Source organism: Oceanobacillus caeni (genome assembly GCF_042678465.1).
GTDB lineage: Bacteria > Bacillota > Bacilli > Bacillales > Amphibacillaceae > Oceanobacillus > Oceanobacillus caeni.
In genome coordinates, this window is sequence record NZ_JBHTKV010000004.1 from 1 (window position 1) to 115,343 (window position 115,343).

General features: G+C 34.5%; 122 protein-coding genes and 3 pseudogenes (1 of these 125 running past the window's edge). 77 read left to right on the forward strand and 48 right to left on the reverse strand.

Annotated elements, in window-relative coordinates; translation table 11 throughout:
• Positions 1 to 92: 92 nt before the first annotated feature.
• The 18 genes and pseudogenes from ACFQ18_RS04390 to mobB all read left to right on the forward strand — a co-directional run.
• Positions 93 to 419: pseudogene (locus tag ACFQ18_RS04390) on the forward strand (SOS response-associated peptidase family protein); the annotation flags it as partial.
• A gap of 113 nt (positions 420 to 532) precedes the next feature.
• Positions 533 to 1,006 carry a low molecular weight protein-tyrosine-phosphatase gene (locus ACFQ18_RS04395; RefSeq protein WP_047185709.1) on the forward strand — a complete coding sequence of 158 codons (474 nt, stop codon included), beginning with the start codon at positions 533 to 535 and terminating at the stop codon, positions 1,004 to 1,006.
• A 15-nt stretch (positions 1,007 to 1,021) separates the two neighbouring features.
• Entirely contained in the window at positions 1,022 to 1,300 is a 279-nt protein-coding gene (locus ACFQ18_RS04400; RefSeq protein WP_047185708.1) for a YtxH domain-containing protein, read from the forward strand.
• A gap of 96 nt (positions 1,301 to 1,396) precedes the next feature.
• Positions 1,397 to 2,230 carry a YihY/virulence factor BrkB family protein gene (locus ACFQ18_RS04405; RefSeq protein ID WP_204798839.1) on the forward strand — a complete coding sequence of 278 codons (834 nt, stop codon included), beginning with the start codon at positions 1,397 to 1,399 and terminating at the stop codon, positions 2,228 to 2,230.
• A 140-nt stretch (positions 2,231 to 2,370) separates the two neighbouring features.
• Positions 2,371 to 3,609 (forward strand): IS91 family transposase, encoded by a 1,239-nt coding sequence (locus ACFQ18_RS04410; protein ID WP_052771705.1) that lies wholly within the window; start codon positions 2,371 to 2,373, stop codon positions 3,607 to 3,609.
• Positions 3,578 to 3,835, forward strand: coding sequence for a hypothetical protein (locus tag ACFQ18_RS04415; protein WP_047185117.1), 258 nt, complete (start codon positions 3,578 to 3,580; stop codon positions 3,833 to 3,835). The genes ACFQ18_RS04410 and ACFQ18_RS04415 overlap by 32 nt, the downstream gene beginning before the upstream one ends.
• A 157-nt stretch (positions 3,836 to 3,992) precedes the next feature.
• Positions 3,993 to 7,676, forward strand: coding sequence for a nitrate reductase subunit alpha (locus ACFQ18_RS04420; protein ID WP_204797845.1), 3,684 nt, complete (start codon positions 3,993 to 3,995; stop codon positions 7,674 to 7,676).
• Complete coding sequence (gene narH, locus ACFQ18_RS04425) at positions 7,666 to 9,138, forward strand: nitrate reductase subunit beta (protein ID WP_204797844.1); 1,473 nt, start codon at positions 7,666 to 7,668, stop codon at positions 9,136 to 9,138. The genes ACFQ18_RS04420 and narH overlap by 11 nt, the downstream gene beginning before the upstream one ends.
• A gap of 63 nt (positions 9,139 to 9,201) precedes the next feature.
• Complete coding sequence (narJ, locus tag ACFQ18_RS04430) at positions 9,202 to 9,711, forward strand: nitrate reductase molybdenum cofactor assembly chaperone (RefSeq protein WP_052771784.1); 510 nt, start codon at positions 9,202 to 9,204, stop codon at positions 9,709 to 9,711.
• A gap of 12 nt (positions 9,712 to 9,723) precedes the next feature.
• Complete coding sequence (gene narI, locus ACFQ18_RS04435; RefSeq protein WP_204797843.1) at positions 9,724 to 10,413, forward strand: respiratory nitrate reductase subunit gamma; 690 nt, start codon at positions 9,724 to 9,726, stop codon at positions 10,411 to 10,413.
• A gap of 290 nt (positions 10,414 to 10,703) precedes the next feature.
• Positions 10,704 to 11,180 carry a hypothetical protein gene (locus ACFQ18_RS04440; protein ID WP_047186286.1) on the forward strand — a complete coding sequence of 159 codons (477 nt, stop codon included), beginning with the start codon at positions 10,704 to 10,706 and terminating at the stop codon, positions 11,178 to 11,180.
• 41 nt (positions 11,181 to 11,221) lie between these two features.
• Complete coding sequence (locus ACFQ18_RS04445; protein ID WP_047186285.1) at positions 11,222 to 12,709, forward strand: tetratricopeptide repeat protein; 1,488 nt, start codon at positions 11,222 to 11,224, stop codon at positions 12,707 to 12,709.
• Positions 12,710 to 12,852: 143 nt separating this feature from the next.
• Complete coding sequence (moaA, locus tag ACFQ18_RS04450; RefSeq protein WP_047186284.1) at positions 12,853 to 13,863, forward strand: GTP 3',8-cyclase MoaA; 1,011 nt, start codon at positions 12,853 to 12,855, stop codon at positions 13,861 to 13,863.
• Between the two features lie 15 nt (positions 13,864 to 13,878).
• On the forward strand, positions 13,879 to 14,886 hold the full coding sequence (locus tag ACFQ18_RS04455; RefSeq protein ID WP_047186283.1) for a MoeB/ThiF family adenylyltransferase: 1,008 nt from the start codon (positions 13,879 to 13,881) through the stop codon (positions 14,884 to 14,886).
• On the forward strand, positions 14,883 to 16,211 hold the full coding sequence (locus ACFQ18_RS04460; RefSeq protein WP_244987034.1) for a molybdopterin molybdotransferase MoeA: 1,329 nt from the start codon (positions 14,883 to 14,885) through the stop codon (positions 16,209 to 16,211). Before ACFQ18_RS04455 ends, ACFQ18_RS04460 begins: the two co-directional genes overlap by 4 nt.
• On the forward strand, positions 16,204 to 16,671 hold the full coding sequence (locus ACFQ18_RS04465; protein ID WP_047186281.1) for a molybdenum cofactor biosynthesis protein MoaE: 468 nt from the start codon (positions 16,204 to 16,206) through the stop codon (positions 16,669 to 16,671). Before ACFQ18_RS04460 ends, ACFQ18_RS04465 begins: the two co-directional genes overlap by 8 nt.
• Before the next feature lie 2 nt (positions 16,672 to 16,673).
• Positions 16,674 to 16,907, forward strand: a complete 234-nt coding sequence (moaD, locus tag ACFQ18_RS04470; protein WP_047186280.1) for a molybdopterin converting factor subunit 1 — start codon at positions 16,674 to 16,676, stop codon at positions 16,905 to 16,907.
• Positions 16,908 to 17,405, forward strand: coding sequence for a molybdopterin-guanine dinucleotide biosynthesis protein B (mobB, locus tag ACFQ18_RS04475; protein WP_047186279.1), 498 nt, complete (start codon positions 16,908 to 16,910; stop codon positions 17,403 to 17,405).
• A gap of 143 nt (positions 17,406 to 17,548) precedes the next feature.
• On the opposite strand, the gene ACFQ18_RS04480 is transcribed toward mobB, so the two are convergent.
• Positions 17,549 to 18,175 carry a Crp/Fnr family transcriptional regulator gene (locus ACFQ18_RS04480; RefSeq protein WP_370447408.1) on the reverse strand — a complete coding sequence of 209 codons (627 nt, stop codon included), beginning with the start codon at positions 18,173 to 18,175 and terminating at the stop codon, positions 17,549 to 17,551.
• Between the two features lie 250 nt (positions 18,176 to 18,425).
• On the opposite strand from ACFQ18_RS04480, the gene mobA reads away from it, so the two are divergent.
• The 4 genes from mobA to modB are packed head-to-tail and all read left to right on the forward strand — an operon-like array spanning position 18,426 to position 21,066.
• Positions 18,426 to 19,019 (forward strand): molybdenum cofactor guanylyltransferase, encoded by a 594-nt coding sequence (gene mobA / locus ACFQ18_RS04485; protein ID WP_047186277.1) that lies wholly within the window; start codon positions 18,426 to 18,428, stop codon positions 19,017 to 19,019.
• 23 nt (positions 19,020 to 19,042) lie between these two features.
• Positions 19,043 to 19,558, forward strand: a complete 516-nt coding sequence (locus tag ACFQ18_RS04490; protein ID WP_047186276.1) for a MogA/MoaB family molybdenum cofactor biosynthesis protein — start codon at positions 19,043 to 19,045, stop codon at positions 19,556 to 19,558.
• A 14-nt stretch (positions 19,559 to 19,572) separates the two neighbouring features.
• Entirely contained in the window at positions 19,573 to 20,367 is a 795-nt protein-coding gene (modA, locus tag ACFQ18_RS04495; protein ID WP_047186275.1) for a molybdate ABC transporter substrate-binding protein, read from the forward strand.
• A gap of 36 nt (positions 20,368 to 20,403) precedes the next feature.
• Positions 20,404 to 21,066, forward strand: a complete 663-nt coding sequence (modB, locus tag ACFQ18_RS04500; protein WP_047186274.1) for a molybdate ABC transporter permease subunit — start codon at positions 20,404 to 20,406, stop codon at positions 21,064 to 21,066.
• Positions 21,067 to 21,215: 149 nt separating this feature from the next.
• Here modB and moaC read toward each other — a convergent pair whose 3' ends face one another.
• The 3 genes and pseudogenes from moaC to ACFQ18_RS04515 all read right to left on the reverse strand — a co-directional run bounded on the left by moaC (position 21,216) and on the right by ACFQ18_RS04515 (position 22,235).
• Complete coding sequence (moaC, locus tag ACFQ18_RS04505) at positions 21,216 to 21,707, reverse strand: cyclic pyranopterin monophosphate synthase MoaC (protein ID WP_047186273.1); 492 nt, start codon at positions 21,705 to 21,707, stop codon at positions 21,216 to 21,218.
• 252 nt (positions 21,708 to 21,959) lie between these two features.
• Positions 21,960 to 22,043, reverse strand: a pseudogene (locus tag ACFQ18_RS04510) (YjcZ family sporulation protein); the annotation flags it as partial.
• Positions 22,044 to 22,136: 93 nt separating this feature from the next.
• Positions 22,137 to 22,235, reverse strand: a complete 99-nt coding sequence (locus tag ACFQ18_RS04515) for a YjcZ family sporulation protein (protein WP_084824110.1) — start codon at positions 22,233 to 22,235, stop codon at positions 22,137 to 22,139.
• A 279-nt stretch (positions 22,236 to 22,514) separates the two neighbouring features.
• Here ACFQ18_RS04515 and ACFQ18_RS04520 point away from each other — a divergent pair, with 279 nt between their 5' ends.
• Positions 22,515 to 22,871 (forward strand): DUF1360 domain-containing protein, encoded by a 357-nt coding sequence (locus tag ACFQ18_RS04520; RefSeq protein ID WP_047186272.1) that lies wholly within the window; start codon positions 22,515 to 22,517, stop codon positions 22,869 to 22,871.
• Positions 22,872 to 23,077: 206 nt separating this feature from the next.
• Here the strand turns inward: ACFQ18_RS04520 and ACFQ18_RS04525 are convergent, their stop codons facing one another.
• Positions 23,078 to 24,028 (reverse strand): Gfo/Idh/MocA family protein, encoded by a 951-nt coding sequence (locus ACFQ18_RS04525; protein WP_047186271.1) that lies wholly within the window; start codon positions 24,026 to 24,028, stop codon positions 23,078 to 23,080.
• A gap of 71 nt (positions 24,029 to 24,099) precedes the next feature.
• Here ACFQ18_RS04525 and ACFQ18_RS04530 point away from each other — a divergent pair, with 71 nt between their 5' ends.
• The 3 genes from ACFQ18_RS04530 to wecB are packed head-to-tail and all read left to right on the forward strand — an operon-like array spanning position 24,100 to position 26,859.
• Entirely contained in the window at positions 24,100 to 25,077 is a 978-nt protein-coding gene (locus ACFQ18_RS04530; protein WP_257456787.1) for a glycosyltransferase, read from the forward strand.
• Between the two features lie 12 nt (positions 25,078 to 25,089).
• A complete protein-coding gene (locus ACFQ18_RS04535) occupies positions 25,090 to 25,770 on the forward strand; it encodes an acyltransferase (RefSeq protein ID WP_204797842.1) in 681 nt (226 codons plus the stop codon).
• A gap of 15 nt (positions 25,771 to 25,785) precedes the next feature.
• Entirely contained in the window at positions 25,786 to 26,859 is a 1,074-nt protein-coding gene (gene wecB, locus ACFQ18_RS04540; protein WP_204797841.1) for a non-hydrolyzing UDP-N-acetylglucosamine 2-epimerase, read from the forward strand.
• A gap of 16 nt (positions 26,860 to 26,875) precedes the next feature.
• Here wecB and ACFQ18_RS04545 read toward each other — a convergent pair whose 3' ends face one another.
• Complete coding sequence (locus ACFQ18_RS04545) at positions 26,876 to 28,123, reverse strand: glycosyltransferase (protein WP_204797840.1); 1,248 nt, start codon at positions 28,121 to 28,123, stop codon at positions 26,876 to 26,878.
• 30 nt (positions 28,124 to 28,153) lie between these two features.
• Positions 28,154 to 29,428 (reverse strand): D-glucuronyl C5-epimerase family protein, encoded by a 1,275-nt coding sequence (locus ACFQ18_RS04550; protein WP_204797839.1) that lies wholly within the window; start codon positions 29,426 to 29,428, stop codon positions 28,154 to 28,156.
• 248 nt (positions 29,429 to 29,676) lie between these two features.
• Between ACFQ18_RS04550 and ACFQ18_RS04555 the strand changes: the two genes are divergently transcribed.
• From ACFQ18_RS04555 to ACFQ18_RS04565, 3 genes are all read left to right on the forward strand, one after another.
• The gene (locus tag ACFQ18_RS04555) at positions 29,677 to 30,921 is read left to right on the forward strand and encodes a glycosyltransferase (protein WP_204797838.1); all 1,245 of its coding nucleotides are present in this window, start codon (positions 29,677 to 29,679) and stop codon (positions 30,919 to 30,921) included.
• A 173-nt stretch (positions 30,922 to 31,094) separates the two neighbouring features.
• Positions 31,095 to 32,387 carry a nucleotide sugar dehydrogenase gene (locus ACFQ18_RS04560; protein ID WP_047186263.1) on the forward strand — a complete coding sequence of 431 codons (1,293 nt, stop codon included), beginning with the start codon at positions 31,095 to 31,097 and terminating at the stop codon, positions 32,385 to 32,387.
• Positions 32,388 to 33,509, forward strand: coding sequence for a DegT/DnrJ/EryC1/StrS family aminotransferase (locus tag ACFQ18_RS04565; protein WP_047186262.1), 1,122 nt, complete (start codon positions 32,388 to 32,390; stop codon positions 33,507 to 33,509). It abuts the gene before it with no gap.
• Between the two features lie 78 nt (positions 33,510 to 33,587).
• Here ACFQ18_RS04565 and ACFQ18_RS04570 read toward each other — a convergent pair whose 3' ends face one another.
• From ACFQ18_RS04570 to ACFQ18_RS04595, 6 genes are all read right to left on the reverse strand, one after another.
• Positions 33,588 to 34,838, reverse strand: coding sequence for a glycosyltransferase family 2 protein (locus tag ACFQ18_RS04570; protein ID WP_047186261.1), 1,251 nt, complete (start codon positions 34,836 to 34,838; stop codon positions 33,588 to 33,590).
• 73 nt (positions 34,839 to 34,911) lie between these two features.
• Positions 34,912 to 35,124, reverse strand: a complete 213-nt coding sequence (locus tag ACFQ18_RS04575; protein ID WP_047186260.1) for a hypothetical protein — start codon at positions 35,122 to 35,124, stop codon at positions 34,912 to 34,914.
• Positions 35,125 to 35,136: 12 nt separating this feature from the next.
• Entirely contained in the window at positions 35,137 to 35,499 is a 363-nt protein-coding gene (locus ACFQ18_RS04580; protein WP_047186259.1) for a hypothetical protein, read from the reverse strand.
• Between the two features lie 128 nt (positions 35,500 to 35,627).
• On the reverse strand, positions 35,628 to 36,059 hold the full coding sequence (locus tag ACFQ18_RS04585) for a spore coat protein (protein ID WP_204797837.1): 432 nt from the start codon (positions 36,057 to 36,059) through the stop codon (positions 35,628 to 35,630).
• 23 nt (positions 36,060 to 36,082) lie between these two features.
• Entirely contained in the window at positions 36,083 to 36,604 is a 522-nt protein-coding gene (locus ACFQ18_RS04590; RefSeq protein WP_052771783.1) for a spore coat protein, read from the reverse strand.
• Positions 36,605 to 36,944: 340 nt separating this feature from the next.
• Positions 36,945 to 37,151, reverse strand: coding sequence for a hypothetical protein (locus tag ACFQ18_RS04595; protein ID WP_047186257.1), 207 nt, complete (start codon positions 37,149 to 37,151; stop codon positions 36,945 to 36,947).
• 340 nt (positions 37,152 to 37,491) lie between these two features.
• Between ACFQ18_RS04595 and ACFQ18_RS04600 the strand changes: the two genes are divergently transcribed.
• The gene (locus ACFQ18_RS04600; RefSeq protein WP_047186256.1) at positions 37,492 to 38,355 is read left to right on the forward strand and encodes an RpnC/YadD family protein; all 864 of its coding nucleotides are present in this window, start codon (positions 37,492 to 37,494) and stop codon (positions 38,353 to 38,355) included.
• A gap of 378 nt (positions 38,356 to 38,733) precedes the next feature.
• On the opposite strand, the gene ACFQ18_RS04605 is transcribed toward ACFQ18_RS04600, so the two are convergent.
• Positions 38,734 to 39,372, reverse strand: coding sequence for a hypothetical protein (locus tag ACFQ18_RS04605; RefSeq protein ID WP_047184481.1), 639 nt, complete (start codon positions 39,370 to 39,372; stop codon positions 38,734 to 38,736).
• Between the two features lie 393 nt (positions 39,373 to 39,765).
• On the opposite strand from ACFQ18_RS04605, the gene ACFQ18_RS04610 reads away from it, so the two are divergent.
• From ACFQ18_RS04610 to ACFQ18_RS04620, 3 genes are all read left to right on the forward strand, one after another.
• Positions 39,766 to 39,954 carry a hypothetical protein gene (locus ACFQ18_RS04610; RefSeq protein ID WP_052771664.1) on the forward strand — a complete coding sequence of 63 codons (189 nt, stop codon included), beginning with the start codon at positions 39,766 to 39,768 and terminating at the stop codon, positions 39,952 to 39,954.
• Between the two features lie 568 nt (positions 39,955 to 40,522).
• Positions 40,523 to 40,657, forward strand: coding sequence for a hypothetical protein (locus ACFQ18_RS04615; RefSeq protein WP_257456775.1), 135 nt, complete (start codon positions 40,523 to 40,525; stop codon positions 40,655 to 40,657).
• 185 nt (positions 40,658 to 40,842) lie between these two features.
• Positions 40,843 to 41,061, forward strand: a complete 219-nt coding sequence (locus tag ACFQ18_RS04620; protein WP_047185430.1) for a hypothetical protein — start codon at positions 40,843 to 40,845, stop codon at positions 41,059 to 41,061.
• Between the two features lie 77 nt (positions 41,062 to 41,138).
• Here ACFQ18_RS04620 and qoxD read toward each other — a convergent pair whose 3' ends face one another.
• The 5 genes from qoxD to dpsA form a co-directional block, all read right to left on the reverse strand.
• Positions 41,139 to 41,423, reverse strand: coding sequence for a cytochrome aa3 quinol oxidase subunit IV (qoxD, locus tag ACFQ18_RS04625; protein ID WP_047185431.1), 285 nt, complete (start codon positions 41,421 to 41,423; stop codon positions 41,139 to 41,141).
• 1 nt (position 41,424) lies between these two features.
• A complete protein-coding gene (gene qoxC, locus ACFQ18_RS04630) occupies positions 41,425 to 42,021 on the reverse strand; it encodes a cytochrome aa3 quinol oxidase subunit III (protein WP_047185432.1) in 597 nt (198 codons plus the stop codon).
• Complete coding sequence (gene qoxB / locus ACFQ18_RS04635; RefSeq protein ID WP_047185433.1) at positions 42,018 to 43,967, reverse strand: cytochrome aa3 quinol oxidase subunit I; 1,950 nt, start codon at positions 43,965 to 43,967, stop codon at positions 42,018 to 42,020. The genes qoxC and qoxB overlap by 4 nt, the downstream gene beginning before the upstream one ends.
• A 25-nt stretch (positions 43,968 to 43,992) precedes the next feature.
• Positions 43,993 to 44,934, reverse strand: coding sequence for a cytochrome aa3 quinol oxidase subunit II (gene qoxA, locus ACFQ18_RS04640; protein WP_047185434.1), 942 nt, complete (start codon positions 44,932 to 44,934; stop codon positions 43,993 to 43,995).
• A 394-nt stretch (positions 44,935 to 45,328) separates the two neighbouring features.
• A complete protein-coding gene (dpsA, locus tag ACFQ18_RS04645) occupies positions 45,329 to 46,201 on the reverse strand; it encodes a dipicolinate synthase subunit DpsA (RefSeq protein WP_060668366.1) in 873 nt (290 codons plus the stop codon).
• A gap of 364 nt (positions 46,202 to 46,565) precedes the next feature.
• On the opposite strand from dpsA, the gene ACFQ18_RS04650 reads away from it, so the two are divergent.
• The 4 genes from ACFQ18_RS04650 (at position 46,566) to ACFQ18_RS04665 (ending at position 50,910) form a co-directional block, all read left to right on the forward strand.
• Positions 46,566 to 48,209, forward strand: coding sequence for a M20/M25/M40 family metallo-hydrolase (locus ACFQ18_RS04650; protein WP_047185436.1), 1,644 nt, complete (start codon positions 46,566 to 46,568; stop codon positions 48,207 to 48,209).
• A gap of 262 nt (positions 48,210 to 48,471) precedes the next feature.
• A complete protein-coding gene (gene ectA / locus ACFQ18_RS04655; RefSeq protein ID WP_047185463.1) occupies positions 48,472 to 48,978 on the forward strand; it encodes a diaminobutyrate acetyltransferase in 507 nt (168 codons plus the stop codon).
• A 227-nt stretch (positions 48,979 to 49,205) separates the two neighbouring features.
• Positions 49,206 to 50,483: a diaminobutyrate--2-oxoglutarate transaminase gene (ectB, locus tag ACFQ18_RS04660; RefSeq protein WP_145523895.1), complete on the forward strand. Its 1,278-nt coding sequence runs from the start codon at positions 49,206 to 49,208 to the stop codon at positions 50,481 to 50,483.
• Positions 50,484 to 50,523: 40 nt separating this feature from the next.
• Positions 50,524 to 50,910: an ectoine synthase gene (locus ACFQ18_RS04665; RefSeq protein WP_047185438.1), complete on the forward strand. Its 387-nt coding sequence runs from the start codon at positions 50,524 to 50,526 to the stop codon at positions 50,908 to 50,910.
• Between the two features lie 309 nt (positions 50,911 to 51,219).
• On the opposite strand, the gene ACFQ18_RS04670 is transcribed toward ACFQ18_RS04665, so the two are convergent.
• The 3 genes from ACFQ18_RS04670 to ACFQ18_RS04680 form a co-directional block, all read right to left on the reverse strand.
• The gene (locus tag ACFQ18_RS04670) at positions 51,220 to 51,465 is read right to left on the reverse strand and encodes a DUF1450 domain-containing protein (protein WP_204797836.1); all 246 of its coding nucleotides are present in this window, start codon (positions 51,463 to 51,465) and stop codon (positions 51,220 to 51,222) included.
• 116 nt (positions 51,466 to 51,581) lie between these two features.
• Positions 51,582 to 52,007: a DUF1801 domain-containing protein gene (locus ACFQ18_RS04675; RefSeq protein WP_060668371.1), complete on the reverse strand. Its 426-nt coding sequence runs from the start codon at positions 52,005 to 52,007 to the stop codon at positions 51,582 to 51,584.
• 170 nt (positions 52,008 to 52,177) lie between these two features.
• Positions 52,178 to 53,431 carry a DNA polymerase IV gene (locus tag ACFQ18_RS04680; protein ID WP_145523553.1) on the reverse strand — a complete coding sequence of 418 codons (1,254 nt, stop codon included), beginning with the start codon at positions 53,429 to 53,431 and terminating at the stop codon, positions 52,178 to 52,180.
• A gap of 265 nt (positions 53,432 to 53,696) precedes the next feature.
• On the opposite strand from ACFQ18_RS04680, the gene ACFQ18_RS04685 reads away from it, so the two are divergent.
• On the forward strand, positions 53,697 to 54,131 hold the full coding sequence (locus tag ACFQ18_RS04685; protein ID WP_060668372.1) for a CBS domain-containing protein: 435 nt from the start codon (positions 53,697 to 53,699) through the stop codon (positions 54,129 to 54,131).
• Between the two features lie 45 nt (positions 54,132 to 54,176).
• On the opposite strand, the gene ACFQ18_RS04690 is transcribed toward ACFQ18_RS04685, so the two are convergent.
• Together ACFQ18_RS04690 and ACFQ18_RS04695 are read right to left on the reverse strand one after the other, a co-directional pair.
• Positions 54,177 to 54,281 (reverse strand): YjcZ family sporulation protein, encoded by a 105-nt coding sequence (locus ACFQ18_RS04690; RefSeq protein ID WP_047185443.1) that lies wholly within the window; start codon positions 54,279 to 54,281, stop codon positions 54,177 to 54,179.
• Positions 54,282 to 54,509: 228 nt separating this feature from the next.
• The gene (locus ACFQ18_RS04695; protein WP_204797835.1) at positions 54,510 to 55,289 is read right to left on the reverse strand and encodes a 2-keto-4-pentenoate hydratase; all 780 of its coding nucleotides are present in this window, start codon (positions 55,287 to 55,289) and stop codon (positions 54,510 to 54,512) included.
• 269 nt (positions 55,290 to 55,558) lie between these two features.
• Here ACFQ18_RS04695 and ACFQ18_RS04700 point away from each other — a divergent pair, with 269 nt between their 5' ends.
• From ACFQ18_RS04700 to ACFQ18_RS04725, 6 genes and pseudogenes are all read left to right on the forward strand, one after another.
• Positions 55,559 to 57,715, forward strand: a complete 2,157-nt coding sequence (locus ACFQ18_RS04700) for a type IA DNA topoisomerase (protein ID WP_204797834.1) — start codon at positions 55,559 to 55,561, stop codon at positions 57,713 to 57,715.
• Between the two features lie 391 nt (positions 57,716 to 58,106).
• Positions 58,107 to 59,597, forward strand: a complete 1,491-nt coding sequence (locus ACFQ18_RS04705; protein ID WP_204797833.1) for a vWA domain-containing protein — start codon at positions 58,107 to 58,109, stop codon at positions 59,595 to 59,597.
• A 432-nt stretch (positions 59,598 to 60,029) separates the two neighbouring features.
• Positions 60,030 to 61,238, forward strand: coding sequence for an NAD(P)/FAD-dependent oxidoreductase (locus tag ACFQ18_RS04710; protein WP_047185448.1), 1,209 nt, complete (start codon positions 60,030 to 60,032; stop codon positions 61,236 to 61,238).
• Positions 61,239 to 61,548: 310 nt separating this feature from the next.
• Complete coding sequence (locus ACFQ18_RS04715) at positions 61,549 to 62,415, forward strand: VanW family protein (protein WP_047185449.1); 867 nt, start codon at positions 61,549 to 61,551, stop codon at positions 62,413 to 62,415.
• Positions 62,416 to 62,550: 135 nt separating this feature from the next.
• Positions 62,551 to 63,969: a hypothetical protein gene (locus tag ACFQ18_RS04720; protein WP_047185450.1), complete on the forward strand. Its 1,419-nt coding sequence runs from the start codon at positions 62,551 to 62,553 to the stop codon at positions 63,967 to 63,969.
• Positions 63,970 to 64,021: 52 nt separating this feature from the next.
• Positions 64,022 to 65,394, forward strand: a pseudogene (locus ACFQ18_RS04725) (Glu/Leu/Phe/Val family dehydrogenase).
• Positions 65,395 to 65,745: 351 nt separating this feature from the next.
• Here the strand turns inward: ACFQ18_RS04725 and ACFQ18_RS04730 are convergent.
• The 7 genes from ACFQ18_RS04730 to ACFQ18_RS04760 form a co-directional block, all read right to left on the reverse strand.
• Positions 65,746 to 66,612 (reverse strand): DUF421 domain-containing protein, encoded by an 867-nt coding sequence (locus ACFQ18_RS04730; RefSeq protein ID WP_204797832.1) that lies wholly within the window; start codon positions 66,610 to 66,612, stop codon positions 65,746 to 65,748.
• Positions 66,613 to 66,640: 28 nt separating this feature from the next.
• Positions 66,641 to 66,844, reverse strand: coding sequence for a DUF1657 domain-containing protein (locus ACFQ18_RS04735; protein ID WP_047185453.1), 204 nt, complete (start codon positions 66,842 to 66,844; stop codon positions 66,641 to 66,643).
• A 31-nt stretch (positions 66,845 to 66,875) separates the two neighbouring features.
• Positions 66,876 to 67,226 carry a stage V sporulation protein AE gene (spoVAE, locus tag ACFQ18_RS04740; RefSeq protein WP_047185454.1) on the reverse strand — a complete coding sequence of 117 codons (351 nt, stop codon included), beginning with the start codon at positions 67,224 to 67,226 and terminating at the stop codon, positions 66,876 to 66,878.
• Positions 67,223 to 68,239, reverse strand: coding sequence for a stage V sporulation protein AD (gene spoVAD, locus ACFQ18_RS04745; RefSeq protein ID WP_060669348.1), 1,017 nt, complete (start codon positions 68,237 to 68,239; stop codon positions 67,223 to 67,225). The genes spoVAE and spoVAD overlap by 4 nt, the downstream gene beginning before the upstream one ends.
• Positions 68,239 to 68,718 carry a stage V sporulation protein AC gene (gene spoVAC / locus ACFQ18_RS04750; protein ID WP_047185456.1) on the reverse strand — a complete coding sequence of 160 codons (480 nt, stop codon included), beginning with the start codon at positions 68,716 to 68,718 and terminating at the stop codon, positions 68,239 to 68,241. The genes spoVAD and spoVAC overlap by 1 nt, the downstream gene beginning before the upstream one ends.
• 35 nt (positions 68,719 to 68,753) lie before the next feature.
• Positions 68,754 to 69,221: a hypothetical protein gene (locus tag ACFQ18_RS04755; RefSeq protein WP_047185464.1), complete on the reverse strand. Its 468-nt coding sequence runs from the start codon at positions 69,219 to 69,221 to the stop codon at positions 68,754 to 68,756.
• A gap of 71 nt (positions 69,222 to 69,292) precedes the next feature.
• On the reverse strand, positions 69,293 to 69,496 hold the full coding sequence (locus tag ACFQ18_RS04760) for a DUF1657 domain-containing protein (protein ID WP_047185457.1): 204 nt from the start codon (positions 69,494 to 69,496) through the stop codon (positions 69,293 to 69,295).
• 147 nt (positions 69,497 to 69,643) lie between these two features.
• Here ACFQ18_RS04760 and ACFQ18_RS04765 point away from each other — a divergent pair, with 147 nt between their 5' ends.
• From ACFQ18_RS04765 to ACFQ18_RS04775, 3 genes are all read left to right on the forward strand, one after another.
• Positions 69,644 to 70,099 carry a hypothetical protein gene (locus ACFQ18_RS04765; protein ID WP_204797831.1) on the forward strand — a complete coding sequence of 152 codons (456 nt, stop codon included), beginning with the start codon at positions 69,644 to 69,646 and terminating at the stop codon, positions 70,097 to 70,099.
• 163 nt (positions 70,100 to 70,262) lie between these two features.
• The gene (locus ACFQ18_RS04770) at positions 70,263 to 70,580 is read left to right on the forward strand and encodes a YwpF family protein (protein ID WP_204797830.1); all 318 of its coding nucleotides are present in this window, start codon (positions 70,263 to 70,265) and stop codon (positions 70,578 to 70,580) included.
• Positions 70,581 to 70,597: 17 nt separating this feature from the next.
• Positions 70,598 to 71,962 (forward strand): TrkH family potassium uptake protein, encoded by a 1,365-nt coding sequence (locus ACFQ18_RS04775; protein WP_047185459.1) that lies wholly within the window; start codon positions 70,598 to 70,600, stop codon positions 71,960 to 71,962.
• A 49-nt stretch (positions 71,963 to 72,011) separates the two neighbouring features.
• On the opposite strand, the gene ACFQ18_RS04780 is transcribed toward ACFQ18_RS04775, so the two are convergent.
• Together ACFQ18_RS04780 and lepB are read right to left on the reverse strand one after the other, a co-directional pair.
• Positions 72,012 to 72,125: a YjcZ family sporulation protein gene (locus ACFQ18_RS04780; RefSeq protein WP_083452656.1), complete on the reverse strand. Its 114-nt coding sequence runs from the start codon at positions 72,123 to 72,125 to the stop codon at positions 72,012 to 72,014.
• 410 nt (positions 72,126 to 72,535) lie between these two features.
• On the reverse strand, positions 72,536 to 73,066 hold the full coding sequence (lepB, locus tag ACFQ18_RS04785) for a signal peptidase I (protein WP_225344201.1): 531 nt from the start codon (positions 73,064 to 73,066) through the stop codon (positions 72,536 to 72,538).
• A 315-nt stretch (positions 73,067 to 73,381) separates the two neighbouring features.
• On the opposite strand from lepB, the gene ACFQ18_RS04790 reads away from it, so the two are divergent.
• Both ACFQ18_RS04790 and ACFQ18_RS04795 read left to right on the forward strand, forming a co-directional pair.
• The gene (locus tag ACFQ18_RS04790; protein ID WP_204797829.1) at positions 73,382 to 73,564 is read left to right on the forward strand and encodes an aspartyl-phosphate phosphatase Spo0E family protein; all 183 of its coding nucleotides are present in this window, start codon (positions 73,382 to 73,384) and stop codon (positions 73,562 to 73,564) included.
• Positions 73,565 to 73,900: 336 nt separating this feature from the next.
• Entirely contained in the window at positions 73,901 to 74,065 is a 165-nt protein-coding gene (locus tag ACFQ18_RS04795) for an FbpB family small basic protein (protein WP_083452657.1), read from the forward strand.
• An 803-nt stretch (positions 74,066 to 74,868) separates the two neighbouring features.
• Here ACFQ18_RS04795 and ACFQ18_RS04800 read toward each other — a convergent pair.
• The 3 genes from ACFQ18_RS04800 to ACFQ18_RS04810 form a co-directional block, all read right to left on the reverse strand.
• Entirely contained in the window at positions 74,869 to 75,348 is a 480-nt protein-coding gene (locus ACFQ18_RS04800; protein ID WP_060669280.1) for a YkyB family protein, read from the reverse strand.
• 205 nt (positions 75,349 to 75,553) lie between these two features.
• Positions 75,554 to 76,123, reverse strand: coding sequence for an SCO family protein (locus ACFQ18_RS04805; RefSeq protein WP_204797828.1), 570 nt, complete (start codon positions 76,121 to 76,123; stop codon positions 75,554 to 75,556).
• A 120-nt stretch (positions 76,124 to 76,243) separates the two neighbouring features.
• Positions 76,244 to 77,095, reverse strand: a complete 852-nt coding sequence (locus tag ACFQ18_RS04810; RefSeq protein WP_060669281.1) for a metallophosphoesterase — start codon at positions 77,093 to 77,095, stop codon at positions 76,244 to 76,246.
• A gap of 620 nt (positions 77,096 to 77,715) precedes the next feature.
• Between ACFQ18_RS04810 and cbpB the strand changes: the two genes are divergently transcribed.
• The 3 genes from cbpB (at position 77,716) to ACFQ18_RS04825 (ending at position 79,658) form a co-directional block, all read left to right on the forward strand.
• Positions 77,716 to 78,171: a cyclic-di-AMP-binding protein CbpB gene (gene cbpB / locus ACFQ18_RS04815; protein WP_379565840.1), complete on the forward strand. Its 456-nt coding sequence runs from the start codon at positions 77,716 to 77,718 to the stop codon at positions 78,169 to 78,171.
• Between the two features lie 237 nt (positions 78,172 to 78,408).
• Complete coding sequence (locus tag ACFQ18_RS04820) at positions 78,409 to 78,651, forward strand: YkuS family protein (protein ID WP_047185345.1); 243 nt, start codon at positions 78,409 to 78,411, stop codon at positions 78,649 to 78,651.
• A 341-nt stretch (positions 78,652 to 78,992) separates the two neighbouring features.
• Complete coding sequence (locus tag ACFQ18_RS04825; RefSeq protein WP_047185346.1) at positions 78,993 to 79,658, forward strand: potassium channel family protein; 666 nt, start codon at positions 78,993 to 78,995, stop codon at positions 79,656 to 79,658.
• A gap of 72 nt (positions 79,659 to 79,730) precedes the next feature.
• Here ACFQ18_RS04825 and rnjA read toward each other — a convergent pair whose 3' ends face one another.
• From rnjA to def, 3 genes are all read right to left on the reverse strand, one after another.
• Complete coding sequence (rnjA, locus tag ACFQ18_RS04830) at positions 79,731 to 81,398, reverse strand: ribonuclease J1 (protein WP_204797827.1); 1,668 nt, start codon at positions 81,396 to 81,398, stop codon at positions 79,731 to 79,733.
• Between the two features lie 3 nt (positions 81,399 to 81,401).
• The gene (locus ACFQ18_RS04835; RefSeq protein WP_047185348.1) at positions 81,402 to 81,617 is read right to left on the reverse strand and encodes a DNA-dependent RNA polymerase subunit epsilon; all 216 of its coding nucleotides are present in this window, start codon (positions 81,615 to 81,617) and stop codon (positions 81,402 to 81,404) included.
• Positions 81,618 to 82,143: 526 nt separating this feature from the next.
• A complete protein-coding gene (def, locus tag ACFQ18_RS04840; RefSeq protein ID WP_060668671.1) occupies positions 82,144 to 82,695 on the reverse strand; it encodes a peptide deformylase in 552 nt (183 codons plus the stop codon).
• 270 nt (positions 82,696 to 82,965) lie between these two features.
• Here def and ACFQ18_RS04845 point away from each other — a divergent pair, with 270 nt between their 5' ends.
• From ACFQ18_RS04845 to lpdA, 5 genes are all read left to right on the forward strand, one after another.
• A complete protein-coding gene (locus ACFQ18_RS04845) occupies positions 82,966 to 83,679 on the forward strand; it encodes a YkyA family protein (RefSeq protein ID WP_204797826.1) in 714 nt (237 codons plus the stop codon).
• A gap of 406 nt (positions 83,680 to 84,085) precedes the next feature.
• Positions 84,086 to 85,168: a pyruvate dehydrogenase (acetyl-transferring) E1 component subunit alpha gene (gene pdhA, locus ACFQ18_RS04850; RefSeq protein ID WP_047186414.1), complete on the forward strand. Its 1,083-nt coding sequence runs from the start codon at positions 84,086 to 84,088 to the stop codon at positions 85,166 to 85,168.
• 3 nt (positions 85,169 to 85,171) lie between these two features.
• Positions 85,172 to 86,149 carry an alpha-ketoacid dehydrogenase subunit beta gene (locus ACFQ18_RS04855; RefSeq protein ID WP_060668673.1) on the forward strand — a complete coding sequence of 326 codons (978 nt, stop codon included), beginning with the start codon at positions 85,172 to 85,174 and terminating at the stop codon, positions 86,147 to 86,149.
• A 19-nt stretch (positions 86,150 to 86,168) separates the two neighbouring features.
• On the forward strand, positions 86,169 to 87,731 hold the full coding sequence (locus tag ACFQ18_RS04860) for a dihydrolipoyllysine-residue acetyltransferase (protein WP_204797825.1): 1,563 nt from the start codon (positions 86,169 to 86,171) through the stop codon (positions 87,729 to 87,731).
• A 6-nt stretch (positions 87,732 to 87,737) separates the two neighbouring features.
• Positions 87,738 to 89,144, forward strand: coding sequence for a dihydrolipoyl dehydrogenase (gene lpdA / locus ACFQ18_RS04865; protein WP_204797824.1), 1,407 nt, complete (start codon positions 87,738 to 87,740; stop codon positions 89,142 to 89,144).
• A 359-nt stretch (positions 89,145 to 89,503) separates the two neighbouring features.
• Here lpdA and ACFQ18_RS04870 read toward each other — a convergent pair whose 3' ends face one another.
• Positions 89,504 to 91,066, reverse strand: a complete 1,563-nt coding sequence (locus tag ACFQ18_RS04870; protein ID WP_060668676.1) for a glycine betaine uptake BCCT transporter — start codon at positions 91,064 to 91,066, stop codon at positions 89,504 to 89,506.
• 294 nt (positions 91,067 to 91,360) lie between these two features.
• Between ACFQ18_RS04870 and ACFQ18_RS04875 the strand changes: the two genes are divergently transcribed.
• On the forward strand, positions 91,361 to 91,462 hold the full coding sequence (locus tag ACFQ18_RS04875; protein ID WP_083452571.1) for a GapA-binding peptide SR1P: 102 nt from the start codon (positions 91,361 to 91,363) through the stop codon (positions 91,460 to 91,462).
• 123 nt (positions 91,463 to 91,585) lie between these two features.
• Here ACFQ18_RS04875 and ACFQ18_RS04880 read toward each other — a convergent pair whose 3' ends face one another.
• Positions 91,586 to 93,058: an aminotransferase class I/II-fold pyridoxal phosphate-dependent enzyme gene (locus tag ACFQ18_RS04880; protein ID WP_060668689.1), complete on the reverse strand. Its 1,473-nt coding sequence runs from the start codon at positions 93,056 to 93,058 to the stop codon at positions 91,586 to 91,588.
• Between the two features lie 160 nt (positions 93,059 to 93,218).
• Between ACFQ18_RS04880 and ACFQ18_RS04885 the strand changes: the two genes are divergently transcribed.
• On the forward strand, positions 93,219 to 94,175 hold the full coding sequence (locus tag ACFQ18_RS04885) for an NAD(P)H-dependent flavin oxidoreductase (RefSeq protein ID WP_060668677.1): 957 nt from the start codon (positions 93,219 to 93,221) through the stop codon (positions 94,173 to 94,175).
• Positions 94,176 to 94,206: 31 nt separating this feature from the next.
• On the opposite strand, the gene ACFQ18_RS04890 is transcribed toward ACFQ18_RS04885, so the two are convergent.
• Positions 94,207 to 94,824, reverse strand: a complete 618-nt coding sequence (locus tag ACFQ18_RS04890; RefSeq protein WP_060668678.1) for a YktB family protein — start codon at positions 94,822 to 94,824, stop codon at positions 94,207 to 94,209.
• Between the two features lie 290 nt (positions 94,825 to 95,114).
• Here ACFQ18_RS04890 and ACFQ18_RS04895 point away from each other — a divergent pair, with 290 nt between their 5' ends.
• Complete coding sequence (locus ACFQ18_RS04895; protein WP_370447413.1) at positions 95,115 to 95,297, forward strand: hypothetical protein; 183 nt, start codon at positions 95,115 to 95,117, stop codon at positions 95,295 to 95,297.
• Between the two features lie 181 nt (positions 95,298 to 95,478).
• Positions 95,479 to 96,285 (forward strand): inositol monophosphatase family protein, encoded by an 807-nt coding sequence (locus ACFQ18_RS04900; protein WP_145523576.1) that lies wholly within the window; start codon positions 95,479 to 95,481, stop codon positions 96,283 to 96,285.
• Here the strand turns inward: ACFQ18_RS04900 and ACFQ18_RS04905 are convergent, their stop codons facing one another.
• The gene (locus ACFQ18_RS04905) at positions 96,286 to 96,468 is read right to left on the reverse strand and encodes a DUF5325 family protein (protein ID WP_047186405.1); all 183 of its coding nucleotides are present in this window, start codon (positions 96,466 to 96,468) and stop codon (positions 96,286 to 96,288) included.
• A gap of 269 nt (positions 96,469 to 96,737) precedes the next feature.
• Between ACFQ18_RS04905 and ACFQ18_RS04910 the strand changes: the two genes are divergently transcribed.
• Complete coding sequence (locus ACFQ18_RS04910) at positions 96,738 to 97,055, forward strand: YlaH-like family protein (protein WP_047186404.1); 318 nt, start codon at positions 96,738 to 96,740, stop codon at positions 97,053 to 97,055.
• Positions 97,056 to 97,095: 40 nt separating this feature from the next.
• Here ACFQ18_RS04910 and ACFQ18_RS04915 read toward each other — a convergent pair whose 3' ends face one another.
• Positions 97,096 to 97,299 (reverse strand): YlaI family protein, encoded by a 204-nt coding sequence (locus ACFQ18_RS04915; RefSeq protein WP_047186403.1) that lies wholly within the window; start codon positions 97,297 to 97,299, stop codon positions 97,096 to 97,098.
• Positions 97,300 to 97,458: 159 nt separating this feature from the next.
• Here ACFQ18_RS04915 and ACFQ18_RS04920 point away from each other — a divergent pair, with 159 nt between their 5' ends.
• A complete protein-coding gene (locus ACFQ18_RS04920; protein WP_047186402.1) occupies positions 97,459 to 97,701 on the forward strand; it encodes a hypothetical protein in 243 nt (80 codons plus the stop codon).
• A 72-nt stretch (positions 97,702 to 97,773) separates the two neighbouring features.
• On the opposite strand, the gene ACFQ18_RS04925 is transcribed toward ACFQ18_RS04920, so the two are convergent.
• Complete coding sequence (locus ACFQ18_RS04925) at positions 97,774 to 98,382, reverse strand: YhcN/YlaJ family sporulation lipoprotein (protein WP_204797823.1); 609 nt, start codon at positions 98,380 to 98,382, stop codon at positions 97,774 to 97,776.
• A 158-nt stretch (positions 98,383 to 98,540) separates the two neighbouring features.
• Positions 98,541 to 99,038, reverse strand: a complete 498-nt coding sequence (locus ACFQ18_RS04930; protein WP_060668682.1) for a hypothetical protein — start codon at positions 99,036 to 99,038, stop codon at positions 98,541 to 98,543.
• Positions 99,039 to 99,191: 153 nt separating this feature from the next.
• Between ACFQ18_RS04930 and ACFQ18_RS04935 the strand changes: the two genes are divergently transcribed.
• From ACFQ18_RS04935 to pyc, 3 genes are all read left to right on the forward strand, one after another.
• Positions 99,192 to 99,473, forward strand: a complete 282-nt coding sequence (locus tag ACFQ18_RS04935; RefSeq protein ID WP_047186399.1) for a YlaN family protein — start codon at positions 99,192 to 99,194, stop codon at positions 99,471 to 99,473.
• A 221-nt stretch (positions 99,474 to 99,694) separates the two neighbouring features.
• Positions 99,695 to 100,825 carry a putative lipid II flippase FtsW gene (ftsW, locus tag ACFQ18_RS04940; protein ID WP_060668683.1) on the forward strand — a complete coding sequence of 377 codons (1,131 nt, stop codon included), beginning with the start codon at positions 99,695 to 99,697 and terminating at the stop codon, positions 100,823 to 100,825.
• 14 nt (positions 100,826 to 100,839) lie between these two features.
• Positions 100,840 to 104,274 (forward strand): pyruvate carboxylase, encoded by a 3,435-nt coding sequence (gene pyc / locus ACFQ18_RS04945; RefSeq protein WP_204797822.1) that lies wholly within the window; start codon positions 100,840 to 100,842, stop codon positions 104,272 to 104,274.
• Between the two features lie 201 nt (positions 104,275 to 104,475).
• Here the strand turns inward: pyc and ACFQ18_RS04950 are convergent, their stop codons facing one another.
• Positions 104,476 to 105,444 (reverse strand): COX15/CtaA family protein, encoded by a 969-nt coding sequence (locus tag ACFQ18_RS04950; RefSeq protein WP_047186420.1) that lies wholly within the window; start codon positions 105,442 to 105,444, stop codon positions 104,476 to 104,478.
• A gap of 428 nt (positions 105,445 to 105,872) precedes the next feature.
• On the opposite strand from ACFQ18_RS04950, the gene cyoE reads away from it, so the two are divergent.
• The 7 genes from cyoE to ACFQ18_RS04985 all read left to right on the forward strand — a co-directional run bounded on the left by cyoE (position 105,873) and on the right by ACFQ18_RS04985 (position 112,361).
• Entirely contained in the window at positions 105,873 to 106,814 is a 942-nt protein-coding gene (gene cyoE / locus ACFQ18_RS04955; RefSeq protein ID WP_060668685.1) for a heme o synthase, read from the forward strand.
• Positions 106,815 to 106,881: 67 nt separating this feature from the next.
• Complete coding sequence (coxB, locus tag ACFQ18_RS04960) at positions 106,882 to 107,943, forward strand: cytochrome c oxidase subunit II (RefSeq protein WP_047186395.1); 1,062 nt, start codon at positions 106,882 to 106,884, stop codon at positions 107,941 to 107,943.
• A gap of 11 nt (positions 107,944 to 107,954) precedes the next feature.
• Complete coding sequence (gene ctaD / locus ACFQ18_RS04965) at positions 107,955 to 109,841, forward strand: cytochrome c oxidase subunit I (RefSeq protein WP_379565852.1); 1,887 nt, start codon at positions 107,955 to 107,957, stop codon at positions 109,839 to 109,841.
• 1 nt (position 109,842) lies between these two features.
• A complete protein-coding gene (locus ACFQ18_RS04970; protein WP_150874277.1) occupies positions 109,843 to 110,460 on the forward strand; it encodes a cytochrome (ubi)quinol oxidase subunit III in 618 nt (205 codons plus the stop codon).
• A gap of 3 nt (positions 110,461 to 110,463) precedes the next feature.
• Positions 110,464 to 110,781 carry a cytochrome c oxidase subunit IVB gene (gene ctaF, locus ACFQ18_RS04975; RefSeq protein WP_047186392.1) on the forward strand — a complete coding sequence of 106 codons (318 nt, stop codon included), beginning with the start codon at positions 110,464 to 110,466 and terminating at the stop codon, positions 110,779 to 110,781.
• Between the two features lie 178 nt (positions 110,782 to 110,959).
• Positions 110,960 to 111,871 carry a cytochrome c oxidase assembly factor CtaG gene (gene ctaG, locus ACFQ18_RS04980; RefSeq protein ID WP_060669221.1) on the forward strand — a complete coding sequence of 304 codons (912 nt, stop codon included), beginning with the start codon at positions 110,960 to 110,962 and terminating at the stop codon, positions 111,869 to 111,871.
• A 34-nt stretch (positions 111,872 to 111,905) separates the two neighbouring features.
• Positions 111,906 to 112,361 (forward strand): DUF420 domain-containing protein, encoded by a 456-nt coding sequence (locus ACFQ18_RS04985; protein ID WP_047186390.1) that lies wholly within the window; start codon positions 111,906 to 111,908, stop codon positions 112,359 to 112,361.
• A gap of 120 nt (positions 112,362 to 112,481) precedes the next feature.
• Here the strand turns inward: ACFQ18_RS04985 and ACFQ18_RS04990 are convergent, their stop codons facing one another.
• Positions 112,482 to 112,850 (reverse strand): YugN family protein, encoded by a 369-nt coding sequence (locus ACFQ18_RS04990; protein ID WP_047186389.1) that lies wholly within the window; start codon positions 112,848 to 112,850, stop codon positions 112,482 to 112,484.
• A 438-nt stretch (positions 112,851 to 113,288) separates the two neighbouring features.
• Here ACFQ18_RS04990 and ACFQ18_RS04995 point away from each other — a divergent pair, with 438 nt between their 5' ends.
• The 4 genes from ACFQ18_RS04995 to ACFQ18_RS05010 all read left to right on the forward strand — a co-directional run.
• Positions 113,289 to 114,218: a CAP domain-containing protein gene (locus ACFQ18_RS04995; RefSeq protein ID WP_379565856.1), complete on the forward strand. Its 930-nt coding sequence runs from the start codon at positions 113,289 to 113,291 to the stop codon at positions 114,216 to 114,218.
• Positions 114,219 to 114,296: 78 nt separating this feature from the next.
• Positions 114,297 to 114,713, forward strand: a complete 417-nt coding sequence (gene ylbD, locus ACFQ18_RS05000; protein ID WP_060669220.1) for a spore coat protein YlbD — start codon at positions 114,297 to 114,299, stop codon at positions 114,711 to 114,713.
• Positions 114,714 to 114,727: 14 nt separating this feature from the next.
• On the forward strand, positions 114,728 to 114,961 hold the full coding sequence (locus ACFQ18_RS05005; protein WP_047186386.1) for a YlbE-like family protein: 234 nt from the start codon (positions 114,728 to 114,730) through the stop codon (positions 114,959 to 114,961).
• A gap of 72 nt (positions 114,962 to 115,033) precedes the next feature.
• On the forward strand, positions 115,034 to 115,343 hold the 5' portion of the coding sequence (locus ACFQ18_RS05010) for a YlbF family regulator (protein WP_047186385.1). Its footprint extends 122 nt past the window's final position; 310 of the gene's 432 nt are visible here — the first part of the coding sequence; it begins with the start codon at positions 115,034 to 115,036; the stop codon falls past the right edge of the window.

Below are 115,343 nucleotides of genomic sequence, written 5' to 3' on the forward strand. Positions count from 1 at the left end.
ATACATTTATGATAGAGCGCCTTTTCTTTTTTTTCTAGAATTTTGTTTCAAATCCCCGAGAACTATTTTACACATAGGATGGTGAAAAGCAACCAAAGCGAATTCAAGTAAAAGACAGGAACATTTTCACATTTGCCGGTCTTTGGGATAAGTGGGTGCAGGACGATAAGGTCTTATTTACATGTACAATCCTTACAAAAGAGGCTAATACATTTATGCGAAATATTCATCATCGGATGCCAGTTATTTTACCAAAAGAGAAGGAAAATGAATGGATTTCACCTATTAAATTTCATCCCGAACAAGCGCATGAATTTATACATTCAATAGAGATGGAAGAATTGACAGCTTATAATGTAGGTTCTTATGTGAATGCTGCAATAAATAATGATGAAATGTGTATTCAACCAATTACATAAGTTTAAAAACAAATGCCAAGTTTTTTAAGGAGAACTTCTGGAAAAATGGATTAATATTGCTTATGATAGGAATAGTTGATTATAATAACAATAGTTGTAAAATAGGTGATTAAATGATACGTGTTTTATTTGTTTGTTTAGGGAATATATGTAGATCGCCAATGGCAGAGGCTATTTTTAGAGACATGGTTTGTAAAGAAAACTTGGCCGATAAAATTGAAGTGGATTCTGGGGGTCTAGGTGAGTGGCACATTGGTAAAGCACCACACAAAGGTACGAGAGATATATTAGATAGTAAGAATATCTCGTACGAAGGCATGGTTGCGAGAAAAGTAAATGTACATGACTTTGAGGATTTTGATTATATTATTGCAATGGATGATCAAAATATGAAAGGTTTAAAGGATTTAGGAAATGCTAATAACCATAAGGCAACCACTGGAAAATTAATGGACTTTATAGAGAATCCTAAAGAAAAAAATGTGCCGGATCCTTACTTTACTGGGAATTTTGATTACGCTTATGAGTTAGTGTTAGAGGGTTGCACCCAATTATTAAACTATATTAAAATGGAACATTCATTGTAAAAGGAGAGATTACTTATGGGTAAAGCTAGATTGATTACAGGAGTGGTTGCAGGTGCAACAGTTGGAGCAATTGTTGCATTACTTGATAAGGATACGAGAGAATATGCAAAAACACATTTGAATTCAGTAAAATCTTGTTCTTCTCATTATATTAAGAATCCATCTGAAGCAGTTCAAACATTCCGTACAACAGTTGATCGTTGGAATGAAACATTAACTAGTGGGGCGGATAATGCAATTAACGCTTTAGAGCAAGTTGAAGAAACAATAAATAAGTTTACGAATAATAAATAGTGGGTAATTTACATAATGTAAAGGGAAGGGAATCGGCGAAAAGCCGATTTTTTTCTGAATAAAGAAAAGTTCCGTTTGACAATAGGAGAGAGGAAATTGGATAATTTAATCATTATGAGTAGACAGTTGTTTAAACGAATGGATGATGTGGATGTTTTTGGATTGGCCGCACAACTAGCTTATTTCTTCTTACTTTCGCTTTTCCCGTTTTTACTGTTTTTACTTAACTTAATCGGATATCTTCCAATTAATGTGGAATCGGTTATGGAAATCATGGACGTTTATGCTCCAGACGAGATTATGACGTTAATTGAATCGAATTTAGATCAATTATTGAGCCAAGCAAATGGGGGATTGCTTTCAATTGGGATTATCGGGACCTTATGGGCTGCTTCCAACGCTATTAATGCTATTATGAAAGCTTTTAACCGTGCCTATGATATCGATGAAGACCGTTCTTTCTTTGTAACAAGGCTAATTGCAATTGTTTTAACAATTGCAATGGTATTAGTTATCGTTGTTTCCTTACTACTCCCTGTATTTGGTCAAATTATTGGTGAATACATTTTTGCATTTGTTGGATTATCGGATAGCTTTTTACAATTGTGGCACACATTAAGATGGGTGTTATCTACCGTTATATTTTTTATCGTATTACTTTTCTTATATAAATTAGCCCCGAATAAACATATTTCTTTTGGAGAAGCAATTTGGGGAACGATTATTGGTACGATTGCATGGCAAGTTGTATCCTATGGTTTTTCTTTTTATGTAAGTACGTTTGCAAATTATTCCGTTAAATACGGAAGTCTAGGTGCAATTATTATTTTAATGATTTGGTTTTATCTACTTGGCGCGATTATTATTATAGGCGGAATTATTAACTCGGTCATTAGTAAGTTTAAGAAAGAAAGAGGAACATTTTTTTAATCATTACAGAATCATAAATTTCAGAAGGCATTCGTTATAATAAACGGATGTCTTTTTTTATTGTTTAGGAAACTATAAAATTTCTTGGTTGTGGATAAGTTTATGTTAAAATTTAACTATTACTGATGGAGAGAACAAAGATGATGAAAAAAGGTACAGGTGTTATAAAAGAAATACTAAAAGATCATTTTGCAGGATTTTGGGATTTGCACGATAGAAGGTTTCCCGAATCTTATCGTAATGATATAAAAGAAACTGTTGAGAAGACCATCAAGTGTGGTACCCGTGATATGGGCTTTGCACGTTATGAATGCTTAGGTTGTGAAGGTAATTCCTTACCTAAATTTGTATGTTTCACTTGTAAAAGTAGACTCTGTCATCGTTGTGGGAAAAAATATACGGATGATTGGTCGGATAAACAACAGGAAATGATTTTTAATGTACCTCATCGTCATATGGTATTTACTATTCCTCAAGAATTAAGGAATGTGTTCTTTGAAGATCGTAAAAAGCTTAATGAATTAAGTAAACAGGTGGCGGAAGTTTTTCAATATCATAATTATCACAGAAGTAAAAAAAGAGGATTACGCTCGGGTATTATTACAGTAATACATACTTTTGGACGTGATTTAAAATTCAACCCCCATATACATGCATTGGTAACAGAAGGGGCATTAGATAATAAGAAAGAGTGGGTATCAAGTGGATATATTCCATATGAGTACTTAAGGAAATCATGGCAAAAAGTAGTGTTAGATTTAGTGAAAAAATGGTTTCCTGGGAATCAAAAAGTGAATGAATTGGTGAATGATTTATACCAAAGATACCCTAAGGGATTTTATGTAAATGCAGAAAAGAAAATAACAAACGCCAAAGGAGTAGCACGGTACATTGGGCGATATTTAGCACGACCAGCAATTGCGGAATACCGTATCGTAGAATATGACGGAGATACGGTCCATTATTGGTATGAAGATCATCGTACTGGTAAAAGAGTAGATAAAAAGATCCCCGTTTACAGGTTTATATTTGAAATACTACAACACGTCCCTCCTAAGCATTTTCGTATGGTTGGTAGATATGGATTGTATAGTAGAAGATCCCATCGAAAAGCACAACAAATATTAAGTTTATATGCGTTCATGAGGACAAAACAAATTTCATTATTACTGGAGACGAAAAGAAAAAAGAAAACATACCGTCAACGAATGATGGAGTCATTTGAAAACGACCCATTTCAATGTCCACATTGTGGAAGACAAATGGACCTTGTAGGAATATGGCATAGTGATTACGGATGGATTTATTACTACATGGAGGAAGTAGAAAAGGAGAGATGTAAAAAATATGGTATTGTCCAACAAAAAAGGACGGGATAATTCGGCAGAAAACTTAGGGTGGTTAAATGAAGACGATCCCTTTGGTTTGAATGAAGAAATAAAGATGGTGATTTTTAAATGTATTGATTGTAATAAAACCGATGAAGTTCCTGAATATATTATCGGTGAATTTAGTGTGGATAAAAAAGAGGGAGAAGAAGTAGAATTACATTGCCCCTACTGTAATGGCACCATGTTAGAAGCGAGAAATATCCCAAGTGATTAATTCTCACTTGGGACGTGATAAGGCGCGTTAGCGCTTTTGTTCCAAATTTGACCAAAATTTGACAGTGCATAAAGGTGTGATGTTTTTCACAACGCAGGATAAAATGAAATGCTTTAATGTACATAGAAAGAATGAGTATTTTACTGGAGGGATCACAATGGGGAAGAAGCCGTCTCCACTTTGGCAACGACTAAATTATTTAAAACCAAAAGAAACGTATTCTAATAAACATAGTCAATTACAAGAAGGTAATCGAGATTGGGAGAACGTTTATCGCAGAAGGTGGCAACATGATAAAGTCATCCGTTCTACACATGGTGTGAACTGTACTGGTTCATGTAGCTGGAATATTTATGTGAAAGACGGAATTGTTACATGGGAAGGTCAAGCATTGGATTATCCGACGACAGGACCTGACATGCCAGAATTTGAACCCCGCGGTTGCCCTAGAGGGGCCAGTTTTTCTTGGTATATCTATAGTCCATTACGTGTGAAATATCCGTATGTTAGAAAAAGATTACTCGACTTATGGAGAGAAGCTTTAGAAGTACATGACAATCCACTAGAAGCTTGGAAGAGTATTGTAGAAGATAAGGAAAAAGCTAAATCCTATAAGCAAGCAAGAGGAAAAGGCGGATTAGTTCGTGCAGATTGGGAAGAAGTAACGAAACTTATAGCAGCATCTTCTTTATATACTGTTGTGAAATATGGTCCGGACCGAAATGTTGGTTTTTCACCAATTCCAGCGATGTCTATGCTTAGTTACGCATCTGGTAGCCGGTTTATGCATCTACTAGGTGGGCAAATGTTAAGTTTTTATGATTGGTATGCTGATTTACCGCCAGCATCTCCGCAAACTTGGGGAGATCAAACGGATGTTCCTGAAAGCTCAGATTGGTTTAATTCTAGTTATATTATGACATGGGGTTCTAATGTTCCACTAACACGTACACCGGATGCTCACTTTTTAGTTGAGGCAAGGTATAAAGGAACAAAAGTTGTCTCAGTTAGTCCAGACTATGCAGAATCAACAAAATTTGCTGATGACTGGTTATCTGTTAAACAAGGGACAGATGGTGCAGTGGCAATGGCGATGGGGCATGTTATTTTAAATGAATTCTATCATAAAAACATGACTCCTTACTTTGAAGATTACGCTCTGACATATACAGATTTCCCATTTTCCGTTCGATTAAAAAAAGAAAATGGAGCTTTTACTGCAGATCGATTTTTACATGCAAAAGATTTAGGAATTGAATCTGAAAATAATGAATGGAAACCAGCGATGTACAACAGTCTTACTGAAGGATTTTCCATTCCACATGGTACGATGGGCTCTCGTTGGGATGAGAAAGGAAAATGGAATTTAAAACTAATTGATGAAAATACAAATGAAAAAATTAAACCTGTTTTAAGTTTTCTTGGAATGGAAGATGAAGTTGTTCTCGTGAATATGCCATACTTTGATGCGGAAACGAGAAAGGTTTTATCTCGTGCAGTTCCGGTTAAAAAAATAGAAATCCAAGGAAAAACCGAATACATTGCAACTGTTTACGACTTAATGCTAGCGAATTATGGAATTGATCGGGGCATTGGTGGAGAGGTTGCCGCGTCTTATGATGAGGTCGCACCATTTTCACCAGCATGGCAAGAACAAATTACTGGAGTTGATCGAAACTTAGTCATTAAGATTGCTCGCGAATTTGCTCAGAATGCAATAGATACTAAGGGTCGTTCCATGATTATTATGGGAGCCGGAATTAACCACTGGTACCATTCCGATACGATTTACCGTGCCATTGTTAACCTAATACTTATGGTTGGAGCACAAGGTGTGAATGGTGGTGGCTGGGCCCACTATGTAGGGCAGGAAAAATTACGTCCCGTAGAAGGATGGTCTACCATTCAATCTGCAAAAGATTGGACCGGACCGGCGAAATTTCAAAATGGAACTTCTTTCTTCTACTTTGCAACAGATCAATGGCGTTATGAAGAAACACCGATTAGTGAACTTACAAGTGCAACGGTTGAAAAGGCTAGGTATGAACATCCAGCAGATTACAATGTTTTAGCTGCACGGTTAGGATGGTTACCTTCTTATCCTACATTTAATAAAAACGGAATTGATTTATACAATGAAGCCATAGATTCTGGATGTGAAACAACGGAACAAATCGGAAATTATGTTGCAAAACAATTAAAAGAAAAGGAATTACAATTCGCGATTGAAGATCCAGATAATCCGGTGAACTTCCCGAGAAACTTATTTGTTTGGAGAGCAAACTTAATTTCAAGTTCCGGAAAAGGGCATGAATATTTCTTGAAACACTTACTTGGAGCCCAACATGGTGTACTAAATGATGATGAAGACAGTATCCGCCCAGAGGAAATTACATGGCGGCAGGAAGCCCCTGAAGGAAAAGTAGATCTTCTTATTAATCTTGATTTCCGGATGGCAGGGACGGCTTTGTATTCAGATATTATTTTGCCGGCATCTACTTGGTATGAAAAACATGATTTATCCAGTACAGACATGCATCCATTTGTGCACCCATTTAACGCAGCCATCTCATCTCCTTGGGAAGCAAAATCGGACTGGGATATTTTCAAAGCATTAGCTAAAGGTGTTTCTGATTTAGCGGAAGAAATCGATATGGATACGATAAAAGAAATTGTTGCTACACCATTAAATCATGATACGAAAGCAGAAATGGCTCAGCCCTTTGGAGAAATCAAAGATTGGTCTAAAGGCGAATGCGAACCAATTCCAGGTAAAACCATGCCACAAATCCATGTAGTGGAACGAGATTATAAAAATATTTATAACAAAATGATATCTCTTGGTCCTAATATTGCAAAAGGGGCGTATGGCGGTAAAGGAATTAATTGGTCCATGGAAAAAGAATATGAACAAGCAAAACGCACATTTGGCACGATAGATAATGGTTCGATTGCCGATGGTTGTCCTGATATTACGAATGCAAAAGACGCATGTGATGCTGTTTTAATGCTCTCATCAACAACAAATGGAAAAGTTGCTGTCAAAGCGTGGGAAGCTTTAGAAGAAAAAACAAACCTACAATTGAGAGATTTGGCTGAAGAGAGAGAAGAAGAATTATTTACGTTTGAAACGATAACCGCCCAACCTAAAACGGTTATTACATCACCAGCATTCAGTGGATCGGAAAAAGGTGGAAGAAGATACTCTCCTTTTACAACCAATATTGAAAGAATGATTCCATTTCGAACCATAACAGGTCGTCAGTCTTACTTTGTCGATCACGAAATGATGAAAGAATTTGGTGAGTCGTTTGCAACATTTAAACCAATTTTGAATCAGAAACCATTTAGTGCCAAACGCCCTGATGTGGAAGGAAAGGAAATAACATTAAATTACCTAACTCCACATAACAAATGGTCCATCCATAGTATGTACTTTGATGCACAGCCAATGTTAACACTATTCCGTGGTGGGCCAACCATTTGGCTAAATAAAGATGATGCGGCTGAAATTGATGTGGAAGATAATGATTGGATTGAATGTTTCAATAGAAACGGTGTTGTCGTAGCAAGAGCGGTTGTTTCTCACCGCATCCCTAGAACGATGGCATTTATGCACCACGCACAGGATCGTCATATTCATACACCAGGAACAAACCTAACGAAAAACCGTGGTGGTACACATAATAGTCCAACTCGTATTCATGTTAAACCAACTCATATGATTGGTGGTTATGCACAATTAAGTTACGGATTTAACTATTATGGACCAACAGGAAACCAACGAGACCTAAATGTAGTAATCCGTAAAATGAAGGAGGTAGATTGGCTTGAGGATTAAAGCGCAAGTCGGAATGGTAATGAATTTGGATAAATGTATTGGTTGTCATACATGTAGTGTGACATGTAAAAATACATGGACCAATCGTCCGGGTGCAGAATACATGTATTTTAATAACGTAGAAACGAAACCAGGCGTTGGTTACCCAAAACAATGGGAAGACCAAGAAAAATATAAAGGTGGCTGGGAGCTTCATAATGGTGAATTACGGTTGAAATCAGGCTCTAAAACGAATCGATTAATGAATTTGTTTTACAATCCGAATCAACCAGAAATGGATGATTACTATGAACCATGGAACTATGATTATGAAACTCTAACAAACAGTAAGGAAAGAAACCACCAACCTGTTGCCCGTGCAAAATCAGCTATCACTGGTGAATTCATGGATCTTGAATGGGGACCAAACTGGGAAGATGACTTAGCTGGAGGACATATTACTGGTTTGCGTGATCCTAACGTTATTCAAATGGAAGAATCTATTAAAACAGAATTTGAAGAAGTATTTATGATGTATCTTCCACGTATTTGCGAACATTGCATTAATGCACCATGTGTGTCATCTTGTCCATCTGGTGCCATGTACAAACGAGATGAAGATGGTATTGTACTTGTTGACCAAAATGCCTGCCGTGCTTGGAGACATTGTACAACTTCTTGTCCATATAAAAAAGTGTATTTTAACTGGAAAACAAATAAAGCAGAAAAATGTACCATGTGTTTCCCAAGAATTGAAAATGGTCAACCAACGATTTGTGCAGAAACTTGTGTGGGTCGTATCCGTTATATCGGTATCATGCTTTATGATGTAGATCGTGTATTGGAAGCGGCGTCCGTTGAAGATGAAAAAGAACTGTACAATGCTCAATTAAACATTTTCCTAGATCCAAACGATCCAGAAGTTATTAAGCAAGCGAAGAAAGATGGAATTCCAATGGACTGGATTGAAGCTGCACAACAATCTCCACTTTATAAAATGATTATTGATTGGAAGATTGCTTTGCCATTACATCCAGAATATAGAACGATGCCAATGGTTTGGTATATTCCACCATTAAGTCCTATTATGAACATGATTGAAGGACAGGGAAGTACAGCTGATACTGCTGATATTTTCCCAGCAATTGATGAAATGCGTATTCCGATTGAATACCTTGCTAACCTGTTGACTGCAGGAGACACAGGCCATATTCGTACGGTACTTAAGAAAATGGCAGTGATGCGCAGCTTTATGAGAGCAGAACAGACTGGTAAAGATTTTGATAAAGACATCATTTCAGAGCTTGGTTTAACGGAAAAAGCAATCAAAGAAATGTATCGTTTATTAGCTATTGCAAAATATGATGATCGATTTGTTATTCCCAAGAGTCATAAAGAAGAAGTAGCGGATCTATACGTAGAACAAGGCGCATGTGGCTTAGACTTTGCTGGGGGACCAGGAAGTTGTGGTGTATTGCATTAATTATTTGAAGGGATGATAGAAAACCCAAATTCTATCATCCTATCTATAAGAGGAGGTTTGATGATGAACTCATTTAACTATCAAATGATTTCCTTTCTTTTATCCTATCCAAGTGAAGAACTAAAAAATATGTTACCTGAACTTAAGAAAGAAATAGAAGAGACCGAAGAAGACTGTTTTAAGGAAAAGGTATTGAGTTTCATTCAAGAAATTGAAGGTAGATCATTAGATGATTGGGTGACCCATTATATAGAGCATTTTGATTTTGGAAAACTAACGAACCTTTATGTGACCTATTTAAAATTAGGCGAGCAAAGAGAACGAGGATTAGAGCTATTAAAACTAAAAAAATATTACGAGGCACATGGTTTTGACGTAACAGATAAAGAATTGCCAGATTATTTACCACTCATGTTAGAATTTTGTGCTCATGTTCCTGTGGAAATAAGTAATGAATTGCTTCAAATGCATGATAAAGCAATAGCTGAAATCCACGGCAAATTAAAGGAACAAGATAGTTTCTACTCTCTTTTATTTGATGCGCTCGAGCTTACGTTTTCAGCTCAATATTAGGAGGGGATAAAGATGGATTTGCTATTATGGGGAATATTTCCATATATTATATTAACCATTTTTATTGGTGGACATATTTATCGTTATCAAAAAGACCAATTCGGATGGACAACGAAATCAAGTGAATTTTTAGAGAAAAAAAGTCTAAGAATTGGTTCACTATTATTTCATTGGGGAATAATATTCGTATTCGGTGGTCATGTATTAGGATTGATTATACCTGTAGGATTATATAATGCTTTAGGAATTACGGAGCATATGTATCATATGGTAGCCATAAGCTTTGGAGTACCAGCTGGAATTGCTGCTTTTGTAGGAATTTTCCTTTTAACCTATCGTCGAATGAGTGTGAAACGGATAAAAGCGACTACTTCGCCGAGTGACTGGGTATCATTGTTTTTTATTCTATTAGCCATTGCAACTGGACTTATTGCGACTACTTTTAATGTTGATCCTAATGGGTTTGACTACAGAACAACGATTGCACCTTGGTTGAGAGGTTTATTTATTTTTAATGTACAGCCCGAACTAATGGCAACTGTACCTATTTGGTTTAAAATACACATCTACTGCACATTTGCATTATACGCTGCTTGGCCATTCACTAGATTGGTGCATGCATTTAGCTTCCCAATTCGTTATTTAAGCAGAAGCTATGTTATCTATAAACGAAGAATCCCAACGAATAAAGAAAGTTATTGATAAACTAAAAAGAGGTTGGGACATAACGAAATGTTTAACTCAAAAATCGAACAATCCCACAGAATTAGCGGAGGAAATATACGTAGACTCCTGCGGGAAAAAAGGCCTGGGTGAGACCCCGCAGTGCGTTAGCGCGAGGAGGCTCACCAGCCGCCCGCGGAAAGCGAAGTATATTTCCGGAGCGGTTTATCTACTCCATAACTTCTGTAAAGTTCGGATTTTCCTTTTGATAAAACATTTTTTCCCAACCTCGAAATACTATTATTGTAATTCATTAAAGGAAGATTCTCATGAGTAAATGGTTTTATTGGAATACAGCATTATTGGTCATTGTAATCGTTCGAGTGGTTACGTATTTTTCATTTCCTAAATTAACGTTACCAATTATTTTCGGATTGATTGGTTTTTTATTTTTCTTATTTAACTGGACGAGAAATGCAGTATTTTCCACGATTCGAAATGTAGATGATCGGAAAACGAAAATTAAGCTGGCTAATTTGTCTAAAAAAGTGATGCCTTTTCACCGCTATACAGGGACGATTGCGCTTGTCATTATTATGATTCATGTTTTCTTTATTGGATATTGGTACGGCTTTTCATTTACCAATATTAAAATGATTTTTGGATTATTGGCGTTGATTAATTTGATTTTTATGGTCATGACTGGTTGGTGGAGACTAATGAAACCAACCGGAAAATTACGTAGAATTCATTTACGATTGGGAATCTCTTTGTTTTTCCTCATAACACTGCACGTGTTATTTTAATATCCCCGGATTAAGAATATATAGACAGGAAGTGATAAAGTATGATCATGAAAATAGATTCTCCCCTCGATTATTATGAAGACATTAGAGAAACGATTATTGATGGCGATACAGAAAAGGTAAAAGAAAAAATAAAAGAATTGGAAATCCATCTCGAGCAGCAAAATTTAACAGTCGAAGAGCAATTCTATGCTTTAAGCACGTTAGGTAAATTTTATTGTAAAGTTAAAAATTATGATAAAGCAGGGGACTATTGTCGCAGGTCGCTTCGTTTGTCAAAAAAAATAGAAAATAACCATTTAGAAATGATCATTGATACATACTTGGATTATGCTTATTTAGAGATGGAGTATGGTCAAGAATCTAATGCACGAATGGAACTTGCTAAATTATTAGCGGTATTAGATAACCATGAATATCGAGATCCGTATACGTATGGAACGATTTTCAGCAGTTTAGCTAGAGTTTCTTTAATGGAAGAAAATATAGAGAACGGAATGAAACAGTATGAAAAAGCAGTGAATTACTTTAGAGAGTCATTAACTGAAACTCATCCCGTACTGTTATCAACTATTTATGAATTATCTGACATATATATCAAAATAGAAGATTATCAAAGTGCCTTAAAGCTACACAAACAATTGATGGAAGCTTATCAAATGAATAATAATAAACGTTTAGAGGCTAGGGAATTATTAAAAATAGGTGAGATTCACTTTTATATTGATCTAAAAGAAGCAAGAAAAATAATTACAGATGCAATTAAGTTAATGGCCAAGTTACCTGAAGAAAATCCTTTAGACATGTCAAAAGCGGTTTTAATGTTAGCAGAAATTGATGAAAATATGGGGAATTTCCCCAGAGCAATTAATTATTACAAACAAGCACTGAACGAATTATTAAAAATATATGAAGAAAGTCATTTCATGATTGTTTATATTTATTCAAAAATCGGTACTATTTCTATCCGGACGTTTAAATTAGATCAGGCAAAGGAATACCTGGAAAGAGGATTACCATTATCTAACGCGTTTCCCAAAATTCGCATGCAATTTCTATACGCATTAGGAAAAATATACTCTGATAAAAAAGATTATGGTGAAGCACAGAAAGTATTTGATGAGTTTTTACAAAGTTTGGAACAAGAAGGGCGTAAAAATTCTATAGCCTATGGAAATACGTTACAGGCAATTGCATTTAATCATTTAGAGCAAGAAAATGTAGAACTTGCTTTTACGCATTACCAAGATGCACTAGCAATCTATGAAAAGATTCCGAACTGTAGAGACGAAAAAGGGCTAACATATATTCGATTAGCATACTGTTATGAAAATCTACCTAATCAAGATTTGAATAAGGCGGAGATATGTTACGTAAAAGGATTTAATATGATAGAAAAGACTCGTAATCAAGAACTGTTAGAAGAATCTTTAGCAGGAATCATCGAATTTTATAACAGAAATAATCAGCCATCAAAAAGAAAAATGTATGAAGATAAATTTGTGAAATTAGTAAATAAGAAAAAATGACATATTCATGAAATAAGTTCTATATTAATCATAATGATGTATTAATAGACTAAGTGACATTTTTAACAGATAAGCCAGATACAATAATATATACTATTCTTATGATAGATAAAAGGAACCACCCCTAAAAGGAGAGATCCAAAGTGTCAGTTATTACAGATAAATTCGGTCGCCCGTTAAAGGATCTTCGTATCTCTGTTATTGATCGTTGTAATTTTAGATGCACCTATTGTATGCCGAAAGAGATTTTTGGCAGGGATTTTGTATTTATGCCTAGAGAACAATTATTAAGCTTTGAAGAAATAGAGCGGTTAGCTAAAATTTTTGTAGATCTAGGTGTTAGAAAAATTAGATTAACCGGTGGAGAGCCCCTTATGAGAAGGGATTTGCCAACATTAATTAGTAAATTAACCAAAATCGATCAGTTGGAAGACATCGGATTAACAACAAATGGTTCTTTATTAGGTCATTTAGCTGAAAAATTAAAAGAAGCTGGACTTAAGCGTGTCAATGTAAGTTTGGATGCATTAGATGACGAATTATTCAAATCTATTAATGATAGTGGTGTAGGACCGGAACGTGTTCTTAAAGGGATCCAGAAAGCAAAAGAAGTTGGACTTGAAGTGAAAGTGAATATGGTCGTTAAAAAAGGAATGAATGATCACCAGGTTGTTCCTATGGCGGCTTATTTTAAAGAACAAGGAATCATATTAAGATACATTGAATTTATGGATGTCGGACAAACAAATTCCTGGGATTTTAGTAAAGTTATTACGAAAAAACAAATTTACGAACAGTTAAACGAACAATTTGACTTGGAACCAGTTGATCCGGATTATCTTGGTGAAGTTGCTAAACGTTATCGTTATGTAGGAACGAATACAGAAGTAGGTTTTATCACTTCTGTTTCGGAATCATTTTGTTCTACTTGTACAAGAGCAAGAATTGCAGCGGATGGAAAAATGTATACTTGCTTATTTGCTGAAAATGGGTTTGATTTTCGAGAGCTTTTACGTTCGGATAAATCGGATCTGGAGATTAAAGATGAAGTGATACGTATATGGAATAATCGTACGGACCGATATTCCGATGAACGGACAGAAGAATCAGCAAAAAGTAGAAGCAAAATTGAAATGTCTTATATTGGCGGATAGAAAGGGAACAAGTAGATGGAAAGATATTCACGGCAAATGTTATTTAAGCCAATTGGAAAAGTAGGACAACAAAAAATATCCGAAAAACATGTGCTTATTCTTGGTTGTGGCGCTCTTGGTTCCGCAAACGCAGATAACTTAGCTCGTGCTGGTGTAGGTAAATTAACACTGATTGATCGGGATTATGTGGAAATAAGTAATTTACAAAGACAGCAACTATATACAGAACAAGATGTCTACAACCAAATACCAAAAGCTATTGCAGCAAAGAAAAGATTACAAGAGATTAATTCAGAGATTGACATAGAAGCACATGTCATGGATGCCTCGGTAACGTCTCTGGAACCTTTATTAACAGGTATCGATTTGGTTATGGATGCAACCGATAATTTTGATACCCGGTTTTTACTTAATGATATGTTACAAAAGTATTCTATTCCCTGGATTTTTGGTTCATGTGTAGGAAGTACGGGAATGAGTTATACGATTTTACCTAATCAAACACCATGTCTAAGATGTTTACTAGATGCAATTCCCGTTTCCGGAGCTACATGTGATTCAGTCGGCATTATTTCACCTGCAGTTCAGATGGTAGTTGCTCATCAAACAACAGAAGCCCTAAAAATTTTAATCGAAAATCAAAAATCTCTACGTACCTCACTAGTTACTTTTGATTTATGGAATAATCACTACCATATGATGAAGGTAGATAGGGCGAAAAAACAGACTTGCCCAGCTTGTGGAGAAAATCCAAATTATCCAGCTTTAGATTATCAATCTACAACCAAATCAGAAGTGCTTTGTGGAAGAAATACAGTTCAAATTAGGACATCCCAAAAGCAAAATTTAAATCTATTAAAAGAACGTTTGGAAAGAATTGCGCCAGTAAAAGTAAATGACTTTTTAATTTCTATTGAATATGAGTCTTATCGACTTGTTTTCTTTCAAGATGGTAGAACGTTAATACATGGGACCAATTCTATTGAAAAAGCGAAAAGTATCTATTATCAGTTAGCAGGATGAAGGTGAATAACGTGGTAGAAAGAAGAAAACCAATAAAAGTGAATGAAGCTATTTCCCGAGTGATGAACTTTGCAACAAGTGGAAAGGTAGAATATGTTCCGATAGAAGACAGTTATGGCCGTTTTTTAGGAGAAGATTTAATCGCCGATCATCATGTACCTCCATTTGATCGTTCCCCATACGATGGATTTGCTATACGCTCTATAGACACAATAGCGGCTTCCAGTGCCAATCCCATCGAGTTAGAAGTAGTTGGAGAAATTGGTGCAGGAAGTGTTTTTGAAGATACAGTAACGGAAGGTCAAGTGGTTCGGATCATGACAGGTGCACAAATTCCCGATGGTTGTGATGCAGTTGTTATGTTTGAAGTGGTGAAAGAGTTTGAGAATGATAATAAGTCTTTTATCCAATTGAAAAGAAATGTGAAGTCCGGTGACAATATTTCTTTTACCGGAGAAGATACGAAAAAAGGAACATCTCTTGTTAGGAAGGGTACCTTTATTAATCCTGGTATTGTTGCGTTACTTGCGACATTCGGTTATAAAAAGGTTCCAGTAAGTAAGAAACCTAAAATTGGAATCATAGCTACTGGAAGTGAATTATTAGGTGTTGATGAGCCGTTACAACCAGGAAAAATTAGAAATAGTAATGCTTTCATGGTTCAATCACAAATTATTCGTGCGGGTGGAGAGCCTATCTATTTTGGTCAGTTTAGTGATGAGTTTGAAACATGCTTTAACCAAGTCGCAAATGCTCTGAGTCAAGTGGATATTTTAATAACAACAGGTGGAGTATCTGTTGGTGATTATGATTATTTACCGGAAATATATAACAAGCTACATGCCAATGTTTTATTTAATAAAATTGGGATGAGACCAGGGAGTGTAACAACGGTTGCTGAAATAGAAGGAAAGCTATTATATGGTCTTTCTGGAAATCCTTCTGCTTGCTATGTTGGTTTTGAACTTTATACTCGACCTATCATTCGAACTTTCTTACATCATACAAATGCATTTTTGAAAAAAGAAGTTGCCATTCTTGGGTCTGATTTTCCTAAGCCCAATCCATTTGATCGTTTTGTTCGAGGTCATTTAACTTATGAAAGTGGTCGTTTAGTTGCAACACCGGTCGGTTTAGACAAGTCAAACGTTGTTTCCTCTTTAGCTGAAGCTAATATTCTTATTGTCCTACCAGGGGGGACACGTGGATATGAGGCTGGAATGGAGGTTTCTGTTATATTATTAGAAGACCAAGAAGGTACTACAATGGAAAAATTTACAACAATGGATGTAAATACGAGAAGGAGTCAGAGAAAATATGACTGATTCATTATTTGAAATCGTTGAAGAGCCTATTGATGTAGAAGCGATTATTGAAAAAGTGAAAAGAAGAGAAGCAGGGGCTATTACTACTTTTATGGGTACTGTACGTGAATGGACGAAGGGAAAGCGTACCGTCTATTTGAAATATCAGGCGTATAAACCAATGGCAGTAAAAATGCTTACTAAAATCGGTGATGAAATAGAAGAAAAGTGGCCCAACACAAAGGTTGCTATTACTCATCGTATTGGGCATCTAGATATTTCTGATCTTGCAGTCGTCATTGCTGTGTCTTCTCCACATCGAAAAGCAGCATACGAAGCAAATGAATATGCCATTGAACGCATTAAACAAATAGTACCGATATGGAAGAAGGAACATTGGGAAGATGGCGAAACATGGATAGGAGATCAATTGGAAACCGCTGCCTACCCAAGCGGAAGTCCAAATATAAAGGATGTGTAAAGATGATTCATATTTTATTATTTGCTGATTTACAAGAAAAGGTAGGGAAGGATCAACTGGAATTGGAGGAAGAATCCATCTCAGTTAAGGAGTTAAAAAAGAAAATAAAAAATGAATATGGTCTATTACAATTAGACCAAGTAATGACGGCAATAAATGAAGAATATGCAATGGAAAATGATATTGTTAAATCTGGAGATACAGTTGCATTTATTCCCCCAGTTAGTGGTGGTTAAATGTTTGTTTTACAAATCGTCGGCTATAAAAATAGTGGAAAAACGACCTTAACAACAAAACTTATAGAGTATTTTACATCGATTGGAGTTCGAACAGCATCGTTGAAACACCATGGCCATGGTGGGGTACCAGAAGGAATAGGTAGTACAGATAGTGAAAAACATCGGAGTGCTGGATCTTTAATTGCAGGTGTAGAGGGAGATGGGTTATTTCAATTATCCAAGAAAAACTGGAAACTAAGTGAAATGATTGAAATTTACAAAATCATGCAGGTAGATTTATTATTAATCGAAGGATTTAAAAAGGAAAAATATCCAAAAATCGTGCTAATAAGTCAAGAAGAGGACATTAGATTAGTTGAAGAAGTTAGTAATATTAAGGTTGTCATCAGTAGAATTCCTTTAACACAGAATTTCTGTCCTTTTCCTTTATTTCATATTACAGAGATGGAAAGGATTTACCAATGGATATGGAAAGAAATGAGATTAAAAGAATAAAAAAAGAAATAACATTTTATACGTTAGGAAATATAAAATGTTAGCGGGAAGTGAACCGACAAAGTAAAAATGTTAAAAGCCTAAGTATAAGAAAAACTAACACATTCGCTAAAGAACTAGTGAATGCGAGTTTTTCTAATCTCTTAATTAATATTGCATATTTCGATTGGGCAATTTTCACAGCCTATTTTTGCTCGTAAATAATCGATATCTTTTAATAGTATTTTACCACTTTTATCCATTGATATAACATCTAATTTTCTTAATTCAACAAGCATTCTATTGACACTTTCCCGAGTTGCGGCACAAAATTTAGCTAATTCTTGATTAGTTAAAACTAGATCAATTAATATTCCTTCGTCCTTTACAACTCCGTAACTATTGGAAAGACGGATAAGGGTGGAATATAAGGCACCTTTCTTCCCGTTTAATAATAGATCCCTTATTTTGGACTGATATTTTCTCATGTGATTACTGGTCCATTTTAAATATTCAAACGTTAACTCATTATTGGTCATAAGTGCCTTTTCTAACATTTCTTTCTGTATAACATGAACCTCACCACGTTCCATAACTTTTGCACTTAGTATATATTTGGGGTCATTACAGAATAAAGTTAATTCACCAATAATATCGTTATGTTTACAAATTCGTAAAATCATTTCTTTACCATCGGCAGTTAACTTTGAGATTTGGACGAGTCCTGATTTAATGATAAAAATTTCTTCTGCTTCGGTACCCTCATGGAAAAGATAGGTTTCCTCATCCATCACCTTTTGGGTACTGATGGAATTTAATAGTGCCCGGAGATCTGGAGAAATTAAATCTTCTTCCGTTTTCGCATCTAATAACACACTTGTTTGCAAATCTTTCATCTCCTTTGATTGCAAATGGAACGTATGGAATCATTAGTCTGCATAACTAACAATTTCCTACCATTATTTTATCATTGAATAAAAATGATTTTGGAACTTTTCGGTTACGAATTTGTGAATCTTTTATATGGAATGGGGTTTTATTATGAAAGATAAAATAATAGGTATTGTACTTTCTGGAGGGCAATCAAGAAGATTTGGTTCTCCAAAAGCTTTTGCGAGGAAGGATGGAAAATATTTTTATCAATACTCTATTGATGCTTTGAGTAGTGTTGTGGATTCTTTCGTATTGGTTACGAACCCAACCCTAATAGGTAAATTTCTTTATGAGCAAGAAGTGAATTTTGCTATAATAACAGATAAGAAGGAGTATGAGGGATTAGGCCCCTTAGCAGGTATTTTTAGTGGAATGGAATATATACGAGGGGATTGGTATGTGATCTCTCCCATTGATGTTCCCTTTATTAATGGAAATATATTCCAATCATTACTTTTACATAGGGACAAAAATATTGACGCCATAATCCCAGTGGTTTCGGGTAAAATTCAACCACTCCTTTCCATCTATCACTATCGTGTGAAAAGACTTATTCAACTTCAACTCAAGAGTAATACATTATCTGTTCAAGAGCTATTAAAAAAATGCAGAGTAAAGTATGTTTCGATGGAGGAAGAAAAGGCTTTTTATAATATAAATAGAAGATCGGACTATGAGAAATGGATTGAAACTGAAGAATAAAATGAGGATAGGGAGTGTTCAAGATGCTGGCAGATCATCGGAAACATGCATCACAACATATTTCATGTGCTGTCATTACGGTTAGTGATACAAGAATTAAAACTACGGATAAAAGTGGTAAAAAAATAAAGGAATTTTTACAAAAATATGATCATCAAGTCAATCTTTATCAAATAGTACCTGATGAAGGTGATCAAATACGACTAGCTGTGGAAAAAGCGATTTATAGTGAAAAGATAGATGCAGTTATTGTAAATGGAGGGACAGGTATCTCTCATCGTGATGTAACCATTGAATCGATTGAGCCATTATTTGACAAACAACTGCCAGGCTTTGGTGAATTATTCCGATATTTAAGTTTTCAACATGATATTGGCACAGCGAGTATTCTATCTAGAGCAACTTGTGGCGTTGCGAATCATTGTGTTATATTTTCAATTCCAGGATCGACCGGTGCGGTTACACTAGCAATGGAACAAATCATCTTACCTGAGTTAGGGCATATCGTTAAAGAGATTCATAAAGATATAGGTCGTTAAAAAGGAGCCGCAACATGAAAAAATGTAGCATACTTATTTTGATTATAATAATGGTTGTCTTGTCAGGATGTTCATCTGAAGAGCAAGACAGCGATGGGAAAATAGAATTAACGATCTCGGCTGCTGCTAGTTTAACTGATGCTCTACTGCAATTACAAGATACATTTGAAAAAGAGCATCCCGAAATTCAAATTTCATACAATTTTGGTGGTTCCGGATCCCTACGAAAGCAGATTGAACAAGGTGCACCAATAGATTTATTTATATCGGCATCAAGTATCGATTATGAAAAATTAGTAGAACAGCAAAGGGTAATGGAAGGGGAAGCTATCCTTTCCAATAATCTTGTACTTATTTCGGAAAATGAAGCGGAAGTATCATCTTTTGATTCATTCTTAGCAGGTGAGGGGACTATTGCGATTGGCACGCCAGAAGCAGTTCCAGCAGGTACATATGCACAAGAAACTTTAACAAACTTAGGAGCATGGGACACATTAGAAAAGCAGAATCGTCTTGTTACAACAAAGGATGTATCCCAAGTTCTCACATTAGTTCGTGAAGGTGCAGCAGATGTAGGTATTGTATATTCAAGCGATGTAAATCGGGCAGATAACGTTCATATTTTACAGGAATTTGACAAAAGTATTCACTCACCAATCAAATATTATGCTGCAATTATTGACAATGGCGAAGAAAATGAAGCTAAATTAAAAGCAAAAGAGACCTATTATCAATTTATATCAAGTGAAACAGCTAAAAAAGTTTTTGAAGAGTATGGATTTCAATTTACAATAAGTGTTCAAAAATGAGGATGAAAAGGACCGAATAGAGTAGGTGAAAGAGAAATGCAATGGTCATGGCAACCCGTTCAATTATCATTTTATGTAGCAAGCGTAGCAACAATAATTGCATTTCTATTAGCTGTCGTTTCAGCTTTTTGGATGATACAGAAAGACAGGAAAGGCAAGGCAATTATAGAGACGATATTCTTCTTGCCATTGGTATTACCACCAACAGTTATTGGTTTCTTTCTCATTGTAATATTTGGTAAAAACAGTTGGGTAGGACAAGCCATTGAGACGGTAACTGGAGGTAGTGTGTTATTTACTTCAACAGCAGCTATTATTGCAGCTTTAGTAGTTGCTTTTCCTTTAATTTATCAATCTATTAAGACAGGTTTTTTGTCAGTAGATCAAACTATTATTGGAGCAGCCAAGGTGGATGGAGCAAATGATTGGTCCGTATTAATTAGGATTATTTTGCCTTTGTCATCTCGCTCCATTGTCACTGGATTGGTGCTTGGCTTTACAAGGGGATTTGGTGAGTTTGGTGCGACATTAATGTTTGCAGGAAATATACCAGGAAAAACGCAAACTATCCCGACAGCTATATATCTTGCAATAGAAACTGGAGCTACAAGCATCGCCTGGTACTACGTTCTTGTTAGTATAAGTTTTTCATTTGTATTGCTTTTGATCATTAATCGAATGAAATCAGATCAATTATAAAAGAGGTTGGGACATAACGAAATGTTTAACTAAAATGACGAACAATCCCACAGAATTAGCGAAGTATATTTCCGGAGCGGTTTATCTACTCCATAACTTCTGTAAAGTTCGGATTTCTTTTTTTATAAAACATTTTTGTCCCAACCTCTTTAATTATTTTTTCTTTTAAAATTTCCGCTTTTCCCCCCACTTTTTTCAAGAAGGTAGGTTTGTCCAATAATCATCCCTTTGTCAACGGCTTTACACATGTCGTATACAGTTAATGCAGTAACAGAAGCTGCTGTTAATGCTTCCATTTCAACACCTGTACTCCCTACTGTTTTTACTTCGGCATTAATCATAAGTTCGTATGTATCATTTTCGATGTTAGTCCATTCAAATGATAAATCCACTCCACTTATTGGAATGGGATGACACATCGGTATTAAAGTAGATGTTTGTTTTGCGGCCATTATACCTGCAACTTGAGCGACAGACAAAACATCTCCTTTTTTATTTTTTTGTTCTGTGATATTTTCATAAACGATTCTTTTCATTTGGATACTAGATCTAGCAATGGCTTTTCGTGCTGTTTCTTTCTTATCCGAAATATCAACCATTTTAGCCCGGCCATGTTCATTAAAATGTGTGAAATCTGTCAATTTTGTCACCTATCTCTATTTAAGATTCGTATATTAAGTTTAGCTTAAGAAATGTTGAAATTCAAATAGATAATAGAAAAATTCTTGTTTAACCCACCTCAAGCTTCTAAGGAAACAAAGAAGGTAGGTGGGAGATGAACTGCCCGTAAAGGTTACCTATTCCTTATAGTCGTTACTTTCCCTATTTTCCATCATTAGAAAAGGAAACCAGTTGGATGGTTTCCCTTCTTAAACAATATTAAATGATAGAATTTACAGCCAAGCTGCACCAACGATTATTAGAAGGATAAATAAAACAACGATTAACGCAAATCCGTTTCCGCGTCCATAACCACCATAGCCGTAACCACCGTATCCGTAACATCCACATCCGAAGCCCATTATTGAATTCCTCCTTTTATTTATTTAAGAAACCATCCTTATTTTACTTTAGCAGGCAACGTAAGCTGAGCCCACAATAATTAATAGTATGAACAATACTACAAGTAAGGCAAAGCCTCCACCATAGCCACCTTCAACATTACTCATTTAAACATCACCTCCAAAGTGATTTACAATATTACTATATGTGTCGGGCGTTTGTATGATATGGGTATACGTCTAGATTGGGGTAAATTGGGCACGTGTAAGGATGAGATTCCTAAGTTGAAATGGACAAAATCTTTGTTGAATCCATACGTACATGTCTTTAATAGCTATGTTGTATTTTTGAACGTCCATTTATCTGATTAGTGAGCCTATAACAATTGCTCCTAAAACACATATAATACGATAAGTCCTTCTAACATTAATGAAGAGGTTGATGAAATGAATTTATCCGGATTCGAATTCTTATTGTTAGCATTGGCAACATTTCGATTAACTAGATTGATTGTTTTTGACAAAATAACCACATTTTTAAGATCGCCATTCTTAGAAGAAGTGGAGGAAGTAGAAGGGGATGGAACGGTTGTAACATATATAGAAGTTAAAGGTAATGGGATTAAGAAATGGATAGGGGAATTACTTAGCTGTTATTGGTGCGCTGGAATATGGTGTGCAGTTTTACTATTAGTGTTTTATGATGTTTGGCCAACAGTTATGGAATTTATCATTATCGTTCTTGCAATTACTGGTGCGGCAGGTTTTTTGGAATCTGTAGTAAATAGACTCACAGATTATTAAAATTAGCAGGGAGGTATGGAAATGAAAGAGAAATACCAATCAAAAAAGGAATTAAAAGGAGCAACGTATTCAAAAAGAAAGAAAAAGTCAGGTTGTGGCTGTGGGAGAAAAAGGAAAAAAAGACGGTAGTATATAAATGTAGCATTCAACATTGATCATTCCATAAAAAAATAGGTATTCCTTTCATAATAGGGAATACCTATTTATTAATCCTTGTTTTTATTTGAGTGGATAATGGATTCACTTATTTTATTAGTCAAAATTAATATTTTCATTCCTTCTTCTCCGGGCACATTAGGTTTTTGATCATTTTTAATGCAGTTAATGAAATCCAGCAACTGTACGTTTAATGGTTGTATGGAATGGTCAAATTGAATAGTTTCCATAATTGGTACAGAAGCGCTACTGGTATCCTCTTGAATAGAGCGAGAAATCTTCATTACATTATTTAAAATATCAGTCTCAAAGAGAGCGTCTTTCGTGAGAACTTTAATTGTTCTAATTTTTCTACTAGATTTAAAACTGGCTGTTAAGTGAACTATTACACCTGATAAGGATTGAGCTATAGTAACAGCGTGTTCGGGAATGCCATTTATCACCTTTCCAACGGTATACAACTCACCATAGCTATCTGTAAGGAGTTCATCCAATATATATAAATCATGGATCATTAAATCCTTAACCACATCAATATCTTTTAATCTATCATCATATGGACTCATTCTAAAATGCATAATCTCTATAATTTCTTCATTTTGTAATTTATTTTTAAGAAATTGTATTAATGGGTTATATAGTTCAATATGTCCTACTTGAAGTTTAATGCCAGCTTTTTTTGCCCGATCAATCAAGTCTCTTGCTTGATCGACTGTACTAGTAATTGGTTTTTCCATCAACATGTGTACGTTATGCTCAATACAAGATAAGCCGACTTTATAATGAAATTCTGTAGGTACAGCAATACTCACAGCATCGACTGCACGGAGAAGGTTATTTAAAGAATGAAAAGGTTTAACCTGATACTTATTAGCGATCTCATTTCTTTTCTCTTCATCTGTATCGTATATGCCCACGAGTTCGCAATCGTTTTGAAGGGATAAATAAGTTTGAACATGATTCTCACCCATTTTACCGATTCCAATTACGCCGACTTTCATGCTTAACCTCCTCATAATTGAACTCCTAATGTATATTATGATTTATTCAATAATTGATATGGACGTTAGTAATGAAAAGATTTAAGTTTGGCTTTTTAACTATTAATCATTTAGAAGGTGAATGTATGATTCATATATTATTTATTGCTGAAGATACATCCCAACTCTTGAATAAAAATTTTTATTATCTTGAACAGGAGCTTGTTAAACTAGCACATGTCACATTCTGGAGAAAAAATGGACATATCAGTTCTATTCTCAAAAAATTATCTATCCGACCAGATTTTATTTTAGTATTAAATGATATAGGCAAAAAATTCTCCCCCCGAATTAAGGGGTTAGCAAACATTGACATTCCCGTAGGACTATTTATTAATGACGTTCATCGATTCACAAATCTTCGGAGAAATTTTATTTCCAAAAATAAAATACCTTTTCTATTTACGATAGCTCGAGATAAATTCATCGAAATTTACCCAGAATTTCAATATAAAATGGAATGGTTTCCTCATTTTGTGAATACAAAAATTTATAGGGATTATCACGAACAAAAGAATATTCATCTATTAATGATGGGGGCGGTAAACGATATTTATCCATTAAGAAAAAAAATACGTAACACATATAAAGAAGACTCTAATTTTGTTTACCATAAGCATCCGGGATATAAGTCATTTAATGAACAGGAAGAAACCCAACATTTTATTGGCTCCTATTACGCTAAGGAGATAAATCGAGCCAAGATCTTTTTTACATGTCCATCAATATATTATTATCCTGTTAGGAAATATTTTGAGGTTTTAGCATGTAATACGTTACTTTTAGCACCTACATTCAAGGAACTGGAGGATCTTGGTTTTATTCCGGGTACACACTTTGTTCCAATCGATGAAAACAACTTTGCAGAGAAGGCTGCATACTATTTAGAGAATGAAACTAAACGACAGCAAATTGCTGAACAAGGCTATCATTTTATTTACGAAAACCACTCCGTTAAAAAAAGAGCTCGGCAATTAATTAAAAAAATGGAAAGCATTGTTTTTAAATAAGGGGGATTTACTTTGTCCGTCATTCCAGAAACTGTAAAGTTAGGAAGTCATGTCGTTATTGAAGAAGGTGTGACAATTGGAGAAAATGTCGTAATCGGTCATCACACCACTATATTACAAGGCACTAAAATCGCTGATGATGTTGTTATTGGAAACAGCTGTGTATTAGGTATAAAACCGGCGGTCAACAAAAGAATGAGAAAAATTTCACAGGAAAATGTTTCATTAATTATTCAATCAGGGACTAGAATTGGAAATTTGGCTTCCGTTTATTCAGGGACACATATTGACAAAAATGTATTTATTGGTGATCATGCAAGCATTAGAGAGAATGTCTTAATAGGGGAAGGAACTGTTGTTGGAAGAGCAGCTATTGTAGAATTGAATTCAAAAATAGGGAAAAATTGCACCATTCAAACACTTGCATATGTAACTGGGGATACAACGCTGGAGGATGATGTTTTCATCGGACCTTGTGTCTCGATGTCAAATGATAAGTATATGGGGACTAAACCATACTCTTTAAAAGGAGCATATATCGAAAAGGGAGTAAAGATTGGGAACAATGCTTCACTACTTCCAGGAATTAAAATAGGCAGAAATACAATAGTAGGTGCTGGTTCCGTTGTTACTAAAGACTTAGAAGAAAATATTACTGTTGTTGGCGTTCCTGCTCGAAAGATTAATTCCTAGAAGGGGGGATTTATCGTGAAAATTGTAACTGTAGTTGGAGCAAGGCCACAATTTATAAAAGTTTCCATGTTATCAAGATTATTCCAGAAAGATCCTAACATAAAAGAAATATTAGTTCATACAGGACAACATTATGATGCAAATATGTCCGATATTTTCTTTGACCAGTTGAAAATTCCGAAGCCAGATTATAATCTAGGGATTGGATCTGGTACTCACGGGAATCAAACGGGAAGAATGTTATCAGAAATTGAATCTATTTTATTCAAAGAAGAACCTAATATCGTTCTTGTTTATGGGGATACCAATTCTACCCTTGCAGGTAGCTTAGCGGCTTCAAAGTTGCATATACCAATTGCCCATGTAGAGGCAGGGCTGCGTAGTTTTAATAAAAAGATGCCGGAGGAGATTAACCGACTTTTAACGGACCATCTTTCTACATGGTTATTTTGTCCAACGAAAAGTGCTCATAGTAATTTAAAGAGGGAAGGGATAAAAGATAGGGTCTTTATAACAGGTGATATTATGTATGATGCGGTTCTTCATTTTAAGTCTGAAGCTTTAAAACATTCTACCCTTTTTAGCAGGTTGAATCTTGACAAGAAAGATTATTACCTTGCTACCGTTCATCGTGCGGAAAATACGGATAGAATGGATAGACTTCAAACATTGTTGAAGGTACTGTCCCAATTAGATAGGCCTGTAGTACTTCCATTGCACCCGCGAACAAAGAAAAAGATAGAGCATTGGAATTTGGAATCCATGATCACAGCCTCCCATATTCATACGATTGAACCCTTGAATTATTTTGATATGCTTGCTTTAGAAAGCGAAGCAAAGATGATATTAACTGATTCTGGAGGTGTTCAAAAGGAGGCTTATATGCTTCAAGTTCCTTGTATCACGTTGCGGGATGAAACAGAATGGATTGAAACGGTGGAAGCAAAATGGAATAGTATTGTTGGTGCGTCTGATCACCAGAAAATTTTAAAAGAAATATCAGCTAAAAAGGAACCAGATTCCTACCCAATGTTATTTGGAGATGGAAAAACATCGGAAAAAATTTATAGGATAATTCGTGGGGGGTAAAAAGCTCCCCCCACTATTATAGAATGAATGGGCTATTACCATTTATTAACGATTCATAGACATTTAACAACCTTTTTTCCATGTGTTCCCAGCTATATAAGTTTTCCATTACCTTTCTCGCATTTACACTCATTTGTGTTAGTTTTGCTCTATTTTTATTTAAATATAGAAACGCCCTTGCGTAGTCTTGTGCTGTCGCTTTCGGTTTATTGATAACAAGCCCACACTTATGTGTTCGAATAAATTCTTCCATCTCATGGCATTTATTAACAACTACAGGGATTCCATTGTTTAAATAACTAAAAAATTTATTAGGTAATGCATAGGATCGATTAAGGGATTGGGATAAATCATCAAAATCAATCCAACCAATATCAACATTCTCCATATGCTTTGAAATGGAATGATAATCAACCCAACCTGTTAACTCTACATGTTTCTTCAAATTATCTGGGACAGTTAAGGAGTGTCCATGTAATACACCGCCAATTATTTTAAAGTTAAAGTCGGTTTGCTTTGAGCATATATTTGTAATATCGAATATTTTATCCCTGCTTCCTTTTTTGTTATCTGCAATATGACCTTCATAACAAACCGTAAGTTTGTTATTCTTGTAATCTTTAGGTTCAAATGGTTTGGCAAGAGGAGGAGAATTGTAAATAATTTCAACCGGAAGCAATGGATTTTTTGAAAGATACCAGGATTTGATGGAGTGAGATACCGTTATAAGTTGATCAATTTCTTTAATCATGGTATTTAGTAACTTTAACATTGCTGTTTTCCTTTTTTGTGGAATGGTTTTATTATCTAATGGATCCGGAATTAGGTCGTGACTATCGTATATTAATTTTACTTCTGTATTGTGTAATTCCTTCATCTTTCGTTTGATGCCAATACCTGCATATAATGAACCTAACTCATGGGCATGATAAATATCTGCTTTTTCTTCCAGTCCGAGTTGTGTTAGTGGATTTTCGAATTTGGTATGATTACCATGATCTATGTGGCTTTGCATTTCGATGGGGGAGGGTTTAAAAGATTCTATTTTATAGGTAACTATTTTTATATCTTCGTGCATAAAACTTGGTTGTAAGAAACGGTCATTAAAAGGAGCCTTATCGATATCAAATAAATTCCCTTTAACCCTAGGTACAATCATTGTTACGTCATAACCATTCTTTTGTAACGTTTTGGCTTCCTTTTTAAATATTCTAGAATCTAAAAAAGAATGGGTGTGTATTAACATACATACTTTTTTTTTCATTTTTATCCTCCTTGAATTACTAAGAAGTAACTACTTATAGGGAACTGTTTCCACTCCCTTATATAATGGATTATTACTCCATGAATCTACATATTTCTTCCATTTGTTTATATAATGCAATAATCTTTTGTCTTGCGTGATATGATAAAATTCTTCAAGTCTATTAATGTGTATGAAGTGATAAACATTATGCCATTTATTGCCAAATTGTTTAAAAGTAGTGGGATTTCCTAGTGCCTCTAAGTGTTGCCAAGGTATTTTAACCTTGATGACATTTTTTCCTTTTTGAATTGGAATTTTATCTAGCACCACAGATTTGTCAGGTTTCATAGTTTTAGCAGAATACTTTGGTTTTATCATAGAGAGAGTCAACAATCCTGCGTTTTCGCTAACTAGATGAATCGTAATTTCGTTTGTCTCAGGATATGAATATCTGCTTAATAATACATTTAATAATGCGGATTGATTTTTGGTGAAAATCTTCTGTCCTTTTTTTACCACTGAATTATCATGAATACAATTCATATATTTTTTTTTATCATCAACTAATAATTCAAATGTCCCTTCCCCAGGAACGTTTAAATGAATTCCTTGTAGCTCCATATTACCTGCAGTTGATTGAATCTTAATAGTTGTACTGCCGTTTAATGTATATCTAGAATTTGCGAATTGTGGTGCATCATATAAAGGGAGTAAGTTAGCTAATGTATTTAGATTTTTATTCCAAAATTTAGTTGCATCTTTGTCTTGTATGATATCAGCATATTTTTTAATTGAAGATATCGCTGACAGCCACCCGTTTAGAACATAGCCATTTGGCTCCATAGGGTATTCCTGTATACTTGGCCCGTATAAGGAATGATGAAAGACCCCACCTTCAGTAACTGGAATTTTTAAGCTATGGTAAACCTTTTGGGCTGCATCTTTGTATTTTTCTTTATTTGTTGAGGCATAAAGTTGTGCAAAGACTTCGGCATAGTATGATTGTGTTAAACCAGAATAATAATCTCTATTCATAGAGTTAAAGGCAGAGTTTGATTTGTACCAAAACACCAATGTATCTTTAAAACTTTCCATTCTATGAATAGCTGCATCAGCAACTCTCATCGCTGCTTTTTGATAGTTGATATCTTTCGTTTTTTTGAATTGAAACAGGTAGTCTCTTATGACATATACTCCATAAATCGGATGACAAGCAACCGTTTCTCCTAAATCCTTCCCGGGATACCCATCTTCCATGAATTTAATTTTATAACGGTGATTGCTAACTGTTTTTAAACGTGTAGTAAAGTTTGGCATTTTCATTTGTTTTTTTAATCCTCCTAAAAGTAATTACTGCTTCTCCATCTTATTCCAATATAGTTGTAAGGTTGAGGGCATATATTGCTAAAACCTGTTTATTAGGCAGGTAATGAATGCTAAAGTATAAGATTATATGAATAATTCAATAACTTAATTAATAATATTATTTATTAAGTTATTGAGTGAAAAACAAAAGTATTATTTAAGCAAACATTAAATAGGTAAACTATGATTTTTTGAAGGAGGATAAAATGGGGAAAAGTGTTTGCTTTTTAATAACTGAACACCCTTTTTTAGATGCGCGTATATACAAGAAGGAAGCGAAGAGTTTAATGAAAATTGGCTATGACGTAACCATGATTGTACCGAGGAAGAATGGTTACCTCTTTGATATAAACGGTGCTATTTTTAAGGATAGTTTTCTGGAAAAAACGTTTATATATGAAGGGATTAAGATAGTAACGTATGAACAGATAACTTATGAAAAGCATTTAAAATATTTAGGATCTAATTTGCAATCTCGAAGTCATCACCGTTTTACAGATTCTTTGTTCCAATTAGGAGTTGAGCAGAAAGCGGATATTTATCATGCACATGAGTTTTTTTCATTGTATGCGGCTATTGGAGTGAAACGGGTATTAGCTGGTAAGGGAAAACCATGTAAAGTTATTTATGATAGCCATGAATTAGAACCAGACCCTTTAATAGATCAGTCACAAAATAAAAAGAAAGTGAAAACAGAAATGTTAAGAGCGATGTTAAGAGAAACGGATTATGTCATTACTGTATCACCATCTATTCAATCATGGTATCGTTCGATTGACTCTAATCTCCAGGTAGAAGTCATTTATAACTCTCCGCCACTAGCCCCTAACTATGAACCGAGAAACGTTTCCCAATCCGGCCTTCTACTAGCCTACGAAGGTACTTTAAATAAAAAAAGGGGAAATTACCCAAAATTATTAAAGTTATTGGAAATGAGTAATAAAAAGATTGATTTAAAAGTAAGAATTATTGGAGGGAAGAAAGAGTCTGATAAAGAACTCATTCAACAAATTCCAATTCATTTAAAGGAAAAGTTAGAGTTTTCTGGTTGGGTTAATTATGATTTAATTCCTCATTTTATGAAGGATGTTGATTTAGGTTGGGTAGACGTAAATGCAGCGAATTCTTTAAATCATAGATTTGCCATGCCGAACAAGTTCTTTAGTTATTTAAATAATGGTGTTCCAATTTTAGCTAATCAGGGCAAGGATATAGAACGATTTGTTGAAACATACCAATGCGGTCACATCGTTAAAAAACTATATGCTACTGCTGAAGATTATTTTCAAGCTCTTCTGATGCTAAATTCCAATAGAGAGAAAATCCAAAGTATGGGTGTAAATGCACGAAGGATAATGGAATCAACGTACAGTTGGGAGCATATGGAGAAAAAACTTTTTGCAATTTATGACAAATTAATGAAAGATTTATCTCAATTAAACGGGCAGTAAGACTCCCGACTCAAGCTTGTGGGGAAACAGTAGGTGGAAGTCTTCTTTAAAAGTTAAGCTAATAGATCTTAGCCAATTTTTTCTAAACCATACAATAAGTCCAATCCGTTCAACAACTCATTTAATAATATAAATACTATAAAAATTAAAATCAATACGAAGGAGGCTAACCTATGGAACCGTTGGCAGTAGTGACGGTTGTTGGACTAGGAAAGATTGGACTAACTTTAGCAGCTGTATTCGCCAATAATGGATATAGAGTTATAGGTGCAGATATAAACCAAAAAGTTGTTGACACGGTTAATCAAGGAAAATCACATATAATGAACGAACCAGGTATAGAACAACTTGTTTATAACGCTTATAAGAAACAAACACTTAGTGCGACAGTTAATACATCTGAAGCAGTCAGTCAATCAGATATTATTATAGTTATTGTTCCGGTATTAGTTGATGAAGAGAATCATATTGATTATCAATATATTGATTTGGCTGTTCAGGAAATAGCTAAGGGAATGAAGAAAGGTTCTCTATTAGTTTTTGAAACAACTCTTCCACCAGGAACAACGAAAAATAGATTTGGAAGGAAAGTAGAAGAAATATCAAAATTAACGATGGGAAAAGATTTTCATTTAGCTTATAGTCCTGAAAGAGTTTATTCAAACCGAATCATACAGGATTTGAACGTTTATCCCAAAGTGGTGGGAGGAATAGATGAAAAAAGCCTTGAGCTTGCTAAAAACTTTTATAAACGTGCTTTAGAATGTGAAGTAATGGAAGTAAGTTCTTTAGAGACTGCTGAATTTTCGAAAGTCGCAGAATGTGTGTATCGTGATGTAAATATTGCACTTGCCAATGAATTAAGTTTATTTGCCGAAAAGCAAAACGTTCAAATATCAGAAGTAATAGAGGCTAGTAATAGTCAACCATATTCCAATATTCACTCTCCAGGAATTGGTGTTGGGGGGCATTGTATACCAATTTATCCATATTTCTTCATTAATAAAGGTCTAGACCAAGGACTGACTCCTCTTTCAAGACAAATAAATGATCATATGGCTCATTATGCGATTTCCAAAGTTGAAAAAGAGATAGGGGAATTAGAGAATAAAAATGTTCTTATTTTAGGATTGGCTTATAGGGAAAATGTAAAGGAGACAACAAAATCTACTACATTACTATTAATAGACCAATTAAAAGATAAAAATGCAAACGTATTTGTAAATGATCCACTGTTCTCCGATAGTGAAATTGAAAGATTCCATATCAACCCTTTGTCACTAGACTCATTAGATATATCTAAAATGGATGTTGTCATCCTTCAAGCTTTCCATCAAGAATATGAAAACTTAGATTTTAGAATATTTAATAATTGTAAAATTATAATGGATGGTCGGAATAAACTGGATAAAAATAGCATATCGAAGTTGGGAATTACGTATCTAGGAATAGGGAATGATGGTTAAATGTCAAACAATAACTTTAAAAAGATACCAATGATTGATTTAAAAGAGGAATTAAAGCTAATGAGAACACCTATTTTAGAAATGATGACAGAAGTCTTAGATAGTGGGGTTTATGTACTAGGGGAAAAAGGAAAACAATTAGAAACAATTATTGCATCATACGTTGAGGCTTCTTATGGGCTCGGTACAGCAAATGGTACGGATGCTTTATTATTGGCTCTAAAAGCATTAGATATCGGTCCAGGAGATGAAGTTATTACAACTCCGTTTACTTTTTTTGCCACCGCAGAGGCGATTGCGGAGGCAGGGGCTACACCTGTTTTTGTTGATATTGAAAAAGAAACATACAATATGAATCCTTCTAATATTGAAAAAGTAATAACCAAAAATACAAAAGCAATTCTTGTCGTCCATCTGTTTGGAAAAGCCGCAAACATGAAGGAAATAATGAGGATAGCTAATACTCATCATTTGAAAGTAATAGAAGATGCCTGCCAAGCTATTGGAACTGAGTCTAATGGTAGGAGGGTTGGAGCAATAGGAGATGTTGGTTGTTTTTCTTTCTTTCCATCAAAAAATTTAGGAGCGTTCGGTGATGCGGGGTTTATAACAACCAATCATAAACATATTTATGAAAAGATTAAAAAGATTAGAGACCACGGAAGTGAAAAAAAATATCATCATTCAACTATCGGTATGAATAGTAGATTGGATGAAATCCAAGCGGCTATATTATTAGTCAAATTTAACTTCTTAGATATTTTTCTGCATAAAAGAAAAGAAGTAGCTAGAATGTATACAGAAAACCTGCCTTCCTATTTAACAACTCCGTCAATAGCTAAAAATCGGGAACATACTTTTCATCAGTATTGTATTGAATTAGATGAAAGGGATGAACTTGCATCCTATTTAAACGACTCTGGAATTGCCACCGCCATTTATTATCCGATTCCCCTTCACCTTCAGAAAGCTTTTGATTATTTGAATTATAAGAGTGGAGATTTCCCAATCGCAGAAGAAACAGCTGAAAGGATATTAGCTCTTCCTATTTCCCCTACATTAACATTTCGAGATCAAAATTATATTATTTCTTCCGTGGAGCGTTTTTTAAAAAGTAAATAAAAAAATACTCAAGTGAACTGCCTCTGTTATGTAGATGGGGAATATTCACTTGGGTATTTTTTACATGATTTATTTATATTATAGTGTTTTAATAAAATCCTTCCATTTGGAAAGATTGTTTTTAGTGATACTTTCACTGTGGTCTCGCACATTATATACAGTAAAATCCTTATATTCGATTCGAGAACAATTAATTAAGCGGTTTAAAACACTCACATCTTCGTAAAGATGGCCATTTTCGAAATCAATCACTGGAAATCCTCCAACTTGCTTTAATGTAGAGCTTCGATAAATTCTTGGTCCAAGTGGAAAGTGATAATTTAATAAATCTTTTCGTTTAATAACTGGCATGCCTTTAGCAATCCTTTTATAGAGGACATCCCTGTTTGTTAATTGCTTCCACTTTCTAAGATTACCGTACAATACCGAAATATCCTGATCGAGATGTATTAAATACTTTTTAATCGTGGAAATGGCATCGGGATCAAGCCAGTCATCTGCATCAAGTTCTAAAATAAAATCAGATGTTATGTTAGGGAGTATATGGTTTAATGCTTGGGCTTTCCCTTTATTTTCCTGGTGAAAAATATTAACCTCTCTTTTATCGTTCCATTTTTGAATTTTTTCATAAGAGGAGTCCGTGGAACCATCATCGATGATTAAAATTTGTTCGGGTTTTTCATTTTGAAGTAGACAGGATGTAATAGCGGTTTCTATATACTTTTCCATATTATAATTTGCAATAACGACAGCAAGACTTGGATTATTCGTTTCAGTATCTTTTTGATACTTTTGTATAAACTCGTTTTTCACAATTTGATTTTTAGAACTATCATTTCTTGCCTGTTTTACAATGTTTTTTTCAACATATCTATAAGAACTGTTGATGTTGCTGAGCCAAGAGGGTAGCAGTGCCTCTTTAAAGGGGATAGGAAAAAAAGGTTGCTTTTTTAAAAACAAGGTGCGGATGAGTACAGGTTGATGGATGTTATTATGATCAATCGTTTCCATTACTTCCTTAGTTTGTGGAAGGTTAAGGCTATGAACTTTTAAAGTTGGAGAAACATATTCTGTATTTTGGAGGAAGAAGATGTAGGTACTTTCAATTTGATTAATAATCTGATTTATTGTTTTTCTTAAGTCGTGTTCTTTGATCGCTATAAATTCAATTTTCTCTATCCAGTTATAGGTATGATCGACAATTGATTTCTTTTCTTTTAAAACAATAATAGATTTAAGTCTAGTACGAATAGTATTAAGGGAGTTTATTGCCCTGTGCAAGAAATTTGGGTTGGTATAGTTAATTAAAATTGCAGTGATATCTTTCAAATCAAACCCTCCATTTATAAATTAAAAGGAATACACCGTATGAAATCCGATGTATCCCTAAAATGATCATTTATTAAGCAGCCTGAGGAAAGCGGACAAAGTTAATTGCACCTAGTGACAAATAAATTTTTATATTGCCGCCATAGCCATCATTCACCTCAAGAACGAGAACTAGTTCCGGAGTAACGCTTGACAGGATACCTTCTACTAAATTATTATCGGTAGCTATTTCAACCGTTGAACCAATTCGATTGGCTAATTCGGCAGCGAATGTTTCTTGGAACACTTAAATCCCTCCTTATAATTCGTTAACTAGTTCGATTTTGTCAATACGGGCTAATACTCTATCACCAGTGTTTTCCAACATGACAATATAGTCGTCTAGAACTTGAAGCAATGTGCCTGTTATTGTGCCAAAAGGAGTAGTGATTTCCACTAACTCATTCACTAAAGATGACAATAATTCTGTAATTGTGCTTGGCGGTGTTCCTGGCTCGTTATCTGGTGGGGGAGTATTACCATTATTACCACCCAAACTAATACCTAAATCTAGACCTAGATCTAGGTCAAAATCAACTAAACCTAACGTATCTGAAATTAAGTTTTGGTTCAATTGACTAATCAATTGCAATAAAGCTCTTTGACGGTCTGTTAGAGGCATTTATCATCATTCCTTTCCATTAAAGTTTTGGTTAAAGGTTGTAGACAGAAAAAGAACATGCTAAAGAAAAATTTGATAGTGGGGGAGTAGGTGTTAGTTTTTCTATTCCCCTCTAGATAAGCTCCATTTTATAGAACGTCTAATAGTAGAACAATCGCAACAAGAATTTGAAGTAATAGTTGAATATTAATTGCTACATCTGTATCTTGAGTAGTGATTTCTACGTTTACTGATTTTTCAACAATTGTTTTCTGTCTATTTGCTTGCCTTGTCTTAATCACTTGTTTAAGATCATCGAAGACTTGCTCAGATCGGTTTGAATCAGCAATAGTAATATTAAGAACTATTGCAATGGCAACTTGAATACCAGCTTGTAATGAAATAGCTGCTTGTGTATCAGTTGTTGTAACATTAACCTTTTCGGAATCTTTAATAATGATCCATTCATCGGAAACTTGTTGTGTCTTTGCTAACTGATCTGAATCTTTTTCAATTGTAGCATTATCACCACCTGTAGTATCACAATGATCTAAAGCTCGCCATTCTTTCAATCTTGACATGTTGTTCACCCCTTTTTAGTAATTTATAAGATATCCACCAATACTACTAACGTCAGTAATATTTGTAGTAATATTTGAACATTGATAGCCACATCTGTATCTGTTGTAGTAACAGTAGCATCTTTTGTATTGTAAATATAAATTTTTTGTTTATTTGTTTGTTCAATATTAGATAGTTGTAACAGTTGATCAGAAACATGATCACTTCGATCACTATCGCCTATTGTGATACTTACTACAATAGCAATTGCCAATTGTAAAGCCACTTGAAGTGAAACAGCTGCTTGGGTATCTGTTGTATTTATTGTAATATCACAGGATTCTTTCACCCATATTAATTCAGCGGATTCCTGATCCATAAAAGAAAACTCACCGGATTCAGCCACGACTGTAGCCTCAGGGCTATCAAAAAAATTACCCTCTTTATGAGTTTCTTCATCCATTGGTTCAGAATAACAGTGGTGGTTGGAATGACAATCGTTGTCATCCAAATAAAAATATCTAGTGTTACTTCTGTCTGAATCGGATTTTCTAAAAACTGTCATACTAACACTCCTTTCCTTATTTATACAATACTTTATGGTCTTTTTACTAAGTAGGACTGTACAGATTCACTAGAGAAATATAATTTAATAAATAAGCCTACCAGCTTATGCCCTAGCTAATATCTTGAATTGTATACTAATTTATTTATGGTCTTATTTCTATGAGTTGATATTAAATTAAGGAAGTTAATACAAAGTTGGCAAAAAAATATCCCAAGTGAACATTCACACTTGAGATCTTCTGTCATTTAACTCATGATTTCCTTGCAACATGCAGCTCATTTATTTCATTTAGGATCCATAAACAAAAATTCAAATAGGCACCAATAGACCTTTTGTGCTATTCTTTTGTTTCATCATTATTCTTATTAAATTGTTCAACCTGTTGTTTTAAGTCTTCAATCATTTCTTTGATCATTATTTTTTGTTCTTCCGATATATTTTTCTTAATTTCTTCCTTTTGAATGTCATTTTTTCTAAATATATTATCAACCATTACCTCTACTACTTTCTGTGGCATTTTAAAATTCTTAGATGAATCACTCATAGACATTTCACCCACTTTCCTTGAATAGTTTCACTTTATACTATGTGTATATTCATTAAATGACTATGTGATTGTCTATATAATTGTTTACAATCAATGGTACAATCCTTGGCTTAGAAGGGATTGTTTTTAAATATGGAAATACTAGTTCAGACTAGTGAATTGACGGTTTTATCCTTTGTACTTCACTTCCTTTTTTGATAAAATAGTTATAGGAACATACGTTTTATTTCGGTACCCAAGAAACCCTTACATCAAATTTTGTAAGATTCATACCTGAACATAACTTTTCGGAATTTTTAGTTATGGTATAATAATTATAGAATAGGGAGAGTGTAGAATGTCAGAGGGGATTTCATATCAGAACAAAGATATTTTGTTTAAGTTTTTGAGTGAACTGTATGAGAATGTAACTCTTGATGTTTTCGGATTGGATGACATCCCGAAAATTAAGGAATTGTTGCCAAACGAGTTTCCTGAAGTAACAGCAGATGAAAAACGTGCAGACACCGTTTTCCAACTAGAAGATGGTTCAATCTTAATGTTGGAGTATGAAAGTAACAGTAGGTTTGTTGAAAATCATTTAAAGTATGTTCGATACGTACACAGAATTTCACAAAGGTATCTTCAAAAGGAAAATGACATTAAAAAGGTACGCATTGTAGTAATTTATACAAGCGATGTAGTAAAGGTAAAAGAAAAGTTAGACTTAGGAGATTTACAAATCGCCTCGAAATCCGTCTTGCTATCTGAGTATAATGGCGATGCAATTATGGAAAAAATAGTGAATAAGATAAGAGTAGGTGAACAATTAACGCATGAGGAATTGTTCAAATTCAGTATTCTTCCGTTAATGCACAGTGTAAGAGAACGTGATGAATTAATACATGACTCCATTGAGTTAGCCAAGAAAATAGACAATGAACAGCAGCAGGTACAAGTTATTGCAGGAATCTTAACTTCAACGGATAAGTTCATTGATGATGAATATGCCAGAAAAGTAAAGGAGTGGTTAAAAATGACAAAAGTAGGTAGGGCTTTTGAAGAGGAAAAGCAAGAGGCTGTGAAGAAAGCGGAGAAGGAAGCTGAGAAGAAACAAGCAAAAAGAATAGCAAAGTCTCTATTAGGAGTACTTAATGATAAGTTAATTGCCGAAGCCACTGGGTTGGATATTGAAGAGGTCAAAAAGTTAAGAGAAGTATAGAGTATATGATTCGAAGAGCAATTCAATCCGGTTGCTCTTTTTAATCGTTTAGGAAATTATAAAATTCGCTGCATGTGGACAATTATTCAGAAAAGGCCAAGTCCGGCTCCAGCGCCCAGCGACTAGCGAGACTTCCTTCACCTCCGTGCGATAAGTCAACATCGACTCACTCCGTACGTCGTGTTTCCTTTTCGCTTCCAGCATAAGATTCACTAAGATTTTACATTCGTAAAATCAAGTTCATCTAATCTCCTACGGCTCAGTCCAGTCCGTACGTCGCTAAACGGGCGCTTGCGCCTTTGTTCTTGGCTTTATTGCGTTTTTGTTGAAATAATATATCTATCCGAATTAGACTTTTTTCTTTCATCAACCTCCACTTTAATAATCTGTTTCATTCTGCCCACCACGATATTTTGGTTCTGGAACAAGTGAAAAAAGTAACATACAGATAAATAATGCGATGTTTCCTTTAGGCGTTAGCTCCAACTCCGGGAATAAAACTGAAATAACGATAGGGTACAGGATGAAGACGCTACATAAAGTTATTAAGTGACTGGCAGTACCGACAACTTTTCTATTATATTTATTAACTGGTGCTCGATATCGGAAAATGAAGAGAATCATTCTAGCTAAATATGTAAAAAAGGTGGACACACGAGTTTTTACAAGAATCCCGCTGCTAACAAAGAACATGAGCATATAAAGAACCCCATATGTCAGTGAAAATAATAATAATGCACGATCTTGAGTTGCTAGCAAATGAACAGGTTCACCATTTGTAAAGAAGAGAGGGGTACTGGAAAAATACGGATGAATGAATATGATAATACCCGCTGCCATACTAATAAGGAAAGTAAAAATGATTAACATGATTAAATGGAGAAGAAGAAACATGGACTTCCCAAAGAATTTAAAAAGTGCAGTAAGCAGAGAAGAACGTCTAACAATCGCTGCTCCGGCTACTAAAATAATGACTACAAGAAAAAATATACCGTAATTTATTAGTGTCTCAAACAATTATTTTCCTCCTCTGATTTGATTTAACTATATGTACGGTATAATTTAAAGGGGCTTTTATACTATTTTCCGACTAGGGTAGGGGGACAGACCCAAAAGATATATGGTGGTTTTCATGTTTTTATAAGGAAAATACACATACCCAAGTCCTCAAAATAAATTAAAAGAAATACGTCTGGAACTCGCCTTACTGTCTGAGTATGATGGCGATACAATTATGGAAAAGTTAGTGAATAATATAAGAGCATTTGAACAATTAACCCGTGAGGAATTGTCCATATTCATGACTCAATTGAGTTGGACAAGCAAATAGCAAATAGAATAATTATTGCAGGAACTTATCTTCAACGGATAAATGATGAATATGAAAGAAAAGTAAAGGGGTGGTTGAAAATGACAAAAGTAGGTAGAGCTTTTGAAGAGGAAAAGCAAGAAGCGGTGAGGGAAGCGGAGAAGGAAGAAGCAAAAAGAATAGCCAAGTCCTTGTTGGATGTACTTTCTCTTGAACTAATTGCTGAAAAAACAGGTTTAGACATTGAAGAAGTGGAGAAGTTAAAAAGAGCAGAAGATAACCTTTATTGAAGAGCAATCCAATTTAATTTGGTTGCTCTTTTTAATTGCCATTAGTACTGATGACGACACATGAGGCATTCAGTTTGATTGTATAATTTAGCTTAGTAACAGCAACGATAACTATAATTATAACGATTTTTCTATTTTTAAACAAAAAGAAATAGCTATCCTCCGTGACAGGAGTTCTCACGGACATATGAAGCGCAAAAAAAGGAAAATTTGTCTGTGACAGGAGTTCTCACGGACATATGAAGCGCAAAAAAAGGAAATTTATCCGTGAGAGGAGTTCTCACAGACATTTAAAGCAGAAAGAAGGAATAATATGTCCGTGATAAGCAAAATATCAGGATTCACGTTGGAGATATCAGCTCTTAAGCCCGTTATCGGGACTCATCATCGAGATATCAGTATTCATGGGTAAGATATCGGTATTCATCACCGAGATATCAGCATTCAAAGAGGACAGCCTTAAGTGCAAGGGGAGTCAATGGGGAAAAAAACCGGGATCAATTGTTTGAACATGAAAATATTAGTACAAACTAGAAGGGATTGAATACTGTGATGTGGAGGGAAGGATATGTCTAAAGACAGCAAAGAAGAATCAATGGAAACTTTTGTAAATCATGCATTACGTGGTAAACCACACCTTGATATTGATAGAGCAATTACAGAGACAAGGAATAAAGAAAAACAACAAAACAGAACGGAATGAAGCGTATGAATGGTAGGGTAGGAGATTGGTATTTCGCCTATCGTCTACGGGTAATGTTTACGGATTAATGAATTAGGGTAATAAATGAAATGTCAACAATTATTTTAAAGTATCATAAAATATTAAGAAACATTTGACAAAAATGTGAACAAATAGGATAATAAAGGAAAAGGAGGGATTAGATTATGAAATCTAATTTACGATTACTCAGTGCGGCAAAGGTTATTTGTGGGGCATTAATTACAATTGGGACACTTTTATTTCTATATGGTTTTGCAAACGGTTACTCAAATGTGGCCGGAGTAGGGTATGGTACGGTAATGGGAGGAGTTTTTATTTTTATCATGAGCATATTTCTAGTTGCAACAGAGGAAATGCTAAAAAGAAAGCGGAGCGGAATATAAAAAGGACCATCCAAAGTTTTGGATGGTCCTTTGTTCATAGGGAAGTGATTTTGCCCTCTCTGCCTTATTTCTAAGTCTTACATATAGCCCCAAATCATTGTGAGTAGGGAACCGAAAACCGTAACTAAAGCAATAGCAATACCATAATAAGTAGCTGTATAAATGGAAGATTTATCCTCACTCTCCCCAGCATGCATGAACAGTACTAATTGTACTCCAGCTTGAATGAATGCTGTTACAAGTAAAATGGTCATCGCAACATTAAATGACATATCTAAAAAATAAACACTTAGTGCGATTACTGTGAGTAACAGTGAAAATATGAAACCATTAACTTGCTTCAATGGAAATAATTCTTTCATCTTACATCATTCCTTTCAAGTAGATGAAGCTGAAAATAAAGATCCAAACAACATCTAGGAAGTGCCAATACAATGAGAAAATAAATGATTTATTTGCTGTTTGTGGATTTAATCCACGTTTTTTAATTTGCATTAAAATCATAGTTCCCCAGAATAAACCAAATGTTACGTGGGCACCGTGTGTTCCTAAAGTAGTTAGTAATATCGCTGAGAACCCACTTGTTTGTAAAGTTAAACCAACGTGATAGTAATGAGTAAATTCATAGATTTCTGTTGCTAGGAATATTAAACCAAGTACAAGTGTTATTCCTAAAAAGACTAACATTGCTTTTTTTCGATCTATACGCATTGCATGGATCGCTAAACCAATTGTGAAACTACTAGTTAAAAGAACGATGGTTTCAAATAATACAGGTGTGATTTCAAATATTTCTCCACCAGATGGTCCATTACCATAACGAGATTGGTAAACAAAGTAAGTTGTAAAAAGGGTAGCGAATAACATGATTTCTGCACCTAAGAATATCCAGAAACCAAGAATATTTAAGCGATTTTGTTCAGTGCTATATTCTAGAGGTTGTGAATGATCTAATTTCATTTGTCAGCACCTCCAAACTTTTCTTCTGTTTCTTTAATTTCTTTAACGGATATATGGAATCCGTGATCCTTTTCAAACGTACGATATGCCATACAAGCAAATATACCTATTGCTGAAAGGATAACCCCTGCCCAAATAGCGAAAATAAATGAGAAACCAAATATAAAGAATAATGCTCCCATTATAAATGGTACACCGCTCTTGTTTGGCATATGAATTTCTTCCAAAGGTTTATTAAATAACTTATGACCATGTTTTTTATAATCCCAGAAAGCTTCAGAAGATTTTACTTCTGGTGTAATTGCAAAGTTGTATTCTGGTACTGGATTATGTGTAGCCCATTCTAGTGAGCGTGCGTTCCATGGATCTTCACCAATATTTCTTGGCGCGTAACGGAAGCTATAGTATACGTTATAAACAATTAGAATGAAGGCAACGGCCATTAATCCTGCACCAATAAATGAAACCATATTTAATGGTCCGAATCCAGTAGCTTCTGAATAAGTAAACATGCGTCGAGCTTGACCATCTAATCCAGTAATATACATAGGGAAGAACGCTAAGCAAAATCCAATTGTAATAAACCAGAATGCCCATTTCCCAATTTTTTCATTAAGCATGAAACCGAACATTTTTGGCCACCAATACGTGAAACCGGCTAATACAGCAAATACAACCCCAGGAATAATTGTATTATGGAAGTGTGCTACTAAGAACATCGTATTATGATATTGGTAGTCCGCACTTGCCATACCAAGCATTACCCCGGTAGCTCCACCAATAGTAAATAGTGGAATAAAAGCGATAGAGTATAACATAGGTACAGTAAATCTGATTTTCCCTTTCCACATGGTTAAAAGCCAGTTAAAGATTTTAATCCCGGTTGGAATAGCAATAGCCATTGTTGTAATCGAGAAAATACTATTTGTTAATGCATCATGTCCCATTGTATAGAAATGGTGTACCCATACTAGGAACGACATAAAGGAGATAAGGACCATGGATCCAACCATAGATTTATATCCATACAGATTACGTTCTGAGAAAGTTGATATGATTTCACTGTAAATACCAAATGCTGGCAAGATTAAGATATATACTTCCGGATGTCCCCAAACCCAGAATAGGTTGGCCCACATCATATCCATTCCACCATTTATCGTTGTAAAGAAGTTAGTACCAAATTGTCTATCAAACGTACCCATTAGAAGTGCAATAGTTAGTACTGGGAAAGCAAACACGATAATGGCGTTTGTTATAAGCGTTGCCCATGTAAACATTGGCATCTTCATTAATTTCATACCAGGTGCTCTCATTTTCAGAATCGTAACAATAAAGTTAATACCTGTCATTAATGTTCCGATACCTGCAATTTGTAACGCCCAATTATAATAGTTAACCCCAACAGAAGGGCTAAATTCATTACTTGCTAGTGGATAGTAGTTCGTCCAACCAGCATCAGGTGATCCTCCAATGACAAAAGAAAGATTAAATAGCATTGCACCAAAGAAGAATAACCAAAAACTAATAGCGTTTAGTCTTGGAAATGCTACATCACGTGCACCAATTTGTAATGGAACGACGAAGTTCATCAAACCAATAACAAAAGGCATTGCCATAAAGATAATCATAACTACTCCGTGTGTAGTAAATACCTCATTATAGTGTTGTGAATCTAAGAAGGTATTATCAGGAACAGCTAATTGTAAACGCATCATAACAGCATCAGCACCACCACGGAATAACATTAGTAATGCTGAGATAATATACATGATACCAATTTTTTTATGATCAACGGTCGTTAACCACTCATTCCATAAATATCCCCATTTTTTAAAATAAGTAATCCCAACCACAATAGCTATACTTACGAGACCGATTGCTACCATGGAAGCATAGATCAATGGACTTGGGTGATATAGGGCAAATCTTTCAAAGAACTCCATTTTGTTTTTCTCCTTTCGAGATCATTTATCTAACAGCTTGACCTGCATGTTCATCTTCATGCTCAGATTGATTGTCGTCATGATGATGTCCTGTGTATTCATCATGCTTCGAATCACTGTCACCATGATGATGCCCTGCATGCTCTCCTTCAGGTGCTGGAGAAAATTCCAAATGCGTACCGGTAAAGGCACGTTTACCTAAATGTCCAGGTTCAAGTAACTTATTAAATGTATCTTCCGTAATTGGTTCTTCATTTTGATGAATATCTTCTACCCATTGATCAAAATCCTTTTGTGTTAAAACTGTTACATCGAATTGATGATCAGCAAATCCTTCACCACTGAAGTTTGCATTTCGTCCCCAATATTCACCAGGATTATCAGCAGCTAAATGCAAAGTAGTGACCATGTCAGCCATGGCATACTTTTGCCCCCCAAGTTGCGGAATCCAAAAACTAGTAATTGGTCCAAATGAATAAAGCTTGAATTCAACAGGACGATCTTCTGGAATAAATACATAGTTTAATGTTTCAATATCCTCTTCCGGATAACTAAAATGCCATTTCCAGTTTGAAGAAGAGGCATAAATGACTAATGGTTCTTGATCATTATATTTCTCCGGAGTTGCTTCAACCTCATATGTTGTCTTAACCGTAATGATAGACAAGAAAATAATAATGATAATAGGAAAACCAACAATTATACTTTCGACTATCGGATTACCTTCAATATGAGGTGGTTCGTAATCATCCCTTTGTTTGGATGAACGATACTTGATAAGTACTGTTATTAAAATTGCCATTACAACAATAAGAACAATCGACATAGTTATAATGGATATCCAAATAACATTAGTTTGTGTTTCAGCTTGTGGTCCTTGTGGATTTAAAGCTAATATAGGTTCACAACCAGTTAACACTGTTGCCATAGTGAAAACTAACGTTAAAAAAATCCATTTTAATTTCATATAGATACCCCTTTCTAGAGTTATTCATTTAGTTTTTCTTAGATGATTTATTCCTACTAGCATTACATATAATAGTATTATAGAAAGTTATTTACAATGGTTTGAGATAAACTTCACAAAAAGTTCAATAATCTATGTACTTTTTTTGGCAGATTTCTGGCTTCATGTAACTAAGCAAATGATGAATAGTGGATGAAGCTTAAGCTAGTCTCATAATGAATATAAAATGGACAATGTGAAATAGGGATTATAAATTGGTAAATAAAACCAGTTGTTCATCATTGAGCAAATTTTAAGGTGGGTAATGATGAAAAAAATCAAAATAATCTATTTTGCTAAATCTTAGTAACAAAAAAAGCCTGGAAATTCCAAGCTTTGTAAGACTTTTTCTATGTTAACTTTGTATTAGCTCTAATAGAACCCCGCCAATTATTTCTCCTGCCGTTCTTGGCGCAGTCTTTCCAGGTAACCCCAATGCATGAATGGTTTTAATCCCTTTTTCATTAGCATAATCAAAATCTGTTCCACCGGGTTTGGATGCAAGATCAATGATGAGGGTGGAGGATGTCATTTGATCTATGATTTTTGGACCAATGATGGAATGGGGAACCGTATTAATGCAGATATTCATATTCGATACGATATTTTCTATCCTACTGGTCTCAATGGATTTTAACCCCATTTCCGCTATGCGAGCAAAATGTTCTGACTTTCTGGCAGCAACCGTTACTTTCGCTCCTAATGCTGCAAAAAGGCGAGCTACCGTTATTCCAACTCTCCCAAAACCTATTACGAGAACTTCAGATCCGTGTATCATTACATCCGTTTCTTCTATTGCAATTTTTAATGTAGCTTCAGCGGTAGGGATTGAATTATAGATGGCAATATCGTTACGAGCAAATAAACGAACCATTTTTCGATTACTTGAGTGCGTTATTTTATCTAAAAAGTCGTTGGATATTCCAGTATAAATCGTACAATGGTCAGGTGTTTGTTGTAATTGTTTTTCTGTTAATCTAATCGATGTATTAGAATATGTAGCTTCTATTTCACCATCTTTATCTGTTCCGGATACGGGGAGTAAAATCGCATCCATGATACTAAAATCAATTTCTGATGTTTCTAGATTATGGATAGATGGATCCTCGAAAGATAATTTGTTAAATCCATTTAAAAATATATTCATATTATTGGAAGCTAATATATTTATTACTTCTAGGTAGCGGTTATCGCCACCTAAGATAAGAATGTTTAAGCCAGATTTCAAATGTATCCTCACCCTTCTCTAGTTTAATAGAATTTATATTTATTCCACCAAAACGGGCAATAAGATTACCACCTCAAGCTTCTTGGGGAGACCAACTGCCCGTAAAGGTCCGATAAGTGTGACTAACCATTAGTGGGGGATGAAGGAAAATCCCCACTGATGGAAGTCTTCTTTATATCTTAAAATAATAATCTGTCTCCGTTAAGTATTAACTCAGGTAGAAGATAAAAGAAAATCGACTGAATAAGTATCACTTTTTCCATTTTATCTTTTTCTATCTTGTCTTATGACAAAATTATAATGGAATGAATATAATATTGTAAGAATAGATTGTTTCCTTTTGGATAGGAGGAATGAATGAGAGATGGAGAATATGAAATGGCAGACACCAGAAGAATTACGGAGTTTGTTAGCGGAGCTTGTTAGCTGGAAAAGTATGACATTATCAGAAGGGGAAAGACAGTTTCCTATTAAATTACAGGCAAAGCTACAGGATTTGACTTATTTTCAAAAAAATCCGGAACATCTTAAATTGCATGATGCCGATCTACGAAGAAAGTTTCTAACTGCACTTTATAAACATCCAAAAGCGAAAAAGACGATTTGCTTCATTAGTCATTTTGATACGGTAAATACAGAAGAATATGGAGATGATGAACCGCTTGCAACACAACCGGAGGAATTAACGAAGGTTTGGAAAGAACGAACGGATAATTTACCTAATGAGGTTATTCACGATATTGAATCTGGTGAATATTTATTTGGACGGGGCACCATGGATATGAAGATGGGACTTGTGATGCATATGCGTATAATTGAAAAAGCAAGTGTAGAAAGTTGGCCAATTAATCTATTGTTGCTTACTGTACCTGATGAGGAAGTAAATTCATCTGGGATGCGCCATGCGGTTCCGAAACTAATCGAGATACAAAGGAAACATCATTTAACATACAGTTTGTTTTTAAATAGTGAACCGGTATTTTCCCAGAATCCAAATAACGATCATTACTATTTTTACACAGGTTCCATTGGGAAAATATTAGCGGCTGCATTATTCTATGGGAAAGAGACACATGCAGGCGAATCATTAAAAGGGATGACCTCACCATTTATAAGTTCTTATTTAACGAGAGAAATGGAATGGAATGCTAGTTTTCAAGAAACGGTGTTCAATGAAAAAACTCCTCTGCCAATAACTTTACAACAAACGGATTTAAGGCTTTTATATTCCACTCAAACCCCTTATCGTTCTTCCGCACTATATAATATTTTTGTATTTAGAAAAAATGCATCAGAAGTTTTCGAACAGTTCGAGCAAGTAGCGAAACAAGCGGCAAAAAAATGTAATAACGATTATAACAACATATGTAAAGCTAATGAAACTGAGCCCATTGGCGAAGTAAAAGTTATTAAATATAAAGATTTATTACAATATGCTGAGAAAAAGTTTGGTACTGAATTCATTAAAGATATTAAATCTGATATTTATTATCACGAGGAATGGGATGACCGGGAAAAATCACTCCGTATTACGGATCGTTTGATGATTCATTGTCAAGAGTTGGCACCGGCTATTGTTGTATTACTTGCTCCCCCGTATTATCCAGCAGTTAATTCGTCTAATCATCCATTAGTCAAGAAATGCTCCGAATATATCATACAGAGGGCAAAGGAAAAATATCAACTGACGATTAGTCAAATCCATTACTTTAATGGTATTTGTGATTTAAGTTATGTTAATTATAACGGTTCTAAGGAAGGGTGGAGTGCATTTGAAGAGAATACACCAGTTTGGGGAGATACGTATTCTATCCCCTTTGAAGATATGCAAAAACTGCAAGCTCCTGTATTAAATGTCGGTCCTTTCGGCAAAGATCCACACAAACGTTCGGAACGTTTGCATATACAAAATGCTTTTGTAGAAACTCCGGATTTACTGGAAGACATGATTAAAATGATCATAAATGAAAAAAGTATAGACAAAGATAAAGAAAATATCAAAAACTAGCAATCCCTTGACCCATAAGGGATTGCTAGTTTTTGATTATACAGAATTATTTAAAAAACATATTATTTGATACTATATCTTAGTATTTAATAGGTTTTGGCATGTATTGTTTATGAATGGTAGCGCATGATGTTTAAACACATCTTATCCAATTTTATCTATTTTGACGAAACATTTTTTACCATTTAAGCTAATTAACGTATTGAATAATAAAAACTTTCTCGGAGGTGAAATCATTAATATTTCAGAAGTAGTGGATAGATTGAATATAACGACTACGGAATACCACTTCCGTAAGCCAAATAAAGATGACGGGGCTTCTGTTTGGGAGCTTGTTAAACATACTGGAAATTTAGATCTCAATTCTTCTTATAGCTATTTAATGTGGTGTGAGATTTTTTCCGATACTTCCATTGTAGTGGTAAGAAAAGATGCACAAAAAGTCGTTGGTTTTATTTCTGGATTTATTCATCCAGAAAAGGAAGATACGTTGTTTATTTGGCAGGTTGCAGTTCATGAATCTGAACGGGGAAATGGATTGGCAACCAAGATGTTGTTACAGTTACTTGACCGTGATACAAGTGAAAATGTTCACTATGTTGAAGCGACCGTATCACCGTCAAATACTCCTTCAAAGCGTTTATTCTTAGGCCTTGCAAGAAAGTTTGAGACAAATTGGGTAATTAGTGATTACTTTACTTCGGATGACTTTCCAAGTTTAGAACATGAAGAGGAACTATTGTTTAAAATTGGACCGTTTGAAAAATAAAAATTAAAAATACGTGTTCAAAAAGGAGGATGAAAAGGACCAAGAAGTTCGAGGCGGCGTAGCTCTGAGTAGCGGAACGTATGCAATTAATACGTGAGCAGACGCTCTTGCACGCCGGAAAAGTGGTTTTCTTTTCCAAGGAACGGAAAAGCAAGCCAACTAGAAACATCGACGTGTCATTTTCACCGGACTTTTTGAATAACCTTGAAAAGGATGAGATAATGATAATGACGACTGCTGTAATAAACAATAATAAGATGGAAACATTTGAGAAATTGGAATCTGCTGTTAGGAGCTACAGTCGTGGTTGGCCTACAGTATTTGAGAAGTCAAAAGGATATAAACTATGGGATGTAGATGGAAAAGAATATATCGATTTTTTTGCCGGGGCAGGTACATTAAACTATGGGCATAATGATACGAAAATGCAGGAAAAAATTATTGAATATATTCAACAAGATGGGATCCTTCATAGCCTCGATATGGGAACAACTCCAAGAAAAGAATTTTTAGAAACCTTCCAAGAAGTCATACTTACACCTCGAAACCTTGATTATAAAGTTATGTTTCCTGGCCCAACTGGAACCAATTCAGTAGAAAGTGCATTGAAGATAGCTAGGAAAGTTACAGGGCGCGATACGGTAATAAGTTTTACAAACGCGTTTCATGGAATGACAATCGGATCATTATCTGTGACAGGTAACTCTTTTAAACGCCATGGTGCTGGTGTACCGCTCCACCATACGGTATCAATGCCTTTTGATGATTATGTGGAAGATCAAAACTCTATTGCATATATTGAAAGATTTCTAGAAGATAGTGGTAGCGGTGTTGCATTACCTGCAGCGATTATTTTAGAAACGGTGCAAGGAGAAGGTGGAATTAATGCTGCGCGTATGGACTGGCTGAAGAAAATAGAGCGTATTTGTCGTCGTTGGGATATTCTATTAATTGTCGATGACATTCAAGCAGGATGTGGAAGAACTGGTACATTCTTTAGTTTTGAACCAGCTGGGATTAAACCGGATATCGTTTGTCTTTCTAAATCAATCGGCGGCGTTGGACTACCAATGGCACTAACACTGATTAAACCTGAATATGACAAATGGGGACCTGGTGAGCATAACGGAACTTTCCGCGGTAACAACCTAGCATTTATCGCAGCAAAAGAAGCACTTAGATTTTGGGAAACGGATCAATTCTCCAGCGAAATACAAGATAAAGCAAAATTGTATAAAGTGAAAATAGACAAGATAATCGCCAAATATCCTGAATTAAATGGGGAAGCTCGCGGGAGAGGTTTAATGCAAGGAATTGCGGTTCATGTTGATGACCTCGCTAGTAAAATTTGCACAAAGGCATTTGAACGTGGGCTAATTTTAGAAACATCTGGACCTAATGATGAAGTTGTTAAGTTCCTTCCGCCTCTTATTATTGATGAAGAAGGGATAATGAAAGGGATGGCAATTCTAGACGATAGCATTGCTCAAGTTCTATCTAAATAATCCCCGCGTAGGATATATAATAGAAAAGGAGATGAACAATATGATCGTAAAATCACTTGAAGATATTATAGGAACAGAAGCTGAAACTAAAGGGGAAACATGGGCTAGCCGCAGATTTGTTTTAAAGAAAGACGGTGTAGGTTTCAGTGTAACGAATACAGTTATTGAAGCTGGAACAGAAAATTACTTTTGGTATAAAAACCATATTGAAGCCGTTTATCTTATTGAAGGTGAGGGTGAGATTGAAAAAGTAGAGACAGGGGAAGTGTGGCAACTTAAACCACATACGATGTATCTATTAGATCAGAATGATAAACACATAGTACGTGTTAGAAAGAGAATGCAAATGATTTGCGTATTTAATCCACCTTTGGTAGGGACGGAAACGCATAATGAAGAAGGATACTATCCACTATTAACGGAATAGGGTATATAAAAGAACAGGTACACGGTGTATCTGTTCTTTTCTATGAAGTAAAAAAGTATAAAAATTGAGCTTATTAAATTCTGTCTTAGGGAAGGCCACGTCCAGCTCCAGCGCCCAGCGACTAGCGAGACTTCCTTCACCTCCGTGCGATAAGTCAACATCGACTCACTTCGTTCGTCGTGTTTCCTTTATCTCCTACGGAAGTGGAATGTCCGATTAAAACCGCCGCTTTGCGCGGCAATATCGGACCACCTGGCATGGCCAGGCGCAGTCCGTACGTCGCTAAACGGGCGCTTCCGCTTTTGCTCTTTAAAGATTTTCAAGTTCTTCAAGTTCCTTCTCTACTTCTTTTTTTATCTTTTCAATACATTCTTCTGTTGTTTTGCCGAATACCCGTTTTCCGTTTACCATGGCATATGGTCTCATTGCACACATTCCACAATAATTCATGCATTCATAACTCATGACGGCAACTTCGGGACGGTTAAATACTTCCTCTAATTCTTCAGAAGAGAGTATATTGTAATCACATACTTCAATAATGATGAATCCCATATTAAACACGCTTTCCTTACAATCCAACATTTTTTCATTATGGATTTTAAATTTTAATTCTTCATCTATCTTACATAATGATTTGGACTTGTACAACTAGTTGAATTGGAGAGATGTTACTTTGTATCGGGATACATTTCCCTTAGAAATCGAATAGATTGTTGGATTAATTTCTTTAACACTTCCACATCAATGTCTGTGATTTTATTTATATATACACAAGATTTCCCCGCTTTATGTTTCCCAAATTCCTGTAGTAACACATCCCGTTCGGTATCTCCGGTAGCAAAATATAAACTAAAATTGGCTTTGCGCGGTGAAAAGCCAACTAAAGGTGCATCGCCTTCATGGCCGGTTGCATATTTGTAATGATAAGATCCGAAGCCAATGATACTGGTTCCCCACATTTTTGCTTTGTATCCGGTCGTTTCTGTGAAGATATCGAGTAAACGATAGGCATCCTCACGTTTTTTTGAATTCTCGACTTGTTCAATAAATTCAATTACACTATTATCATTTTCTTTTGTCTTTAATTCATACATTTAAATCCTCCTTTAATCAGATTTTTTTAATAGATTTGTTAGTTCTTTTCTATACCTTCTGCGAGGACGCGGAATCTTAAATTTCTTCCCATTTGAATGATGGTATCTACTATGTTAATTCTCCATGAATGGTTTGTCTATTTTTGGTATATCAAATACCGAGTTTCTAATCATGCAAAATGGCCTCCAATTTTTTTACTACGTTCAAGGGTTACGCCAGCAGCCGTATAACTAGAAGCACGAAGAATAGCAGTAGAACCATATTTGTCACGAATCGCATCCATGACATATCCAATATCTGTCTTTTTTGAACGGTCCTCAAATAAATCGAGTTGGGTTTCTGCTTTATTAGAGAGGTTATCTAACGTAACGTAGACATGACGAATATTACTAAAACCATCGTAAAATTGATGAAAAAGCTGCATACAAATATGATGAACATCCATTGTCACATTTGTCGGAATCTCGATTGATTTGGAACGAGAAAAGCCGCCTCCACCTGTATCTTTGGAATAAGAGATACCTAGGTGAATGGTTTTTCCTACTTTGTCAGCAGTTCGGGCTCTTCGGCATACCTCTTCACATAAATCAAGGATACATGTAGAAATTTCTTCCTTTGTATAATCACGTAATAAAGCAATTCCATGACCAAACCCTTTTTGTTCTGTTTTCGTAAAGTTTCCATATACGGGACTTAAATCAATTCCCCAAGCATGAAAGTATAACTGCTCCCCCATAATCCCAAAGCGACTTTTTAAGTGGTCTAAACTATAATTGGCAAGTTGACCGAGAGTAACAATGCCCATTCGATTGAGATTGCGTTTCATTCTGCTACCAATTCCCCAAATTTCTTCAACAGGAAAGGGCCAAAGTTTTTCTTCTACATCTTCATATTTGCATTCGGCAATCCCGGATTTTTTCCCATGAATATCCATCACTACTTTAGCAAGAAACTTATTATCACCAATTCCAATAGAAGAAGTGATTCCAAAATGATCGAAAATATCTTGTTTGATTTTTTTTGCTACTTCCCAACGATCACCGAAAAGCTTTTTCAATCCATTTACAGTAACCCAAACTTCATCCACAGAGTATTGATGGATGGCTTCTTTCGGAACATATTGGTTAATTAATTTTGTAATTTCAATAGAAACATGGAGATAATCTGCCATATGTGCAGGGACAATATGAATATCTGGATCTTTCGGCAATTCAAAGTAGCGGCTGACATTGCTAATACTATACTTTTTTTTCAAAGTTGGAGAAGCAGCCAGTACAATACTGCCCGAACGATTAGGATCCCCAACTACTGCGAGTAAGGTAGTCATTGGATCCAGTCCTAATTTAATTGCTTCTACACTAGCATAAAATGAACGCATATCAATACATAATACATCATTTCGAGGATAAGGAGAGTAATCCATCATCTTCACCGCCTAAAGTTATGAAACGTATGTTCTTATTTTAGGTAACTTTTTTTAAAATAGCAATGGGAATTTATTCCGGAAGACTTTTATCCCTAGAAGCTTAAGGTGGGAGTTTTACTGCCCGTAAAGGTCCGATAAGTCCATCAGTGGGGGATGAAGGAAAACCTCTACTGATGGAAGTCTTCTTTATCACGTATGAATGAAAAGGAGGTATAACTAGGAAAAATTAAACCACTCTAAGGATGAAGGAGGTAATACTTACATGACACAATTAAGAAATATGATGACGCAACATGTAATGACCGTAAATGAATCACAATCGGTACAAGAGGCAGCTGCTATTATGAGCCAGTACAATATTGGAGCGGTACCTGTTGTTAACAGTGGAGGTCAAATGGTAGGGATTGTAACGGATCGTGATATCACTTTACGTACAACAGCACAAGGACAAAATGCACAAACGCCGGTTTCCGAGGTAATGACAGCGCAACAAATGGTAAAAGGTACTCCAGATATGGATGCAGACCAGGCTGCAGAGTTAATGTCACAGCAACAAATTCGTCGATTGCCAATTGAGGAAAATGGTCAGTTAGTTGGAATGGTAGCATTAGGAGATTTAGCAGTTCAGAATCAACATGCTGATGAAGCTGGACAAGCGCTAGCAAGTATTTCTACCCCGTCTTCCCCACAACAATAAAAAAATACGGGGATGCTGAAGTCGCATCCCCGTATTTATTACATACTAGTAACCACCAACATAGGAAGTTCCAACGATAATTAAAAGGATAAATAGAACTACAATTAACGCGAAGCTACTACTTCCGCCATAACCGCCGCTGTAACTCATAATCTCACCTCCATTTACAATAATAGTATATGGATAAGGCAAAAGAGAGTAAGGGCAAGAAAACTAGTCTCATAAAAAGGGGTTTTTCCACTATCCCAGGCCGCGTCCCCGAAGCGCCCGGCAATCGGACCACCTGTTATTGCGGAGTGCAGTTTGTATGTTGCTACGAAGCACAGGAGTTGCGTCAGGACGTCGCGTTTTTAGCCTGTAAGGGCACTTACGCCTTTGTTATGAGAAGGTGACCTCTAATTTTCCGATGGAGGAGTAAGACACTTCATATTTACCAACTTGTACAGGTAAAGGTGAAATAAAGGTTCCAGAAGAAATCATCATTCCTTTTTTAAGTATTTTATTATGACTAGCAAGCTTTTTAACTAACCATGCTACAGCAGATACCGGATTATCTAACACTGCTGAAGAAACACCCTCACTAATTTTTTCACCATTGTGGAAAAGTTCCATTTTAATATTAGCTAATTCATCCAATGAAGGTGGAGTAACTCCTTCAGAAACAACCACAAGTCCTGTTGCTGTATCATCGGAAAGTAGGTCAGCTAAAGAGAAGTTAGGGAACCAATCTATATAGCGTGAATCAGGAATCTCAAGTCCAGCTGCTATCTTACTCTTATTAAGAATTTCTTCTTCTGTTGCAGTAGGGGATAAATCCTCTGTTAATATAAACACTAATTCTGGCTCAACTAATGGTGCAAATAAATTAGATAAGGAAATATTGTTACCGGATTCGACAATATTGGAAGTGAGTAATGTTCCGTATGCCGGTTCATGAGTATTTGCTATAGCCTGTGTTTCTTTACTTGTCATACTAATTTTATATCCAACAATTTCTTCGTTATGTACTTCTTGAATTCTTTTCATTAACTCATCTTGAACAGCATATGCAGTACTTTCATCTAACGTATACTCATTTCGAATGAACTCGATTGGAGTTTTGGTTTCACGAGCTTGGTAAATTTTTGTAACGATTTCTTCTATTATATTGTTGTTCATTTTGAAACACCCCTTTGTTGTTATAAAATAATGATAGTATAATCAACGAATTCTGTAAATTCATTCAGACGTTAATGGAAATACATATCTATGGAGCTGAAATCTACGGGATAGTTTAATCTATCCCTTTCTCCTCGTGAAGAGTACTACTAAAATATTATCTTACCTAAAAATATGATAGAATGATAAGTAAATTTATTGAATTTCTTCGTGGAATCTTCCAACTTCCTCTCTTTTTAAACCCATAAATAGTAGAATAAGGTGATACTATGAAATTAATACTCGCAGAAAAACCATCCGTTGCTAAAAATATAGCGGATGCTTTAAAAATAAAGACGAAAAAAGATGGCTATTTTGAAGGGAATGGCTATTTAGTGACTTGGGCTTTTGGTCACTTAGTAGAACTTTATGATGCAAAGGATTATGATAGCAAAATGGCTCGCTGGAAAATGGAAAACTTTCCATTTATCCCTAATGAATTTAAATATAAGGTGAAAAGTAATCCAAGAGATAGAGAAAAACCAGATAGTGGAGCAAATAAACAATTAAAACTAATCCATCAATTAATACATAGAACAGATGTAGAAGCAATTATTTCAGCGTGTGACTATGACCGAGAAGGACAGTTAATAGGCGATAGTATTATATACCGTGGGGGAAGACAGTCCAAACCGGTATATCGTTTACTATTAAATGAATGGACACCGAATGAAGTAATAGAAGGATTGGCAAAAGTAAAACCAAATCAAGCGATGAAAGCCCTAAGAGATGCTGGGATAAGTAGACAATGGGCGGACTGGGTTATTGGAATAAACTTAACTTCTGTAGCAACATTGAAATATCAAAAAGGCAGAGGAAAAGCACTAAATATTGGTCGAGTATTGTTACCCACGTTAAAGATTATTTATGATCGTGATAAAGAAATTGAAAAATTCGTCCCAGAAAACTACTTTAAATTAGAAGCCACTTTTCAGACAAATAATAGTGAAGAATATAAAGGAATTTATAGGGAGAAAAAAGAAGATAAGTTTAAAGACAGGGAGTATTTAGAAGAAATACAAAGAAATCTTCTAGGTAGACAAGCTACTATTGTAGATAAACAAGTACAGAGGAAGAAAGAGTTTCCGCCATTTCTATTTAATCTTTCCAATTTACAAGGACATATAACGAATAAATATAAAGGTTGGACCTCTGATAAAGTTTTGAAAGTAGCACAATCACTCTATGAAAAGAAGTTAATCACATATCCGCGGACAGCAAGCATCGCACTAGAAGAAAGTTTAGTAGGAAAGACCGCTCAAGTTTTAAAAGTACATACAGAAAATTTGCCATATAAAGATGAAATAAAATTTGTCAAATCAAAGAGAATTTTTAACAATGCTAAGGTGGAAAGTCATAGCGCCATTATTCCTACTTATCTAAAGCCTAAACGTATGACACAAGATGAATCTATCGTTTATTCTGCTATATTAAATCGTTTTATCATGCAGTTTATGCCCGTCGCGGAATATGAAGAAACGACTTTAACCATGAAAGTTGATTCCAGTCCATTGAATGGAGATTTTCACTCAAAAGGAAGGGTACAACTTATAGATGGATGGAAAAAGGTAGAAAAAATGGAATCAAAAGATACCTTATTACCACATGTACAATTAAATGAACAGGTGCATATAAAACATTCAGAGGTTACCAATCATGTCACAAAACCACCAAAACCCCATACAGAGAAAACACTTCTTCGTGTAATGGAGACATGTGGAAAAAACTTGAAAGAGGAAAGTGACGAACTTCTTGGCAGTATTTTGAAAGGATTTAGCATTGGAACCCCGGCAACAAGAGCTGAAACGATTAAAAAATTAAAAGATGTAGGGTATATTTCTAATTCTGGGAAAAATTTAAGCTGTACGGAACTCGGTGTGAAATTGGTAGAAACTTTTCCTGTGCAAGAATTATTTGATTTGGACTTTACTGGTAGATTGGAAAAAGTTCTTTCAGACATTCAAAAAGGAAAGGCGAGTAAACAGGAATTTTTAAGCACCGTTTTCCAATTTACCATAAATTCCGTAGAAACAGTTAAAAGTGCTGAAGACATAATCATTCATGAAGTGAAAAGTAAAAAGGTGACTAATGAAGTACTTGGTAAATGCCCAGAATGTGGAAATGAAATTATTGATGGATATAAAGGATTTGGATGTAGTAATTGGAAGAATGGATGTAAATTTATCATATGGAAGAATGATAAATTTTTACAAACGATGAAAAAGAAGCCAACAAAAACGATGGTAAAGCAAATTCTGAAAAATAATAAAGTATATGTAAAAGGATTAACGAGTAAAAATGGAAAAAAATTTAATGCGTATTTAAGCTATGAGAAAAATGCAGACAATAATTACTATAGTTGGAAAATGGAATTTAAGAAAAAATAAGGGAGCTGACCTTGGTTATTTTCAACCTTTAGAAAATAGTCATAATGCTTGTTCATTTCTCTTATAATAATGTAGTAATGTATTCTTTTTCAATCTAATTTTAATCCTTCTAGTATATTTAGACTTATTTCGACAACTAGTCCTTATTACTGTGGTTGCAACATTTTTAGTAGTTAGGTAATATTGGACAAGAACATAGTTTGCAGGCTTATTAGACTTTGGGATTTTATCCCACCTAAACGAACAGTAAGATTTTTCACCTTAAGCTTCTAGGGAAACCAAGAAGGTAGGTGGGGGACTGACTGCCCGTAAAGGTTCGATAAGTGCGACTAATCATCAGTGGGATGAAGGACCCCCCACTGACGGAAGTCTTCTTTATTGGAGGGAGAAAATGTTTAATAAAAAAATGGTATCCATCTGTATCATCTGTTTATTATTCTTAGGTGCATGTAACAATGGAGAAAAAGTTAATACCGTTATCAAAAATCCAAATAACGAAACTAATAATAATCAAACCGAGGTAAAAGAAGAAAAAGGCAATGAACAAGTAAATGAAGAGAAGCATGAGAATGACCCGGGTATAGAGACTTCCTCAGAAAGTGAGTCAGTTTCTAAAATAAATTCTTTAGAACAGATGAAAGAACAAAAATCAGGATCATTAGTACAAGATGCTACGCCCCAATTTGAAGTAGAAAATTCGGCTATTGAACCACTAAATTCTAATCAAATAAAAGCAATGATTGAGGAACTAGAAAAATTAACTAATGAAACAGCGGATGCAACGGAGATTTATAATAAAATCGTTCAATTACTCCGTTCCCCTAATTATAAAGAAATAATTAATAGAGCAGAGAATTTTGAGCCAAGATTTGATAAACCATTTATGCCAAGCGTTAGTGAGGAAGATAATAATGATGTGCAGTCTAATCGTGGAAAGGCTATCATTCTATTAGATGCAAAATCTAGCATGCTTTTATCGCAAGATGGTCAGTTAACATTAGAAACCATTAAAAATTCTATTACTCGATTTGCAAAAATAATTGGCCAAAATAATGAGGTTTCCTTAATTGTCTACGGTCATAAAAATAATAATTCGGAAACCGATCATGTACAAGCCTGTAATGCGGTTGAAGAAATGTATCCGATGGGGGCCTTTGATGAAGAGCAATTCAAACAATCATTAAGAACGATAGAAGGTAATGGTGAATCTCCGTTGTCACAAGCTTTGAAAAAGGCGGAAGAAATTAGCGGAGAGGAAGATGAAGAAGTTTCTATTTATGTGATAAGTAACGGTGCGGAAACATGTAATGGAGATCCAGTTAAGGAAATTAAAACGTTTATGAGTAAAAATGTAGATAGATCCGTTCATATTATCGGCCTTGAAGTTGATGAAGATGCAGGGGATATGCTGAAGGAACTTTCCATTTTAGGAAAAGGATCCTACTATTCCGTAAAAAATGAAGAAGAGTTAAAGAATATAATTGGTGAGAAATGGCTAAAAAACTACATTGATTTAGCTCTTGCTCATACCAAAGCACCAGGGCCATGGGAAATATTAGATGAATATAATCGATTTGATGAGGACTTAAACCAAATTAGAGAAGTTATTAAAACGGAAAAATCAAGATATGACCAAGCCGTTCAAATTCTAAGTTTGGAAAAATTCGTTGATCAATCAATTGTTGATCAAGTGTCTGAGCTCATTATTGAAGAATATCGTAATAAGTTAGATATTATCAGTGAATTTCGTACAAATAAACTTGAGGAAATCGATCAAGAAGCGAAAGACATTAGAGATCAAGTAGAAGAATGGAAAGAACAAATGCAACAATTAGAAAACTTGGCGTTCGCTCAACCTAATAGCGAACACCAAGTTTTTTAATCTTTTTTTGGAAATTCACTGAGAAAACACTCGTTTATCACGTGTAACCCCCCCACTGATGGAAGTCTTCTTTATTAGCCTATTGGTGAAAAATTTGGTATTATATTAGATGTGAATTAATCATATCTTAACTAGCTGGCTTATTAAAATGCAACTCTTGGGACCCTAACTACTAAGTTCCATCATCAAAAAATGTAGTCTCGGCAGATTTATCACGTTCTATGTTGTAAGTCCCTAGTTAGAAATTCGATTCAATTAAGAATTGTGAGTTGTGATGGGGTGGCTAGTGGGGTTCTGATAAGTTTCACTTGATTATACTTTACTTTTTATTGTATAAGAGGTTTAATGTTACGTAGAGATAAATGTGTGAAACCTTATACATTTAACTTTACTAAAAGTACATATTAAAGATTAAGAAAGGTGATGTTTTAAATGAGTAAACCTAAAGTGGTCGTACTAGGTGCTGGTTATGCAGGACTAGTTACAGTAAGACACCTAACCAAAAAATTATCACAAGAAGAAGCAGAAATTGTTCTTATTAATAAACACAATTATCACTACGAAAGTACTTGGTTACATGAAGTAGCAGCCGGAACTCTTACTCCTAACCAAGCTCGTTTTATGATTAGCGATGTAGTAAATCCAAACCGTGTTCGTTTAGTTTACGATACAGTTGTTGAAATTAATAAAGATGAAAAACGCGTTGTCCTAGAAAATAGCGAAGTTACTTATGATTATCTAGTTATCGCATTAGGATTTGTAACAAATACATTTGGAATTAAAGGAATGGAAGAAAATGCATTCTTCATTCAAGATATAGATTCTAGTCGCTTAATTGCAGAGCATATTGAATATCAGTTCGCAAAATATAGTGCGGGAGAAATCACTGATGACGAGGCTTTGAACATAGTAGTCGGTGGAGGCGGTTTCACTGGAATCGAGTTTGTTGGTGAACTAGTAGAAGAAGTACCAAGACTATGTAAGAAACATGATATTCCACGTAACAAAGTACGTATTATTAATGTGGAAGCAGCTCCTTCTATATTACCTATGTTCGATAAAGATTTAGTATCTTACGCTATTCAATCACTTGAATCTCGCGGTGTAGAATTCCGTATGGGTGCTGCAATTTCTGAATGTACACCTGAAGGATTCATTGTTGGTGAAGATAAAGAATTAATCAAAGGTGGAACGGTTGTTTGGACTGGTGGCGTAACGGGTAGTCCAGTACTAGGTAAATCTGGCTTTGAATTAGTGAAAGGTAAAGTGAACGTTGATGCAGATCTTCGTATCCAAGGGGAAGAAGATATCTTTGCTTTAGGAGATTGTTCATGGGTAATGAACAAAGAAACGGGAAGACCTTATCCTCCAACTGGCCAATTAGCAACTCAAGAAGGTGTTGTAGCAGCTGAAAACATTGCGGCATTAATTCATAATGCACCGTTAAAAGACTTTGTCTTCAGTGATAAAGGTACCGTTGCTTCACTTGGTTTGACTGATGGAATCGGAAATATCTTCCAAGGAACTAAAATAAAAGGTAAATCTGCTGCAGCTATGAAGAAAGTCGTTGATGACCGTACATTGTTCCTAGTCGGTGGAGCAAAAACAGTAGTGAAAAAAGGTAAATTCCGTCCTTTTTAATAAGAAGGTAGACAATTGTTTGATGGTATAAAGTTTAAAAAAGTATTGCTCTAAAAGGGGAGGTAATTTTTAAATGAAAAACTTCTTATACGGTATATTACTTGTGCTTGTTGCATTGGTAGGGTATAGAGTAGCAAGTGATTGTTTAGAAGACAAAAGAGACTTCTATTAGGAATAAAGCCATTTAGCTAATTTAGCTAAGTGGCTTTTTTTACGAAGACTCACTCCATACGGTGCTAAATGGGCGATTGCGTTTTTCTTTTTACATGTTTCTGTTATTTTGCCTCATAATAAATGTGAGGTGAAAAAGATGTTGTTTTTAGCTTTTATTTTTGCTTTAGTTGGTCATCCTGTCGCATCGGATTCAGAAGACTTTGAGTTAAAAAAGAATAATGAAATATGGTTAGAAAAAGCGGAAATTCATCAGTATGAATTGACTAACTTTGATTCTATTTTTTTGGATATGAATAAACTGGAATTATTAATGGAGAACTTAGAGTCTAAAGTTTATAAAGAACCAACGAATGCAAAATTTGGGAAAAGCAATGAAATAATCGAGGGGAAGTATGGGCTAACGTTGGATAGAAATAAGTTTCTGGAGAATTTTCTTACTCATTATTATAGTTCTACCGATAAAAAGTTTAAAGTTCCTTTAAGAGAAATATATCCTAAAGTGGATAGTGGGTTACTAAAGGAAATTAGTGCAAAAAAGTTAGGAAGCTACGTTACTTCATTTAGTAGTAGTAATAAAGAAAGGTCTCATAATATTTCATTGGCTACAGAGGCAATTGATAATATTGTTGTTTTTCCAGGAGAGACTTTTTCCTTTAATGACATTGTTGGTGAGCGAACAAAAGAGAAAGGGTATAAACGTGCACCTGTCATTGTGAGAGGAGAATTATCGGAGGATATTGGAGGGGGAATTTGCCAAGTATCTTCCACACTTTTTAATGCTGTTGATTTAAAAGGTATACAAATAGTTGAACGTTATGCTCATAGTAAGAGAGTACCATATGTTCCGCCTGGAAGAGATGCTACCGTAAGTTGGTGGGGACCAGATTTTGTATTTAAAAATTTATATAATGATCCTATTCTAATCCGTGCGAAGGCTAGCAACGGTCAAATGATTGTAACGATATATTCTACAGAGTCTGCAGAAAACTTTACAGGCAATTAAATGGAGAAAGAACATCTAGTTGTTTACACTGGTTGTTCTTTTTTTGTTAAACATGATTTCCTTCCTTATTGGACTGTAGCGTTTTGATTTATTTACGCATAGGCTATAGCACATTAAGGAAAGGAAGGGGATTAAATGGATTTAACTTTAGCTCACTGGCTATACGGTATATTTACGATAGTTATTATCGTTACCATGATATTTAGAAAAGGCGTTGTTTTACCAACGATTTTAGGAACCTTTATTATTGCATGGGTTTTTACGGGGGACATCATTGGTGGATTTAAAGCCATTTTCCAAGCCAATTTAGTTGCAGCTCAAGAGTTATTTAACATTTTCTTAATTATTATGTTCATGCTTGCACTCCTTAATTCACTACGGGATTTAGGTGCGGATAAACGAATGATTCAGCCCATTCAAAAATTAATGGTCAATGGTCATGTTTCTTTCTTTGTGTTGGCGGTTGTCACTTATGTCATATCCTTATTCTTTTGGCCAACTCCGGCTGTCCCGTTAATCTGTGCATTATTAGTACCGGCAGCAGTTCGTGCGGGATTACCAGCAATTATTGCTGCAGTATCTATTGCCATAGCAGGACAGGGAATGGCCTTATCTTCTGACTATATTGTTCAAGTTGCCCCAAGTCTCTCGGCTGCATCTGGCGGATTAGATACATCCATAGTTGCGGATAAAGCTCTTATTTTATCGCTAATTTCTGGAGTTTTAGCATTAGGATTAGCTTATCTTTTCTATAGAAAACAAATCCGATCGAAGGACAATGAAAATATTCAAAATGAATTAAGAAATTTGCAAACATCGGACGAAACAAAAAATGTGGCTAAGACTGTGAATCTTAAATTATGGAGTAAGGTTTTTGCAATATTTGTACCAATTGCTCTTCTCTTAGTGCTTATTGTTATGTTAGTGAATAAGCTTTCTTCCGGTAATGGAGGATTAGTAGGAGGAGATGGAGCTGCTTTTGTTGGTGGTGTAGCTGCTATTTTATTGCTAATGTCAACTCTTGCTTTCGGTAAATCAGAAGCATTAAATTATATTAGTAATCATATTACGGACGGTTTCGTATTTGCATTCAAAGCGATGGGGCCTGTCATCCCGATTGCAGGTTTCTTCTTTCTAGGTAGTGGGGACTTTTCCGGAGCTATATTGGGAGTGGAAAATGGGCCTTCTTTATTATTTGGATTAGTTGAAGCCACGCAAGAATTCCTACCACAGAGTGCATTTTTTGCTGGGTTTAGTATCTTAATTATAGGTATTATTACTGGGCTAGATGGATCTGGTTTTTCTGGTTTACCATTAACTGGTGCGCTTGCAGCAAGTTTGGAGAATGGTTCTATCGATGCAACAACATTAGCAGCAATTGGTCAAATGGGTGCAATCTGGACTGGAGGAGGAACCATCATAGCATGGTCATCTTTAATTGCTATAGCGGGACTATGCGGAGTTTCCGTAATGGATTTAGTACGGAAAAACTTTTTACCAGTAATTATTGGCTTGATTGTTTCAACAGCTATAGCTGTATTCCTATTAGGATAATCTAATCCTTTGAAACATATAAATGTTAACAAGACTAATAGGAGAGTGGAAAATGACAAAAAATACGGGATCCATTGTTCATGAATCACTTGATGCTTTATTTGAGGATAGTACTTTTTTGCCGGAATTACAGAATGAAGAGAGGGAAAAAGCATTACGGTCCATTCGTTCTATTCTTTCAACGCCAAATCATGTGTATAAATCGTTTTTAAGATTGCCATTAAACAATGGAGAAATAGTTCGAATACCTGCTTTCCGTGTTCAACATAATAATATTTTAGGAGCTTACAAGGGCGGTATTCGATTTCATGAGACAGTAAATGAAGATGAAGTAATAAATTTAGCAACCTTAATGACGTTGAAAAATGCTGTCCATGATGTTCCTTTTGGGGGAGCAAAAGGTGGAGTAATAATTAATCCCAGAAATTTTGAAAACGAAGAACTTAATTTAATTTGCAAAAAGTATGTTCGTTATTTTAGTGATATTATTGGACCTGACAAAGATATTCCGGCTCCGGATATGGGTACTAGTGAAAGAGAAATGGATTGGATGATGGCAGAATATAAAAGTATTCATCCGGGTGAAAGTTATCTTGGAAGCTTTACAGGGAAAAGTATTGTAAATGGCGGCTCACTTGGAAGAAAGACAGCAACTGGTAAAGGCGTGTATTACTCTTTTCGCTACATGTTGTATGACTTTTTAAATCAAAATAAAGATTGGCTTGGGAGTCAAAATAATCAATATGCTAACAAACTTATAGCTTTAAAAAATAAGCCATTAAACATAGCCATTCAAGGTTTCGGAAATGTAGGATCCATTATCGCTTCTGAAGCTTTTAGATGTCAGTATTTAGAAAATAAAATTATTGCTATAAGCGATCGAAATGTTACGTTGTTTCATTCTGATGGATTGGATATAACTAAATTAATAAACTATACGCAAGGAAATTATGGGGATCTTCCAAAGAATGAGAAGGAATTAGAAAAAGCAAATATATCAGCTAAAATAATGCCTCGGGATGACTTGTTGACATTAGATGTAGATGTCCTCTTTTTAGCTGCACTTGAAGATCAAATTCATATTAACAATATGAATAATATCAAGACAAAGGTAATCGTTGAAGGAGCAAATTCACCTATAACGGGTAAAGCGGATCTTTTTCTAAATAAGAAGAAAAAATTATTATCCCTGATATTTTAGCAAACGCTGGTGGTGTTATTGTTTCTTACTTTGAATGGATGCAAGGAAGAAAATTTTACACGGAAGATGAAGTAAATAACCAATTATTTGAGAAAATGAAAAAGACCTTCGAGATTGTTTATCCCAAATATTTTAGTGATCATTTTTCCTTAAGAGAAAATTGTTATATTCAAGCCGTAATGAAATTATCCATTGTACTTTACAAACAAGGAAAGTTATATTAAGCATTCCAAAACAGTTCCATTATGGGGCTGTTTTTATAAAAGATTCTGAATTGATGATATTTGCCAATGCTAAGTTACGGAAATGAAAGGCCCTATTGGTTAGGTACTAGAAGTGGTATTAAAGGCTGATAGTTTGAATAGATACATATATATATAAACATGTAAGGGAGACGATGGTATGGAATATTTACAAAAAATGCCAGGGAATTGGGAAAGTAGCAATTCATTTCTATGATTAATATAGAAAGTGGAGAGACACGATGGATGCTCTCCACATTGTATTCATCCCATCTAAGGGCGGTTCAAGCTTCTAGAGAAACAAAGGAGGTAGGTGGAAGATCAACTGCCCGTTTAATTCAAATATTTTTCGATTTTATCTATAGCAGTTTGTAATTTTTTACTATTCGTTTGATACAATGTTTTAGATTGCGGATTTTCAGTAGCCAAAGCAAACAATTCCAAATCTGCTTGACACTTTTTCATGGTGGCTAATAATAATGGTTTTTCATTTGGAGTTGGCACTGCAATTGTATCATCAAATAAATCAACATACAGTTGTCCATCTGTATCTGCTTGGCCGAGAAATACATTTTCAATGCTTATGTTGAGTTTTTCTAATTCCGTTTCAAGCCATGCCAAATTTAAGTTTAAATTAGCTAAAGACTCATATAATACTTTCCCGTCCATAATAACCGTTTGGGGTTCCTTTTGAGGTGCTAATTTTATACCTAGATCCTTGGCTGTTAATGGACGATTTTCTCTTTTTGGCAAGACATTTAGAGTTCCATCGGGCTCCAATACGGCAAATTCCACGTCATCAGCGAGAAATACATCTCTTTGTCGAAGTTTTTCAAGCAAATCATCTGTAGAATAGCCTTGTTTTTTTAAGTTATCCTCCATTATCTTGCCATCCTGAATAAAAACCGTGCTTTTTCCTTCCACAAAATTTCGGAAGGATTTACTTTTTAATGCAATTTTTTGAGCTGCAAATGGAACAAAAAACCAAATAAGCATTGCGATAATGGCATAAATAATATGAGAATTAGGATCAAATGTATGAATAGCAACAATTCCACCTAACACGACACCTGTTACATATTCAAAAACATTCATTTGGGATAATTGTTTTGATCCAAGTATTTTCGTAATCGTGAATAAAACAATCATAAGAATAAGCGACCTTAATATAACCTCTAACCATTCAGGAAAATCCGGCATATGACGTTTCTATCCTTTCCTTTTATAATTACTTATTGTATTGTGGTTCTTCACGTGTGAGGTGAATTACTTGCTGGTTCAAACTTTCTTTAACTTCAGAAATGATTTGCTGTGCTTCATTAAATGCTTGTTGGGAATCTACATCCTGTGCTTTATTTGCAAGAATTTGAAGTGTTGCTTCTATATTTTTAACAGATGCATAACATCCTTTTACTTCTGAACCTACTGTCATAAATGAATACTCCCCTTAAAAAATAATAAATCTAGCCTTTTGGACGAAATAGTAATGCACCAATAACTCCAAATATTATTGCTGCAGATATACCTGAGCTTGTAACTTCAAACATTCCTGTTACGACACCGATTAATCCGTGCTTCTCAGCTTCTTCCATAGCACCGTGAACCAAGCTATTACCAAAACTTGTAATTGGAACTGTCGCGCCTGCTCCAGCAAAATCAATTAGAGGTTCGTATAAGCCAATCCCATCTAAAACAGCACCGATTACAACAAGGGTAGTTAAAGTATGTGCGGGACTTAATTTAAATGCATCAAACATAATTTGTCCAATCACACAAATAAGTCCCCCGATAATAAATGACCAAAGGAAAATCATAAAACATCACTTCCTGACTCGATAGAAACTGCATGTGCGATACCAGGTATGGAATCGCCTTGATTGACACTAAGTGGCGAATGTAGGGCACCGGTAGCTACTACTAAAATACGATTTATTTTTCCTTCTCTAATCATTTTTACAAAATGTCCGTAAGCTACTATTGCCGAACAAGCAGGTCCACTTCCTCCTGCAAAAACTGGTTGATCCTCTTTATAAATGGTTAGTCCACAATCGACGTATTTTTCTTCTGGAATATTAATTCCTCTTTTATGAAGAAGATCCAATGAAACTTCTCTCCCGATACGAGCCAAATCTCCCGTAATGATAAGATCATAATAAGAATGATCAATATTTCTTTCCTTCAAATGTGTTTCAATTGTATCGACTGCAGCAGGTACCATGGCTCCACCCATATTAAATGGATCTGTCATTCCTAAATCGACTACTTTACCAATGGTCGCTGATGTAATAATAGGACCATTTCCTTCTTTTGCAACTAATGCACATCCTGCTCCTGTCACGGTCCACTGTGCTGTAGGTGGCTTTTGTCCTCCGTATTCTGTCGGGTAGCGAAATTGCCGTTCAGCAGAAGCATTGTGACTAGAAGTACCGCTAAGAATATAATTAGCTCCATTCCCATTAATAATGGCAGCGGATAATGCTAAACTTTCCGTAGAAGTAGCACATGCATTAAATAAACCTAAATAGGGGAGTCCCATTGTCCGAGCAGCAAATGTAGTCGGAGTAATTTGGTTGATAAGGTCTCCACTTATAAAAAAATCGACCTGTTCTTTCTCAATAGAACTTTTTTTAATAGCAACTTGACAAGCTTGTTCCATTAAAACTTGATGCGCCTTTTCAAATGAATCTTGATTAATCCACATATCTTCATGCAAAATGTCAAAGGCATATGGAATATTTCCTTGTGCTTCAAAAGGTCCGCCAACCGTACCAGTTTCAATAATTCTAGGTTTATTATGAAAAATCCAAGTTTGATGTCCAGTGAGCATTATAATCCACCCCATTGAATAAGAATGGTTTTAATCAGTGCAACAATAAAGGCAGAAAAAACACCGTAAACGATAACAGGACCAGCTAACTTTAACATGCTTCCTCCAACACCTAATATAAAACCTTCTGTACGGTGTTCGATAGCAGAGGAAATAACAGCATTACCAAACCCTGTTACGGGAACAGCGGTACCTGCACCGGCAAATTGCCCAATGTGATCATACACACCAAAACCAGTTAATAGCATCGTAATAAATATTAACGTGGCAACAGTCGGGTTTCCTGCTGTTTGTTCGGTAAAATCAAAAAAGTAAATATAAAACGTTGTTATGCATTGTCCTATTAAACAAATGGTTCCTCCGACTAAAAAGGCTTTTATACAATTCTTGAAAATAGGCCGCTTTACTTCCCTATCTTGCTGAAATGATTGATATTCCTGGGCTTGAGGAGGTAATTTTTTTTTCTTCTTATCAGACAATTTAATCCCTCTTTCTTAAAGATTTTCTTTTCTTATTATGTTTTCTCTTTAGATAATTTAGTAATACGATCAATCTCTTTATTTAATTTAGTTGGTTCGATTTTATCCGATTCGATTTTCTTTTCCAGTTCATCTAATTCCAAAAATATTTTCTTATCTACCGTAAGTTCAACATGAAAGTCTTTAAAATGTTTTTTTACTTCTTTTGTTAACTCTTTTTTTATTTTCTTTAATTGAAATCGTTTATTGTGCTCTATTTCTACTGCAATAATTAAATCTTTATCAGTATTTGCAGCTTTTATCCCAGTAACTTCATTATGTTTTTTTAATATTTCTTTTGCTTCATTAGAAGGTTCTTGATCTATCATTTGGCTTGAAGAAATATTTTTAACCTCTACTTTTTGATCATGGTTATTGGTATTTTTTACAGGAGAGTTATTTTGACATCCAAAAAGAATAAAACAAGTTATTATAATAAAAATCGTTTTATAAATTTTTTTCATTTTCTTCAGTCCTTTTTTCAAGAATATGTAAGAGGCTGGTAACATCCAGCCCCTTTTAATATAAATTGAGTTTATTGTTTATATTGAGGTTCTTCTTGTTCAATCTGTTGCATCCTAGGTTGTACACTATCTACAATAGCCTGAGTTTGTTGGGCTGCAGCCTGATAAATCTGTTTGGCTTGTTTATTATCTGTTTGTAATGCAAATTGTTCAAAACTTGCTTGAGCACTTTTCAAACCAGCAATTGTTTGTTTAACTTGAGTTCCTACAGTCAAAGGGATCCTCTCCTTTAAAAAATTATCAAGTGTAGTTTTTGTTATATGTTATTGAAATATACTTCTACATTTTTCCTTCTGAACCATGTTAAAATAAAAAAATGAAACATTTTGTCTTTTCAATCGTATTAAGATAGGGGAAAGTAGGTGGGGACAATAGGGTTGAAAAAGATAGGGGTTATTTGTTTTCTTATATTTATTTCAATTTTCATGCTAATTTCTCTATATGGGGAAGAAGAAGGGGTTTTAGAGAAAGAAAAAGTAATCGAAAAAAAGGCCAATGACTTTGTTATACATATGAAAGTGGAAAGGGAAAAGAGTGGTATAGAAGTACATCACTCCCTGCAATACATAGGAGAAGGTGCGGTGGAAATTTTACATCAAACCCCATTAATTTCTGTTTCTTTGCTTGATAAAAACCATGATTTTACAGGAAGTTTAATTCAAAAGAAGCTGAATAAAGGTAATATTTATTATCAAGAGTCAAAAATTTTATCTCCAATAGATGTAAAGGGTGAGTGTAATTTATATGTAAGAGCAAAGTTTCTTGTAAATAACAAACTTGTCAATATTGACCATGTGGAACCATTAATGTTTAACTGAAAAAATTCAGAGGGATTCTCTGAATTTTTTTAATGGAGATGGAGGACCTCACTAAAAAGTCTTCTTTAATATATTTTTTCTTAAAATAATTTATCTGTTGTAATTCAAATAAATTTTGGTAGACTTTAACTATTAAAGAAGTAACTGGAGATGATGAATTCTAATGAAGACATTTAAGTTAAAAATGTTATTCGTTCTACCAAATAATCTAGAGCAAAAGGAAATAAAATTATTAGATGGCCTTATTATAAATAAGGAAGATGATTATTATCCAAATCAGTGGTTAATTGAAGCTTTTGTAAGTAAAGACTATACCACCTATTTTGAAAAAATAATGAACATAGAAGAGCTCTTGTTAAAGGTAAAAATAAGTAAAACAGATAATGAACCTGTCCTTTTTAAATCAAAAATTATTGGGATTAATGAAATTGGTGAAAATATCAATGTATTGTTTAAAGGGAATTTGGAAAAGAAAAAATAAAGGGCTAGGAGCATATCATGAAATTACATCACAGTCGTTTTCATTGGATTAATAAACTTACACCGGTACAAATATTGATTACCTATTACATATTAACTGTGATCATTGCAACAATTTTATTATCTTTACCGATATCCCATAAGGATGGGGTTCATATTCCGCTCATTGATGTTTTATTTGTTGCGGTCAGTGCAGTTAGTGTAACAGGTCTAAGCACTATATCCATAGTAGATTCATTAAGTGTAACAGGTATTTTTATACTAACAGGTATTTTACAGTTGGGTGCCGTTGGTATTATGGCTATTGGAACACTTATTTGGTTATTAATTGGGAAAAAAATTGGATTAAAAGAACGCAGATTAATTATGACAGACCAAAATCAAACAAGTTTCCAAGGAATGGTACGTCTTATCAAACAAATCATTTATGTATTACTTATCATTGAGTTGATTGCTTTTTTAGTTCTAGGTACTTATTTCTTACAATACTTTCCATCTCCTAAAGAAGCTTTTTTTCATGGTTATTTTGGGACGGTAAGCGCGATAACGAATGGTGGATTTGATTTAACTGGTTCATCACTTATACCGTATAACCATGATTACTTTGTTCAATTTATTAATATGTTACTAATTATTCTAGGGGCGATAGGTTTCCCTGTTTTAATTGAAGTTAAGAAATACATTTTTGCGAAAAAAGAGCATAGAAAAACTCAAAGATTTAGTCTGTTCACGAAAATTACGACAATAACATTTTTTATTTTAGTTGTAGTGGGAGCAGTTGGAATATATTTATTGGATATGAACCATTATCTTGCTGATAAAAATTGGCATGAGTCCTTTTTTTATTCTCTTTTTCAATCTGTAACAACACGAAGTGCTGGATTGTCTACAATGGATGTAAGTTCCCTTACGGAAGAAAGCCAGCTTTTTATGTCCTTTTTAATGTTTATCGGGGCTTCACCAAGTAGTGCTGGCGGTGGTATTCGAACGACGACATTTGCGTTAGTAATTATCTATATTATTGCTTCCGTACGTGGTGAAAAAAATATACGAATTTTTAATAGGGAGATTTATGAAGAGGATTTGTCTAAAGCAATAACCGTAACAATTATGGCGGGGTTTATTAGTTTCCTATCCGTACTAGTAATTTCAAAGCTGGAACCATATTCGTTGATCCAAATCATTTTTGAAGTCACTTCGGCATTTGGTACGGTTGGCTTATCGATGGGGATTACACCTGATTTAAGTACAACGACTAAGATTATTCTTATGGTATTAATGCTTATTGGTAGGGTTGGGATTTTTACATTTCTAATTATGTTTAAATCCAATAAGAAGAACAGAACCTTCCGCTACCCTAAAGAAAGAATCACTATAGGATGATTAAAATAATAAGCTTGTGCAAATAGCACAAGCTTATCGTTTATAGGATTTAGCAGTAAAATGCTGCGCCAACGATTATTAAAAGAATGAAAAGCACAACAATTAGCGCAAAGTTAGAACCATATCCACCATAGCCGTAACCATAGCCTCCACAATAGCTCATGCCAACACCTCCTAAAATGTTTCAATATACTATATGACCCATAACTGAAATTGTCTGGACGTTTGCCTAATTTTTTGTAAACCTTAAAGAGGCCGAAACATTTTTTAAAATAAATGGAAAATTTTTAAGAAGACTATTACAATTTAAATAAGGGATTGAATAGTAATGAAAAATATTTTTTACTTTATTTAGTGTAAGGAAATAGTATATGATTGGGTTAGAAGATAGTTAGTACTATTTCTACAATTGTTGAAAGGGGTGCAACATAAATGGGTGGCTTAGAAGTTCTATTTGGTGTAGTTTGTTTTGGAATACTAGCATTAAATATTGGTTATTGTATTTTAGATCATGAAAAATAAATGATTAGGAAGGGATAGTCGAAAACTATTCCTTCCATTAATTCTAATTATTTACCTCGTTCTTTTCCATTCGCTAAAGGGATAAATGATAATCTCTGACTTACCGATTATCTCACTTTCTTGGATTAATCCTAATCCGTTTCTACTATCTTTACTTATTGCACGATTATCCCCCATTACAAAGTAACTGTCTTCCGGTATGGTCTCTGGACCAAAATTATTTGTCTGAAGTCTGGCTTCCTCAGATAAAAATGTTTGGTTGTATCTTTCACCATTAATATATAGTTCACCTTCATTGATTTCAATCGTTTCTCCAGGTAATCCTATGACTCGTTTCACATAATTTTTCGTAGGTCTTTGAATTATTACGATATCTCCACGACTAGGTTCATCTATTAAATAGATAAGTTTATTAAAAATAACCCTTTCTCCATCTTCTAAGGTGGGATCCATACTTTCCCCTTCCACGATAGAAGTGGCGAAAATGAAAGTACGTAAAAAAAATGCGATTATGATTGCAATTACAATCGCCTTTAACCATTCAATCCATTCATTTTTTTGCTTTTTACTTTTATTCTTCAAAACGTACATTCCTTCCAACTACATGTATATTTACCATAGTAGCACAGTCTAAAAATAGAATCGACAATTATTTCTTAAAGTACGTGTTCAAAAAGTAGGTGAAAAGGATCGAGGTCAGCTAAAAACGCAATATCTTTAGCGGAATGTATGCAGTCAATACGTGAGCAAGCGGAACTTAGTCGAAGCTCCTTAGTTTCGAAATTTCATTTTCACCAGACTTTTGAACAACCTCTTAAAGTTATAATTGCTTGTCAATCGCTTATTAGCTATGCTAAAGTATAAAAGAATTATTTAAAGGAGGATATCTAGCCTAATATGAATAGCACTGAAAACGTTTTAGTTAAAATTGAGCATTTAAGAAAAAAATTGACCCAAATTGCCATGAATAAGGGGTTTACCGATAGGGAATCGATTGCCTTAAGTCAGGAATTAGATCATTTGTTAAACGTATACGATAATTTAAAAAGTGATAATGGAAAAGAAGATGAGGTTAAATAGATTTACTTTTTTAGTTTAGATATCCAACAAATGATGATTTTTATTACTTAACTATACAATCCTCGACTTAGTAAGTTCCTCCTTGACCTCAAAAGAAAGTACTTCTAAATTAAAGTCTCATTACCAAAAATAAACCATTATGTGTAATGGTTTATTTTTCCATCAGTATATTATGCTTCATTGGTATTAGTATGAACGTTTTTCCTATAAAATCCCCTAATTTCTAAAACCACCTTTTTGCGAATTGTAAAATTTTAATAAAATGTTCAAATAATTTAGATTAAAATAATTAGAATTAGGGTATAATAGATTCAGAACATTAAAGGAGTGTAACATATGAGACCGAAAACATTAAATTTTGAGCAACTAGTGGAACAAAATAAACAAGAATTATTAGATGATGAAAAAAGAATACAACAAATTGAATTACGTTTGGAGAAAAAACACAAAGAATTACTGAAATCAAAACGTAAACGAAACCAGGATGAAATGAAAGTATAATAGATATGAAAACAGGGATAGGAAAGCTATCTCTGTTTTTTGCGTTTATTCCACCTTAGAAGTCTTCTTTATGGATATAAATTTCTACTTATAAGTCTATTAATTAACGACAGAATGTAAAATAAATTCAAGGACCTTAGGTTGGTTAATTGTATGTTGCCCCTACAAGGGAAACCAACGTTAGCTACAATATCTGTTTATACGCCAGCTATCCTTTAATTCGTTTCCTGTCCGTCGAAGTGTCATTTTCAACGGACGTTTCGAAAATCCTCTTAAATCAATAAGTTAGCCGTATAGTTTATTTTAATTTAGGCAAAGATGTATGCAAATAGGGAAGGGAGGAGAGTAGGTTGAGAGAATTTATTTTTAGTTTCATAAAATTTCATCACCTTGCTGCTTTGGGATTAAATAATGAGCTTTTTTATTTTATTTTAATGTGTATGGTACTAATTATTATTTACGTGATTATCCATCCTTTCATACAATGGATTATACTTCTAAAATTAAACCATTTATTAAGTTATATTATTAGTAGTCTGTTTGTATTTATTGCAATATGCTTAATGATATTTTTTATTCCTAGTTTATCCGAGGCGAAAACAATAGTGATACAGATGATTTTACAAGTCTTTGCTTTTTTTGGAGTGTCATTAATCATTTTCTATAGCATACGCAAATTGATTGGTAAGACGTAATACTTTAGTAACTATTTTAATTCACGTAAACTCAATTTTTTCGTAAAAAAGCAAAATAAAAAAACTACTTCATTCTTATGTGAGAACTTCGTAGTTTATTCTTGTAAATTAAAACTTTCTTCGTGATGGATGAATTGGTGGCCATTCCATTTTTCCGAGAGAAGAAGGGGTATAGTAAGTAGAAGTGTATCTTCTATTAGAGCTATCTTGTTTTTTAACCGGCTTGTAATTTATATAATTATAAACAATTTTTTTGGCTTTTGATAATGACATTTTAGTTTGGGGATTCCGATAATTTTGATCCAATGAACCAAGATGCTTGAGTCCTTTGAAGTCTTCTTTAGTTGGGGGGATATGAAAATAATAATCGTCTACTTTAACTAATAAAGTAGAGTGTTGATTACTTAATTTGGGATGATCAGAAAAATGGAGTCCCATTTTAATAGCCTTTTTTTCTTTTAATAATTTGTTAATGGTTTCTTTTTTTATATAATACAAGTGCTTTGGTTCTGGCGCGGTTTTGGCATGTCTATTTATTATAAATAGTGCCTTTGCAATTTCTTTTAGTGAATCATCCTTTTGATCCATATTACAATTTCCTCCTTTCCACCGACTTTTATTCTATCGTATCGTAAAGCTTGTCTATAAGCAAGAAAAACGGGGCTGGAATATAAATTGAAAATGATTTGATTTTAGTGCAAGTCATGTAAATAAAACAGCATAAAATCAAAGTTTATCCAGTCAATTTCATGCTGTTTTATTTTAGAAAGGTTTTGTCCCAGCCTCAAATATCCTAATTTAGCTCTTTTAAATCTGCAACTATCGAATCTATCTCAGTTGCATCTACTCCACTATAATTTTTAATAACTTCACCTTCAGGGCTAACTAGAAAAAAGGAAGTACCGTGCATTACTTGATCATCTTCCTTTGGTTCGACAACTAGATTTTTAAATGATTTAATAGATAACTCCTTAATTGTATCAAAATCATAGCCTGTTAAGAAGTTCCAATTTGTAAAGTCTGCCTCATAACTTTCCCCATATTGTTTCAATACTTCTGGTGAATCAAATTCTGGATCAACACTAAAGGAAACTAATTTCACATCAAGATTCTCTTCTTTTAGTTTAGATTGGAGTTGGGACATGTTGTGTGTCATCGGAAGGCAAACGGTTGTACAATTTGTAAAAATAAAATCTGCGATCCACCATTCTCCCTCTAAATCTTTAAGTGATAAACTTTCATTATCTTGAGTAGTAAAATTAAAATTAGCAACTTCCTGTGACATATTTGTTTCTATAGGATATCCTCCGCAAGCTGCTAGGAAAAGAAATAAACTTAGTGAGAGAAATTTTAGGAATTTCATTTCACCACCCCTTTTGAATCTTTTTTCAAATAGCAAAATTTGCCTATTATTTTAATTGTAATATGATATCAAAAGAAAAGCAGGATATGTTTTGAAATATTTATGACAATCCTATCGTAATTAGGAGTGTTTTAAAGTAAAGATATGAATTTCAGGCTTACACAGGAATCGGTAGGGGAGACGCGTTGTCCCAATTCCGCTATTAACGTATAGTGTAAACGTATCCTTATTAAGCATATATTTCCCTTTAACATACTTTTCCGCATAATCAGGAGTATATAGATCACCAATCCATGGTAATCGAACTTGCCCGCCATGGCTATGACCGGATAATTGAACATCGATCGGGTACTTTGATGCAATGTCAGCATAGTCAGGTTCATGTGCCAATAAAATGGTAAATAACTCATGATTCACTTGATCCAATGCAACAGTTAAATCTGGCTTTCCTAACATGACATCATCTATACCTGCTAATATAAAACGGTCGGCTCCTTTTTCTATAACGGTATGGCTATTTTGTAATAAATGAAAATCAGATTCTTTCATTACTTTTTTAATAATTTCCGTGCCATATCCCCCGTGGTCGTGATTACCATATATCCAGAATTTACCATAAGGTGCGTCTAATCGTTTAAGTTTCTCTTGAATGGAAGTGTATGCATCAAATTTATTAGGATTGTCTACAAGATCACCTGTAAAAACAATAACATCCGGATGATTTGCGTTAATTTTTTCGATTAATTCGGAAAGCTGATCGACTGTATAATGGAAACCAATGTGGGTATCAGAGAACTGGGCAATTTTAAAATTATCAAAAGATGGAGGGATTTTTTTTGATTGAATGAGTTCGTGCTGAAATTTAATCATTCGAGGCTCCAATTCTTTTGCGTAAAAATATCCACCACCACTTAAACCAAATAAAGTGATGAGACTTCCCATCCCTCTTTTTAAAAAAGTCCGTCTATCCATAAAAAATCCTCTCCATTAATAAAAATACTAGCTAAAGAAATAATTAAAAATTGACTTTTTACCTTTTTCTGATAAAATTATAATGTAATGTGTTTTTTTCTGGTATGATAGCAGGTAGGGAAGGATAAAACTTTCTTCCTGTCAAGTGCAACAAAGGCATCCGCCAAAGCATAATACGAATAACTACAATTGTCTATTCTAACCTAAGATATGGATTGTGTCATCTGTGGGTTCCTTTTTAAGCAGGTAAGAAGTATAAAAATCTTTCCCATCTGGGGTTCCGATTACTCACCGTAAAAATTTGCATAAGTGCAACAAAGACATTTGCCAAACCTAAAGCAAATATTCTAATACTCATCTATTATATACCTCGTCAACTCTCTACTTTTATTCATTAAACTTCAGATTAAAACCCATTTAAGTGAAATAATATTTTTAAAGCTTAGGAAATGTATGCTATTATTTATTGTGTTACACTTATTATAGAGGAGAAAGCGCCTACACATTTTAGAGACATATTATATATCTATATTTAGTGTGTGTAATTTAAGAAGTTAAGTAATCATTAAACTTAAAAAAACAGATCGTTTGTTAAACACTTAAGAAGGGATGTTTATGCTATGAGTATGTTACAAGAAGATAGAAGATTATCAGATATTTCTGTTGGTGATTTAATGATTTCCTCCGAAAAGGTCGCCCGCGTACAGGTAAATAATCCTTTGGAACATGCTTTATTAGTATTAGTGAAATCCGGTTATTCAGCTGTCCCTGTGCTGGACACGTCTTATAAATTAGTTGGGATAATTAGTAAAACAGCCATATTAAATCAAATTTTAGGAATGGAACGATTCGAAATTGAAAAGCTATCAGAGTTAAAAGTGAAGGAAGCGATGAATGACAACCTTCTGACCTTAAAAAAAGAAAATAATTTATTAGATGGATTAAATGCTACAATCGATCATGCTTTTATATGTGTAGTAGATAAAGATAATTATTTCGACGGGATTTTAACTAGAAGAGCAATTTTAAAGCAATTAAAAAAGGAAATTTATGTTACAAATATATTTAATAAATAAAAGAAAAGCTCATGCTCTTTTTTTATCCCCCTAAATGGGTAGTAAGATTCCCATGGAATTCTTCTTTATTAGCAGATGGGAAAACATATAAAACTTTCTTTCTGCATAAGTGCAACTAAGGCATCAACTAATACTAAGTGAATGCCTTAGTTTTTAATATGCAAGGAAACCTTACATATTTCTCCGGTATTTGGGTCAAACTACATATGTAAATGTATATGTGAGGAGGAAATACGTATGGCACGTATTGGTGTAGAAGAAACACTATCAGATGTAAAAGCGGCATTGATGGAAATGGGACATGAAGTTGTAGATCTTAGAACTGAATCTGATGTAAATGGGTGTGATTGTTGCATCATATCTGGAATGGATAAAGATGTTATGGGAATGGCGGATGTTGTTACAGAAGCGTCTGTAATTAATGCACAGGGTTATGCTGCAGAAGATATTGTTCAAATGGTAAATGAAAGATTACAATAATAATTGTATTCAGTAACATCGCTTTGTAATGTAGTACTCCAATTAAAGTATGGGGAAGAGGGTAAATTCCTTCTTCTCTTTTTAGTGTGGTAAAATAGAGAAAATAACTAGGGCAGAAAATTTTCGTGTGATGAGATTAAAATCACGTGTTTATTGGCTGTAAGTCCACTACTTGAAGAAGTCGAGTTAAATAAAGATATCTAAAATGAGGAGTGGGCAGCCGGTAACGCCCTGAGAAGTTCAACTAACATTCAGTGGGGTATAAAAGGCCGAATAAAATCATGACGTTCTGAGCGTCGAAACTCTTTACTGAATGAGTTTCACTTTATTGGAGGATTTTTATGAAAAAGAAAGAGTTTGCAGTAATTGGATTAGGGCGATTTGGTGGTAGTATATGTAGGGAACTAAGTTTTGAGGGAATGCCTGTTTTGGCAATAGATATTGATGTTGAGAAGGTTAATGAGTTTAAGAATATTGCTTCCCATGCAGTTATTTTAGATTCAACAGATGAAGATTCTTTAAAAGACATAGGAATTTCCAATTTTGAACATGTTATTGTTGCAATTGGTGAAAATATCCAAGCAAGTATATTAACCACGGTAATATTAAAAGATTTAGGTGTTAGTAGGGTGACGGTAAAAGCGCAAAATGATTATCACGAAAAAATCTTGCATAAAATTGGTGCAGATCGAATTGTGCATCCTGAACGTGATATGGGAAAGCGCCTTGCGCATAATTTCATATCAAATAATATACTTGATTATCTTGAATTATCAGATGATCATAGTATTGCTGAGGTAAAAGTAGGAAGAAAAATGGTGGGGAAATCACTTGCTGAACTAGATATTCGTGCGAACTACGGTTGTAACGTTGTTGCAATTAAAAAGGGGAGTGAGATTAATGTCTCTCCTCAGGCTAATGAAGCCCTACAAACGGACGATATCCTTATTGTAATAGGAGCTGATAATGATTTGTCTAGGTTTGAAAAACATCTAGTAATTGATTAATAATAAAAGAACTGTAACCGGTCGTAATTGACAAAAAAGGCACTGTGATTCTTCACAATGCCTTTTTACTATTTAAACTTCCATAATAATAGGTAATACCATCGGTCTGCGTTTTGTTTTTTCATATAAGAAAGGTGCAATTGTATCTGTGATTTCATTTTTAATTTCAGACCATTGATTTGTTTTTCTTTCCATTACCTTATCTAAATGTTTGGATACTAATTTCTGTGCTTCATTAATTAAATCTTCGGATTCCCTCATGTAAACAAAACCACGAGAGATAATATCTGGTCCTGCAGCAATCTTGAATTCTCTCATATTAATACTTACAACAACGATTACTAGTCCTTCTTCAGATAAAATCCTACGATCACGTAAAACAATGTTACCAATATCACCAATTCCACTACCATCTACATAGATAGATCCAGATGGAATCTTGCCAGCAACGGATGCATTTTCTTTACCTAATGCTAGTACATCTCCGTTATCCATGATAAAACAGTTGTCTTCTTCCACATCACAAGAAACAGCTAATTTAATATGTTCTCTTAGCATTCGATATTCCCCGTGAATCGGCATGAAATACTTCGGTTTTATTAAACGAAGCATTAATTTTTGTTCTTCTTGGCTACCGTGACCAGAAGTATGGATGTTATTTAATTTTCCGTGAATCACTTCTGCTCCAGCACGATACAATTTATTGATAATTCTTGAAACACTCACTGTATTTCCAGGGATTGGTGAGGAAGAAAATACAACGGTGTCTCCCGGTATTAGTTGAATTTGACGATGTGTACCATTTGCAATACGAGATAATGCAGCCATGGATTCACCTTGGGAGCCAGTACAAAGAATAGTGACCTCATTTGCAGGTAAACGATTGATTTGATTACCATCAATAAAAGTTTCTTTAGGAACTTGAATGTAACCTAATTCTTGACCTAAGTTTATTGCGGATTCCATACTGCGCCCAAAAACTGCAACTTTTCTATTATGTTTTACAGCAGATTCAACAACCTGTTGTAAACGATAAATGTTTGAAGCAAAGGTTGCAAAAATTAAGCGCCCATCTACACGACTAAAAATTTCATTAATACTGTCTCCTACAACTCTCTCGGACATGGTAAAACCAGGTATTTCACTGTTTGTACTATCCGATAATAGACAAAGTACACCTTCTTTTCCAATTTCAGCCATTTTCGTAAGGTTAGCCGGTTCTCCAACAGGGGTAAAATCGAATTTAAAATCGCCTGTGTGTACGATATTCCCTGGGGGAGTCTTTATTAAGATTCCAAATGCATCTGGAATACTATGTGTAGTACGGAAAAAAGTTACAGAAGTTTTACGGAATTTAATTATATCATCTTCTTGTATGGGTATTAATTTTGCATTACGTAATAGACCATGTTCATCTAATTTATTTCGAATCAATCCTAGTGCAAGTTTTCCAGCATATATAGGAACATTCACTTCTCTAAGAAAATACGGAATTCCCCCAATGTGATCCTCATGACCATGAGTAATGAATAACCCTTTAATTTTATCTTTATTTTGTACAAGGTAAGTGAAATCGGGTATTACATAATCAATTCCAAGAAGTTCATCTTCAGGAAATTTTATACCTGAATCAATGATAATAATTTCATCTTGGAACTGTACCGCATACATGTTTTTACCTATTTCACCTAACCCACCGAGTGCGTATATTGCTGCTTGATCGTTTTTGACAAATTTCATCCGTTACACATTCTCCAATTTAAAGTGTTCGGATTGTTTTTCGTATTCAAGATGTGCTGGGTCTAGTGCATGAATATGTTCTACATTAATTTTATAGCCTTTTTTTATTAATTTATCGCGAATCTCACGTACAGATTCTCCTTCTACATACATACTTTTTGTACGTTCACGAACTGGTATTTCATCAGGTGATTCCTGATAAAGAACTTTAAATATCATGTTTTCTCTCCTGCCTTTAATTAGTATTGTTTATTCCGTTCTGTATTTTTCTGTAATGTTTTCCGTATTTATTAATAGAGTTTTTGATAATCCGCAAAAATTTGATTGGTAAAATTTACTGGTAGTCTTTTTTAAATGTTGTAGGTACACGTCCTTCTTTCTTTAAAAATTCCTTCCATCGTTTCTTAAGCTTTTCTTTAAGGCGTTTTAACATGACTTAACACGTCTCCTTTCAAAAGAAGAAAAGCAAAAAACTTCTACCGTTCCAATCCCTCTTAATCTTTAGTATAGTATGTTTTGGGAAATATTGAAATAAAAATCCATCATTTCTTTAAAAATATTTTCGTAGGTAGGAAAGTATAAAGATCTTTCCTATTTACATAATGGCAACTAAGGCATTCGCCAAAAGACATGGCGAAGCCTTAGTTTTCTTATCATTAGGAGGGTTTTTCCTAATTTTATCGTTAACAAACGAACAGATTTTATACATAAAAAAATAGTGTCATCTCGGACACTATTCTGTAGTTTATTCAATTGCAGTGGAATTATCTGGTATTTTTAATGGATTCTCTTTATTAATACGATCGAAGAACATAATTCCATTTAAATGATCTATTTCGTGTTGGAATACAATTGCAGGATATCCTTTTAATCTTAATTTAACCGGATTATCATCCATATCTACCGCTGTAACTGTTACTCGACGATGTCTTGGCACGTAACCTTCAACAGGACGATCAACAGATAGACATCCCTCGCCAGCTGCTAAATAAGCACCTTCAACAGAATGACTAATAATTTTGGGATTGGCTAAGCCATAGCTGTATAATTTTCCATCAACGTCCTCAAAATGAATAGCAATTAAACGTTTTTCAATACCTAATTGTGGAGCAGCTAAACCAACTCCTGCCCTTAACTTGTATTTAGTTGCTATTTCCTCATCTTGACTATTTTTTAAGAATGTAATCATTTCTTTTAATAGTTGTTTGTCCTCAGGGCTGAGGGGGATAGAAACTTCTTTAGCTTCTTTTGTTAGTGAAGGATGACCTTCACGTACAATATCTTTCATGGTTATCATATTAAAACTCCTTTAGATAAAAATGGATAATAAGTATTGTTAAACTATTTCATTTTATTATATTAACATATTCATGGAAAATAAATCATATTATTAGGACAAGCTAGAATGGAGATGCAACGTGCATTTTTTAGCAGGTAGGAAAGTATAAAAATCTTTCCTGTCAGCGTAAGTGCAACTAAGGCATTCGCCAAAAGCTTGGCGAATGCCAAGCTTCCCAATATTATACGGTAAAAAGTATAAAAGAGTACCTGTTTTAGGAGGTGACTATTGTTGTTTCGTATAAGAAAAACTATTATTTTTTTTAACCTGTTCATTTTAATAGTTCTTTCTGCATGTAAACATACAACTGCAGAGGAAGAAATATATACATATTTAGAAGAAGCAGTTCGTATTGAGTCTGAATTTATAGGTCAACAAAATAAAATAACAAATCTAGAAGCTGAGGAACAAAAAATCTACAAACAAATCATTGATTCGGGAACGGATAATAAAGATGAAATTAAAAAATTAGCAAAGGAAGCTATAGGTAACATTAACAAAAGGTCAGAACTGATTGATATGGAAAAGGAAAACATGGAATCTTCCAAAGAAGTGTTTCAGAAAACGGAAGATTATATTGAAAAAATTAAAGATCAGGATGCAAGGAGGATCGCGGGAAAATTATACAATAAGATGGAAAAGCGATATTTATCTTATAATGAATTAAATAAAACTTATATTGTGTCGTTGGAATTAGAAACGGAATTGTACGAGATGTTACAGAAGCAAGACTTGAAGCAAGACTTGAAGCAAGAAGATTTAACCAAACAGATTAATAAAATAAACAAGGGATATGAGAAGGTACTAGACGCAAATGAGAAATTTAATACATATACAATTAAATATAATGAACTGAAAAGGGAGTTCTATACATTAGCTAATATTGATGTGACCTACGAAGAACCAACAATAGATGAAGAGATAGATAAAAAAGGCAACTAAAATTTTGGTTGCCTTTTTTTATTTGCCTAATAAATAGTTAGATAAATAAGTATTATCAGATAACTGTCCTCATGTAAATTGGTACAGTTGTTTTGCTATGTTATAACAGTTTTGGGAGGGGAGAGGATTGAAAATTACACTTAGTTATCTGAATACAATTAAATAAATCAAAGGAATTGACCTTTATAAAATTATAATATATATTTAATTTAGTTATTGATTGTACCAGTTTTTTATTGGTTGTTTTTTATAACAGAGCTACATACGGGCAATACAATGAAAAGATTTTACTAACGTGAAATAGGGTACAAGAAATATTAATAAAGGAGTACATTTTTCAGTTTTTTGGTAAAGCTAAAACTGAAAATAAAAATATTGGGTTAAAGAAAGGAAGAGGTGAACTATTTTGAAACACGTATTAGAAAGTGTTGAAAGTTTGTTCGAGACGTTCCAGATCCTTAATGAGGATGGAGAATTAGTAAATAAAGATGATATGCCTGATCTTTCAGATGATGAGTTGAAAGAATTGATGCGTCGTATGGTTTATACACGAATTCTGGATCAGCGTTCTATAGCTTTAAACAGACAAGGTCGTTTAGGTTTCTATGCACCGACAGCTGGACAAGAGGCTTCTCAATTAGGAAGTCAATTTGCTTTAGAAAAAGACGATTTTCTTTTACCGGGATATCGTGACGTTCCACAATTAATTTGGCAAGGACTTCCATTATATCAAGCATTCCTTTTCTCTAAAGGTCATTTCCATGGAAATCAAATGCCAGAAGACCTACAAGCACTAAGTCCACAAATTATTATTGGTGCTCAATATGTTCAAACAGCTGGAGTAGCATTAGGTATGAAGAAACGCGGTGCTAAAACAGTTGCTATAACATACACAGGTGATGGTGGTACATCTCAAGGTGACTTCTATGAAGGAATTAACTTTGCGGGCGCTTTTAAAGCTCCAGCTATTTTCGTTGTGCAAAATAACGGATTTGCTATTTCCGTTCCTAGAGAATTACAAACAAATGCAAAAACTTTAGCACAAAAAGCCGTTGCAGCAGGTATTGAAGGTATCCAAGTTGATGGTATGGACGTTCTAGCTGTTTATGCAGCAACTAAACATGCAAGAGAACGTGCAATTGCAGGAGAAGGTCCAACATTAATTGAGACACTTACGTACCGTTATGGTCCACATACAATGTCTGGTGACGATCCAACACGTTATCGTTCTGAAGAATTGGATAACGAGTGGGCGAAGAAAGACCCATTAGTACGTTTCCGTAAGTTCCTAGAAGGTAAAAAATTATGGTCTGAAGACGAAGAAAACAAAGTAATTGAAGAAGCAAAAGAAGATATTAAGAAGGCTATTAAAGAAGCGGAAAAATATCCTAAACAAAAAGTAACGGATTTAATTGGAAATATGTTTGAAGTATTACCTTCCAATTTACAAGAACAAATGGAAGAATATAAAGAAAAGGAGTCGAAATAAATCATGGCACAAATGACAATGATTCAAGCAATCACTGATGCAATGCGTACAGAATTAAAAAAAGATGAAAATGTGCTTGTATTTGGTGAAGATGTTGGTAAAAACGGTGGGGTTTTCCGTGCTACTGAAGGACTCCAAGATGAATTTGGTGAAGACCGTGTATTCGACACACCACTAGCTGAATCAGGAATTGGCGGGTTAACTATTGGTCTAGCTACCCAAGGATTTCGTCCAGTTCCGGAAATTCAATTTTTCGGTTTCGTTTATGAAGTAATAGATTCTATTAGTGGGCAAATGGCGCGTATGCGTTATCGTTCAGGTGGAAGATGGAATATGCCTGTTACAGTTCGTGCACCATTTGGTGGTGGAGTACATACTCCTGAATTACACGCGGATTCTTTAGAAGGTTTAATGGCACAACAACCAGGATTAAAAGTAGTTATTCCTTCAACACCGTATGAAGCTAAAGGTTTACTAATTTCTGCAATTCGTGATAATGATCCAGTCATTTTCTTAGAACATATGAAATTATATCGTTCTTTCCGTGAAGAAGTTCCTGAAGAGGAATATACAGTTGAAATTGGAAAGGCAGATGTAAAACGTGAAGGAAAAGATGTAACACTTGTTTCCTATGGTGCAATGGTTCATTCATGCCTTAAAGCTGCAGAAGAACTTGAAAAAGATGGAATTTCTGCAGAAGTAATTGATTTACGTACGGTTTCTCCTATTGATACGGATACAATATTAGAATCTGTTAAGAAAACAAATCGTGCTATCGTAGTGCAAGAAGCACAGAAACAAGCTGGTGTCGCAGCAAATGTAGTTAGTGAAATTCAAGAAAGAGCAATTCTTCATTTAGAAGCACCGGTATTACGTGTTACTGCTCCTGATACAGTATATGCATTCTCTGATGCCGAAGAAGTATGGCTTCCAAATCATAAAGACATCATAGAAAAAGTAAACGCAGTAATGAATTTCTAAAACTAGGAGGTACAAAATAATGGCATTCGAATTTAAATTCCCCGATATTGGAGAAGGAATTGCAGAAGGTGAAATTGTTAAATGGTTCTTTAAAGAAGGGGATACAGTAAAAGAAGACGACGTTTTATGTGAAGTACAAAATGATAAAGCAGTTGTTGAAATTCCTTCCCCAGTAGATGGAACTGTTCAAAAAATTCATGTAGGAGAAGGAGAAGTAGCAACAGTAGGTAATATATTTGTTACTTTCGATGCGGAAGGATACGAAGGTGGAGAAGAAACTGATTCTCAAGCTCAATCAGAATCCACTGGCTCAAATAAAGGAACCTTTGAATTTAAATTCCCTGATATTGGAGAAGGAATTGCAGAAGGTGAAATTGTTAAATGGTTCTTTAAAGAAGGCGACACAGTAAAAGAAGACGACGTTTTATGTGAAGTACAAAACGATAAAGCAGTTGTTGAAATTCCTTCCCCAGTAGATGGAACTGTTCAAAAAATTCATGTAGGAGAAGGAGAAGTAGCAACAGTAGGTAATATATTTGTTACTTTTGAAGCGGAAGGATATGAATCAGCAGAAACTTCAGCAGATTCTTCAGCGGAAACTAATAAACCACAAGCTAATAATACAAGTGCTGCCAGCTCAAATGATGATGGCAAACGTGTGATTGCAATGCCATCTGTAAGAAAATACGCTCGTGAAAAAGGTGTTAATGTTAAAGAAGTTGCTGGATCTGGTAAAAATGGACGTATATTAAAAGAAGATATCGATGCATTCTTAAATGGTGGTCAAGCAGCAACATCAGCTCAAGCTTCAACAAATGCTCAAGAAACTGCTAAAGCTGAAAAAGAAGAAGCTAAACCATATGTACCAGCTGGTGAAGAATTCCCAGAAACTCGTGAAAAAATGTCTGGTATTAGAAAAGCTATTTCGAAAGCGATGGTTAACTCTAAACATACTGCACCTCATGTTACATTATTAGACGAGGTAGATGTTACAGAACTTGTAGCACATCGTAAGAAATTCAAACAAGTTGCAATGGATCAAGGTATTAAGCTAACTTACTTGCCATATGTAGTAAAAGCATTAGTATCTGCATTAAAACAATATCCAAGCTTAAATGCATCTATTGATAATACTACTGATGAAATTATTCAAAAACATTATTATAATGTGGGAATTGCAGCTGATACAGAAAAAGGTCTTCTAGTTCCAGTTGTTAAAAATGCTGACAGAAAATCTATTTTTGAAATTTCTCAGGAAATTAATGAATTGGCAGATAAGGCAAGAAGTGGTAAACTAGCACCTGGAGAGATGAAAGGGGCTTCTAGCACAATCACTAATATTGGTTCTGCTGGTGGACAATGGTTTACTCCAGTTATTAACCAACCTGAGGTAGCCATTTTAGGTATCGGTCGTATTGCGGAAAAACCAGTTGTCAAAAATGGTGAGGTTGCAATTGCACCAGTACTAGCATTATCTCTATCATTTGACCACCGTATTATCGATGGTGCAACAGCTCAAAATGCTCTTAACCAAATGAAACGTTTATTAAATGATCCACAATTAATCATGATGGAGGCGTAAGTTAATATGGTAGTTGGAGATTTTCCGGTAGAAGTAGATACTTTAGTAGTAGGTGCAGGTCCAGGAGGATATGTTGCTGCTATTCGTGCTGCTCAATTAGGACAAAAAGTTACAATTGCTGACAAAGGTGCACTTGGTGGGGTTTGTCTAAATGTTGGATGTATTCCTTCAAAAGCTCTAATTCAAGCTGGCCATATGGTTGAAAATGCTAACGGCAATGCAGAGATCGGTATTACAACTAAAAATGTGGATGTTGATTTTACTAAAGTACAAGAATGGAAAGGTACTGTAGTCAATAAATTAACATCTGGTGTTCAAGGTCTTCTTAAAGGAAATAAAGTTGATATCGTTAAAGGTGAAGTTTATTTCGTAGACTCTAACACAGCTAAAATTATGGATGAGAAGAGCTCTCAAACATATAAATTCAACAACTGTATTATTGCAACAGGATCTCGACCAATTGAAATCCCAAGCTTTAAGTTTTCTGACCGTGTTCTTGATTCAACTGGTGCTTTAAATTTAAAAGAAATTCCTAAAAAATTAGTAGTTATTGGTGCTGGATATATCGGCAGCGAATTAGGTACTGCATATTTAAACTTTGGTACTGAGGTTACATTCCTTGAAGGTGCTAAAGATATCTTAGGTGGATTTGAAAAGTCTATGACACAAGTTGTTAAAAAAGGCTTGAAGAAAAAAGGCGCTAACATTATCACTGAAGCTATGGCTAAAGGTGTTGAAGAAACAAAAGATGGCGTTAAAGTTACGTATGAGGCTAATGGAAAAGAAGAAACAATTGAAGCTGATTACGTATTAGTTACGGTAGGTCGTCGTCCAAATACTGACGAAATTGGTTTAGAACAACTTGGTATCGAACTAACTGAAAGAGGACTTATCAAAGTTGATAAACAATGTCGTACTAATGTAAGCAACATTTACGCAATTGGCGATATTGTACCAGGTTCTCCATTAGCGCATAAAGCTTCCTATGAAGGAAAAGTAGCCGCAGAGGCAATTAGTGGAGAAAAATCCGAAGTAGACTATATCGGTATGCCTGCAGTTGCATTCGTAGAACCTGAACTAGCTTCTGTCGGTCTTTCCGAAGATGAAGCAAAAGAACAAGGTTATGAAGTTAAAGTTGGTAAATTCCCATTTGCTGCTAATGGACGTGCATTGTCCTTAAACAATACAGATGGTTTCTTGAAACTAATTACTCGTAAAGAGGATGGATTAGTTCTTGGAGGTCAAATTGCTGGACCTAATGCAAGTGACATGATTTCTGAAATTGGACTTGCTGTAGAAGCTGGTATGACTGCAGAGGATTTAGCGTTAACTATTCACGCTCATCCAACTTTAGGTGAAATAACAATGGAGGCTGCTGAAGTAGCACTTGGTACTCCAATTCATATTATGTAATTAAATGAGGCTGGAACATATCTAGTCAAAAATAAATGGCTCTAATTCATCGAAAAACGGTGATTAGAGCCATTTTTCTTTGATCTAATATATCAAATACCATGAACATACAACTTAAACATAAAAGTTACCTTAGGAGCGAAAAAGGTGTGGTACCCTCAACATTTGAGAGTACTCACACCTTTTATACTAACTTATTGACTCAGATTTTGTATCACGTCTTAACTGGCTTTAAGACCCCACATAAGAAGTCGACTTAAAACATAGATATCCATAGTAGGGGTGTACGACCAGTTGCATTCTAATAAATTTAACTAATATTCATAGGGAATTGAAAGAAAACCAAAAATGAATGTGTTTTACTTTATATTATTTTTAATTTCTTTAATAAGTTTTTTCCTTCTAGACGATTCTATAATCTCTGCCTCTTTATTAAAAGATTTAATTAAAGAAAATACAATTAATATCATAATAATGGAAAAAGGGAATGCTGCAATTATTGATGCGGTTTGTAATGCATCTAGACCACCTTGCCAAAGTAGAACTGCTGCAGTTGCAGATTGAATAATTCCCCAAGTAAATTTCACTTTATTAGATGGGTCTAAGTTTCCCCCTGTTGTTTGCATTCCCAGAACTAATGTTGCAGAATCTGCCGATGTAATAAAGAATATGGCGATTAAAACAATCCCTATTATCGACATTAATGTATCTAGAGGAAGGTTCTCGAGTACTGCAAATAAAGCGACTTCTTCTCCATTTGTATTAATTTCTTCAATGATATTAGTGCCTTCGAAAAAGTCAAATTGAATAGCTGTGCCCCCTAAAATGGTAAACCACAAAGCCCCTATAATTGTTGGAACTAATAATACGCCTAAAATAAACTCTCTTATTGTTCTACCTCGGGAAACGCGTGCGATAAAAGTACCAACAAACGGTGCCCAAGCTATCCACCATGCCCAATAAAAGAGTGTCCAATTATTTGTCCAGGCCATGTTTTCTTCGTTAAAAGGCGACATTCGTAATGTCATACTCGGTAAATCTTGAATATAACTACCTAATGTTGTTGTAAAGAAATTTAAAATAAAATTTGTAGGCCCTAGTATAAGGACAAATAGTAGTAGAAGAGAGGCAATAATTAAGTTAGTATTACTTAAATATTTCATTCCTTTACCAAGTCCACTCAAATTAGATCCTACGAATAGTATAGTAACAATTATAATAATAATTAATTCTGAAAGTATTGTTTGATCAATTCCAAATACATATGATAATCCGCCACTAATCTGTATAGCACCAAATCCTAAAGAGGTTGCAACGCCAAATACGGTGGCAAATACAACTATGGTATCAATAACTGTCCCCAATGTTCCTTTGATTCGGTCTCCAAATATAGGCTCTAATACGGAACTTAAAACAGCGGGCGATTGCTTTCTGAATTTAAAGTAGGCTAAAGCTAGAGCTACTGTAGCATAAATCGCCCAAGGATGAATTCCCCAGTGTAAGAAACTATATTTCATTGCAGTATGTGCTGCTTCCTCTGTTCCACCTTCACCGTACGGGGGTTTGTAAAAATGAGAAAGGGGTTCAGCTGCCCCCCAAAAGACTAAACCAATTCCCATACCAGCACTAAATAGCATGGCAAACCAAGATAAATAAGAAAACTCTGGTTTATCCTCAGGTCTGCCTAATTTTATCTTTCCATATTTAGAAAAGATTAAATAAATAGCGAACACCAAAAACGCAGTAGCACTTATTAAATAGAACCATCCAAATTGATCAACGAGAAATTCTTGTATAATAGATGTGACATTATTTAAATTTCCCTTTGGTAATGTTTCTTGAGGGATAACACCCCAAATAATAAATAAGGCTACAATAATTACGGATATATAAAAAACCTTCGTTACACTTCTATTTTTCATTCAATCCTCTCCTTATTCGTATCTGTAACTTACTTTACCCGTATTTTACTAATCCGATTCAGTCAAATTAAAGATTGCACCCTGATAAATGTACATGTTTTTGAGGGTAGTTGTAAAATGAAATGCATAAAAAATATAAAAGGAATTATGCGGGGGGACCTACATAGTCCAACTTTTTTCGACAAAATAAAAACCAAAAAAATGATTATGTCATACTATTTAGTGTTGACTGTAACAATGTGACATATTATAATATACATAAGACATAACAATGAGAAAAAGGGGATGGCTTAAATGGGTACAATCGTTTGTAAAGAATGTGAAAAGGTTATCGAAGCATTCGAGGAAGAAAAAGTAACAACTCTTTATAGTACATGTCCAACATGCAATAAATAAAAATTCGAAAAGAGAACGTTTTTATAATAAAAATTAGTGCACCCATTGGTTAGTGGGTGTATTTTATTGTAAAAAGTTAAAACGAAGGAATCTTATTTACGATCCCCTCGTTACTAATTAATTTTAATAAATAGGCTTTTGTTCTTTTATCACACGAATAGATTCAAGTGTTTCATCCTGTAATCCTTGTACTGGTAAACCGGCTTGTTTATTTTTATTTATATAATTTATATTTTCCTTTGTAATGATTTCACCCGGGATAAATATAGGAATTCCAGGGGGGTAAACCATTATGGATTCTGCACTTATACGTCCATCAGCCTCGGAAAATGGTATAATCTCTGTTTCGGCATAAAATGCATTCCGGGGTAAAATAGCTAGTAATGGAATGTCAGGGATTTTTACATTCACTTCTCGAGTTATTACATCATTCATATTTTCCGATTCCAATCTTTTAAGGGCTTTTAAAAGTATCTGAATCGTCTTTTCATCATCTCCGGGTGTAATAATGCATAATATATTATATAAATCGGAAAGTTCCACCTCTATATGATAATTTTCCCGTAACCATACTTCAACATCATATCCAGTCAAGCCTAAGTTTTTTACTGAAATGATTAATTTGGTAGGATCGTATCTAAAAGTAGCTTCTGTTCCAAGAATTTCCTCTCCGACACAGTAAATATAGGAAAGATTATTATTTATTTCTGTTCTAGCAAAATCGGCAAGTTGGATGGACTTTTCGATCATTTGATACCCATTGGTCGTAAGTTGTTTTCTCGCTACATCTAATGATGCTAATAAAATGTAAGATGTAGAAGTTGTAGTTAACATGGACAAAATGGTTTGAACTCTTTCATGTGAAATTCGATCACCTTGGAGATTTAAAACAGAGCTTTGCGTTAAGGATCCTCCTAATTTATGGACACTGGTCGCCGCAATATCTGCACCAGCCTGCATTGCCGAAAGTGGAAGACCTTCATGAAAATGAATATGAACCCCATGTGCTTCATCAACCAGAACAGGAACATTATATTCATGTGCAATTGAAACAATTTTTTCTAAATCTCCAGCTATTCCGAAGTAAGTAGGGTTAATGACTAATACACCTTTCGCATCAGGGTGTACCTGTAATGCGTGTTTTACAGCAGATGGGGTTATACCATGAGAAATACCTAAGTTTTCATCTAATTCCGGATGTATAAAAATCGGAGTTGCACCAGCAAATATAATTGCGGAAGTAATAGATTTATGTGCGTTTCTTGGAACAATAATTTTATCCCCCGGTTTACATACACTTAAAATCATTGTCATAATAGCACCACTAGTTCCTTGAACGGAAAAGAAAGTATAATCCGCTCCAAAGGCCTCTGCAGCTAATTCTTGGGCCTCTTTAATGATTCCTTGGGGATGGTGTAAATCGTCAAGTGGTTCTATATTAATTAAATCCATTTTAAATACATTCTCACCTAAGAAATCTTTAAATGCTGGGTCAATAGCATTCCCTTTTTTATGGCCGGGTATATGAAAAGGAATGGGATGATTATTTATATGCCTTAATAAACCAGAAAATAATGGTGTACGTTGTTGATCTATCATGGAAAACATTCTCCTCTATGGTTGAAAACATATTTTTGCATTTTGTAACCAAAGTATTATAGCAGAATTAGTAATTTATTTGTATAGTGTTAGCAAGTATCTATAGAAAAATGTTAAGATTTATATAGATGAAAATAAAGACTTAGGGGGAATAGGCATGAAGTTTCAAACCCGGCTTACAGAATTATTAAATATAGAATATCCAATTATTCAAGGAGGCTTAGCTTACCTGGCTTATTCGGATTTAGCTGCAGCTGTATCTAATGCTGGGGGATTAGGGCAAATAACTGCAATGAGTTTGGGTAGCCCAGAAGAATTACGTAAAGAAATTCAAAAAGTTAAAACACTTACAGATAAGCCTTTTGGAGTCAATTTTGCTATTGGACAACATGGAAGACGTTTCGATCACATGGTAGATGTCGCAATTTCAGAAAAAGTTCCGGTTATTTCTGTCACAGGGGGAAATCCAAACGAGCTCCTTGATATGGTTAAGGGTCACAATATTAAAACATTAGTATTAGTGGCGGCGAAACGGCAGGCTAAAAAAGCAGAAGAATTAGGTGCAGATGCCGTGATGGTAGTTGGCCAAGAAGGTGGTGGCCATCTTGGGCGTAGTGATACAGGAACACTTGTGTTAACTCCAGATGTAGTGGATCATGTATCTATACCTGTTGTTTCATCTGGTGGCATTGTGGACGGAAGAGGATTAATGGCAGCTTTAAGTCTTGGAGCAGAAGGAATAGAGATGGGGACAAGGTTTATTGCAACGAAAGAATGTGTTCATGCTCATGAGCGGTACAAACAAGCTATTTTGCAAGCAGATGATAATAGCACAGTTGTTATTAAACGGTCAATAGGTGCCCCAGCAAGAGCACTAAAAAATAATTGGACGGATAAAATTTTAGAGATAGAAGAACATAATGATGGATATGAGTCACTTAAAGATTATATTAGTGGTAAAGCAAATAAACGCTTTATTTATGATGGGGACAATGAAAATGGTTTTGGATGGGCAGGTCAGTCTGCCATAAGAATTAAAGATATACCAACGGTTGATGAACTTATACAAGGTATTATAAAAGAAGCAGAACAAGTTGTAAATAAATGGAAGTGAGAGGGGGCTGCTATACAGCTCCCTTTTCACATTAATGTGTTTGTAGCGAGGATTGATAAAAAGGAATTAAATCTTCATAGGTTTCTTTCGTAAATTTGAATAATTTTTCCCCATTTCTAACCCGTTCATCATCTGGAGAAAGGTGCTTCCCAATTAAAAATTCACCCTTTTTTACATCTCGAAATCTCTCAAGATGTTTTATATCTAGTTCAGTAATAGGAAAAGATTCTTTTTTTGTATGATCTAACGAAATTACATAATCGTTTGGGAGTTTCTTCAAATCTTCAAATTGGTTGATAAATGATTGTGCAATCTTCTCTTTATTTGGAAGTTCGTAAATAAAAGCAAGCCAAACAAATAGATGATCATCAAATAGTCCTAATTGAAAATGAGGGTGTTTTTTATACCCCCTTTTATTATTTCCTATGGCTAACCAGGTATCTTGTGGCGGGTTTACCGTCCTTCTAGCATGCTTGGCGATATGCAAAAACATTTCATTTCCCAATTCGGCTGAAAGAACGTCAACTAATTGACTACCAATTAATTGAAATTTCGGCTGTATTCGGTTTTGAATTGCTTCCATTCTAGAATCTAAGCCGTCAATATGAAATGTTTCAAAGTCTTCTTTGTTAAATCCTTGTAATGACATTTTAATCATCCTTCCAATAAATTAAATATTCATTCGATTAAATTACAATCAACAACTTTTGAATAGGTTTCACTTTATTATAATAATTATTATTAAGTAATCATATAATGAAGTCAAGTATCGCAAATTTCGAAACAGAAGTTTCCTAAGACAACTAGAGGAAATACTTATTATAACCATCCTCTTCTGAAAATTAAACGAACCAATTATCATCTTAGACATAAAATATATAAAGTCGGAAGTTAATGGAGCTAATAAATTAACTGAAGGGAGAGGCTCTTTTGAAGTTCGTGATGGAAATTATTAAGAGAGAAGAAGCAAAAGAAAAATTGCCGGTTATAAAAATGGAAATTGATTACGAGCTAATGACACTTTATGATGCTATTCAAGAAGATGACCAAGTGCAAATTATAAAGTCAAAAGAACGATTAACATTTTTGGTAAAACAATTAACGGAAATAAAAAAGTACTAGAAAACTAGGCATTCGCTATTAGGCTTTAGCGAATGCCTTAGTTATACCTATGTTGGAAGAAAGTATATGTTTTTCAATCTGCCAGGTATTCTTTATTGTTTTTTTCTATCAAGTGGACTTGATGACTTGACTCCTTGGTTTTGATACAATAAACGTATATTGTAAAAATGGAGGATTTACTATGAACCATGAGATGCTTGAAGAAATTTACACAAATGCAAAAAAATGGGTAGAAGAAGCCGGGGAAAATATTCGTAGCAAAATTAATAATCCATTAACTATTGATACTAAATCAAACCCAAATGATCTTGTTACTACAATGGACAAGGAAACAGAATTATTTTTTGTTTCTAAGATAAAAGGGACTTATCCTAATCATTCTATTATCGGTGAGGAAGGCTATGGCGATGAATTAACTAACTTGGATGGAACAGTTTGGATAATAGATCCCATTGATGGGACTATGAACTTTGTACATCAAAAACGTAATTTTGCTATCTCGATAGGAATTTTTCATGATGGTGTTGGTGAAATTGGCTTTGTATACGATGTTATGAATGATGTTTTATATCATGCAAAAAGAAATCAAGGAGCATATAAGAATGATACAAAATTAGAACCTCTTAATAAGGAAGTAGTTTTAGAAAAGGCAATAGTTGGAATGAATCATTTTTGGCTCTGTAATAATTTGACAGTAGAAGTAGAAACCATGCAAAAATTTGTAAAACATGTAAGAGGAACAAGGACATATGGTTCAGCTGCTTTAGATTTCGCTTATTTAGCTGAAGGTATAACGAATGGCTACCTTTCTTTAGGTTTAGCACCATGGGACGTTGCTGGAGGAATGGTAATTGCTGGAGAAGTAGGAGTAGTGACTACCAATGTAGATGGAACACCTTTGGATATGTTAAATAAAAGTACAGTGGTAGCAAGTAATCAAGCTCTCCACTACCAAATTATCCAATTTATAAAAGAAGGAAGGAAGTGACTATTTTACGTCACTTTTTTCCTTCCTTTTTAACGATAGGCCGTATCCCATTATAATAAATCCCAATAAAATAAATAAAAGTATAACCCATATATTTCGATAGGTAATCGAAATAGCAGCTCCTATAAATGATGCTACAACCAATAATGCTAGCGTCAACATTTTTCCGTTAATATTTTCCATCAAGACACCTCTATTTCGTTTCTATTATAACTTAAATCATTATAATTTTCAAAAATCCACTTTCTATACGATGTGTCAAAAAAGAGAATAAAAAAACTTCTACGTTACCCAAAGGACGTTGGCAACGTAGAAGTTAAAGGAAGGCCGACTAAAGACGAGCTTTGCGCCCAACTCAATATCCTTATTAAATTCACTTTCTACTAGCATGATTATTAAAGGTTTAGTATGATAAGATAGTAAAGGTATGAACGTTAAAGTGGGGGAGACAGATGGATAATTTTAGTTTTTTTGTATTTGATATGGTACTGAACCAATATGGGGTTGAAAACATATTTTGGATATTTTATGTACTAAATTTAATTCTTTCCGTTATAGCATATAAATTAGGCTTTGCTAGAAAATTACCGCTTCTACAATCCGTTATTGTGTACATACTTTTATTAGTCGGTGTATATATTCTGACGATATTCAGTACGGTCATGAGAATGCCTAGTGTTGAAAGCTTGATAGTCATTAATTTAGTGTTAGCGATTTATCGTACTAGACTTCACTTTCAGCGTAGAGCTAAAAAAGAAAATGCTTCTTAAATATAGAAAAAGCGCCTGATCAAAGGCGCTTTTTCTATATTTAAATGAAAGGGTCATGTTGTTTATTTTCTTCAAATAGATAAAATCTTCCCGTGGCATGACGTTCTTTTGTCTTTTTATCTATTCTTTCACGGCAATCTGGACATAAATACATATAGGTTCTACGATTTCTTAGTTTTTTAGCTTCTTTGGTATTATCTTGTAGGCTATCTATTTTATCACATAAAGTACATTTAACCTGCATATTCTCACCTCAAACCAATCCATAAATTTTGCAGGGTGGGATGAATTTTCACCTTAGACAAATTGTTAGTAGAAATCCTCTTTATTATATCATAAAAATACAATGTTTTTAGAATGAAAATGGGGGTATATATTAATAAAGAGACTCGGAGGTGATAATATGAAAAAAATTTTTATGTATACAGCGTTAGGAATAATGGGTGCAGCAATTGGAGTGATTGCTGTTCAATGCTACTTAAAAGGTTATCAAAATAGTGATAGGGATAGTAATTCAACTTTTGAGAATGCTGGTGTTCCTGATCAATCGCCAATTGTTAATGAAACCCAACTAGAAAATTCAAAAATGGTTTCTGAGGGTTCTCAATTTGGAGTCCACTACTATAATGAAAATAAAAACGACTAAAGAGGGGAGTTAACTTTTCTTTAGTTTAGTATAAAAAAGGCATTCGCTCACCTAATAGCGAATGCCAACCCTCTATTTGTTTAGATTATGATTAGATTGTTCTTTTTCAATTTCTTCTAATTGTTGTTGTTCGTCTTTAGGAATATTTTCTTTGTTTTGATCAGGTTCCTCTGGTACATCGTCTCTTATAGGAACATTAGGCATATATCTACCAACGATTGCTGATAGTTCATCGACAAATCCTTGAACAGGGTGACCTTGTCTTATTTTCTCGGCTATACCTTTTAACCTCTCTGTAACATCTGCATCAGCAACAACTACAGCTGTTTTTCCGTAAGGATCATGATATAAAGACTCCAAAACAGTATATTTAATTGTTCCAACTCGCGATCGATCTAAATCTTTATCTACATCTATTCCCACTACCGCATATGGACCTGCAACAACTGTCGTTGCATCGTTAACGTCCGGAACTCTGCTAGCAACATTTGATAAATGTGTTGCTATTTCTGCATTTGATAAATCTTGTAAATCATGTGGGCTTGAGTTTTTTACTTGCACAAATTGATCATTTGTTTTCCTTGATTCTAAAGAGCTTTCGTCATTTTGTCCAGCACATCCCGAGAAAATGAACATCGTTAAAAGCGAAATAATTAAAATGAACTTTCTATTTATAATCATTTCATTCCTCCTCAATCTTGCGTTATGCTTATTTTGGATGGAATAAAATAATTTATACTCGGTACATGAAAAATCTTGCTATTTCAAAAAACTTTACTAACTTTTAAACAATCCCTAATGCAAAAAAGCTGCTATACATATAGCAACTTTTATAACAATTAATTAATTTTTATTTTTTTAATGTTTTTAATAGGATCATTTTTATTCATTCCATTACCATAGATAAAGTAAACAGGTCCATCTTTTTTAATTGGCTTACCATCAATAGCAAATAAAAAATAACCATTTACTAGTTGATCTATATCGATAGTTACTAACTCTTGATTATCCTCAGATAGAAAAGTGGCACTTTTTGCAGAATCATTAATTTCCGCATTTTTTACGAAATCGTAAAGAGGCATAACATAGGAATTTTTAAGTATTTCTTCACCTTCCTTTTTGGTTAGGCCCTTATTAACAGGAGGTACTTTCGCATTTGATTGAAATACTTCTCTGTTATATCTCTCGGCTAACTTTTTGGTATTAGGGATATCTTCCTTTGATTTAGTATTTTTCGTAAATGCTTCATCGAGCAATACTTTTCGTTCGTCAAAAATCCAAACAGTTGGATCTAAGGTAATGGAATAGGAAACATTTCCTATAATTGGTACGATCATTTTGCTCTCTCCCCCTCATTTATGTATCTTTATTAAGAATAGCAAAGAAAATTATATTTTTCACCATAAAAGAAGACTTTATTTTATTTGCATTTTTTGAGTGCTAGCTTTAATATAATATAAGAAAAGTCTCTAGCGGGGGGGATAATTTTGATGCCTGAGGTTACTGTGAATCACCGCGATAAAGCCCATGCTCTTCTTAAGGCTGATGCTGAAAAAATTTTAAGACTTATAGAAGTTCAGATAGAAAATTTAACAATGCCACAATGTCCCGTATATGAAGATGTTTTGGATACTCAAATGTTTGGTCTTTCAAGGGAAATTGATTTTGCAGTACGTTTGGACTTAATAAGTGAGAATGAAGGAAAAGAACTTCTGGAAAATTTGGAAAAAAAATTGAATATACTCCATGAGGCTTCTCAAAATTCATTATAGTTATTTTGTTCCATAGATCTAAGAAAGAAAACGCAAAAACTTTGCCCACATTATAGTTATTGGCAAGGTTTTTTTGTTTCTTTACAATTAATAAAACAGTAGGTTGAAAACTTTTATTCTTCAATAGATTTTACATAAATAACATTCATGTGGTAAACTATTAAAAATATTTCTATTTTCATCTACTATTTAAAATACATAGATTAATAGGGAGTAGTAAGATGATAAAAAGAATTAAAGATTATGATTACACACTAATCATTGCCCCATTAGTATTAGCAGCATTCGGACTTGTCATGATATATAGCGCTAGTATGGTTACAGCGGTTGTAGAAGGTTTTAAGAGTAATCACTATTTGATTAGACAAGCCATTTGGTTTGCTTTTGGATTATTGGGATTTGTATTTACCTCGATTTTTCCATATAAAAAATATCAGAAATTAATGAAACTGATTATTATTTTAGTAATTATTCTTCTACTAGGATTATTCCTTTTTGGAAGTACGGTAAATAATGCTAGATCATGGTATAACTTTGGACCAGCCAGTTTCCAACCTGCAGAATTTGCAAAATTAGCTTTAATTATGTATCTAGCATCAGTATATTCTAAGAAACAATCTTACATTAATGAGTTTTACAGAGGAGTATTACCACCATTAGTAATGACTGGTATTATTTTAGGCTTAATCGTTCTACAACCTGATATTGGAACAGCTGCTATCATTTTCTTAATAGCGTGTTCTGTCATATTTAGCTCAGGAATAAGGTTGAAACATTTGTCCATTTTGATAGCCATCGGAATTGGAATAATCTTATTAACCATTCCGTTTATGGTATCAGAGGAACGCTTAGCTAGATTTACAGGAGCTTATCAGCCATTTCAAACTCCTGATACCGATGGATACCACTTAATTCAGTCTTATATAGCAATTGGAACAGGTGGGTTAACAGGAACTGGTTTAGGTCAGAGTGTTCAAAAATTGGGGTATTTGATGGAAGCCCATACGGACTTTATCATGGCGATAGTAGCAGAAGAGTTAGGGCTTATAGGAGTTATTATCGTAATCGGTTTATTAGCTATCATTGTTTTGCGAGGTATATTTATAGCTAGAAAATGTAGTGATAGCTTTGGATCGTTACTCGCAATTGGAATATCTTCCATGGTAGGTATTCAAGCTTTTATTAATTTAGGTGCAATTAGTGGCCTTCTACCTATAACAGGTGTTCCTTTACCATTTGTAAGTTATGGCGGATCTTCTCTGTTAGTGATGTTAATTTCGATGGGAATATTAAACAACATTGCGATGTCTGTTAACAGGGATGGTTACCAAACAACTATTAAACATAAATAAACAGGAGGTATATTATGGGAGAAATCAAAAGAATTAATAAAGTACTAGTTGCAAACCGTGGAGAAATAGCAATTCGTGTATTTCGTGCTTGTACAGAATTAAATATTCGCACAGTGGCCATTTACTCAAAAGAAGATACTGGATCTTACCATCGATTTAAGGCTGACGAAGCGTATTTAATCGGAGAAGGTAAAAAACCAATTGATGCTTATTTAGATATTGAGGGAATTATTGCTTTGGCCAAAAAAGTGGATGTAGATGCAATCCATCCTGGGTATGGTTTCTTATCGGAAAACATACAATTTGCTAAGAGATGTGAAGAGGAAGGGCTAATCTTTATTGGACCAAATAGTGAACATTTAAGCATGTTTGGGGATAAAGTTAAAGCAAGGGAACAAGCTGTAAACGCAGGACTCCCAGTCATTCCTGGTAGTGATGGTCCCGTTCAAACATTGGATGAAGTAGTTGAATTTGGAGAAAATCATGGGTATCCAATTATCATCAAAGCTTCACTTGGTGGTGGCGGACGTGGAATGCGTATTGTTCGGAATGAGAAAAGTGTCAAAGAAGCTTATGAACGCGCTAAATCAGAGGCGAAAGCGGCATTTGGTAATAATGAAATTTACGTAGAAAAATTAATTGAAAATCCAAAGCATATAGAAGTTCAAATTATTGGAGATCAACATGGAAATATTGTTCACCTATATGAAAGGGATTGTTCAGTACAACGTCGCCATCAAAAAGTTGTAGAAGTAGCTCCAAGTTTATCCTTATCAGAAGAATTACGTCATGAAATTTGCGATGCTGCAGTGCGATTAATGAAAAATGTAAATTACATTAATGCTGGAACCGTTGAATTTCTTGTAACGAACAATGAATTTTATTTTATAGAGGTTAATCCTCGCGTTCAAGTAGAACATACAATTACGGAAATGATTACTGGTATTGATATCGTACAAACTCAAGTAAGAATTGCTCAAGGCTACGAGATTAACAGTAAAACGGTTGGTATCCCACCACAAGATGAGATCCGAACTAATGGTTATGCAATTCAATCACGTATCACTACAGAAGATCCGTTAAATAATTTTATGCCTGACACTGGAAAAATTATGGCGTATCGATCTGGTGGGGGATTTGGTGTAAGACTGGATGCCGGTAATGCTTATCAAGGTGCAGTTATTTCCCCTTATTATGATTCTTTACTTGTGAAAGTTTCTACACACGCATTGACTTTTGAGCAAGCTGCCCATAAAATGGTTCGAAATTTAAAAGAATTCCGAATCCGTGGTATTAAAACAAATATTCATTTCCTTGAAAATGTAATTATGCATGAAAATTTCTTGTCTGGTGAATATGACACGACGTTTATTGATCATACACCTGAATTATTTGTTTTCCCTAAAAGAAAAGACCGTGGAACGAAAATGCTTTCGTATATTGCACATACAACAGTAAATGGTGTAGGTGGAAGAGAAAAACCAAACTATCCAGCGTTGAAAATTCCAAAAGTAAAAAATGCAAACGAGGAATTTTTTGGAACGAAACAAATATTAGATGAGCAGGGTCCAGAAGGTCTGGCGAAATGGTTGAAAGATCAAAAAGAAGTGTTGCTAACAGACACTACATTTCGTGATGCTCATCAATCGCTTTTAGCAACAAGAATTAGAACAAAAGACATGTTGGATATTGCTGAACCAACCGCTAAATTATTGCCTAATTTGTTCTCAGTAGAAATGTGGGGAGGGGCAACATTCGATGTGGCTTACCGTTTCTTAAAAGAAGATCCATGGCATAGATTATTAAAACTGCGCGAGAAAATGCCGAATGTTCTATTCCAAATGTTATTAAGAGCAAGTAATGCAGTGGGATACAAAAACTACCCAGATAATGTGATCAGCGAATTCATTCAAAAGAGCTCTAGTGCGGGAATAGATGTATTCCGTATTTTTGATAGTTTAAACTGGATAGAAGGTATGCGTTTAGCCATCGAATCCGTTAGGGAAAATAATAAAATTGCTGAAGCTACTTTATGTTATACAGGTGACATATTGGATAAAGGTAGAACAAAATATGATTTAGATTATTATAAAAATATGGCTAAAGAACTTGAAGCTTCTGGAGCACATATTCTAGGTATTAAAGATATGGCGGGATTATTAAAACCTGAGGCAGCGTATCAATTAATATCTACATTAAAAGAATCAACGGATTTACCTATTCATCTTCATACACATGATACAAGCGGCAACGGTATCTATACTTATGCACGTGCCATTCAAGCGGGAGTTGATGTTGTAGACGTAGCAGTTGGTTCAATGGCTGGGCATACTTCTCAACCAAGTGCACAAACCCTATATCATGCACTTGAAGGTACAGACCGTCAGCCAAAAATTAATGTAGAAAACTATGAAAAACTATCAACTTATTGGGAAGGTGTTCGTGGATATTATTCAGACCTTGAAAATGGTATGAAGGCTCCGCACACTGAAGTTTATTTCCACGAAATGCCTGGCGGTCAATATAGTAACCTACAGCAACAAGCAATAGCTGTTGGTTTAGGAGAACGTTGGGATGAAGTAAAAGCAATGTACCGTAATGTGAATGATATGTTTGGTGACATAGTGAAAGTTACACCGTCCTCAAAAGTGATAGGAGATATGGCTTTATTTATGGTACAAAATAATTTAACGGAAGATGATATTTTTGAACGTGGAGAGTCAATTGATTTTCCTGATTCCGTTATTGAATTTATACAAGGAATGATTGGTCAACCATATCAAGGTTTCCCTAAAGAATTACAAAGAATTATTCTTAAAGGCAAGGAACCAATTACAGTAAGGCCTGGTGAATTATTAGACCCAGTTGACTTTGTAGAAATAAGAAATACTTTATTTAAAACTTTAAACAGACAAGTAACCAGTTTCGATGTGATTTCTTATGCCCTCTATCCTAAAGTATTCATGGATTATCAAAAGTTCTATGAAGAATATGGTGATATGTCCGTGTTAGACACTCCAACTTTCTTTTTTGGAATGAACTTAGGAGAAGAAATAGAAGTAGAAATTGAAAAAGGAAAAACCCTTTTTGTTCGGTTAATTTCTATTTCTCAACCGGAACCAGATGGGACTCGTACTGTATACTTTGAGTTAAACGGTCAACCAAGACAAATTAATATCAAAGACGAAAATGTACAATCTTCTGTCGCAACAAGAGCTAAAGTAGATAAAGGAAATGAAAAACAAATTGGTGCGACAATGCCAGGTACGGTTTTAGAGGTTAGCTGTTCAAAAGGAGATCATGTTGACAAAGGTGATAACTTACTGACAACAGAAGCGATGAAAATGGAAACAACAATTCAAGCGCCATTTAGAGGAGTTATTAAGGAAATTCATGTTGGAAAAGGGGATAGCATAGCTGTCGACGATCTTCTAATAGAATTTGAATAAAAGTATGTGTTCAACATCCTAAAGGTAGAAAAGGAAGCTTCCAAATGGAACGCTTCCTTTTCTACTTATTTTATTCCACCTAAAAGGGCAGCAAGACTCCCACCTCATGCTTCAGGGTAAATAAAGAAGGTAGGTGGGAGGATAGCTGTGAGCCAAACCATCAGTGGGGGATGAAGGAAACCCCACTGATGGTTGTCTTCTTTATAAAGTTTTAATTGCAGATTGTTGATATTTATTGTTTTCTTTTTTTAACCTTACTTTCTCTGCTTTGGCGCTTCTGCTAGAAAGTAATAGAAAATAACTTAACATACCAAAATAACAAGATATAACAAGTGCATGCATTAAAGCAACTGCAAGGTTTAGTAGAGTAAAAATAATCATAGCGCCAAAAAAGACTTGTAAAGTAATTAAAGAAATGGTGATAATCGAACCCCAGTACATGACGTGATTTGATCTATAACGTTTTATCAATTTGATAAATAGAGCAATGGTCCATATAAATAAGATTCCTGCCATGAAACGATGACCCATTTGTATCCATTGCTGGAAATTGTAATCCGTATAGGAAAAGGGCGCATTGTTATTACAGAATGGCCAGCTACTACATACTAAATTTGAACTTGTATGTCGTACTAACGCTCCTGAATAAACAACTATGAGGGAATAAGCTGTAAGTAAGTAAATTTCAATGCGATTTTTTTTCTGTATAGCTAACGTTTTTGTATCCCATTTCTTATCGATTTCAAAAATTAGTAACATTAGTAGAAATACTGCTGCAAAAGATATTAGTGAAATACCAAAATGAGCCGCTAAAACAAAATCAGACTGCCCCCACATCACTGCCGCTGCTCCAATTAGAGCTTGTAATAGGAGAACGAAAACAGAAGTAATGGAGAGAAACTTCACTTCACGAATAGTTCCGAATTGTTTCCAAGCAAGAATTGCCAATGCAACAACTATAATTCCTACTCCTCCTGAAACTAATCTGTGACTTAATTCAATAATCATCTCGAAATGGGACTCAGAAGGTATTAGTTGTCCTTCACATAAAGGCCAACTGTCTCCACAACCATCTTCAGATCCCGTTTTTGTTACAAGTGCTCCACCTAGTAATACTAGCAGCATACCAATCGTCGCTAGTACAGATAACCATTTCAAAAGTTTCATCATAATATATGTATGCCTCACTTTGTGATGTATAGTATAAATACAATCCTCCTAATATTAATATTATCATCATAAATAATCCAATAAAAGCTCTTACATCATTAATATAACACGACAAAATCCTATTTTCACTATGTAAAATGTAAAAAACCTTGCAATATTGTCTAGAGTTTGCTAGAAATAGATTAGGGAATAATTGCTAATACAGTATATAAGTAGTAAGGATACATAGTTTCATTGAATATTCACAATGTTTTGCTAAAGTTCGAATTTTTGTCACACTTTCAAGGCGTACACCGTGCTAAGATAGTAGTCAGTATGGGTTTATGGATTATCTTATCTTTTCGTGATATTATTTCATTAGTCGTCCTTTTTAATGGATTCCGAGATTTTACAACATTGACATTGTGATAAAGGGGGTATAGGGGTGTATGAATAAAGCGGGTGCGCCGTACAGAGAAATAATACAAGATTCAACAGTATCTACAAGACAAAAATTCAAGACATTAATTACAGAAATAAAAGCCTTAATTAAGGTTGGAATCATTAATTCCAATTTAATTACTACTTTTACTGGAATATGGTTAGCAATTTATTTTACTGATTCTTCCCTTAAGTACCATTGGGATGTTATAGCTTTGACCCTACTGGGAAGCGCTTTAGTTATAGCGGGCGGTTGTATCGTTAATAATTGGTTCGATGTAGATATTGATCCAAAAATGGAACGAACTAAAAATCGTCCTACGGTAACTGGATTCTTTTCGCTTAAATCCGTACTAATAATAGGACTTGTAACCACAACTATTGGTTTACTTCTATTATCTTTTACAACGATAGAGGCGACCCTTTTTGCTTTCTTTGGTTGGATTGTGTATGTTATCTTTTATACAATGTGGTCTAAAAGAAAAACAACGTTAAATACGATTGTTGGTAGTTTTTCTGGAGCTATGCCCCCACTTATTGGATGGGCTGCTATAAGTCCAGAATTCCACATTATTCCTTTAGTATTATTTTTAATTATGTTTATTTGGCAGACACCACATTTCCTATCTTTAGCGATGAAGAAGACGGAAGACTATAAAGAAGCTGGAGTACCAATGTTACCTGTCGTTTATGGATTTGAAATAACTAAGCGACAAATTGTGATATATACTCTTTGCTTATTACCATTACCTTTTTTTATGACATCACTAGGTATGGTATTCGTTGTAATTTCCACGCTATTAAATATTGGGTGGATAATCATAGGTTTTAAAGGATTTTTTGTCAAAGATGATTTAAAGTGGGCGAATATGATGTTTATATATTCTTTAAACTATTTAACAATTGTTTTTTTACTAATGATTATCGTAACTTTACCAATTTTTAATTAGCTCTACCTTGTTGTTTAAAAAATTTTATAAATGTATCAGACATAAGGAGAAAGAGAGGTATGAATACATGAGTCATTGGATGGGAAAATTGAAAACTTTACTAATGTTAAGTTTTACAGCAATTGTTTTATCAGCATGTGGTAAAGAAAACTTAACAGCTCTAGATCCAAAAGGATATGGAGCAGAAAAATCAATGGATATCATGATTCTTTCTATCGTTATCATGACTGCGGTATTTATAATTGTAGCAATTATTTTTACGATAGCTGTAGTTAGATTCCGCGAAAAGAAAGGGAGAGAAGATTATATCCCTAAACAAGTAGAGGGAAATCACACTTTAGAGATTGTCTGGACTGCAATACCGATTGTTTTAGTATTTGTATTAGCTATTCCAACAATTATCACTATTTTTGATTTAGCCGATACTGCAGAAGCTGAGAGTTCTATAAAGGTTGAAGTTACAGGTAATCAATACTGGTGGCATTTTGATTACAAAGGTGAAGAAATTCAAACAAGTCAGGACTTATATGTTCCAGTTGGGAAAAAAGTATACCTAGATATTCAATCATCTGATGTTATCCATTCATTCTGGGTACCAACTATTTCTGGGAAAATGGATGCTAACCCTGAGAACGTAAACACAATGTTTATAGAAGCATATGAAGAAGGGGTATATTGGGGTAAATGTGCGGAGCTTTGTGGCCCATCACACTCATTGATGGACTTTAAAGTTGTTGCAGTTAGCCAAGATGAATTTGATCAATGGGTTGAAGATATGAAGAATGTGAATCCAGAAGAAAAGCCACAAGATGCGGTTGCATCCGAAGGACAGGGTTTATTTGAAGCTAATAATTGTATGGCTTGTCATGCAATCGGTTCTTCACCAGTAGCAGTTGGTCCGAATTTAACTAACTACGCAAACCGTACTGCAGTTGCAGGTATTTTAGAACCTACAAAAGAAAACTTAGTAGACTGGATTATGGATCCTGAGTCAATTAAACCAGGAAATAAAATGACTGGTAATTACCCTGAAGTTTCAAGAGATGAAGCTGAAAAAATTGCTGAATACTTAATGCAATTAGACCATTCAGATGTGAATCCTGAAAGTGCAGGCGGAATTATTGACTAAAGTTATTTGGGATGAAAGACATACAAAGGGAGGTTAATGTTTTGAGTATAGCATCTACTCAGAAAAAGGGCTTCGGTGCTATTTTATGGGACTATTTAACAACAGTTGACCATAAAAAAATCGGTAATATGTATCTAGCGGCGGGTGCATTCTTTTTCCTGCTCGGAGGTATTGAAGCTCTAATTATACGGATTCAACTAATTAAACCAGAAAATGATTTTATTAGTGCAGGTTTATACAATGAAATGATTACAATGCATGGTACAACTATGATTTTCTTTGCGGCCATGCCTATGTTATTAGGTTTTATGAATGGTGTTATGCCACTTCAAATTGGGGCGCGAGATGTTGCGTTTCCATTCTTGAATTCACTAGGTTTTTGGTTATTCTTACTTGGTGGTATTTTAATGAACCTAAGTTGGTTCTTTGGTGGTGCACCTGATGCTGGTTGGACTGGATATGCTCCATTGTCTACTTCCTCACCAGGTCACGGTTTAGACTATTATGTTATGGGTCTGCAATTATCTGGTGCCGGTACATTAATGGGGGGAATTAACTTCCTTGTTACTATTGTTACTATGCGTGGACCGGGAATGACATACATGCGGATGCCGCTATTTACTTGGACTACTTTTGTAGCTAGTATTCTTATCCTATTTGCGTTTCCAGCATTAACTGTAGGTTTATTTTTACTTCAGTTTGACCGCATGTTTGGATCAGCATTCTTTGATGTTGCACTTGGTGGTAACTCTGTTATTTGGCAACACTTATTCTGGATTTTTGGGCACCCAGAAGTTTATATTTTGATTCTACCGGCTTTCGGTATCTTTAGTGAAATCATTCCGACATTCTCTAAGAAACGTTTATTTGGATATTCATCAATGGTATTTGCGACATTCTTAATCGCGTTTCTAGGATTTATGGTTTGGGCTCACCACATGTTTACAGTAGGTCTTGGTCCTGTAGCAAACTCTATTTTTGCGGTAGGTACAATGGCGATTGCAGTACCCACTGGTATTAAGATTTTTAACTGGCTTGCAACCATGTGGGGTGGAAGTATTAAAATTAATTCAGCAATGTTATGGGCATTAGGATTTATTCCGTCATTTACTATTGGTGGGATGACTGGGGTAATGCTAGGTGCTTCGACTGCTGACTTCCAATACCATGATACCTATTTCGTTATTGCCCATTTCCACTATGTTATCGTAGGTGGGGTAGTATTCGGTATTTTAGCAGGTTTACATTATTGGTGGCCAAAATTTTTCGGTAAAGTGCTTAATGAAACTATGGGTAAGATTGCATTTTGGTTATTCTTTATTGGTTTCCATTTAACTTTCTTTATTCAACATTTCCTAGGATTAATGGGTATGCCTCGTCGTTATTGGGTGTTCCTAGAAAACCAAGGATTGGATACAGGAAACCTTATCAGTACAATTGGTGCATTCTTTATGGCTGCTGGTTCAATAGTATTTATTATTAATATTATTTACACAACAGCTAAAGGAGAAAAAGCTGCTAATGACCCATGGGGTACAGGTCGTACATTAGAGTGGGCTATTTCATCTCCAGCACCAGAATATAATTTTAAACAATTACCATTAGTTCGTGGTTTAGATCCTTACTGGATTGAAAAAATGGATGGAAATACGAAAATGACTCCAGCTGAACCTCTTGATGACATTCACATGCCTAATGGTTCTATTTTGCCGGTAGTCATTTCAATCGGATTCTTTATAGCTTCCTTTGGATTTATCTATCAAGTCGATAATAAATCTTGGCTAATTGTTCTATTTGCAGGTATGGTAATTGCAATAGGCTCTATGCTAATAAGATCTTTGAAAGATGATCACGGTCATCATATTCATAAAGAAGATCTAGAAAAGGAGGCAGATTAAGATGAGTCACGATCATTCCTTGAGTCCAGAAATTCATGATCCAGCTAAGGCTACTCATGAGGGGAAACATAAGTATCTTGGATTATGGTTTTTCCTTGGTGGTGAAACAGTTCTTTTTGCTAGTTTCTTTGCAACCTATTTGGCGTTAAGAAACTCAACTGCTGGTGGACCTTCTTCCCAAGAACTATTTGGTTTAGAACTTGTATTTGTTATGACTATTCTCTTGTTAACAAGTTCTTTAACTAGTGTATATGCTATATATCATATGAAAAACCATGATTTCAAAAAGATGCAATTATGGTTTGGAATTACTGCATTACTTGGTCTAGGATTCTTAGGTTTTGAAATTTATGAGTTTACACACTATATTACTGATTATGGTTTTACATTCCGCTCTTCAGCATTCGGATCAGCGTTCTATACATTAGTTGGATTCCACGGTGGCCACGTAGTATTTGGTCTTAGCTGGTTAACAGCACTAATGGTTCGAAATGCAAAAAGAGGGTTAAGTCTTTACAACGCTCCAAAATACAACACGTTCGCTATCTATTGGCACTTTATTGATGTTGTTTGGGTATTTATCTTTACAGTTGTATACTTGATGGGGATGGTGAGTTAATTTATGACAGGTGCAAATATCAATAAAATTAATTCCTTCAAAAAGCAAAAGCAAAAAGAAGAAATGAAACATCAAGTAATAACTTTCGCGTTAATGATTATCTTTACTTTAGTTGCTTTTATTGCAGTCGGAGCAGGAATGAATAAGACATATGTAATACCACTTATTTTGATCTTAGCTCTAGTACAAGTTGGATTCCAATTTTATTATTTCATGCATATGAAAGATAAAGGTCATGAAGTAATTTCTTCCTTGATTTATGGTGGTATTTGGATTGCGGCTGTAACAGTTCTTACCTTTACTACAATTATTTGGTGGTAAAAACCTATATAAAAAGATCGGGATAGTGTTCCCGATCTTTTTATTATCTTTAAATAACTTTTAAGTTAAATTCAAATCATTTTTAATGTTATTTGTTTGTATTTCTTCACAAATTTAATAGGTTTATATGAAATGGATACTGTATAATGAAGATAAAACCCTTATGGAGTGAATGCTTATGTGGTTAGAACTGCAGATATTTGGTTTCAGAGCGCTATGGAGTCCCTATTTAATGTTATTTCTTATCATTCTTGCCTTAATCTATTATTTCGTTACTGGACCATATCATGAGAGATTTGGGGGGGATACTAAACCTACTACCAGTCAGCAATTTTCTTTTTATTTAGGTTTAGTATTGATTTATATTACAAAAGGCTCGCCCATCGATTTATTATCGCATATCATGTTATTAACACATATGATACAAATGGCTGTATTCATCATATTTGTTCCTATTTTGATTATTAAAGGTTTACCAACATGGATTTGGAAAAAAGTTTATGAAGCGAATATAATTGGTAATATAATTCAATTCTTAACAAGACCTATTATCTCTATGTTATTTTTTAATGGTCTCTTTAGTATCTATCATATTCCAATTGTATTTAACTTTTCTAAATCAACACCAGTTGCCCATACACTGATTCATTTAATTTTATTTTTTGCAGCGTTTATCATGTGGTTACCATTATTAAACCCTGTTAAAAAATATGACCACTTAAAACCATTACTGAAAATAGGGTATATCTTTGCGAATAGTGTATTAATCACTCCTGCTTGTGCGTTAATTATTTTTGCATCATCCCCATTGTATGCAGCATATTCGAGTGAAGGCGCTTGGTTAACAGCATTAAGCTTATGTGTTCCGACAGATGTGTTAAATGGAATTTCTTCCTCTTTATCTGGACCAGAGATGTTTTCACCATTAAGCACTATGATTGATCAACAATTTGGTGGAATTATTATGAAGGTTATTCAGGAAATTGTATATGGTTCTGTTTTAGTTAGTATACTCCTAAATTGGTTTAAATCTGAAGGAACTAAAATTGATCCATTACCAAGTAACAACTCTAGTATAGAAACACATTAAGCAAACATATTTTATGAGAGGAGATTAGAGAAATATGCCTTTTTTACCAACGATAAGTACGTTTTTTATTGTATTAAGTGCGATTTTTATGGCTTTTGGTTGGAACTTTATCGCTAAAGGGAAAGAGAAAGCACATAAAAAGACGATGATTGCAGCTTCAATTAGTGCGTTATTATTTTTTATTATTTATATGTCTCGAACGATTTTTTTGGGAAATACCTCATTTGGAGGGCCTAAAGATTTAGAAATATATTATACCATCTTCTTAATTTTCCATATTATATTAGCAACTACTGGAGCAGTTTTTGGGATTATTACTTTGACACTTGCTTTTAAGCGAAATATCACGAAACATAGAAAGATTGGACCATATACTGCTATTATTTGGTTCGCAACGGCTATTACAGGAGTAATGGTTTATCTATTCCTATATGTTTTTTGGGGTGTTGGAGAAACTACAAATCTGTTTAGAGCAATTTGGGGATTTTAGAACAGGTTCTGGAGCCGGACGTGGCTATTTCTGTATCTAAGTTCTCCACAGCTGTACAAATTTTATAATTTTCTAGACATAGAAAAAGGTGAGAACTTGTTTAAGTTCTCACCTTTTCTATTAATCCTTTTTGTAAGGTACTAAATCCGAAGCTACTTTAGTAAGCAATGTGTTTGCACGCTCTACAATGTCAGAGGGGAAGTTTTCTTCTTCTCCATATTCGATACCATGTGGGTAATAATGTTTACCTAATAGTGGAGTAAGCAATTTAATTACAGCGTTTCCACTATCGACATCTCCTTCTAGTGCATAACCTTGAATACGAATATAGTATGTAATATTCTTTTCTTTTGAACCAATTTTGTAATCATACGTTACACGTTCATAATCCCATTGACCAGCGCGAATAAAGGCATTTTTACCTGTAAGATGATCTAAAGGTTTTAAATCTACAACCATATCATCAATACCAGTATTTTCAATTCTCATTTTATTCACCTCCATATAGTCCTCATTAACTTATAATAGTACGAAAACGCTTAAGATGCAATTGATAATATTTTTAATAATGGAATATTGATATAAAGAAGACTTCCATCAGTGGTTTTGCTTCATCCCCCACTTAAAGGTTAGTCGCACTTTAAGGGCAGTTGGTACCCATCTACCTCCTTTGTTTCCCTAGAAGCTTGAGGTGAGATAAATACAAGAGGATTATAGTAAAAATGATAGAGAAAAAGAATGAATCAGCTCCAATGAACATAGAATGAATTATAAATTCTCATTTGATAAGAGAAGAGGGGGACGTCCAGTGCGGGTTTTCAAAGGAATACTTATCATTACTATTTTAGCATTTATCATTATTTTTTTATGAACTCCTATGAAACTTCCTGTCAAACAATTGAAAAAGTAAGTGATCATTCTAGTAAAATGATAAAACTTCAATCAAAGTCAAATACAGATAGTGATTTTAATAAAAGTATGCTTGGCTGGATAGGACTCTCAAAAAGTGAATTATTAAATGAGTTTGGAGAGCCTGAACGCAAAGATCCAAGTGCCTATGGTTATGATTGGTGGGTCTATCAAAATGGTTATTCAGAGTATCTTCAATTTGGAATATTAAATGAAAAAATTATTTCGGTTTATATAATAGGTGATCAAATGGAATATGATTCTATATCTATTGGGGAAGCGTATGAAGAGTTGTCTGATAAATACGGCTTTTCAAATGAAGTGGAATACAGCGACTCAAAATCTTCCTATATATTTCGTTTGACAAAAGAGGATGTAGAAACAAGCCCATTAGTAAAACTATCAGATGATACGTTTATGCAATTATATTTTGATACATTTACTAAAAAGTTGTCATCTATAAGGATTTTGAAAGCGGATGTGTTATTAATGCATCAACCATACGAAATTGTTTATCGTGGAAGTCTACCTGAAGCCCCTAAATTAAATGACCAAGAATGGGAAAAGGTTGAAAATGGAATGGAAAAACAAGTATTTGATATAACAAATGTGATGAGAGTAAGGCAAGGTAGTAAACCATTAAAATGGGAAAATACAGTTAGAAAAGTAGCATATGATCATAGCAAAGATATGGCGGAAAATAATTATTTCTCACATTTTGGATTAGATGGTGAAGGGTTAAAGGAAAGATTAGCAGAAAAAGAGGTATTTTATTTATCTGCAGCTGAAAATATTGCGGCACAATATACAGATGCTCCGGCAGCAATGGAAGGTTGGCTGAACAGTGAAGGACATCGTGAAGCATTGTTAAGTGAAGACTATACGCATATTGGGGTTGGGGTATATCGTTTATATTATACACAGAATTTCCTAGCGCAAGCTTTATAGTTAGTTTTTACTTTCGCACAGTTAAGGGAACAAAGCATAATTTATATAGTATAAAAGACTATGCGGAGGTGTGAAATTATGGAGAAGGAAGAACCAAAATTGCATCCATCTGTCGCTTCATTTAAAAACTTTATTAATGATAAACCTTTACTACTCAAAGAGATAAGAAAAAGCGGCAGGTCATGGCAAGAATATTATGAAAAGTGGGTTTTACTAGGAGAAGAAGACCCCTTCTGGCAAAAGTATGAAGAAGAACAGGATACAGATAATAGTTCAAAAAGTAAGGATTCAAAAGATAAATCGAAGTCGAAAAACCTTGAATTAATGAACCAAATAATGAAGCTAACTGAGAATATTGACATGAATAAAATACAAGGGCAGGTAGAGAATTTAAGTAAAACAATTGGAGCAGTCCAGGAATTAGTGGACCAATTTCAACAAACGAAAAAACAACCACCGCAAAAATCCCGGCCTTTTAACTGGTTTCAAGATTAAGGAGGGCTAATAATATGGATCCAACTCTTTATCAATATCTCTCTAATAGGGATGATTTACTTCATTTTAGAAGGCATAATCCAATTTGGTACCGTTATTTAATGAGGGATCCCAATTGCTTAGATGAAATGGAAAAAGAAGCAAAAAAGTTTTACGGAAAAACGTTTCCTCAACGCATTGAAAAAATCGGAAATAATGTTCAAATGATCAATATGCTTGCACAATTTGCTGGCTTAATGAAGGATTAAAGGTCGGTAGAAAGTTTCGAATATGTTTTCAGACGGATAAATAAATGATAAAATAATTCTGGAGGTGTTTGGATGATAGCAACTTTGGAATATGTAGAGATTCTAGATCATTCCGAAAAAATCGGAAAGATGGTACTAGATTCTGAAGTGATGGAGGATTATAAGAAATCACGAGTTGCTCTTGATGAAGACCAAGAAGCGCAAGCGCTAATTAAGGCTTTTAACGATATGAAAATCCATTACGACGATATTCAACGGTTTGGAAGATACCATCCAGATTATAATGAAATAATGAAAAAAGTTAGATCCACAAAACGTAAAATGGATATGAACGATAAAGTTGCCAAGTTCAAAATTGCCGAACGCAACCTACAAAAATTAC

Bases quoted from the DNA above. Each gene is read 5' to 3' on its own strand.
- ACFQ18_RS04775 (WP_047185459.1), top strand. From the start codon at position 70,598: ATGAAATTACATCACAGTCGTTTTCATTGGATTAATAAACTTACACCG.
- ACFQ18_RS04680 (WP_145523553.1), bottom strand. From the start codon at position 53,431: ATGGATTACTCTCCTTATCCTCGAAATGATGTATTATGTATTGATATG.
- qoxA (WP_047185434.1), bottom strand. From the start codon at position 44,934: ATGAAATTAAAATGGATTTTTTTAACGTTAGTTTTCACTATGGCAACA.
- ACFQ18_RS04620 (WP_047185430.1), top strand. From the start codon at position 40,843: ATGAAATCTAATTTACGATTACTCAGTGCGGCAAAGGTTATTTGTGGG.
- ACFQ18_RS04465 (WP_047186281.1), top strand. From the start codon at position 16,204: ATGACTGATTCATTATTTGAAATCGTTGAAGAGCCTATTGATGTAGAA.
- cyoE (WP_060668685.1), top strand. From the start codon at position 105,873: ATGAATAAAGCGGGTGCGCCGTACAGAGAAATAATACAAGATTCAACA.
- qoxB (WP_047185433.1), bottom strand. From the start codon at position 43,967: ATGGAGTTCTTTGAAAGATTTGCCCTATATCACCCAAGTCCATTGATC.
- qoxC (WP_047185432.1), bottom strand. From the start codon at position 42,021: ATGAAATTAGATCATTCACAACCTCTAGAATATAGCACTGAACAAAAT.
- ACFQ18_RS04590 (WP_052771783.1), bottom strand. From the start codon at position 36,604: ATGACAGTTTTTAGAAAATCCGATTCAGACAGAAGTAACACTAGATAT.
- ACFQ18_RS04685 (WP_060668372.1), top strand. From the start codon at position 53,697: ATGACACAATTAAGAAATATGATGACGCAACATGTAATGACCGTAAAT.
- ACFQ18_RS04905 (WP_047186405.1), bottom strand. From the start codon at position 96,468: ATGGAAAATATTAACGGAAAAATGTTGACGCTAGCATTATTGGTTGTA.
- mobA (WP_047186277.1), top strand. From the start codon at position 18,426: ATGAAAGATAAAATAATAGGTATTGTACTTTCTGGAGGGCAATCAAGA.
- ACFQ18_RS04820 (WP_047185345.1), top strand. From the start codon at position 78,409: ATGGCACGTATTGGTGTAGAAGAAACACTATCAGATGTAAAAGCGGCA.
- ACFQ18_RS04440 (WP_047186286.1), top strand. From the start codon at position 10,704: ATGAGTAAATGGTTTTATTGGAATACAGCATTATTGGTCATTGTAATC.
- ACFQ18_RS04585 (WP_204797837.1), bottom strand. From the start codon at position 36,059: ATGTCAAGATTGAAAGAATGGCGAGCTTTAGATCATTGTGATACTACA.
- ACFQ18_RS04915 (WP_047186403.1), bottom strand. From the start codon at position 97,299: ATGCAGGTTAAATGTACTTTATGTGATAAAATAGATAGCCTACAAGAT.
- ACFQ18_RS04650 (WP_047185436.1), top strand. From the start codon at position 46,566: ATGGAGAATATGAAATGGCAGACACCAGAAGAATTACGGAGTTTGTTA.
- def (WP_060668671.1), bottom strand. From the start codon at position 82,695: ATGATAACCATGAAAGATATTGTACGTGAAGGTCATCCTTCACTAACA.
- mobB (WP_047186279.1), top strand. From the start codon at position 16,908: ATGTTTGTTTTACAAATCGTCGGCTATAAAAATAGTGGAAAAACGACC.
- coxB (WP_047186395.1), top strand. From the start codon at position 106,882: ATGAGTCATTGGATGGGAAAATTGAAAACTTTACTAATGTTAAGTTTT.
- ACFQ18_RS04695 (WP_204797835.1), bottom strand. From the start codon at position 55,289: ATGAACAACAATATAATAGAAGAAATCGTTACAAAAATTTACCAAGCT.
- ACFQ18_RS04480 (WP_370447408.1), bottom strand. From the start codon at position 18,175: ATGGATGAGGAAACCTATCTTTTCCATGAGGGTACCGAAGCAGAAGAA.
- ACFQ18_RS04710 (WP_047185448.1), top strand. From the start codon at position 60,030: ATGAGTAAACCTAAAGTGGTCGTACTAGGTGCTGGTTATGCAGGACTA.
- ACFQ18_RS04910 (WP_047186404.1), top strand. From the start codon at position 96,738: ATGGATAATTTTAGTTTTTTTGTATTTGATATGGTACTGAACCAATAT.
- ctaG (WP_060669221.1), top strand. From the start codon at position 110,960: ATGTGGTTAGAACTGCAGATATTTGGTTTCAGAGCGCTATGGAGTCCC.
- ACFQ18_RS04870 (WP_060668676.1), bottom strand. From the start codon at position 91,066: ATGAAAAATAGAAGTGTAACGAAGGTTTTTTATATATCCGTAATTATT.
- ACFQ18_RS04990 (WP_047186389.1), bottom strand. From the start codon at position 112,850: ATGAGAATTGAAAATACTGGTATTGATGATATGGTTGTAGATTTAAAA.
- ACFQ18_RS04610 (WP_052771664.1), top strand. From the start codon at position 39,766: ATGACAAAAGTAGGTAGAGCTTTTGAAGAGGAAAAGCAAGAAGCGGTG.
- ACFQ18_RS04665 (WP_047185438.1), top strand. From the start codon at position 50,524: ATGATCGTAAAATCACTTGAAGATATTATAGGAACAGAAGCTGAAACT.
- ACFQ18_RS04780 (WP_083452656.1), bottom strand. From the start codon at position 72,125: ATGAGCTATTGTGGAGGCTATGGTTACGGCTATGGTGGATATGGTTCT.
- ACFQ18_RS04900 (WP_145523576.1), top strand. From the start codon at position 95,479: ATGAACCATGAGATGCTTGAAGAAATTTACACAAATGCAAAAAAATGG.
- ACFQ18_RS04730 (WP_204797832.1), bottom strand. From the start codon at position 66,612: ATGCCGGATTTTCCTGAATGGTTAGAGGTTATATTAAGGTCGCTTATT.
- ctaD (WP_379565852.1), top strand. From the start codon at position 107,955: ATGAAAGACATACAAAGGGAGGTTAATGTTTTGAGTATAGCATCTACT.
- ACFQ18_RS04885 (WP_060668677.1), top strand. From the start codon at position 93,219: ATGAAGTTTCAAACCCGGCTTACAGAATTATTAAATATAGAATATCCA.
- ACFQ18_RS04860 (WP_204797825.1), top strand. From the start codon at position 86,169: ATGGCATTCGAATTTAAATTCCCCGATATTGGAGAAGGAATTGCAGAA.
- ACFQ18_RS04615 (WP_257456775.1), top strand. From the start codon at position 40,523: ATGTCTAAAGACAGCAAAGAAGAATCAATGGAAACTTTTGTAAATCAT.
- ACFQ18_RS04700 (WP_204797834.1), top strand. From the start codon at position 55,559: ATGAAATTAATACTCGCAGAAAAACCATCCGTTGCTAAAAATATAGCG.
- ftsW (WP_060668683.1), top strand. From the start codon at position 99,695: ATGATAAAAAGAATTAAAGATTATGATTACACACTAATCATTGCCCCA.
- ACFQ18_RS04460 (WP_244987034.1), top strand. From the start codon at position 14,883: ATGAAGGTGAATAACGTGGTAGAAAGAAGAAAACCAATAAAAGTGAAT.
- ACFQ18_RS04805 (WP_204797828.1), bottom strand. From the start codon at position 76,123: ATGAAATTCCTAAAATTTCTCTCACTAAGTTTATTTCTTTTCCTAGCA.
- ACFQ18_RS04995 (WP_379565856.1), top strand. From the start codon at position 113,289: ATGATAAAACTTCAATCAAAGTCAAATACAGATAGTGATTTTAATAAA.
- qoxD (WP_047185431.1), bottom strand. From the start codon at position 41,423: ATGAAAGAATTATTTCCATTGAAGCAAGTTAATGGTTTCATATTTTCA.
- ACFQ18_RS04560 (WP_047186263.1), top strand. From the start codon at position 31,095: ATGGAACCGTTGGCAGTAGTGACGGTTGTTGGACTAGGAAAGATTGGA.
- modB (WP_047186274.1), top strand. From the start codon at position 20,404: ATGCAATGGTCATGGCAACCCGTTCAATTATCATTTTATGTAGCAAGC.
- spoVAD (WP_060669348.1), bottom strand. From the start codon at position 68,239: ATGCTCACTGGACATCAAACTTGGATTTTTCATAATAAACCTAGAATT.
- ACFQ18_RS05005 (WP_047186386.1), top strand. From the start codon at position 114,728: ATGGATCCAACTCTTTATCAATATCTCTCTAATAGGGATGATTTACTT.
- ACFQ18_RS04520 (WP_047186272.1), top strand. From the start codon at position 22,515: ATGAATTTATCCGGATTCGAATTCTTATTGTTAGCATTGGCAACATTT.
- ACFQ18_RS04970 (WP_150874277.1), top strand. From the start codon at position 109,843: ATGAGTCACGATCATTCCTTGAGTCCAGAAATTCATGATCCAGCTAAG.
- ACFQ18_RS04525 (WP_047186271.1), bottom strand. From the start codon at position 24,028: ATGAAAGTCGGCGTAATTGGAATCGGTAAAATGGGTGAGAATCATGTT.
- ACFQ18_RS04490 (WP_047186276.1), top strand. From the start codon at position 19,043: ATGCTGGCAGATCATCGGAAACATGCATCACAACATATTTCATGTGCT.
- ACFQ18_RS04395 (WP_047185709.1), top strand. From the start codon at position 533: ATGATACGTGTTTTATTTGTTTGTTTAGGGAATATATGTAGATCGCCA.
- ACFQ18_RS04810 (WP_060669281.1), bottom strand. From the start codon at position 77,095: ATGGATAGACGGACTTTTTTAAAAAGAGGGATGGGAAGTCTCATCACT.
- pyc (WP_204797822.1), top strand. From the start codon at position 100,840: ATGGGAGAAATCAAAAGAATTAATAAAGTACTAGTTGCAAACCGTGGA.
- ACFQ18_RS04455 (WP_047186283.1), top strand. From the start codon at position 13,879: ATGGAAAGATATTCACGGCAAATGTTATTTAAGCCAATTGGAAAAGTA.
- ACFQ18_RS04600 (WP_047186256.1), top strand. From the start codon at position 37,492: ATGTCAGAGGGGATTTCATATCAGAACAAAGATATTTTGTTTAAGTTT.
- ACFQ18_RS04670 (WP_204797836.1), bottom strand. From the start codon at position 51,465: ATGGGATTCATCATTATTGAAGTATGTGATTACAATATACTCTCTTCT.
- ACFQ18_RS04800 (WP_060669280.1), bottom strand. From the start codon at position 75,348: ATGGATCAAAAGGATGATTCACTAAAAGAAATTGCAAAGGCACTATTT.
- ACFQ18_RS04580 (WP_047186259.1), bottom strand. From the start codon at position 35,499: ATGCCTCTAACAGACCGTCAAAGAGCTTTATTGCAATTGATTAGTCAA.
- lpdA (WP_204797824.1), top strand. From the start codon at position 87,738: ATGGTAGTTGGAGATTTTCCGGTAGAAGTAGATACTTTAGTAGTAGGT.
- ACFQ18_RS04705 (WP_204797833.1), top strand. From the start codon at position 58,107: ATGTTTAATAAAAAAATGGTATCCATCTGTATCATCTGTTTATTATTC.
- ACFQ18_RS04565 (WP_047186262.1), top strand. From the start codon at position 32,388: ATGTCAAACAATAACTTTAAAAAGATACCAATGATTGATTTAAAAGAG.
- ACFQ18_RS04755 (WP_047185464.1), bottom strand. From the start codon at position 69,221: ATGAAAAAAATTTATAAAACGATTTTTATTATAATAACTTGTTTTATT.
- ACFQ18_RS04790 (WP_204797829.1), top strand. From the start codon at position 73,382: ATGAATAGCACTGAAAACGTTTTAGTTAAAATTGAGCATTTAAGAAAA.
- ACFQ18_RS04715 (WP_047185449.1), top strand. From the start codon at position 61,549: ATGTTGTTTTTAGCTTTTATTTTTGCTTTAGTTGGTCATCCTGTCGCA.
- ACFQ18_RS04410 (WP_052771705.1), top strand. From the start codon at position 2,371: ATGATGAAAAAAGGTACAGGTGTTATAAAAGAAATACTAAAAGATCAT.
- modA (WP_047186275.1), top strand. From the start codon at position 19,573: ATGAAAAAATGTAGCATACTTATTTTGATTATAATAATGGTTGTCTTG.
- ACFQ18_RS04985 (WP_047186390.1), top strand. From the start codon at position 111,906: ATGCCTTTTTTACCAACGATAAGTACGTTTTTTATTGTATTAAGTGCG.
- ACFQ18_RS04690 (WP_047185443.1), bottom strand. From the start codon at position 54,281: ATGAGTTACAGCGGCGGTTATGGCGGAAGTAGTAGCTTCGCGTTAATT.
- ACFQ18_RS04720 (WP_047185450.1), top strand. From the start codon at position 62,551: ATGGATTTAACTTTAGCTCACTGGCTATACGGTATATTTACGATAGTT.
- ACFQ18_RS04770 (WP_204797830.1), top strand. From the start codon at position 70,263: ATGAAGACATTTAAGTTAAAAATGTTATTCGTTCTACCAAATAATCTA.
- ACFQ18_RS04400 (WP_047185708.1), top strand. From the start codon at position 1,022: ATGGGTAAAGCTAGATTGATTACAGGAGTGGTTGCAGGTGCAACAGTT.
- spoVAE (WP_047185454.1), bottom strand. From the start codon at position 67,226: ATGATTTTCCTTTGGTCATTTATTATCGGGGGACTTATTTGTGTGATT.
- ACFQ18_RS04950 (WP_047186420.1), bottom strand. From the start codon at position 105,444: ATGATGAAACTTTTGAAATGGTTATCTGTACTAGCGACGATTGGTATG.
- ACFQ18_RS04545 (WP_204797840.1), bottom strand. From the start codon at position 28,123: ATGAAAAAAAAAGTATGTATGTTAATACACACCCATTCTTTTTTAGAT.
- ACFQ18_RS04925 (WP_204797823.1), bottom strand. From the start codon at position 98,382: ATGATTATAAATAGAAAGTTCATTTTAATTATTTCGCTTTTAACGATG.
- ACFQ18_RS04550 (WP_204797839.1), bottom strand. From the start codon at position 29,428: ATGAAAATGCCAAACTTTACTACACGTTTAAAAACAGTTAGCAATCAC.
- ACFQ18_RS04675 (WP_060668371.1), bottom strand. From the start codon at position 52,007: ATGTATGAATTAAAGACAAAAGAAAATGATAATAGTGTAATTGAATTT.
- ACFQ18_RS04555 (WP_204797838.1), top strand. From the start codon at position 29,677: ATGGGGAAAAGTGTTTGCTTTTTAATAACTGAACACCCTTTTTTAGAT.
- cbpB (WP_379565840.1), top strand. From the start codon at position 77,716: ATGAGTATGTTACAAGAAGATAGAAGATTATCAGATATTTCTGTTGGT.
- ACFQ18_RS04855 (WP_060668673.1), top strand. From the start codon at position 85,172: ATGGCACAAATGACAATGATTCAAGCAATCACTGATGCAATGCGTACA.
- ectB (WP_145523895.1), top strand. From the start codon at position 49,206: ATGACGACTGCTGTAATAAACAATAATAAGATGGAAACATTTGAGAAA.
- ACFQ18_RS04595 (WP_047186257.1), bottom strand. From the start codon at position 37,151: ATGAGTGATTCATCTAAGAATTTTAAAATGCCACAGAAAGTAGTAGAG.
- moaD (WP_047186280.1), top strand. From the start codon at position 16,674: ATGATTCATATTTTATTATTTGCTGATTTACAAGAAAAGGTAGGGAAG.
- rnjA (WP_204797827.1), bottom strand. From the start codon at position 81,398: ATGAAATTTGTCAAAAACGATCAAGCAGCAATATACGCACTCGGTGGG.
- narJ (WP_052771784.1), top strand. From the start codon at position 9,202: ATGAACTCATTTAACTATCAAATGATTTCCTTTCTTTTATCCTATCCA.
- narI (WP_204797843.1), top strand. From the start codon at position 9,724: ATGGATTTGCTATTATGGGGAATATTTCCATATATTATATTAACCATT.
- ACFQ18_RS04735 (WP_047185453.1), bottom strand. From the start codon at position 66,844: ATGACAGTAGGTTCAGAAGTAAAAGGATGTTATGCATCTGTTAAAAAT.
- ACFQ18_RS04890 (WP_060668678.1), bottom strand. From the start codon at position 94,824: ATGTCATTACAAGGATTTAACAAAGAAGACTTTGAAACATTTCATATT.
- ACFQ18_RS04825 (WP_047185346.1), top strand. From the start codon at position 78,993: ATGAAAAAGAAAGAGTTTGCAGTAATTGGATTAGGGCGATTTGGTGGT.
- ACFQ18_RS04420 (WP_204797845.1), top strand. From the start codon at position 3,993: ATGGGGAAGAAGCCGTCTCCACTTTGGCAACGACTAAATTATTTAAAA.
- ACFQ18_RS04920 (WP_047186402.1), top strand. From the start codon at position 97,459: ATGAAAAAAATTTTTATGTATACAGCGTTAGGAATAATGGGTGCAGCA.
- ACFQ18_RS04530 (WP_257456787.1), top strand. From the start codon at position 24,100: ATGAAAAGATTTAAGTTTGGCTTTTTAACTATTAATCATTTAGAAGGT.
- ACFQ18_RS04835 (WP_047185348.1), bottom strand. From the start codon at position 81,617: ATGATATTTAAAGTTCTTTATCAGGAATCACCTGATGAAATACCAGTT.
- ACFQ18_RS04415 (WP_047185117.1), top strand. From the start codon at position 3,578: ATGGTATTGTCCAACAAAAAAGGACGGGATAATTCGGCAGAAAACTTA.
- ACFQ18_RS04935 (WP_047186399.1), top strand. From the start codon at position 99,192: ATGCCTGAGGTTACTGTGAATCACCGCGATAAAGCCCATGCTCTTCTT.
- ACFQ18_RS04875 (WP_083452571.1), top strand. From the start codon at position 91,361: ATGGGTACAATCGTTTGTAAAGAATGTGAAAAGGTTATCGAAGCATTC.
- ACFQ18_RS04795 (WP_083452657.1), top strand. From the start codon at position 73,901: ATGAGACCGAAAACATTAAATTTTGAGCAACTAGTGGAACAAAATAAA.
- ylbD (WP_060669220.1), top strand. From the start codon at position 114,297: ATGGAGAAGGAAGAACCAAAATTGCATCCATCTGTCGCTTCATTTAAA.
- ACFQ18_RS04445 (WP_047186285.1), top strand. From the start codon at position 11,222: ATGATCATGAAAATAGATTCTCCCCTCGATTATTATGAAGACATTAGA.
- ctaF (WP_047186392.1), top strand. From the start codon at position 110,464: ATGACAGGTGCAAATATCAATAAAATTAATTCCTTCAAAAAGCAAAAG.
- ACFQ18_RS04930 (WP_060668682.1), bottom strand. From the start codon at position 99,038: ATGATCGTACCAATTATAGGAAATGTTTCCTATTCCATTACCTTAGAT.
- ACFQ18_RS04515 (WP_084824110.1), bottom strand. From the start codon at position 22,235: ATGAGTAATGTTGAAGGTGGCTATGGTGGAGGCTTTGCCTTACTTGTA.